This is a genomic window from Sphingomonas phyllosphaerae (genome assembly GCF_036946485.1).
GTDB lineage: Bacteria > Pseudomonadota > Alphaproteobacteria > Sphingomonadales > Sphingomonadaceae > Sphingomonas > Sphingomonas phyllosphaerae_E.
In genome coordinates, this window is the sequence record NZ_JAQIJA010000005.1 from 1,087,402 (window position 1) to 1,202,189 (window position 114,788).

100 protein-coding genes, 1 tRNA gene and 3 pseudogenes (2 of these 104 only partly in view) are annotated in these 114,788 nt (G+C 67.8%); 58 read left to right on the plus strand and 46 right to left on the minus strand.

Annotation, left to right across the window (positions count from 1 at the left end; genetic code table 11):
• The 4 genes in view from dndC to PGN16_RS13870 are tightly spaced (each overlapping or abutting the next) and all read left to right on the plus strand, a layout consistent with a single transcriptional unit that may run on beyond the window.
• Window positions 1–398: the final stretch of a DNA phosphorothioation system sulfurtransferase DndC gene (gene dndC / locus PGN16_RS13855; protein ID WP_335309961.1), read on the plus strand. The gene continues 1,144 nt to the left of window position 1, outside the view; 398 of the gene's 1,542 nt are visible here — the last part of the coding sequence; its start codon lies beyond the left edge, outside the window; its stop codon occupies window positions 396–398.
• On the plus strand, window positions 395–2,401 hold the full coding sequence (dndD, locus tag PGN16_RS13860) for a DNA sulfur modification protein DndD (RefSeq protein WP_335309962.1): 2,007 nt from the start codon (window positions 395–397) through the stop codon (window positions 2,399–2,401). The genes dndC and dndD overlap by 4 nt, the downstream gene beginning before the upstream one ends.
• The gene (gene dndE / locus PGN16_RS13865; protein WP_335309963.1) at window positions 2,382–2,750 is read left to right on the plus strand and encodes a DNA sulfur modification protein DndE; all 369 of its coding nucleotides are present in this window, start codon (window positions 2,382–2,384) and stop codon (window positions 2,748–2,750) included. The genes dndD and dndE overlap by 20 nt, the downstream gene beginning before the upstream one ends.
• Window positions 2,747–3,913, plus strand: a complete 1,167-nt coding sequence (locus tag PGN16_RS13870; RefSeq protein ID WP_335309964.1) for a cysteine desulfurase family protein — start codon at window positions 2,747–2,749, stop codon at window positions 3,911–3,913. Before dndE ends, PGN16_RS13870 begins: the two co-directional genes overlap by 4 nt.
• 61 nt (window positions 3,914–3,974) lie before the next feature.
• Here PGN16_RS13870 and PGN16_RS13875 read toward each other — a convergent pair whose 3' ends face one another.
• A complete protein-coding gene (locus PGN16_RS13875) occupies window positions 3,975–4,562 on the minus strand; it encodes an outer membrane protein (protein ID WP_335310342.1) in 588 nt (195 codons plus the stop codon).
• Between the two features lie 384 nt (window positions 4,563–4,946).
• Between PGN16_RS13875 and PGN16_RS13880 the strand changes: the two genes are divergently transcribed.
• The 7 genes from PGN16_RS13880 to PGN16_RS13910 all read left to right on the plus strand — a co-directional run bounded on the left by PGN16_RS13880 (window position 4,947) and on the right by PGN16_RS13910 (window position 12,412).
• Window positions 4,947–6,293 (plus strand): hypothetical protein, encoded by a 1,347-nt coding sequence (locus tag PGN16_RS13880; protein ID WP_335309965.1) that lies wholly within the window; start codon window positions 4,947–4,949, stop codon window positions 6,291–6,293.
• Window positions 6,294–6,415: 122 nt separating this feature from the next.
• Entirely contained in the window at window positions 6,416–7,714 is a 1,299-nt protein-coding gene (locus tag PGN16_RS13885; protein ID WP_335309966.1) for an SMODS domain-containing nucleotidyltransferase, read from the plus strand.
• 5 nt (window positions 7,715–7,719) lie between these two features.
• A complete protein-coding gene (locus PGN16_RS13890) occupies window positions 7,720–8,313 on the plus strand; it encodes an SLATT domain-containing protein (RefSeq protein WP_335310343.1) in 594 nt (197 codons plus the stop codon).
• A 274-nt stretch (window positions 8,314–8,587) separates the two neighbouring features.
• Window positions 8,588–8,992 (plus strand): hypothetical protein, encoded by a 405-nt coding sequence (locus tag PGN16_RS13895; RefSeq protein WP_335309967.1) that lies wholly within the window; start codon window positions 8,588–8,590, stop codon window positions 8,990–8,992.
• Window positions 8,993–8,994: 2 nt separating this feature from the next.
• A complete protein-coding gene (locus PGN16_RS13900; protein ID WP_335309968.1) occupies window positions 8,995–10,317 on the plus strand; it encodes a DGQHR domain-containing protein in 1,323 nt (440 codons plus the stop codon).
• 347 nt (window positions 10,318–10,664) lie between these two features.
• Window positions 10,665–11,270 carry an alpha/beta fold hydrolase gene (locus tag PGN16_RS13905; protein WP_335309969.1) on the plus strand — a complete coding sequence of 202 codons (606 nt, stop codon included), beginning with the start codon at window positions 10,665–10,667 and terminating at the stop codon, window positions 11,268–11,270.
• Entirely contained in the window at window positions 11,270–12,412 is a 1,143-nt protein-coding gene (locus tag PGN16_RS13910) for an MFS transporter (RefSeq protein WP_335309970.1), read from the plus strand. Before PGN16_RS13905 ends, PGN16_RS13910 begins: the two co-directional genes overlap by 1 nt.
• Window positions 12,413–12,513: 101 nt before the next feature.
• Here PGN16_RS13910 and PGN16_RS13915 read toward each other — a convergent pair whose 3' ends face one another.
• The 5 genes from PGN16_RS13915 to PGN16_RS13935 form a co-directional block, all read right to left on the minus strand.
• On the minus strand, window positions 12,514–12,717 hold the full coding sequence (locus PGN16_RS13915) for a helix-hairpin-helix domain-containing protein (RefSeq protein WP_335309971.1): 204 nt from the start codon (window positions 12,715–12,717) through the stop codon (window positions 12,514–12,516).
• On the minus strand, window positions 12,717–13,004 hold the full coding sequence (locus PGN16_RS13920; protein WP_335309972.1) for a hypothetical protein: 288 nt from the start codon (window positions 13,002–13,004) through the stop codon (window positions 12,717–12,719). The genes PGN16_RS13915 and PGN16_RS13920 overlap by 1 nt, the downstream gene beginning before the upstream one ends.
• Before the next feature lie 77 nt (window positions 13,005–13,081).
• Complete coding sequence (locus PGN16_RS13925) at window positions 13,082–14,656, minus strand: hypothetical protein (RefSeq protein ID WP_335309973.1); 1,575 nt, start codon at window positions 14,654–14,656, stop codon at window positions 13,082–13,084.
• A 427-nt stretch (window positions 14,657–15,083) separates the two neighbouring features.
• Entirely contained in the window at window positions 15,084–17,327 is a 2,244-nt protein-coding gene (locus PGN16_RS13930) for a TonB-dependent receptor (protein ID WP_335309974.1), read from the minus strand.
• Between the two features lie 159 nt (window positions 17,328–17,486).
• On the minus strand, window positions 17,487–18,581 hold the full coding sequence (locus tag PGN16_RS13935; RefSeq protein ID WP_335309975.1) for a Gfo/Idh/MocA family protein: 1,095 nt from the start codon (window positions 18,579–18,581) through the stop codon (window positions 17,487–17,489).
• A 157-nt stretch (window positions 18,582–18,738) separates the two neighbouring features.
• On the opposite strand from PGN16_RS13935, the gene PGN16_RS13940 reads away from it, so the two are divergent.
• The 5 genes from PGN16_RS13940 (at window position 18,739) to PGN16_RS13960 (ending at window position 26,405) form a co-directional block, all read left to right on the plus strand.
• Window positions 18,739–19,809, plus strand: a complete 1,071-nt coding sequence (locus tag PGN16_RS13940; RefSeq protein WP_335309976.1) for an LLM class flavin-dependent oxidoreductase — start codon at window positions 18,739–18,741, stop codon at window positions 19,807–19,809.
• Between the two features lie 66 nt (window positions 19,810–19,875).
• Window positions 19,876–21,108 (plus strand): MFS transporter, encoded by a 1,233-nt coding sequence (locus PGN16_RS13945; protein WP_335309977.1) that lies wholly within the window; start codon window positions 19,876–19,878, stop codon window positions 21,106–21,108.
• Window positions 21,109–21,448: 340 nt separating this feature from the next.
• On the plus strand, window positions 21,449–23,770 hold the full coding sequence (locus tag PGN16_RS13950; protein ID WP_335309978.1) for a TonB-dependent receptor: 2,322 nt from the start codon (window positions 21,449–21,451) through the stop codon (window positions 23,768–23,770).
• Window positions 23,771–23,772: 2 nt separating this feature from the next.
• A complete protein-coding gene (locus PGN16_RS13955; protein ID WP_335309979.1) occupies window positions 23,773–25,311 on the plus strand; it encodes a sulfatase family protein in 1,539 nt (512 codons plus the stop codon).
• Between the two features lie 107 nt (window positions 25,312–25,418).
• A complete protein-coding gene (locus tag PGN16_RS13960; RefSeq protein WP_335309980.1) occupies window positions 25,419–26,405 on the plus strand; it encodes a glycosyltransferase in 987 nt (328 codons plus the stop codon).
• 16 nt (window positions 26,406–26,421) lie between these two features.
• Here the strand turns inward: PGN16_RS13960 and PGN16_RS13965 are convergent, their stop codons facing one another.
• Window positions 26,422–28,083 carry a glucosamine inositolphosphorylceramide transferase family protein gene (locus PGN16_RS13965; protein WP_335309981.1) on the minus strand — a complete coding sequence of 554 codons (1,662 nt, stop codon included), beginning with the start codon at window positions 28,081–28,083 and terminating at the stop codon, window positions 26,422–26,424.
• Between the two features lie 152 nt (window positions 28,084–28,235).
• On the opposite strand from PGN16_RS13965, the gene PGN16_RS13970 reads away from it, so the two are divergent.
• From PGN16_RS13970 to PGN16_RS13980, 3 genes are all read left to right on the plus strand, one after another.
• Window positions 28,236–28,973 carry a 3-keto-disaccharide hydrolase gene (locus PGN16_RS13970; RefSeq protein WP_335309982.1) on the plus strand — a complete coding sequence of 246 codons (738 nt, stop codon included), beginning with the start codon at window positions 28,236–28,238 and terminating at the stop codon, window positions 28,971–28,973.
• Window positions 28,973–30,676, plus strand: a complete 1,704-nt coding sequence (locus PGN16_RS13975; RefSeq protein ID WP_335309983.1) for a GMC family oxidoreductase — start codon at window positions 28,973–28,975, stop codon at window positions 30,674–30,676. The genes PGN16_RS13970 and PGN16_RS13975 overlap by 1 nt, the downstream gene beginning before the upstream one ends.
• A gap of 150 nt (window positions 30,677–30,826) precedes the next feature.
• Window positions 30,827–31,393: a gluconate 2-dehydrogenase subunit 3 family protein gene (locus tag PGN16_RS13980; RefSeq protein ID WP_335309984.1), complete on the plus strand. Its 567-nt coding sequence runs from the start codon at window positions 30,827–30,829 to the stop codon at window positions 31,391–31,393.
• Between the two features lie 110 nt (window positions 31,394–31,503).
• Here PGN16_RS13980 and PGN16_RS13985 read toward each other — a convergent pair whose 3' ends face one another.
• The 4 genes from PGN16_RS13985 to PGN16_RS14000 form a co-directional block, all read right to left on the minus strand.
• Window positions 31,504–32,403 carry a dioxygenase family protein gene (locus PGN16_RS13985; protein WP_335309985.1) on the minus strand — a complete coding sequence of 300 codons (900 nt, stop codon included), beginning with the start codon at window positions 32,401–32,403 and terminating at the stop codon, window positions 31,504–31,506.
• 116 nt (window positions 32,404–32,519) lie between these two features.
• Entirely contained in the window at window positions 32,520–33,845 is a 1,326-nt protein-coding gene (locus PGN16_RS13990; protein ID WP_335309986.1) for an ATP-binding protein, read from the minus strand.
• Window positions 33,829–34,596: a response regulator transcription factor gene (locus PGN16_RS13995; RefSeq protein ID WP_335309987.1), complete on the minus strand. Its 768-nt coding sequence runs from the start codon at window positions 34,594–34,596 to the stop codon at window positions 33,829–33,831. Before PGN16_RS13995 ends, PGN16_RS13990 begins: the two co-directional genes overlap by 17 nt.
• A 120-nt stretch (window positions 34,597–34,716) precedes the next feature.
• Window positions 34,717–34,920 carry a hypothetical protein gene (locus PGN16_RS14000; RefSeq protein WP_335309988.1) on the minus strand — a complete coding sequence of 68 codons (204 nt, stop codon included), beginning with the start codon at window positions 34,918–34,920 and terminating at the stop codon, window positions 34,717–34,719.
• A 402-nt stretch (window positions 34,921–35,322) separates the two neighbouring features.
• Here PGN16_RS14000 and PGN16_RS14005 point away from each other — a divergent pair, with 402 nt between their 5' ends.
• On the plus strand, window positions 35,323–35,517 hold the full coding sequence (locus tag PGN16_RS14005) for a glycosyltransferase (RefSeq protein WP_335309989.1): 195 nt from the start codon (window positions 35,323–35,325) through the stop codon (window positions 35,515–35,517).
• Window positions 35,518–36,063: 546 nt separating this feature from the next.
• Here the strand turns inward: PGN16_RS14005 and PGN16_RS14010 are convergent.
• Window positions 36,064–36,138: transfer RNA gene (locus PGN16_RS14010), tRNA-Thr, on the minus strand.
• A gap of 87 nt (window positions 36,139–36,225) precedes the next feature.
• Between PGN16_RS14010 and PGN16_RS14015 the strand changes: the two genes are divergently transcribed.
• On the plus strand, window positions 36,226–36,360 hold the full coding sequence (locus tag PGN16_RS14015; RefSeq protein WP_335309990.1) for a hypothetical protein: 135 nt from the start codon (window positions 36,226–36,228) through the stop codon (window positions 36,358–36,360).
• 10 nt (window positions 36,361–36,370) lie between these two features.
• Here PGN16_RS14015 and PGN16_RS14020 read toward each other — a convergent pair whose 3' ends face one another.
• The gene (locus PGN16_RS14020) at window positions 36,371–38,170 is read right to left on the minus strand and encodes an aminopeptidase P family protein (protein ID WP_335309991.1); all 1,800 of its coding nucleotides are present in this window, start codon (window positions 38,168–38,170) and stop codon (window positions 36,371–36,373) included.
• Between the two features lie 579 nt (window positions 38,171–38,749).
• Between PGN16_RS14020 and PGN16_RS14025 the strand changes: the two genes are divergently transcribed.
• The 8 genes from PGN16_RS14025 (at window position 38,750) to PGN16_RS14060 (ending at window position 45,417) form a co-directional block, all read left to right on the plus strand.
• On the plus strand, window positions 38,750–39,319 hold the full coding sequence (locus PGN16_RS14025; protein WP_335309992.1) for an HNH endonuclease: 570 nt from the start codon (window positions 38,750–38,752) through the stop codon (window positions 39,317–39,319).
• Between the two features lie 16 nt (window positions 39,320–39,335).
• Window positions 39,336–39,764, plus strand: coding sequence for a hypothetical protein (locus PGN16_RS14030; protein WP_335309993.1), 429 nt, complete (start codon window positions 39,336–39,338; stop codon window positions 39,762–39,764).
• 72 nt (window positions 39,765–39,836) lie between these two features.
• Window positions 39,837–42,509: a phosphoenolpyruvate carboxylase gene (gene ppc, locus PGN16_RS14035; protein WP_335309994.1), complete on the plus strand. Its 2,673-nt coding sequence runs from the start codon at window positions 39,837–39,839 to the stop codon at window positions 42,507–42,509.
• A gap of 3 nt (window positions 42,510–42,512) precedes the next feature.
• Window positions 42,513–43,142, plus strand: a complete 630-nt coding sequence (locus PGN16_RS14040; protein WP_335309995.1) for a LysE family translocator — start codon at window positions 42,513–42,515, stop codon at window positions 43,140–43,142.
• 159 nt (window positions 43,143–43,301) lie between these two features.
• Complete coding sequence (locus tag PGN16_RS14045) at window positions 43,302–44,270, plus strand: glycoside hydrolase family 43 protein (protein WP_335309996.1); 969 nt, start codon at window positions 43,302–43,304, stop codon at window positions 44,268–44,270.
• Window positions 44,271–44,388: 118 nt separating this feature from the next.
• Window positions 44,389–44,559, plus strand: a complete 171-nt coding sequence (locus PGN16_RS14050) for a hypothetical protein (protein WP_335309997.1) — start codon at window positions 44,389–44,391, stop codon at window positions 44,557–44,559.
• Entirely contained in the window at window positions 44,556–44,816 is a 261-nt protein-coding gene (locus tag PGN16_RS14055; RefSeq protein ID WP_335309998.1) for a hypothetical protein, read from the plus strand. The genes PGN16_RS14050 and PGN16_RS14055 overlap by 4 nt, the downstream gene beginning before the upstream one ends.
• Before the next feature lie 7 nt (window positions 44,817–44,823).
• Complete coding sequence (locus tag PGN16_RS14060) at window positions 44,824–45,417, plus strand: hypothetical protein (protein WP_335309999.1); 594 nt, start codon at window positions 44,824–44,826, stop codon at window positions 45,415–45,417.
• A 537-nt stretch (window positions 45,418–45,954) separates the two neighbouring features.
• Here PGN16_RS14060 and pepN read toward each other — a convergent pair.
• Window positions 45,955–48,552, minus strand: a complete 2,598-nt coding sequence (gene pepN / locus PGN16_RS14065; protein WP_335310000.1) for an aminopeptidase N — start codon at window positions 48,550–48,552, stop codon at window positions 45,955–45,957.
• A 1,034-nt stretch (window positions 48,553–49,586) separates the two neighbouring features.
• On the opposite strand from pepN, the pseudogene PGN16_RS14070 reads away from it, so the two are divergent.
• Together PGN16_RS14070 and PGN16_RS14075 are read left to right on the plus strand one after the other, a co-directional pair.
• A pseudogene (locus PGN16_RS14070) lies at window positions 49,587–49,700 on the plus strand (hypothetical protein); the annotation flags it as partial.
• Window positions 49,701–49,818: 118 nt separating this feature from the next.
• Entirely contained in the window at window positions 49,819–50,313 is a 495-nt protein-coding gene (locus tag PGN16_RS14075) for a M28 family peptidase (RefSeq protein WP_335310344.1), read from the plus strand.
• 937 nt (window positions 50,314–51,250) lie between these two features.
• On the opposite strand, the gene PGN16_RS14080 is transcribed toward PGN16_RS14075, so the two are convergent.
• Window positions 51,251–52,552 (minus strand): UDP-glucose dehydrogenase family protein, encoded by a 1,302-nt coding sequence (locus tag PGN16_RS14080; RefSeq protein WP_335310001.1) that lies wholly within the window; start codon window positions 52,550–52,552, stop codon window positions 51,251–51,253.
• A gap of 85 nt (window positions 52,553–52,637) precedes the next feature.
• Window positions 52,638–53,024, minus strand: coding sequence for a hypothetical protein (locus PGN16_RS14085; RefSeq protein WP_335310002.1), 387 nt, complete (start codon window positions 53,022–53,024; stop codon window positions 52,638–52,640).
• Between the two features lie 95 nt (window positions 53,025–53,119).
• On the opposite strand from PGN16_RS14085, the gene PGN16_RS14090 reads away from it, so the two are divergent.
• On the plus strand, window positions 53,120–54,190 hold the full coding sequence (locus PGN16_RS14090) for a polysaccharide pyruvyl transferase family protein (protein ID WP_335310003.1): 1,071 nt from the start codon (window positions 53,120–53,122) through the stop codon (window positions 54,188–54,190).
• Window positions 54,183–55,541, plus strand: coding sequence for a Coenzyme F420 hydrogenase/dehydrogenase, beta subunit C-terminal domain (locus PGN16_RS14095; RefSeq protein ID WP_335310004.1), 1,359 nt, complete (start codon window positions 54,183–54,185; stop codon window positions 55,539–55,541). Before PGN16_RS14090 ends, PGN16_RS14095 begins: the two co-directional genes overlap by 8 nt.
• Before the next feature lie 168 nt (window positions 55,542–55,709).
• On the opposite strand, the pseudogene PGN16_RS20270 reads toward PGN16_RS14095, so the two are convergent.
• The 10 genes and pseudogenes from PGN16_RS20270 to PGN16_RS14140 all read right to left on the minus strand — a co-directional run.
• A pseudogene (locus PGN16_RS20270) lies at window positions 55,710–55,823 on the minus strand (PEPxxWA-CTERM sorting domain-containing protein); the annotation flags it as partial.
• A gap of 180 nt (window positions 55,824–56,003) precedes the next feature.
• Window positions 56,004–57,203, minus strand: a pseudogene (locus tag PGN16_RS14100) (esterase-like activity of phytase family protein); the annotation flags it as partial.
• A 112-nt stretch (window positions 57,204–57,315) separates the two neighbouring features.
• Entirely contained in the window at window positions 57,316–58,989 is a 1,674-nt protein-coding gene (locus PGN16_RS14105) for an FAD-dependent oxidoreductase (protein ID WP_335310006.1), read from the minus strand.
• Window positions 58,986–59,798, minus strand: a complete 813-nt coding sequence (locus PGN16_RS14110) for an aldo/keto reductase (protein ID WP_335310007.1) — start codon at window positions 59,796–59,798, stop codon at window positions 58,986–58,988. Before PGN16_RS14110 ends, PGN16_RS14105 begins: the two co-directional genes overlap by 4 nt.
• A complete protein-coding gene (locus tag PGN16_RS14115; protein WP_335310008.1) occupies window positions 59,795–60,673 on the minus strand; it encodes a glycoside hydrolase family 16 protein in 879 nt (292 codons plus the stop codon). Before PGN16_RS14115 ends, PGN16_RS14110 begins: the two co-directional genes overlap by 4 nt.
• A complete protein-coding gene (locus PGN16_RS14120) occupies window positions 60,670–61,563 on the minus strand; it encodes a glycosyltransferase family 2 protein (RefSeq protein ID WP_335310009.1) in 894 nt (297 codons plus the stop codon). Before PGN16_RS14120 ends, PGN16_RS14115 begins: the two co-directional genes overlap by 4 nt.
• Window positions 61,560–62,858, minus strand: coding sequence for a lipopolysaccharide biosynthesis protein (locus PGN16_RS14125; RefSeq protein ID WP_335310010.1), 1,299 nt, complete (start codon window positions 62,856–62,858; stop codon window positions 61,560–61,562). The genes PGN16_RS14120 and PGN16_RS14125 overlap by 4 nt, the downstream gene beginning before the upstream one ends.
• Window positions 62,859–62,892: 34 nt before the next feature.
• Window positions 62,893–65,010 (minus strand): GumC family protein, encoded by a 2,118-nt coding sequence (locus tag PGN16_RS14130; protein WP_335310011.1) that lies wholly within the window; start codon window positions 65,008–65,010, stop codon window positions 62,893–62,895.
• 32 nt (window positions 65,011–65,042) lie between these two features.
• Window positions 65,043–66,323, minus strand: coding sequence for an outer membrane beta-barrel protein (locus tag PGN16_RS14135; RefSeq protein WP_335310012.1), 1,281 nt, complete (start codon window positions 66,321–66,323; stop codon window positions 65,043–65,045).
• 62 nt (window positions 66,324–66,385) lie between these two features.
• A complete protein-coding gene (locus tag PGN16_RS14140) occupies window positions 66,386–66,967 on the minus strand; it encodes a polysaccharide biosynthesis/export family protein (protein ID WP_335310013.1) in 582 nt (193 codons plus the stop codon).
• 220 nt (window positions 66,968–67,187) lie between these two features.
• On the opposite strand from PGN16_RS14140, the gene PGN16_RS14145 reads away from it, so the two are divergent.
• Both PGN16_RS14145 and PGN16_RS14150 read left to right on the plus strand, forming a co-directional pair.
• Window positions 67,188–68,333, plus strand: coding sequence for a glycosyltransferase (locus PGN16_RS14145; protein WP_335310014.1), 1,146 nt, complete (start codon window positions 67,188–67,190; stop codon window positions 68,331–68,333).
• A gap of 90 nt (window positions 68,334–68,423) precedes the next feature.
• The gene (locus PGN16_RS14150) at window positions 68,424–69,416 is read left to right on the plus strand and encodes an NAD-dependent epimerase/dehydratase family protein (protein WP_335310015.1); all 993 of its coding nucleotides are present in this window, start codon (window positions 68,424–68,426) and stop codon (window positions 69,414–69,416) included.
• Window positions 69,417–69,461: 45 nt separating this feature from the next.
• Here the strand turns inward: PGN16_RS14150 and PGN16_RS14155 are convergent, their stop codons facing one another.
• The 4 genes from PGN16_RS14155 to PGN16_RS14170 all read right to left on the minus strand — a co-directional run bounded on the left by PGN16_RS14155 (window position 69,462) and on the right by PGN16_RS14170 (window position 75,465).
• Window positions 69,462–70,853, minus strand: coding sequence for an oligosaccharide flippase family protein (locus PGN16_RS14155; RefSeq protein WP_335310016.1), 1,392 nt, complete (start codon window positions 70,851–70,853; stop codon window positions 69,462–69,464).
• Between the two features lie 98 nt (window positions 70,854–70,951).
• A complete protein-coding gene (locus tag PGN16_RS14160; protein WP_335310017.1) occupies window positions 70,952–72,190 on the minus strand; it encodes a DUF1996 domain-containing protein in 1,239 nt (412 codons plus the stop codon).
• A 71-nt stretch (window positions 72,191–72,261) separates the two neighbouring features.
• Window positions 72,262–73,626 (minus strand): DUF1501 domain-containing protein, encoded by a 1,365-nt coding sequence (locus PGN16_RS14165; RefSeq protein ID WP_335310018.1) that lies wholly within the window; start codon window positions 73,624–73,626, stop codon window positions 72,262–72,264.
• 12 nt (window positions 73,627–73,638) lie between these two features.
• Window positions 73,639–75,465: a DUF1800 domain-containing protein gene (locus PGN16_RS14170; protein WP_335310019.1), complete on the minus strand. Its 1,827-nt coding sequence runs from the start codon at window positions 75,463–75,465 to the stop codon at window positions 73,639–73,641.
• On the opposite strand from PGN16_RS14170, the gene PGN16_RS14175 reads away from it, so the two are divergent.
• Both PGN16_RS14175 and PGN16_RS14180 read left to right on the plus strand, forming a co-directional pair.
• Window positions 75,425–76,000, plus strand: coding sequence for a hypothetical protein (locus tag PGN16_RS14175; protein WP_335310020.1), 576 nt, complete (start codon window positions 75,425–75,427; stop codon window positions 75,998–76,000). The two genes, PGN16_RS14170 and PGN16_RS14175, sit on opposite strands and share 41 nt — an antisense overlap.
• Before the next feature lie 166 nt (window positions 76,001–76,166).
• Complete coding sequence (locus PGN16_RS14180) at window positions 76,167–76,805, plus strand: hypothetical protein (RefSeq protein ID WP_335310021.1); 639 nt, start codon at window positions 76,167–76,169, stop codon at window positions 76,803–76,805.
• Window positions 76,806–76,841: 36 nt separating this feature from the next.
• Here the strand turns inward: PGN16_RS14180 and PGN16_RS14185 are convergent, their stop codons facing one another.
• Window positions 76,842–77,534 carry a sugar transferase gene (locus PGN16_RS14185; protein ID WP_335310022.1) on the minus strand — a complete coding sequence of 231 codons (693 nt, stop codon included), beginning with the start codon at window positions 77,532–77,534 and terminating at the stop codon, window positions 76,842–76,844.
• A gap of 310 nt (window positions 77,535–77,844) precedes the next feature.
• On the opposite strand from PGN16_RS14185, the gene PGN16_RS14190 reads away from it, so the two are divergent.
• Window positions 77,845–79,719 carry an acyltransferase family protein gene (locus PGN16_RS14190; RefSeq protein WP_335310023.1) on the plus strand — a complete coding sequence of 625 codons (1,875 nt, stop codon included), beginning with the start codon at window positions 77,845–77,847 and terminating at the stop codon, window positions 79,717–79,719.
• Between the two features lie 69 nt (window positions 79,720–79,788).
• Here PGN16_RS14190 and PGN16_RS14195 read toward each other — a convergent pair whose 3' ends face one another.
• Together PGN16_RS14195 and PGN16_RS14200 are read right to left on the minus strand one after the other, a co-directional pair.
• On the minus strand, window positions 79,789–80,892 hold the full coding sequence (locus PGN16_RS14195; protein WP_335310024.1) for an acyltransferase family protein: 1,104 nt from the start codon (window positions 80,890–80,892) through the stop codon (window positions 79,789–79,791).
• Window positions 80,893–80,968: 76 nt separating this feature from the next.
• Window positions 80,969–81,439: a PilZ domain-containing protein gene (locus PGN16_RS14200; RefSeq protein ID WP_335310025.1), complete on the minus strand. Its 471-nt coding sequence runs from the start codon at window positions 81,437–81,439 to the stop codon at window positions 80,969–80,971.
• Window positions 81,440–81,615: 176 nt separating this feature from the next.
• Here PGN16_RS14200 and PGN16_RS14205 point away from each other — a divergent pair, with 176 nt between their 5' ends.
• Window positions 81,616–81,798: a hypothetical protein gene (locus PGN16_RS14205; protein WP_335310026.1), complete on the plus strand. Its 183-nt coding sequence runs from the start codon at window positions 81,616–81,618 to the stop codon at window positions 81,796–81,798.
• A 41-nt stretch (window positions 81,799–81,839) separates the two neighbouring features.
• On the opposite strand, the gene PGN16_RS14210 is transcribed toward PGN16_RS14205, so the two are convergent.
• The 3 genes from PGN16_RS14210 to PGN16_RS14220 all read right to left on the minus strand — a co-directional run bounded on the left by PGN16_RS14210 (window position 81,840) and on the right by PGN16_RS14220 (window position 85,120).
• Window positions 81,840–83,114: a DUF1996 domain-containing protein gene (locus PGN16_RS14210; RefSeq protein WP_335310027.1), complete on the minus strand. Its 1,275-nt coding sequence runs from the start codon at window positions 83,112–83,114 to the stop codon at window positions 81,840–81,842.
• A 143-nt stretch (window positions 83,115–83,257) separates the two neighbouring features.
• The gene (locus tag PGN16_RS14215; RefSeq protein WP_335310028.1) at window positions 83,258–83,923 is read right to left on the minus strand and encodes a hypothetical protein; all 666 of its coding nucleotides are present in this window, start codon (window positions 83,921–83,923) and stop codon (window positions 83,258–83,260) included.
• 3 nt (window positions 83,924–83,926) lie between these two features.
• The gene (locus PGN16_RS14220) at window positions 83,927–85,120 is read right to left on the minus strand and encodes a glycosyltransferase (protein ID WP_335310029.1); all 1,194 of its coding nucleotides are present in this window, start codon (window positions 85,118–85,120) and stop codon (window positions 83,927–83,929) included.
• Between the two features lie 230 nt (window positions 85,121–85,350).
• Between PGN16_RS14220 and PGN16_RS14225 the strand changes: the two genes are divergently transcribed.
• Window positions 85,351–86,448, plus strand: coding sequence for a glycosyltransferase family 4 protein (locus PGN16_RS14225; RefSeq protein ID WP_335310030.1), 1,098 nt, complete (start codon window positions 85,351–85,353; stop codon window positions 86,446–86,448).
• A gap of 24 nt (window positions 86,449–86,472) precedes the next feature.
• Here PGN16_RS14225 and PGN16_RS14230 read toward each other — a convergent pair whose 3' ends face one another.
• Both PGN16_RS14230 and PGN16_RS14235 read right to left on the minus strand, forming a co-directional pair.
• Window positions 86,473–87,429 (minus strand): UDP-glucuronic acid decarboxylase family protein, encoded by a 957-nt coding sequence (locus PGN16_RS14230; protein WP_335310031.1) that lies wholly within the window; start codon window positions 87,427–87,429, stop codon window positions 86,473–86,475.
• A gap of 136 nt (window positions 87,430–87,565) precedes the next feature.
• Window positions 87,566–88,756 (minus strand): glycosyltransferase family 2 protein, encoded by a 1,191-nt coding sequence (locus PGN16_RS14235; RefSeq protein WP_335310032.1) that lies wholly within the window; start codon window positions 88,754–88,756, stop codon window positions 87,566–87,568.
• Between the two features lie 219 nt (window positions 88,757–88,975).
• Between PGN16_RS14235 and xrtV the strand changes: the two genes are divergently transcribed.
• Window positions 88,976–89,902: an exosortase V gene (gene xrtV / locus PGN16_RS14240; RefSeq protein ID WP_335310033.1), complete on the plus strand. Its 927-nt coding sequence runs from the start codon at window positions 88,976–88,978 to the stop codon at window positions 89,900–89,902.
• A complete protein-coding gene (epsI, locus tag PGN16_RS14245) occupies window positions 89,889–90,590 on the plus strand; it encodes an exosortase-associated protein EpsI, V-type (RefSeq protein WP_335310034.1) in 702 nt (233 codons plus the stop codon). Before xrtV ends, epsI begins: the two co-directional genes overlap by 14 nt.
• 15 nt (window positions 90,591–90,605) lie before the next feature.
• Here the strand turns inward: epsI and PGN16_RS14250 are convergent, their stop codons facing one another.
• Window positions 90,606–90,854 carry an XrtV sorting system accessory protein gene (locus tag PGN16_RS14250; protein WP_159754291.1) on the minus strand — a complete coding sequence of 83 codons (249 nt, stop codon included), beginning with the start codon at window positions 90,852–90,854 and terminating at the stop codon, window positions 90,606–90,608.
• A gap of 94 nt (window positions 90,855–90,948) precedes the next feature.
• Here PGN16_RS14250 and PGN16_RS14255 point away from each other — a divergent pair, with 94 nt between their 5' ends.
• Complete coding sequence (locus PGN16_RS14255) at window positions 90,949–91,800, plus strand: SurA N-terminal domain-containing protein (RefSeq protein ID WP_335310035.1); 852 nt, start codon at window positions 90,949–90,951, stop codon at window positions 91,798–91,800.
• 104 nt (window positions 91,801–91,904) lie between these two features.
• Window positions 91,905–92,987 carry a DUF5694 domain-containing protein gene (locus PGN16_RS14260; RefSeq protein WP_335310036.1) on the plus strand — a complete coding sequence of 361 codons (1,083 nt, stop codon included), beginning with the start codon at window positions 91,905–91,907 and terminating at the stop codon, window positions 92,985–92,987.
• A 38-nt stretch (window positions 92,988–93,025) separates the two neighbouring features.
• Here PGN16_RS14260 and PGN16_RS14265 read toward each other — a convergent pair whose 3' ends face one another.
• The 4 genes from PGN16_RS14265 to PGN16_RS14280 are packed head-to-tail and all read right to left on the minus strand — an operon-like array spanning window position 93,026 to window position 97,141.
• The gene (locus tag PGN16_RS14265) at window positions 93,026–93,826 is read right to left on the minus strand and encodes a CpsD/CapB family tyrosine-protein kinase (RefSeq protein WP_335310037.1); all 801 of its coding nucleotides are present in this window, start codon (window positions 93,824–93,826) and stop codon (window positions 93,026–93,028) included.
• Window positions 93,826–95,304, minus strand: coding sequence for a GumC family protein (locus PGN16_RS14270; RefSeq protein ID WP_335310038.1), 1,479 nt, complete (start codon window positions 95,302–95,304; stop codon window positions 93,826–93,828). The genes PGN16_RS14265 and PGN16_RS14270 overlap by 1 nt, the downstream gene beginning before the upstream one ends.
• Entirely contained in the window at window positions 95,301–96,530 is a 1,230-nt protein-coding gene (locus tag PGN16_RS14275; RefSeq protein WP_335310039.1) for a hypothetical protein, read from the minus strand. The genes PGN16_RS14270 and PGN16_RS14275 overlap by 4 nt, the downstream gene beginning before the upstream one ends.
• On the minus strand, window positions 96,527–97,141 hold the full coding sequence (locus tag PGN16_RS14280) for a polysaccharide biosynthesis/export family protein (protein ID WP_335310040.1): 615 nt from the start codon (window positions 97,139–97,141) through the stop codon (window positions 96,527–96,529). The genes PGN16_RS14275 and PGN16_RS14280 overlap by 4 nt, the downstream gene beginning before the upstream one ends.
• A gap of 182 nt (window positions 97,142–97,323) precedes the next feature.
• Here PGN16_RS14280 and PGN16_RS14285 point away from each other — a divergent pair, with 182 nt between their 5' ends.
• The 12 genes from PGN16_RS14285 (at window position 97,324) to PGN16_RS14340 (ending at window position 109,761) form a co-directional block, all read left to right on the plus strand.
• A complete protein-coding gene (locus PGN16_RS14285) occupies window positions 97,324–98,766 on the plus strand; it encodes a tetratricopeptide repeat protein (RefSeq protein WP_335310041.1) in 1,443 nt (480 codons plus the stop codon).
• Window positions 98,760–100,247 (plus strand): undecaprenyl-phosphate glucose phosphotransferase, encoded by a 1,488-nt coding sequence (locus PGN16_RS14290; protein ID WP_335310042.1) that lies wholly within the window; start codon window positions 98,760–98,762, stop codon window positions 100,245–100,247. The genes PGN16_RS14285 and PGN16_RS14290 overlap by 7 nt, the downstream gene beginning before the upstream one ends.
• Window positions 100,237–101,016, plus strand: a complete 780-nt coding sequence (locus PGN16_RS14295) for a WecB/TagA/CpsF family glycosyltransferase (RefSeq protein WP_335310043.1) — start codon at window positions 100,237–100,239, stop codon at window positions 101,014–101,016. The genes PGN16_RS14290 and PGN16_RS14295 overlap by 11 nt, the downstream gene beginning before the upstream one ends.
• Window positions 101,013–101,549 (plus strand): hypothetical protein, encoded by a 537-nt coding sequence (locus PGN16_RS14300; protein ID WP_335310044.1) that lies wholly within the window; start codon window positions 101,013–101,015, stop codon window positions 101,547–101,549. The genes PGN16_RS14295 and PGN16_RS14300 overlap by 4 nt, the downstream gene beginning before the upstream one ends.
• A 364-nt stretch (window positions 101,550–101,913) precedes the next feature.
• Complete coding sequence (locus PGN16_RS14305; RefSeq protein ID WP_335310045.1) at window positions 101,914–102,450, plus strand: FxDxF family PEP-CTERM protein; 537 nt, start codon at window positions 101,914–101,916, stop codon at window positions 102,448–102,450.
• A gap of 157 nt (window positions 102,451–102,607) precedes the next feature.
• Window positions 102,608–103,636: a beta-1,6-N-acetylglucosaminyltransferase gene (locus PGN16_RS14310; protein WP_335310046.1), complete on the plus strand. Its 1,029-nt coding sequence runs from the start codon at window positions 102,608–102,610 to the stop codon at window positions 103,634–103,636.
• A 16-nt stretch (window positions 103,637–103,652) separates the two neighbouring features.
• On the plus strand, window positions 103,653–104,423 hold the full coding sequence (locus tag PGN16_RS14315; RefSeq protein ID WP_335310047.1) for a metallophosphoesterase: 771 nt from the start codon (window positions 103,653–103,655) through the stop codon (window positions 104,421–104,423).
• A 43-nt stretch (window positions 104,424–104,466) separates the two neighbouring features.
• Window positions 104,467–104,934, plus strand: coding sequence for a dihydrofolate reductase (locus PGN16_RS14320; protein ID WP_335310048.1), 468 nt, complete (start codon window positions 104,467–104,469; stop codon window positions 104,932–104,934).
• Between the two features lie 24 nt (window positions 104,935–104,958).
• Window positions 104,959–105,885, plus strand: a complete 927-nt coding sequence (locus tag PGN16_RS14325; RefSeq protein ID WP_335310049.1) for a bifunctional riboflavin kinase/FAD synthetase — start codon at window positions 104,959–104,961, stop codon at window positions 105,883–105,885.
• 24 nt (window positions 105,886–105,909) lie between these two features.
• On the plus strand, window positions 105,910–108,789 hold the full coding sequence (ileS, locus tag PGN16_RS14330) for an isoleucine--tRNA ligase (RefSeq protein ID WP_335310050.1): 2,880 nt from the start codon (window positions 105,910–105,912) through the stop codon (window positions 108,787–108,789).
• On the plus strand, window positions 108,786–109,289 hold the full coding sequence (gene lspA / locus PGN16_RS14335; protein ID WP_335310051.1) for a signal peptidase II: 504 nt from the start codon (window positions 108,786–108,788) through the stop codon (window positions 109,287–109,289). Before ileS ends, lspA begins: the two co-directional genes overlap by 4 nt.
• The gene (locus PGN16_RS14340) at window positions 109,282–109,761 is read left to right on the plus strand and encodes a DUF3035 domain-containing protein (protein WP_335310052.1); all 480 of its coding nucleotides are present in this window, start codon (window positions 109,282–109,284) and stop codon (window positions 109,759–109,761) included. Before lspA ends, PGN16_RS14340 begins: the two co-directional genes overlap by 8 nt.
• Before the next feature lie 633 nt (window positions 109,762–110,394).
• Here PGN16_RS14340 and PGN16_RS14345 read toward each other — a convergent pair.
• Genes PGN16_RS14345 through PGN16_RS14355 form a run of 3 tightly spaced genes read right to left on the minus strand, consistent with a single transcriptional unit; the run spans window position 110,395 to window position 113,719 of the window.
• Window positions 110,395–111,702 carry a mechanosensitive ion channel family protein gene (locus tag PGN16_RS14345; protein ID WP_335310053.1) on the minus strand — a complete coding sequence of 436 codons (1,308 nt, stop codon included), beginning with the start codon at window positions 111,700–111,702 and terminating at the stop codon, window positions 110,395–110,397.
• Window positions 111,681–112,874: a cystathionine beta-lyase gene (metC, locus tag PGN16_RS14350; protein WP_335310054.1), complete on the minus strand. Its 1,194-nt coding sequence runs from the start codon at window positions 112,872–112,874 to the stop codon at window positions 111,681–111,683. The genes PGN16_RS14345 and metC overlap by 22 nt, the downstream gene beginning before the upstream one ends.
• A complete protein-coding gene (locus PGN16_RS14355) occupies window positions 112,871–113,719 on the minus strand; it encodes a sulfurtransferase (RefSeq protein WP_335310055.1) in 849 nt (282 codons plus the stop codon). The genes metC and PGN16_RS14355 overlap by 4 nt, the downstream gene beginning before the upstream one ends.
• 75 nt (window positions 113,720–113,794) lie before the next feature.
• Here PGN16_RS14355 and queF point away from each other — a divergent pair, with 75 nt between their 5' ends.
• Both queF and PGN16_RS14365 read left to right on the plus strand, forming a co-directional pair.
• Window positions 113,795–114,241 (plus strand): preQ(1) synthase, encoded by a 447-nt coding sequence (gene queF, locus PGN16_RS14360; RefSeq protein WP_184036758.1) that lies wholly within the window; start codon window positions 113,795–113,797, stop codon window positions 114,239–114,241.
• A gap of 126 nt (window positions 114,242–114,367) precedes the next feature.
• Window positions 114,368–114,788 carry the 5' end (the start) of a glycosyltransferase family 4 protein gene (locus PGN16_RS14365; RefSeq protein WP_335310056.1) on the plus strand. 1,853 nt of this gene lie beyond the right edge of the window, so only the first 421 of its 2,274 coding nucleotides appear in the window; its start codon is at window positions 114,368–114,370; its stop codon lies off the right edge, out of view.

Consider the following 114,788-nt stretch of genomic DNA (forward strand, 5'->3'; position numbering starts at 1 on the left):
GGACCGAACATGGCGACTGGGCGGACTCGGTGCCGCGCATCGTGCGCGAGACGCTCGGGCGCGACCCCCGGTTCGTCGAGCCGGACTGGGTGTCGGAGGACTCGGTGGCGTTCACCGCCGACGACGGCGAGCTGCTCGAGGCGGTCTGCGCAGAGAACGACGTCCCCGCCGACCTCGTCATGAAGCTGCTCGAGATCGAACGCGCGTCGCACGGGCTCAAGCGCCGCCACGCGGTGCATACCCGGATCGAGGAAGCGTTCTCGCTGGAGTGGCGCGACCTCGACACGCTGGTCGCGGAGCGGCGCGAGGTGCTCGGCCCGCGCGCCGCGGCTGTCGCCATCGACGTAATCGACGACGACGCCGAGCTGCCGTTCGACGGCGAGGAGGCGGGGCGATGATCCTGCGCACAATCGAGCTCGAGAACTTCGGCCTCTACTCGGGCCGCCAGACGCTCGACCTGGTCCCCAGGCGCCGGCCGGGTGGTGAGACCCCGGTGATCCTGTTTGGCGGCCGCAACGGCGCGGGCAAGACGACTTTGCTGGAGGCGGTGCGTCTCGCGCTCTACGGCCGACGCGCGCTCGGGCACCGGGTCGGCCAGGCGGAATACGAGCAGCACCTGCGCGGACGCATGCACGTCGGCGTAGGCGGCGTCGCCGCGGGCGCGTCGTCGGTTGGCCTCGAGTTCGACTACGCCGAAGCGGGCGTCGTCCACCGCTACCGCGTCGTGCGCCGCTGGACGGCCAAAGGCGCCAAGGCGGTCGAGACGCTCGTGCTCGAGAAGGACGGTCGCCCGGTCGAGGGCGTGCCGCGCGAGGAGTGGCACCACTTCCTGCAGGAGCTGATTCCGCCGGGCGTATCGCAGCTCTTCTTCTTCGACGGCGAGAAGATCGCCGAGATCGCCAGCGACGAGGTCGACGAGGGGTTGGCCGAGGCCGTCCGCGGCATGCTCGGTGTCGAGCTCGTCGGGCGCCTGCGCACCGACCTCGGCCTGTTCATGGCTCGCCGGAGCCGCAGGGAGGACGCCGCTACAGCGACGCGCCTCGAGCAGATCGTGCGCGAGGAGGCCGAGCTCGACGCGCGCATCGGCGACGTCCGCGAGACGGTCGCCGAACTCGCGTCACGGCGCTCCGGCCAGGCACGCCTGGCCGCCAACACCCGGCAGCGGTTCACCGCGGAAGGCGGCGACGCGGCCAACCAGCGCGCGTCCCTCGAGGCGTCGCGCGTCGAGCTGCGCGAGCAGCTATCGCGCCGGGAAGGCGAGCTCCGCGAATTGGCCGGCGGGCTGCTGCCGTTCGCGATGGCGCCGAAGCTGGGGGCTGCGATGACCACCGCCCTCGGCAGGCCGACCGGGGGGCACGGGGCCGAGGCGGACGCGCTCCGCGAGCGGCTGCTGGCCTGGCGCAGCGCCGGCGACCCACCGCGGGCGGCGCCGTGGAAGGACGGGCACTGGCGTGACCTGGAGACGTTCCTCGCGCGCGAGGCGGCCGCCGCGTCCGAGCAGGGATCCGGTCCGCTCGACCGTCTTCCGGCGAGCGAGCGTGCAGGCCTCATGGCGCAGCTGCGGGAGGTCCGCGAGACGACCGTCGCCCGGGCCGCGCTGGTCGCCGCCGAACTCGACCGCCTCGCGGGGCGCCTGCGCGAGGTGGAGGCCAATCTCGTCCGCGCGTCGGGCGAAGCCGCCGGCGTGGTGCTCGACGAACTGGTGCTCGCCGAGCAGCAGGTCGGCGCGATCGAAGCCGAGATGCGCGCGCGCGAGGAAGAGCTGAAGGGCCTCGAATACCGCCGCGCGACGCTGCGTCGGGACCGCGACCGTCTGCTGGCCGCCCAGGCCAGCGCGGAGGCGGCCGAGGGGCGTGCCGCACTCGCCGGCCGCATCGGTGTCGCACTGCAGCGCTACGAGGAGCGGTTGCTGGAGACCAAGCTGTCGAGGCTGCAGTCCGAGTTCGTGCGGTGCTACAACCACCTCGCGCGCAAGGAGGGATTCGTCGCGGACGCACGGATTGACCGCGCGACCTTCGAGACGACGCTGATCGACCGCGACGGCCACGAGATCGCGAAGTCAGCGCTCTCCGCCGGCGAGAAGCAGGTCTACGCGATCGCGATGCTGTGGGCGCTGGCACGGACCAGCGGCCGCGCGCTGCCGATGATCATCGACACGCCGCTGGCCCGCCTGGACTCGCAGCACAGGAAGGCGCTCGTCGAGCGCTACTTCCCCGAGGCGAGCCACCAGGTCATCGTGCTCTCGACCGACACCGAGGTCGACGAGGCGCTGCAGCGGCGGCTGATGCCATCGGTGAGCCACACCTACCGGCTCGATTACGATCCAGCGCTGCGCGCCAGCACGGCGGTGCGCGGCTACTTCGACGACGAGGAGGCGCCCCATGCGGCTCACCAAACTTAAGATCTCCGCCGACGCGTCCAGCCGCCTGCGGTCGCTCCGGCAGCGGACCGGCCTGACGCCGAACCTGCTGTGCCGCATGGCGATCGCCCTCTCGCTCGAGGAAGGGCCGGTCGGTGCGGTCGAGGTCGACGAGGGCGGACAGGAGTTCAACGCCTATACGCTGACGGGCGACCACCACGCCCTTATCGCCGCCATGCTCCGCTTCGTGGAGGAGGGCGTGGACGGCCACAGCCTGCCCGACGAGGCGCTGGTCGACCGGCTGCGGGCGCACATCCACCGCGGTGTCGCCACGCTCGCGGTTCGCGCCAAGGGACCCGTCGACGTCGCGCGGCTGGCGATGGCCGCATGAGCGGCGAAAGCGGGCCGATCTACCTCGACCACAACGCGACCACGCCGACCGACCGACGCGTCGTGACGGCGATGCTGCCGTTCTTCACGGAGGTGTTCGGCAATCCGTCCAGCGTGGAGCACGTCCACGGCAACCGAGCCCAGGCGGCGGTGGCCAAGGCGCGCGCGCAGGTCGCGACGCACCTCGGTGCGCGCGAGAACGAGATCGTCTTCACCGGCAGCTGCACCGAGGCGAGCAACATCGCCATCCTCGGTGCCGCGCGCGCCCGGCCCGAGCGGCGGCACCTGATCACGTCCGCGGTCGAGCACCCTGCGGTAATGGAGCCGATGCGGCAACTGGAGCGCGAGGGCTACGCGCTCACCGTCGTGCCGGTCGACGAGTTCGGGCGCGTGGACCCGGCCGAGGTGATCGCCGCGATCCGCGACGACACCGCCGTCGTCTCGATCATGGCCGCCAACAACGAGGTCGGGACGATCAGCCCGATCGCCGGCATCGGCGCTGCCTGCGAGGCGCGCGGTGCGCTGTTCCACATGGACCTCGCCCAGCTGCTCGCCCACCAGCGCTTCGACGTGCAGGCGAACGGCGTGCACCTGGCCAGCGCGTCCGGGCACAAGGCCTACGGTCCTAAGGGGATCGGCGCCCTCTACGTGCGGTCGCGCTCGCCGCGCGCCCGAGTCGAGCCGACCGTATGGGGCGGGGGCCAGGAACGCGCGCTGCGGCCGGGAACCCTGGCGGTCCCGATGATCGTCGGCATGGGCGAGGCGCTCGAGATCGCCGGCAAGGAAGGACCGCGCGAGGGCGTGCGCCTGCGCGCGATGGGCGACGGCCTGGTCGCGCGCCTGCTATCAGACGTGGACGGCTTGGCGATCAACGGTCACCCGACCGAGCGCATTCCAGGCAACGTCTCGCTATCGATCGCGGGCGTCGAACCGCTCGCGCTGATGCACCGGCTGAACGCCTTCGCCAGCTTCTCGGCGTCGAGCGCGTGCGCGACCGACAAGGTGCAGACCAGCCCCGTGCTTGTCGCCATGTTCGGCGACACGCCGCGCGCGCGTCAGGCGTTCCGGGTGTCGCCGGGCCGCGGCACCACCGAAGCCGAGATGACGGCGTTCGGCGATGCGCTCGTGGAGGCGGTCGGCGACCTGCGGCGTTTCGCCGCCTAGTTAAGGTCGCCGACATCATACGGGCTGGGGGACTTGGTCGCGCCCAGCCGATGCCCTTCTATCAAAAGCGGAAGCCGATCCCGAGCACTCCTTGGTGGCGGCTATATAGCCCCTCGTAGTTCGAGTAGCGGTACTCCGCCTTCACGCTGAGCCCGCCGCCCAGCCGCTTCTCGATCCCGCCGCCGACGCGCACGCCGTCGGAATCGAGGCCACCCGCAAAGTTGTATGCGGGGGTGGCGCTATAGGTGAATTCCGAACCGGTGCGGGCATTGGTGTAGCCGACCTTGCCGTAGATCAGCGTCGATCCCCCGACGACGGTTCCGATCCGCCCGCCGATGTAGAGATCGCGCAAGGCCTTCTCGCAGGCGATGTTCGTGCTGACCGGAGCCGTGCCCTGGTATCGCCGGCAGCCCTTGCTCGTCGACCCGGTGAGCTCGGCCTCAGCGCCGATCACCAAGCCGCCCGCCTGGACGTCGTAGCCGACCTGCCCGCCATTTACCGCGCCAGTGCGGTTGTCGGACTCGCGATTATGGTCGATGCCGATGATCGCGCTGACGCTGGGGCCGGTGAATGTGCGGTCCTGTGCCACGGCGGGCGACGAGGCGAACGCGGCGCAGGCTACGCACGCCGCGAGAATGCTTTTCATCATGAACTCCACGAGATCGCTGGCGGCGGCGACGCCCTCGCCACCTAAACCGTCAGGAACCCGGCTACCCTGCGATGCTCGAAAGCAGGTGTAATTCGCGTCTCGACGAGCGCCGCGGTTGAGCGATTATCCGCAAGTGCAGCAACCAGGCGCCCGAGCATCGGCGCGCCATCCAGGCTTAGAATCGCCATCCTGAAAATTAGTGCTTGCCAATTCTAAGCCGCCGTCCTAGCTGCAGCTCAGCCACCCCGGACGGGGAGGCGGTACACCAGGCCGGATGGTCGGGAGCAGACAGACTGGTTCAGGCAGGCGCCCGCGATGGGACCGTCCGCATGATCCGCCGCTGAAGGCGCCCGATCTCCTGCTGCAAAGCATGGAGATTTTTTTATGAATATCGTTCTCAAGATCCAGGACGCCGCGCGTCAGACCAGCAAGCTGAACAAGCTGCTCGGCACCGTGTCCCTCACCAGCATGATCGACCTGCTGTCCAGCGCCGGGCTGGAGGCCAACCCGCGCCTGTCCAAGGTCAGCCGCGTCACCGACGACATCGAGGAGAGCCTGGCCAAGGAGCCGGAGATCTTCCACTTCATGAGCAAGGGCATCCTCGTTGCCGCCAGCACGGTGGAGGAGCTCGACCGCAGCCGCTTCCGCCTGGAGTTCGACGATCCGGACCTCGAGGGCATCCTCGACGGCGGCCACAACTCGCTCGCCGCCGGCCGCTTCATCCTGCGCAAGGCGCTCGCCGTCCGCCACGGCGAGGAGAAGGCCGACGCGATGATGAGACCGCTGAAGACCTGGGAGAAGTTCAAGTCGGCCTGGACCGACAACCTCGACCTGGTGCGCGAGGAGAAGGCCGCGATCCCCGAGATCCGCATGCCGATCGAGGTGATCTACCCGTCGGACGACACCGAGGGCTTCGCCTACTTCCAGGAGAAGGTGCTGGCCATCAACGCCGCCCGCAACAACAACGCCGAGCTCACGGCCGAGGCGCGGGCGAACAAGCTCGGCTACTACGACGAGATCAAGGCGGCGCTCGATCCCGCGCTCGTGACCGAGGTCGAGTGGAAGACCAACGATGGCGGCCGCATCAAGGTGCGTGAGCTCGTCGCCCTGTCGCTGATCCCCCTGTCGAAGATCGAGATCAAGGAGACCGAGCAGGTGCGGCGGTCCCCGACGGTCATCTTCTCCTCCAAGGGGCAGTGCGTCGACCTCTACGACAAGCTGATGGCTGCCGACGGGGTCGCGCAGGAGACCAAGGGCAACATCGTCGAGGTGGTCGACCCGAAGGTGAAGAGCGCGCTCGCGCTGATGAAGGACATGCCGCGGCTGTTCGACCTCGTCTACAAGCTGCTGCCGGAGGGTTACAACAAGGCCGGCGGCCGCTTCGGCAAGATCGACGGCGTGCGCATGGCCGCCGACGGCAAGGTGCTCAAGTCGCACTACTACCGCGAGCCGATCAGCTACAGCTACGGCGACGGCTTCATGTACCCGCTGGTCTTCGGCCTCAGCTCGCTCATGCGCAACACTGACGACGGCGTGACCTGGATCACCGACCCCGACGCCTTCATCAAGAAGAACATGCCGACGATCATGAAGTCGTTCTACGCGATGATCGCTGGCGTGAACTTCGACCCTGCGAAGGTGGGCAAGTCGGGCGGCGCCTACAACCTGGCCTGCGACCTGGTCGCCGCGGCCTACAAGGACGAGCTGCTCCGCCAGCACGGCATCGTCTGAGCTTAAACGGTCCCCCGGCCCGGCCGGGGGACCTAGCCGCCCGTCAATCACACGATCTGCGCGACCGGACCGGGTCGGCGGGAGCCAGCGCGAGGACGCTCGCCTGCGCCCGGAGAAGATCCATGGGTACCGCTGAAGACTTCAAGACGTTCCTCGGCAACATCGCCGTCGACAACCACCAGACCATCGAACTCAGGTATGGCGAGATCACCGCCGCCCTGAACAAGAAGTACCGCGACACCGAGTCCAAGACCGCCAACAGCCTGCAGGTCGGCTCCTACGGCCGCTGGACGGCCATCAAGGGCGTCTCCGACCTCGACATGCTCTACCTGATGCCGGCCCGCTCGCGCGCCGACTACGACGGTGAAGGCGGGCAGTCGCGGCTGCTGAAGGACGCCGCCGACGCGATCAGCGCCCGCTATCCGACCACGACCGTGAAGGTCGACAGGCTGGTCGTGCGCGTCCTCTACACGTGCTTCCACATCGAGGTGCAGCCGGTGTTCGAGCGGGACGACGGAGGATTCGACTATCCCGATACATACGGCGGCGGCAGCTGGAAGGTCACGCGCCCCCGCGAGGAGCACGATGCGCTCGCCGACCTCAACGGCCGCAAGAACCGCAATGCGCGCCGGCTGTGTAAGATGGCGCGCGCCTGGCGCAACCGCCACGGCGTCGCGATGGGAGGGCTGCTCATCGACACGCTCGTCAACAACTTCCTGGAGGGCACTGACGAGTACGACACGAGGAGCTACCTCTACTACGACTGGATGGTTCGCGACTTCTTCGCCTTCCTTAAGGACCAGCCCGACCGCGAGCACTACGCCGCGCTCGGCAGCCGGCAGCGGGTGAAGGTCAAGAAGAAGTTCCAGAAGAAGGCCGCCAAGGCCCATGACCTCTGCCTCAAGGCAATCGAGGCGGACGGCGAGGACAACGTCGGCGCGAAGTGGCGCAAGGTGTTCGGCCGGCACTATCCGGCTGCGAAGGCCGCAGAGGTGCGCAAGGCGGCGCTCGTCGAGGCGGGCACGCAGGCCCGCGACACGGAGGAGTTCTTCGAAGACGTCTACGCCGTCGACGTGCGCAACTACCTGAAGATCGATTGCGAGGTGTCGCAGAACGGGTTCCGCGATTACCTCCTGCGGCCTCATCTGCTCCAACGGTTCCGCATCGGGCACAGCAAGTCGCTGCGCTTCCATGTCGTCAGCCACGACGTCCAGCAGCCCTACAAGGTGGTGTGGAAGGTTACGAACCGAGGGCCGGAAGCCGTGCGCAGGAACATGATCCGCGGTCAGCTTCTGCCCGATGCGGGCCGCGAGCAGCGGACGGAGACCTCCAGCTTTCGGGGCGACCATGTGGTCGACTGCGCCATCGTCAAGAACGGGGTGGTGGTCGCGCTTGACCGCATCTCGGTGCCGATCGAGTGAACGCCATGCAGAGAGACGAACTCCTCAAGTGCATCGCCGAGACCGGCTACAACGTCGGCTTCGGCGCGAAGAAGCACTTCGCGACCTACGACATCGTCGAGAAGGCGCCTGGCCTGATCTCGTTCATCGCCACCGCGATGGGGATCTACGGGCTCGTGTGGGAGGTGCTCGCCGGCAAGGCGATCGCCGCTACATTGACCGTGGTCGGCGTCGTCGGGCTGTACATCATGATGTATGACAGCCGGAAGGGCGAGTATAACGCCGCCGGAGTGGAGCTGACCAAGCTCTTCAACCGGCTGCGGCACCTCTACCGCACGGTGAAGTCCTGCCCCGACGCCGACCTGCCGAGGCACGAGGCGGAGCTGCGGACGATCGAAGGCGAGTACTATCCGGTCGCGATCAGCAAGCAGATCCTGCTCGCCGACTGGTGGGCCCACTACAAGTTCTTCTGGCAGCACCAGATCGACTGGATTGACGAGCAGAAGCACTTCCGCCTCATGCGCGACAAGATCCCGCTGAGCCTGTCGCTCGCCGTGCTGGCACTGGCGGCCGTCGGCCTTTCATGCCTTGTCGGCTACCTTCATCCGTGGCGCGGATAGGCGCTACCGCGCGCCTAGCCTCTCCGAGCCCGCCGGGGCAGTGGCGGCGGCAATCGCACCGGAACGGCGTCGACCGCACCTGACGTTGCCGTGTGATCGGCAGTATGGTTGAACCATCGCAGATAACATTTGGGGGACGAGGATGGCGGGAGAAGACGAGCCAGCGAAGACGGTGAAGCCGGCCTGGAGAGTACTCCATAGCCGATGGACCCGTCCGGCCCGCCAATGGTCGTTCTGGACGTTCCTCCTAGTCGGCATAATCCTACTCGGCGGCTTGGCGGTGTGGATCGAGGGCTACCGCTACCTGAACGACGTGCCCAAAGCCCCGGAAACGACCGACCTTGGCCCCCTCCAGCTGGCGCTCGCCACCGCCGGCCTAGCGGTGGCCGGGCCGGCGGCAATGCAGCTGCTCTACAGCCGAGACAAGCTCGCGATCGTCTTCGCCATCCTGCTCTTCACCATCGAGATGATCTTCGCGATGTATCTGATGCAGTTCGGCAGGCCCGGCGGATGGGGCACTTTCGGGGGTGGTCTGACTTGCGTAGCCATTGCCGTGGTCGCGTGGGTGCTCGCCAACGGCGACGACGACATCTTCCAGGACGAAACGCCGATTGACGCGTCCGCCGGCGGCAACCCGATGCGGAAGCTGCCTTCCGGCGCATCGCCGGCAGCGGTCTGACGATGGCCGACGCATTTCCGATGCGCGTGCCCGCGCTTCGCGTCGACCAACCGGTCGGCACTTTCTTCGCCGTCGTGTTGAAGGCGCGCATCCTGCTCGATGTGGCCTACAGCGACGTGGTCAGCGCCGAGCTGGACCCGAGGACCGGCAGTTATGAGGTAGACGGCGCGCAACGCCTGTCAGATCCGCGCCGGCTCGACGCCATTGCACGATACATCAACCGCATCGACGCGACGTTCCCCAACTCGATCATCCTCGCTGCTAACATTTTGCGCGCCGACGTGCGGGTGGAGGGCGACATCGACGCCGACGACGGGGACGAGCAGGACGAAGAGGCCGAGCTCGCCAAGCGGTGGAAGATCGAGGCGACGCCGACGCACGACTCCGACGGCAACGAAGTCGGCGAAACCTACGAGCTCATCATTCCCACCGGAGACAAGCTCGCCGCCGTGATCGACGGACAACACCGCCTGTTCGCGTTCGCCCGCGCGGATGCTGCCGCGCTCGAACAGGACCTGCTGTGCTCCGTGTTCATCGACTTGCCCAAGTCGATGCAGGCGACGATCTTCGCCACCATCAACTCGAATCAAAAGGCAGTCGACAAGAGCCTCACCTACGAGCTGTTCGGCTACAACCTGGCCGACGAGCCAGAGGACCAGTGGAGTCCGGAAAAGCTCGCCGTGTTCCTCGCCCGCCGACTCGCGACGGACCCGGAGTCGCGCATGCACGGGCGCGTCGCGGTCGCGCCGGTGAACGACTTCGCGACGGCCGCGATGATCCGCCAGTCGGACATGAAGCTGTCGTTCGCGGCGATCGTCGGCGGCCTGCTGCGGATGATCAGCTCGAACCCCAAGGAGGACGCGAACAAGCTCAAGCGCAAGGCCGGCTCGAAGCGGTCTATCCTGCCGCTCGGCAAACCGCCGTTCCGTCAGGTCTACATCGACGGGAACGACGCCTTCATCTACGCGGCGACCCGCAACTTCCTCAACGCCTGCGACCGCCTCTTCTGGCGACCCGCGACAGGCAACTCCTTCATCCGCAAGACGGTTGGCGTGCAGGCGCTGTTCGACGTGTTTCGCGAGATCGCGCCGTCAATGCTGGAGGCGCAGGACATGACGGAGGCCGCGTTCATCGCGAAGCTCCGGCCGTCGCTTGGTGTCGATTATTCGGACGACCACTTCACGGACGCGTCGGGGTCGAACCGCACCAGGATCCGCCGCATCATCCGCGCGCGTCTCGGCCTCATCGGTGACGATGACGTTCCAGACGGTGATAAGCCTTTCGCCGCGCTTCCCGTACCAGCGCAATTGCCGCCGGAGGACTGACCCACCAGTCGCACGCCTATGTCATCCGACGCTTCCGGACACCGTCCGTCGCGAATGCCGTGAGATAGGTCCGGCAGGAGCTAGCCTCCGGTCATGCGCTGGAAAAATAAAGGGCTCCACCGCGACTCCAGCCGGGAGGATCGCCGCTTTTACTCGGGAGAGGAGGTTGGGAGCGGCGACCATCCGGCCCGCCACGTGCGACTGGCCCGGCGAAGGCGGTTAAGCGCATTTGCGCGGTTCGGAACGGCAGCGTCCCTCGGCTGGCGGATCGGATGGGCGCTGATGGTTGCAGCCGCTTCGCCCGCCATGGCTACGGCCGAACCTTCCCCGATCCTCCGCCGTGACACATGGTACCTTCCCACGACCGACGCCAAGGCCCGACTCTTCGTCGAGGAACTGGGGCCCAGCGCCGCCGAGCCCGTGGTGGTGCTGCACGGCGGGTGGGGCGCGGAGCATTCCTATCTAGACTCCGTGGTCCTGCCACACGCCGGACGATCTCACCGCTTCATCCTGTACGATCAACGGGGCTCGTTGCTCTCGCCCACCGCCGACCTGCGATCGCTAAGTGTGCAGCAGCAGGTGGAAGACTCGAGACCCTGCGGCAGGCGCTCGGCATCGATCGCATGACCATCCTCGCCCATTCAATGGGCACGTTCCTCGCGATGAGCTACGCGCAAGCTCACCCGCGGCACGTGGCGAAGCTGTTCCTGACGGGGGCATTGCCAGCCAAGTCGCCACCTGGCGGATGGGACGCCTATTCCGAGGCGTCTACGTCGGACGCGCGGGCCCACCTGACCGGACGACCCGAGGTCGAGCGCGAGCGGGCGGCCATAGAAGCGTCGATCGACCCGGTCGCCGCACGGAAGGCGACGCACCTCTGGCGGATCGGCCTCGCCGCGGTGAACATGTATCACGTCGAGCGGTGGCGCGAGATGCTGGGCGGGCAGGCCTAGTGGCCCTGTCCGTCGGCGCGTTCGGCATCGGCGTCACGGAATTCGCACCGATGGGCCTGCTGCCGGTGATCGCCAAGGACCTCGGGGTTTCGATCCCGGCGGCCGGGCTGCTGATCAGCGCCTATGCGCTGGGCGTGCTGATCGGCGCGCCGCTGATGACGCTTACCACCGGCCGTATCCCGCGCCGGACACTGCTGATGGCGCTGGCCGGCATCTTCACCGTCGGCAACCTGCTTGCCGCAATCTCCAACGGCTATGGGATGCTCCTCGCGGCGCGGGTCCTCACCTCCTTCAACCACGGCGCCTTCTTCGGCGTCGGCTCGTTGGTCGCGGCTAGCCTCGTCGCGCCGGAAAAACGTGCAAGCGCGGTCGCCTCCATGTTCATGGGGCTGACGATCGCCAATGTCGTCGGCGTGCCCCTGGCGACATGGGCTGGCGAGCACCTCGGCTGGCGGGCGTCCTTCTGGGGCATCGCGGGCCTTGGCGTTGTCACGATGGCGGCGCTCCGCCTGGCGCTGCCTGCGTTGCCAGCTCCGGGCAACGGCAATCCGCTGGCGGAGCTGCGCGTGCTGGCACGGCCGCGAGTGCTCGGCGCTCTGGGCCTGACGGTGGTCGGATCGAGCGCGATGTTAACCGTGTTCACCTACATCGCTCCGATCCTGCGCGACGTGACCCACGCCTCGCTCGGCTTCGTCACGGCGATGCTGGTCCTCTACGGACTGGGCCTGACCGTCGGGAACTGGCTGGGCGGTAGGTTCGCCGACAGGTCGGTCGATCGCACGCTGATAATCACGTTGGCGTCCTTGTCGGCCATCCTCGTTGCGTTCGCCTGGGCGATGCCGCTGGCCGCGCCGAGCGCTGTGCTGATCTTCCTATGGGGCGTCGCGAGCTTCGCTCTGGTGCCGCCGCTGCAGGTCCGCGTGATGCGCGCTGCGGCCGACGCCCCCAATCTGGCTTCGTCGGTCAACATCGGCGCGTTCAACCTCGGCAACGCGAGCGGCGCCGCTCTGGGCGGCGGGGTCATCGCGGCTGGACTGGGCTACCCCGCCGTGTCCCTCGCTGGCGCGGCGACCTCTCTGATCGGGCTTGTCCTGGTGATCGTCGCGACGGTTCGGAACCCCAGTGCGGTAACCCAGCCGTGAGTGGCTAAATGGCTCATAGCGACATGGCGAATCAGCGGATCGTCACCCGGGACTAGCGTCCCGAGCGACGTCACTGAGGTTCGGAAGCCCGCCAGGTCACCCTATGAAGTCGTGAGCGAGGCCCGCGCGGCGTCGTCGAGCCGTCCCGCCATCCCGGGCACCTCGTCGAGCTGGCGCAGGTCCGTGAACCTTCCACGTTCCTCGCGGTAGCGCACGATCTCGAATCCGTGGCCGCGCAGCGCCTCTACGGCGTCGAGCTCTGAGGCATCCGCCTCGTTGACGTTCACACTGCCGGTCACCGCCATCAACCCTCGTTGGCCGGCTGCTGATCCAGCAACTCTGCAAGGAGTGAAATGCCGTCCCCGGTAAAGGTCTCGTGCGAGACGCCCTCGATCAACACGGGTCGCTCCGGCGTGAGGACGGCAGCCGCATGGTGTCCGGGATCAAGCGCAAGCCAGTCACGGACGGCACGTTCGAGGTTGGTCACCTCGGCGACGTCGGCGTCGCCGCGCGGCACGTTCTCCAGCGAGGCGCTCATCCGCCAATCCACTGGAGGCGTCTTCACATCGTCATCCCACGTCGCTTCGTCCACGCGTCACTCCTGTATCGTTGCCGCGCTATCATAGCGTCGCCGCGTCGAGGCGGTTCCAAGCCCTCGGGTAGGTCAGCTCAGTCCGTGTCGGTGAAAACGCACCCTGGAAATTGTTCAAGCATCCACGGATCGCCGCCAGCAGGCTCGCTGAGATACGACACCGTGCTCTCGATGATGTCGGGCTGTCCCGCATCCAGCGCGCGGGGGTAGATCCTATCGATGTAAACGAGCGGGATCCGGAAAGCTGCGGAGTGCTCCCACTCCTTGAGTCGCTCGGCGAGCCTTTCCACACGTCGGTCGGCGATCTCCTCGCGAGCCCCCTCGGGATAGCAGATATAGACAATCCCAAACTCACCGCCCGGCATCTGGCCGGTCGCCTTGCCGAACAGGCTGGTCGGCGGTCGCGATCGCTTATCCGCCACGGCCTCCGCACGGTTGGTCCACCTCATCGCGACACCCCGGACGACCTCTTCGACCATCGCACCCTCGATGCAGTCGGCCTGACAGATCAGACCATCGTGACGCGGCACGTCCTCGTCCCATCCGAACACATATTTCAGTAGCTTGGGGCTGTACGCCTTCGTGGGTGCCGGAAGCCGCAATCGCTCAGGCCTGCGTCGAAACGCGACCGAGCCCCAAGCATAGTTGAGCGGTTTTGCCGGATCAGGTGCCAGCCTTTGCTGAACGCACCTCGCCACGACCTCCTCGATACCGATGGCCGAACCCTCCACGGTCAGTTTGAGGTCGAAGACCCCGCACGCGCCTCGCGCCAACGCCTCGCGCCGTAGCCGCGCGAACAGGAGCCGCATCGCGGCCTCCTCCTCGAGCTCGTACACCGACAGCGCATCTCGGCGCTTGCACTCGACCACCATCGGAAAGGGATCGACGCAGCGGATGTCGGGAGTCCGCCCCTGTCCCTCGGGTATGAACGACGGCGCGCGACCCGCTATCGCGAGCGCGGCGGCGACCAGCAACTCGTACACCGTGTTGTCGACCTCGGCAGGCTTCTTCCATAGGTTGGCAACACGCTCGGCGGCTCCGGGAACACGATCCAGGATCGAGAGTCGGGTGCCAAGCCGGGCGAGCTGAGGGACGAGTGTCGCCCCAGCGAAGTGATCGTAGCACGAGTTGCCGGCCAGGAAGTCCCGCGCGACCTGCACCATCTGTCGCAGCCTGTGCCCGCCGGGCCGTTCGGACTCAGGTCGGAAACCCTTCACAATGGAGACCGGCCGATCGACGGCGGCCGCGGGCAACCTGAACAGATCTGGCGATTCCTCCTCAAGCCAGCCCGGTGGCAATCGCCTGACAAGCGCGTCGAGAGCAGATGGTAGATGGTCGTCGATGCAGCCGGTGGGCTCGACCTCCTCTACGGTCAGCATCGAACGCGCCCTGCGGTCGGTTCGATCGCCGGGGAGTTCCGTCTCAGCCAGTTCCTCGAAGAACTCCGGGGGCAGCCCCGTGGCCTCTTCGATGCGCTTCAACGTCTCCTGGAACGCGGCGAACCGCCGGTCGGCTTCGGCCTGCACACGGTCGTGCTCGGCCTTGTCCGTATCCGACCATGAAGACGCATACCGTCGGCGCACGTCGGCCAGGGACGGAATGATCTCGGACACGGCGGCGTGCGCCTCCTGCAGCTCCGGCAGCATCGCCATGGCTTGGGTGAAATCGTAAGTCTGGACGCTTCTCCTCCGATCGGGGCAGCAGATCGGTAGTGTCGATCGAAGCTGCCAGCCGCGATCAGGGTGCCGGCAAAACCTTGCTGCCCAGCCTGACCGGGGGCATACACACCTTGTTACTGTGCCTGGGTTGATGCGTCATAGGCAAAGCATGGCGAGTTCGGGGGCACGTGTGGGGGTCCAGATCCATCAGCAACCCTGCGGCAAGCAGAGATCTCAATGGCTTGGAAGCTGGGGTAGAATCCCTCCGTCTTCGCCATCAAAATCTCAGATGCCCGTCTGCCGCAGCGGCCGCTTGAGGATGTGGCATATGCCAGTCGCTTGACCGGCGCGAAGCAGTTTCATGGTGCCTCAGCGCATATCGAAGGACGGCGAGCACTTCGAAGCCGCCGCCCCTTGTGCATCACATATGCAGCTCAGCGCCTAACCCGAACGTCTGCGGTTCACCGAGGATCGCGCGGCCGGGGACGATGCCCCGATATTGCTGATATTTCGCGTCGAGCAGGTTGCGCGCGAAGGCGAACAGCGTCCAGTGGCTCGTTTCATAGCCCAGCCGTGCGTTGACGACGGTGCGCCCGGACAACCGGCTGCGCCCCTGTACGGTCCCGGTTTCGGTGAACACAGCCGCGCGGTAGTTGGCGTTCAGATTGCCGACGACCGCGCCGATACGGCCGTTGACGCCACCCGCCGCGGTCCAGCGCGCGGCATAGGGGAATTCGGAGCCGCCGAGATCGACGGTGGTCGTCGTACCGGCGGGCAACGTGAAGTCGTCGAACTTCGTGCGGAGATGCCCGAGCGAGGCATAGGCGTCGAAGCCGGTGGCGAGCCGGCCCTGCGCTTCCACCTCGAACCCGTAGAGGTGCGACTTGCCAGCGTTGACCGTGTTATAGTCGTACATCGTGGAGCCGAAGAAAACGGTCGTCTGCTGCGCCGTCCAATCGACGTAGAAGGCGTTGGCGTTGAGCGTCAGGCGACCGCCGAGCCAGCGCGATCGCAGCGACGCTTCGTAATTCCAGCTATATTCCGGATCATAGGGGACGAGCAGCGCGCGCCCGGGATTGTCGCTGGACCCACCCGAGCGATAGGCGCGCTGGACGGTGACGGCGGTGGTGAGATCGGACGTCCAATCCATGCTGATCCCGGCCTTGGGCAGCAGCGCATCGAAGCGACGCGCGTTGCTCGCCCCCGCCGACGAGGCGCCCGACACCAGCGCCAGTACGCCGCGGTTGATCGCCGCCACGGCCAGATACGCCGGGGTGCCCGGCGCACCGAAGGCGGACGGACCGGGCAGCGTGCCGGTGAAGCGGGCCAGGCCCTGCGAACCATACAGATTTTCTTCGTGATCGTAGCGGAGGCCGCCAACCAGCGACAGACGATCGGTCAGCCGGTACCGTGCATCGGCGAACAATGCGACGTTGCGCACCAGTTCGGGTTGCGTGCCGTCGTAAGCGACGGGAAGCACCGGCAGGACAGCTGCATAGGCCGAGGCGAGCTGGGTCGCGGTCGCGACTGGCACGCCGCTGCCGCGCAATTGCGTGACGATCGTCGCCACCGGTGTCGGGATGTTGATCCGGCTGTTCGTGTCGTGCCCGCCCGACCGGCGATAGGCCCAGGCGCCGACCACGCCGCTGAGCCGCGCTCCATCGTAGTTGAGGCGCAGTTCCTCGGTCCAGGTGCGGAAACGGTGAAGGCTGCCGATGCGTTGGGCGTCGACGGGTTGGCCGTCGCCATCTGCCACTGCGTGGGAACGGACGTGGTTGAAGGAGGTCACGCTCGACATTCGCAGCCGGGGCGCGATGTCGTAGCCGGCATCGAGCACCGCGATGTCCGCCGCCACATCCCCGCGACCGCGGACGTTCGCGGTCGAGACGCGGCGGTCGTAATAGCGGGGGGTATCGGTACGCGCGTAATCGTAGAGGTAACCGCCGTCACGACGCGTACGATTGTAGCTGGCCAGCACCTCCAGCCCGGGCAGTTCCGCGGGAATCCACTTCAGCTTGCCGCGGAGGTTGAGCGCGCGGAGCGCGTCATCATAGCCGCCGACGGTGACGTTTCGAATCAGCCCGCGATCGGCGCGGCGCTCGGCAGACAGGCGGAAGCCGAGCTGGTCCGCCACTATTGGCCCGCCCAGCGCCACGGAGGCGGTGCGATCGCGCTGATCGCTCCACAGGACGCGCGCGTCGGCGCTATAGTTGGTGGTCGAGGCGTCGCGCGTGGTGAGCACGACCGCACCCGCCAGTGCGTTCAGACCCTGGATCGTCGATTGTGGGCCGCGAAGAATTTCGACCTGCCCGATGTCCCACAGGTCGGTCGGTCCGCCGTATAGCACGGCGCTGGGGACCGGGGCGCCGTCGACGTAGACGGTCGCGGTATCGGACTGGCCACCGCCGCCAATCCCGGTGTTGGTGATGCCGCGGATCGTGAACCCTGCGGCGGCATAGGTCTCGCTGACGTTGGCGGTACGATCGTAGAGGTCTTGAATCGTCTGGACATTCTCCTGCTCGATCCGCGCGGGGGTGATGACCGCGACGCTGGTGGCGGTTTCCTGAAGCGTGCGGTTCGACTTCTCTCCGGTGACGACGATGTCGTCGGGGAGTGCGCTATCGTGAGTGGACGTCTGAGCGTGCGCGGCCGTGGCCACCAACATGGACACGAGCGCGATTGTAGAAATAGTTCGCATTAGCAACACCCCCATTTTTTGGGGCGCAGTGTCGTAGTAGCGGTTGCGAGTCAATCGCAATTGGTGACGGATCGGGTCACCTTGCTCGCCACATGCACTCCGAGCGAAGCGCATGTGGCGGCTGACTTATTGATATTGGGAGAGTTCGCTTATCTCGACCACGCGATGCTCGCGCGCGCTGATTTCTGCGGCGACGCCGATCTCGACCGCCCGCAGGCCATCTTCGGCGGTGACCTGTACCGGTGCGGCGCCGCTTACGGCTTGGGCGAAGGCGCGGTGCTGGAAGAACGTGGCGCCTTCGTGGCTGCCGGCGGCGTGGGCGGTGGGGTCGATGGCGATGCGCGTGCGTTCGACGCGCTTATCGTTCTGGAAGCCGACGCGGGGGCTAAATACCAGTTCTCCGGGCGGAATCAGGACGTCGAGGCGGGCCTTGTCGCCGGTGGCGGTCATTTCTTCCTGGTGTTCGGCACCGTCCGCGAACATCGAAAGGTCGAGCATCGCGCGCACCCCGTTGGCGAAATCGACGGTGGTGAAGCTGTTGTCGATGATGTCGGGACGCATTCCGTCATACGATTCGTCGACATGGTTGACGTCCATGGCGCCGGAACAATGCACGCGTACCGCTTCCGAGCCGATAATAAGCCGCATCAGATCGAAGAAGTGACAGCATTTCTCGACCATCGTGCCGCCGGTGTTGCGCGCGAAGCGGTTCCAGTCGCCGACCTTGGGCAGGAACGGAAAGCGGTGCTCGCGGATCGACAGCATCCGTAGCGTGCCGACGCGCCCGGCATGGACCTGTTCGATGAACGCCGCGGCGGGGGGCATGAAGCGATATTCCATCCCGGTCCAGAAGGGGCGGGGATGCGCGGCGGCGCGCTCGACGATCCAGCGCGCGTCGGCCAGCGTGGTGGCGAGCGGCTTTTCGCAGAGGATCGCGGCGTCCATCCCGAACAACGGCTCCAGCACGGCGCGATGCGTGTGGTTGGGCGAGGCGACGACGATGGCGTCGACCTGCGCGGTGCGTGCGAAGGTCGCGACATCGGTAAAGCTCTCGACCGCACCGGCGCGATCGCCCAGCGCGTCCCGCGCCCAGCCGAGCGAGGTGGGCACCGGGTCGACGATCGCAACGACCTCGGCATCGGGAAGCAGCGCGATGTTGCGCAGATGCTCGACCCCCATCATGCCCGTGCCCACCACGCCGTACCGGATTTTTGCCGTCATCGTCGGTCCTTGCCTTCGTTTTCGCGTCGCGCTTTCCCGCCGATCGCAGCCGTTCGACAAGCGCGCAAAGCTTTGCGGGGGCAAAGCCGGGGCATCTGGCGAGCGGTGCCGGGGGCTGGCATGAGCGCCGCCGGACAGGCTGATGGAGAGCAATGCCGTGACGACAAACCCGGGGCCTTGCGAGATCAGCTGGTTCTCCGCGCTGTGCGACGACGACTATGAGTTTCTGGGCGTTCCCGATCCGGCGTTGCGGTCGACATGGGAGCATTGCCGCGACATCGTCGTGCAGGCGGAAACCGCGGGCTACGACAATTGCCTGCTCCCGTCGGGCTATGCGCTGGGGATCGACACGACCGCCTTCGCGGCGGGCATCGCGCCGCTGCTCCGGCGGATGCGGCTGCTGATGGCGGTGCGGATCGGCGAAAGCTGGCCGCCGCAGCTGGCGCGGCAGATCGCGACGATCGACCGGATGCTGGGCGGGCGGCTGACCGTCAACATCATCTCGAGCGACCTGCCGGGCGAAACGCTGGACAGCGCGCCGCGCTACGCCCGCACCGTCGAGGCGATGCATATCCTGCGCACGCTGCTCGACGGCAAGCCGCTCGATCATGACGGCGACTTCTGGAAGCTGAAGCTCGATCCGCCGCGTGTGACGACGGTGTCGGGGCGCTGCCCGGCCTTCTATTTCGGCGGACTGTCCGAGGCGGCGCGCGAGGCGGCGGCGCAGGGCGCGGACGTCTATCTGATGTGGCCCGATACGATGGAGGGCGTGCGGGGGATCGTCGCCGATCTGCGCGCGCGGGCGGCGCGGCATGGCCGCACGCTGCGCTTCGGTTATCGCGTGCATGTCGTGGTCCGCGAGACCGAGGCGGAGGCACGCGCCGCGGCGGAGCGGCTGCTGTCGAAGCTGGACGACGCGACCGGCGCGGCGATCCGCACCCGCTCGCTCGATTCGCAATCGGCGGGGGTGCGGCGGCAGGCCGAGCTTCGCGAAGGCAGCGACGACGGCTATGCCGAGGCGAACCTGTGGACCGGGATCGGGCGCGCGCGCTCGGGCTGCGGCGCGGCGATCGTCGGCGATCCCGATCAGGTGCTCGCCAAGTTGCAGGCGTATCGCGCTGCGGGGATCGATGCGTTCATCCTGTCGGGCTACCCGCACGCCGCCGAGGCCGATCTGTTCGCGCGTCACGTCCTGCCGCGGATCGACCATGCGCCGCTGGTGCTGTGAGCCGCTTGGCGGCGCGATAGCGAATGTTGTTCGCGACCACCGTCCCCGCGCGGCCATGCTGATCGCATGAGAAATGTCTCGGAACTGAGCGGGCGGCACCGCGGATTGTTGTTCGCTCTGGTCATCACCGCGGGCGTGCTGAACCTTGTCGACCGGCAGGTGATCGCGGTGCTGAAGCCGGTGATCGCCACCGATCTCGGCTGGAGCGACGACGATTACGGCACGCTGGCGGCGTGGTTTCAGGGCGGAGCGGCGGTCGGCTTCCTGTTCAGCGGCTGGATCGCGGACCGGCTGGGCGTGCGCTGGGCCAATCCGGTCGGGGTCGCGGCGTGGAGCGTCGCGGCGCTGCTGCACGGCTGGGCGCGCTCGATGACCGAGTTCATCGCGGTGCGCGTCGCGCTGGGCGCGACCGAATCGATGGGGACGCCGACGGGCATCAAGACGATCACCGCGGTGCTGCCGCCGCGCTGGCGCTCGACCGGGTTCGGGGCGGGCAATGCCGCCAACAGCCTGGGCGCGATCCTTGCGCCGCTGGCGATCCCGCTGCTCGGCCTGTGGCTGGGGTGGCGGGGGACGTTCGTCGCGGTCGGCGTGGCCGGGCTGCTCTGGGCGCTGGCGTGGCTGGTCGCGGCGCGCGGGATCGCCTTTGCCGCGCCCAAGGTCGCCGACGCCGCGTCGCCGGTACCCTCCGCACCGATGTTGCGCGACCGGCGGACGTGGGCGGTGGCGGGGGCGAAGCTGCTGTCGGACGCGACATGGTGGCTGTTGCTGTTCTGGCTGCCCGATTTCTTTCATCGCCAGTTCGGGCTCTCGGGGGTCGCGCTCGGCGTGCCGCTGGCGCTTGCCTATGGCGGTGCGGCGGTCGGCTCCTTGCTGGGCGGGGCGGTCCCGACGCGACTGCTGGGGCGCGGTGCATCGCTGAACCGCGTGCGCAAGGGCGTGTTGCTCGGCGGGGCGCTGGCGGTGACGCCGATCCCGCTCGCGTTGCTGACGCACAGCTATCCGGTCGCGGTGCTGCTGATGGCGCTGGCGCTGGCGGGGCATCAGGCGTTTTCGACCAATGTGTTCGCGATGATCGCCGATATCGTGCCGCAACAGCGGGTCGGGCGCGTCACCGCCTTTGGTGCGTTCTGCGGGAATATGGGGGGTGTCGCGATCGCCAAGATCGCCGGGCTGACGCTGGCGGCGGGGCTGGGGTATCTGCCGCTGCTGCTGTTCGCGAGCGTCGCGTATTTGGCGGCGTGGGGGTGGATCCAGCTGTTGTTGCCGATGTTGGCGCCTGTGGAGGCGGATCGATAGGCCGGGGCGACGCCACACCTGTCCGTCATTGCGAGCGTAGCGAAGCAATCCAGTGCCGGACCAGGACGCCCTGGATTGCTTCGCTCCGCTCGCAATGACGATCGATGGGTTCGACCTCCTCTGATCCCGCTTCTCACCACGGCGGCGAAGAAGAAGCGGGGCCCCGGATCAAGTCCGGGGCGACGGGGAATTGGCGTTACGCTCCGCATCACGTCGGTCGCGCGTGCGCATGTTCGGCGACGACCGGCGCTAAAGCCGGCCTGTGTCCGTGCGATACGCTTCTTTATACCCGATCTATGAACTAGGCTTTAGCGTCCGCCGCGATCTGAAAGGGGACCCGATGATCGATCGACGCCTGCCTGTGCTGCTTGCTACCACTGCTCTCTCGCTGTTCGCCACCCCCGCCATCGCACAGGACGCGCCCGCGCCGCAGGATGCGCCATCGACCGGGGCGCCCGCCACCCCGCCAGCCGGCGAGGGCGAGGTCGTCGTCACCGCGCGCTTCCGCAACGAATCGCTTCAGCAGGTGCCGATCGCGATCACCGCGGTCGACGGCAAGTCGCTGGCGGAGCGACAGCTGAACAATCTCGAGCGGATCGCGGCGTCGATCCCGTCGGTCGGCTTCCGTAGCGGCGCGTCGAACAAGGACCGCACCGTCTTCATCCGCGGCATCGGCACGATCACCACCTCGCCGGGCGTCGAACCCTCGGTGTCGACGGTGCTGGACGGCGTGGTGCTGACGCGCCCGGGCCAATCGACGCTCGATCTGGGCGAGGTCGAGCGGATCGAGGTGCTGCGCGGGCCGCAGGGGACGTTGTTCGGCAAGAACGCCTCGGCCGGCGTGGTCAACATCGTCACCCGTAACCCGACCGATGAATTCCATGCCTTCGGTGAGGCGGGGGCGACCACCGATCAGGAATATCGCCTCAAGGCCGGCGTGTCGGGCGCGATCGTGCCGGGCAAGGTGCAGGCGCTGATCGGCGGGCTCTACAGCGACTTCGACGGCAATCTGCGCAACGTCGTGACCGGGCATGACGCCAACGGCTCGCGGCGCTACGGCGCGCGCGGCAAATTGGTGGTGACGCCGTTCGACGCGTTGAAGCTGACCGCGATCGGCGACTATCTCAACACGCGTGAGACGGTGGCGGGCGTCTATCAATCGACGCAGCAGATCGCCTACCCGACCCGCGCGATCACCGATTCCGCGCCGCTCGCGGCAGCGCTGGCGTCGCAGGGGATCGTCGCCGGGCCGGGCAATCGCCGGCTCGCCACCGATCTCGACACCAGTGTCCGCGACGAGAATTATGGCGGGTCGCTGACCGCCGATCTGTCGCTGGGCGATTATCAGCTCACCTCGATCACCGCGTGGCGGCAATGGCTGAACCATCAGCGGCAGGATTATGACGGGCTGGCGCAGCTGACGACGAGCTTCCCGACGGGCGCGGACGACGGCAGCGTCGACAGCCGGCAGTTCTCGCAGGAGCTGCGGCTGACCTCGCCGCGCGGCGGGCTGATCGATTATGTGCTCGGTGCCTATTACCTGCGTGCGCAGACCGACGAGCGGTATCAGCGCGCGCTGACCACGCTGGCGGGGACGACGCGGACCTCCACCACCGGCATCGCCAACTACGGGATCACCAATCACAATTACGCTTTGTTCGGCGAGGCGAACGTCAATTTCACCGAGCATTTCCGCGCGATCGCGGGCTATCGCTCGACGTGGGATTCGCTCGATTTCTATCACGTCCGCACGTCGAGCAACGACCCGACCAACAGCGGGGCGGGGTCGCTCGACCGTCCGGGTATCCGCGCGTACCACAATGCCAAGGGGAGCACCGATGCGCGCGGCGACAGCTACCGCCTCGGGCTGCAGCTCGATCTGGGCGACCATGCGCAGACCTATTTCACCTATTCGCGCGGCTATAAGGGGCCGGCGTACAACGTCTATTTCAACATGCGCTCGCTCAACGCGACGACTTTGCTCGACGAGGTGCCGCTGAGCCCCGAGACGTCGAACTCCTATGAGGGCGGGATCAAGGGCAGCACCGCGAACCGCGCGCTGAGCTATGCGGTGGCGGTCTATACCACCGACTTCGATGGCTATCAGGCGAACTTCACGGATTCGGTCGGCGGCGCGCCGGTGACGCGGCTCATCAACGCAGGGTCGGTGCGGTCGCGCGGCGTGGAGGCCGACGTGACGTTGCGCCCGACCAGGGGCCTGACCTTCGATCTGTCGGGGGCCTATACCGATGCGACGGTCCGCGACTTCAACTGCCCGGTCGGCGCGCCGGTCAGCTGCAACATCAACGGCCAGCCGCTGCCCTATGCGCCGAAGGTGCGGCTGTTCGAGAATGCGACCTATCGCTTCGGGCTGACCGACAGCCTGTCGCTGGAGCTGCAAAGCGACGTGACGTTCAGCAGCAAGGTGCAATATTCGCTGGCGCAGACGCCGAACACGGTCCAGCCGGCCTATGCGATCTGGAACGCCAGCGTCGCGCTGCTCCATCCCGGCGACGGGTGGCAGTTGCGTGCCTATGTCAAGAACATCACCGACACGGCCTATGCGAGCTTCCTGACGAACGGGACGTTCGCGGGGACGGTGCGGTTCGTGCCGCGCGACGACAAGCGCTATGCCGGGCTGTTGCTGCGCAAGGATTTCTGACGATGAGCGAGGAGACGACGCGCCGCGGCGTGCTGCTGGCCGGGACCGGTGGCGCGTTCGGGCTCTATTCGATGGCGGCGGGTGCGGCGGCTGCGCCGAGGCGCTCGCGGCGGTTGCCGCGGCTGCCGGGCGTGCGGCCGCGCAACATCCTCGTCGTGCTGACCGACGACCATCGCTACGACGCGATGGGGTTCATGAAGGCGCAGGATTTCGGTGACACGCCGACGCTCGACCGGCTGGCGCGCGAGGGCACGCATTTTCGCAACGCCTTCGTCACCACCGCTTTGTGCTCGCCGAGCCGCGCGTCGATCTTCACGGGGCTGTATGCGCATCAGCATAAGGTAGTCGACAACAACCACCCGATCCCGCCGGGGCTGGTCTTCTATCCCGAGTATTTGCAGGCAGCCGGCTACGACACGGCGTTCATCGGCAAATGGCATATGGGCGACGAGGGCGACGCGCCGCAGCCCGGCTTCGACCATTGGGTCAGCTTCAAGGGGCAGGGCAGCTATCTGCCGAGCGCGGACGGGCTGAACGTCGACGGACGGCGCGTGCCGCAGAAAGGCTATATTACCGACGAGTTGACCGATTACGCGCTCGACTGGATCGGCAAGCGACCCGCGGGGCGGCCGTGGATGATGCATCTGGCGCACAAGGCGGTGCATTCCGAGTTCATCCCGGCCGAGCGCCACAAGGGTCGGTACGACAAGGAGACGTTCCGCTACCCGGCGTCGATGCAGCCCGGCGCGCCGGGGCGGCCGATGTGGGTCGAGAACCAGCGCAATAGCTGGCACGGGGTCGGCTTTCCGTATCATGGCACGCTCGACATCGGCGATTATTACAAGCGCTACATGGAAACGCTGCTGGCGGTCGACGAAGGGCTGGCGCGGATCATGGACCTGCTGGAAAAGCGCGGCGAGCTGGACGACACGCTGATCCTCTACCTCGGCGACAACGGTTTCATGTTCGGCGAGCATGGCCTGATCGACAAGCGCACCGCCTATGAGGAATCGATGCGCATCCCGATGCTGGCGCGCTGCCCGGCGCTGTTTCCGGCGGGCAGCGTCGTCGAGCAGGTGGTCGCGAACATCGACATCGCGCCGACCCTGCTCGCGGCCGCCGGGCTGCGCGCGCCCGACAACATGGCGGGGAGCGACGCGCTGCCGCTGGTGCGCGACGCACAGGCGCCGTGGCGAAGCGAGTTGCTGTACGAATATTATTGGGAGCGCAATTTCCCGCAGACGCCGACCGTCCACGCGCTGCGCGAGGACCGGTACAAGTACATGCACTTCCACGGCATCTGGGACATCGACGAGCTGTACGATCTCGCCGAGGATCCGCACGAGACCAACAATCTGATCGCGCGACCGGGGCATGAGGAACTGGCCGAGCGAATGAGCGGCAAGTTGTTCGCGCTGCTGGAAAGAACCGATGGCATGGCGATCCCGCTCAGCGCCGATGCCGGTGTGCGCAATGCGCTGCGCGATCCGGCCGGGCCGGCGCAGGCGCCGTTCCCCGCGCTGTTGCAGCGACACCGTTGATGTCCGCGGCGACGCGGACACGATCGCGACGCAGGCACCATGCCGCGCGAAAGCGGTGATGATCCCGCGCCTAGGCAGGACCGGAATTCTCGCTATACGATCGCAGGGTGCCGCCGCATCGCCTCGCCATCGTCGTCATCGGCAGAAACGAAGGCCCGCGCCTCGCGGCGTGTCTCGCCTCGGCACCGGACGGCGTCACCGTCGTCTATGCTGACTCGGCCTCGACTGACGACAGCGTTACGATGGCCCGCGCTGCTGGCGCCGAGGTCGTCGCGCTGCACCCCGACACGCCGCTGACCGCCGCGCGTGGCCGCAACGCCGGGGCGGCCAAAGCGATCGCGCTCGATCCCGATCTGGCGTTCATCCAGTTCGTCGACGGCGATTGCACGATCTTGCCGGAATGGCTGCCGGCGGCGGTCGATTTCCTGACGGCCCATCCCGAGGTGGCGGTGGTATGCGGACGTCGGTTCGAGCGCCATCCCGAGCGCTCGCTCTACAATGCGATGTGCGACCGGGAATGGAATACGCCGGTCGGGCAGGCGGACGCCAGCGGCGGCGACGCGCTGGTGCGCGTGCGCGCCTTCGCCGAGGTCGGCGGGTTCGCCGACGATCAGGTCGCGCACGAGGAACCCGAGATGTGCGGTCGGTTGCGCGCCGCCGGGTGGACGATCTGGCGGCTGGATGTGCCGATGACCGCACATGACGCCAACATCACGCGGTTGGGGCAATTCTATCGCCGGAGCCGTCGTGCCGGGCTGGGCATCAGCCAGTGTCTCGATCGTGGGGGCGCGGGTCGCGATCCGCAGGGGGCGGCAATCGTCCGGCGCGCGCTGATCTGGGGCGTCGCCCTGCCGGTGGCGATCATCGCCTCCTTGGCCATCGATGCGCGACTGGCCGCGGTGATGGCGGCTGCCTATCCCGCGCAGCTCCTGCGCCAAACCGCCCGGAACCGCCGACAGGGCTGGACCGGCGGCGAAGCCGTGCGCGTCGCCGCGCTCGGCATCGTCTCGAAGTTCGCCGAAGCGCATGGCGTGGTCGAATATTGGATGGCCCGGCTGACCGGTCGACGCCATCGCCCGGTCACCTACAAATAAGGCGACCGCGGCGAGGTCACGGCAGCGCCAGCCGCTTTCGGGCGCCGTCGATCAGCGTCATGTCGCCCACCTGCGAGATCGTGTGCAGGCCATAGCGGTAGCCGCCGTTCGCCGTCGGCTCGACACGCGCGACGACGCGCTCCTCGAACGAAACTTCGCTCAGCGTCACGATTTCGTTGATCGACACCGCGCTGCCGTAATGGGTCGAGCAATCCTGCGCCGGGCGATACAAGCGTCCGTCGACCACGAACGGCGTGCCGGCGGGGCGCGCACTTCGAACGTCGGTCTTCACCGGATTGAGCGGATGCGGTCGCCATGGCCCGGCAAGAGTGTCGGCGTGGAAGACGAACAGGTCCGTATTGTGGGTGGTCGTGTCCATGGTCGCAAACGCCCACGTCCTGCCGCCCCAGTCGACGAAGGTCGTGTCGATCAACGGTGCGTCGGCCAGCATCGTCGTCGTCGCGACGACATTTCCTTCGGGGTCGGTGGCGACATGCGCGACCTCACGGGCCGCGGCATGTTCCGGGACGAAGCCGGTCGCGCCATCAAGCTCCAGCGTGAACGGATAGGAGAGATGCGTTCCCGTCTCCAGGATCGTGCGAACGTCACCGAACCGGCCGTCGGCGTATGTGGCGGTGGCGATCTCGCCCCGGTTCTTTCGCCAGTCGAGCCGTTCGAAGAACAGGCGGATGGCGCCGGACGACCCGATCCGGTGGCCGAACGGATCGGCGTAGAATTCGCCGCGTGGCGGCGTCATCCACCGGACGCTGCGCAATGCCTGCGCCTGCCGCTCCTTGCCCGACAGTCCCGCCACGTCCGCGATCGGGGCGGCGATCACGCCGCAGGTCCAATCCTGTCGGAAGAAGCGGTAGGTCACCTGCGTCGCCACGAACGCACGCACCGTCTTCCAGAGAAACCGCACCATCGTCGCATTGTTCGGCTGACGATAGATTTTGCCCTTACCGTCCCCGGCGGGGGCGGTGGGGAGGTGCCCGGTGGCAAGCACGGCGGCGCAGGTCGCGCGCACCCACGGGGCGCTGCCCATGTACAGCGTATCGCGCGTCTTGACGTAGGAGGAGCGGTTGGTCTGAAACATGCCCTGCCACAGGACCCGGCCGCCATCCAGCTCGTCACTCAGCACTTGCAGGATGCTTCCGGCGACCGGTGAACCTTCCGCCAATTCCCAGAAGCCGGGCGGCTGGCCGCGATAATTGGCCGGGTCGCCATGATGATAGGACCACACGCCATAGGTGGGCAACGTGAGGATGTCGCCACGCAGGATGCCGTAGCTGAAGCGGAGCACGAAATCGGGTGCCAGCGATCGCACGAAATCCAGCGTGGCGTCGCTCAGGGCCTCGCCGAACTTCCCTTGCCTGACCGGCGTGTCGCGACAATGAGGGACGTCGGCGAACACGTCCGACAGATCGACCCGCTCGATCGCGCGGCTTCGGCGGCGCGTGTAGAAGCGATCGAAGAGGCGCCATGTCGCCAGATGCCGCGCCTGCCACCGTCGCGCCCATTTACGCCCGTTGTCGGGGGCCGGATCGGCCTGACGCACCACCACGCCGACCGGGACGGCAACCTGCGCGTCGATCGCTTCCCTGATGCTGGAGGCCTGCCATTGTTCGAATTCCAGACCATCGCACAGGACGACGAAACGAAGGGGTGGCCGCTGCATGTGCGGGTCATGGTCCGAAACGGCGGCATAGTCGATGTCGAATCTGAGGACTGCGGGACGGTACGCGCAGGTTCCTTGTAAACAAAGGCAAAGCCGTTAAGCCTTCAAGGCAAAGGCGGCTTCGGGCGCGCGACGATGGTGGGAGAGTGAAGATGCGTTGGGCTTTGGGCATCGCGACGGCGCTGGTGATGATGGCGCCCGGCGCCGCGCTGGCGAAGGACAACAGCCTGACCGCGGCCGAGCGCGCGCAGGGTTGGAAGCTGCTGTTCAACGGGCGTGACCTGTCGAATTGGCGCAGCTTCGGCGGCGGGGCGGCGCCGTCGACCTGGACGGTGCGCGACGGCACGCTGCTGTTGACCAAGGCGGACGGCAAGATGAGCGGGACCGACCTCGTCACCGCCGATCGCTATGGCGCGTTCGAACTGACGCTGGACTGGAAGGTTGAGAAGGGCGGCAACAGCGGCGTGCTGTATCTGGCGCGCAACGTCGAGGGCGCGCCGCTGCTCTACCAGTCCGGGCTGGAGATGCAGGTGCTTGACGATGCCGGACATTCCGACGGCAAGATCCCGACGCACCGGGCGGGCGCGCTGTATGACATGACGGTGCCGCCGGCCGGTGTCGCCAGGCCGGCAGGAAGCTGGAACCATGCGCGGTTGCTCGTCGAGAACGGGCGGATCCGCCAATGGCTCAACGGCACGCCGACCGCCGATGTCTCTTATGGCGACGAGGCGTGGCGGCAGCGGGTGGCGGGGTCGAAGTTTGCGAAGATGGCGCACTTCGGCACCTTCGACAGCGGGGTGATCGGGTTGCAGGATCACGGCGAACCCGTCGCCTTCCGCAACATCAAGCTGCGCCGGATCGGCGCGTCCGCGACCGGAGCCGTCAAGTAATGGCAGCGGCGCCGAAGTTGGCGGATGGCCCCGTCGATGTTGTCATCGTCGGTTCCGGCGCGGCGGGCGGGATGGCGGCCTATGCGCTGACCAAGGCCGGCGTGCGCTGCCTGATCCTGGAGGCGGGGCGCGACTACGAGCCGCAGGCCGAGGTCAACATGTTCGCCCCCGAAAGCGACGCGCCGCTGCGCGGGACCGGCACGCCGGACAAGCCGTTCGGCTATTTCGACGCGACCGTCGACGGCGGCTGGCAGGTCGAGGGCGAGCCCTATACGATGACCGAGGGCAGCGATTTCCGCTGGTGGCGGCCGCGGATGCTGGGCGGGCGCACCAACCATTGGGGGCGGCACGTTCCGCGGTTCGGCGCGTACGACTTCAAGCCGTTCTCACGCGACGGGCTGGGGGTGGACTGGCCGATCGGCTATGACGATGTCGCGCCCTTCTACGACCGGGTCGAGCGGATGATCGGCGTCAACGGCGGGCCGATTGGGCTGGAGAACCACCCGGACTCGCCCGCCGGTTGCCTGATGCCGCCGCCCAAGCCGCGCGTTCCCGAGATGCTGATCACCGCCGCCGCGGAAAGCCTCGGCATCCCGGTCCGCGCCGCGCATACCGCGGTGCTGACGCGCGACATGCCCGACAAGGTCGCGCCGCGCAGCGCGTGCTTCAACGCGACGCCGTGCACGCGCGGCTGCACGATCGGCGCGATGTTCCAGACCACCACCTCGCTGCTGCCGATGGCCAAGGCGACGGGCAAGTTGCGCGTCGTCACCGATGCGATGGTGTCGCGCGTGGTGATGAGCGCGCGCGGGCGCGCCGCCGGGGTCGAATATGTCGATCGCAAGACCGGGCAGCGGCATCAGGTTACGGCGCGCGCGGTGGTGCTCGCGGCGGGCACCGGGGAGACGACGCGGCTGTTGCTCAATTCGGGCGAAGCGGGGCGCGGGCTCGCCAATTCGTCGGGCGAGCTGGGGCGCAACCTGACCGACTCCACCGGCGCGTCGTTCCGCGCCTTTATCCCCGGTCTGGCCGGCCGGCCGCGCTACAACGAGGACGGGATCGGCGGGCAGCACATCTATATCCCGTTCTGGCTGTACGAGCAGCAGAAGCGCGGCGAGCTGGATTTCGCGCGCGGCTATCATTTCGAGATCGGCGGGCGGTTCGGTATCCCGGCCGAAGCGGCGCTGCCGCGCGTCTGGGGCAAGGACCTGAAACAGGCGGTGCGCAACGCCTCGGGCGCGACGATCAACCTGACGCTGCGCGGCGAGATGATCCCCAACAAGGATACGTTCTGCGAGATCGACCCCAAGGTGAAGGACAAGTTCGGCATCCCGGTGCTGCGCTTCGCGTTCCGCTGGTCCAAGCACGAGGTCAATCAGGTCGCGCACGGTCGCCGTGCCGCGCATTCGGTGTTCCAGCGGCTGAACGGCACGATCCTCGACCCCGATCTGCCGCCCGAGCAGATCATGACCGCGGGCGGCGAGATCATCCACGAACTCGGCACCGCGCGGATGGGTGCCGACCCGAAATCGTCGGTGGTCGACAGCTATGGCCAGACGTGGGACGTCGACAATGTCGTGTTGATGGACGGCGCGACCTTCGCCTCCGGGCCGCACAAGAATCCGACGCTCACCATCCTCGCGCTGGCGCTGCGTGCGTCGGAGCGGCTCGCCACCCGTCTGTCGTCAGGAGCGCTGGCATGACCTTCACCCGCCGTACGACGCTGCAATGGCTCGCCACCGCGACCGCGCTGTCGCTCGCCAACCGCGGCGTCGCCGCCGCGGCCCGCGCCGCAGGCGACCGGCGCGCCGCCGCCGTTCAAGGTGGTCGGCTGGCCGGCGAGCGTCGCGCCGATGCCGGCGACCAAGGGATATGGTCGCGATCCCGATCTGACCGCGCCCAAGGTGCCATGGCCGCTGACGCTGACCAAGGCGCAGCGCGCGACGGTCGACATGCTGGGTGACATGATCCTGCCCGCCGATGCGGCCTCGCCGGGGGCAGGGACGCTGGGGGTGGGCGCGTTCATCGACGAATGGATCAGCGCGCCCTATCCGCAGCAGCAGGAGGATCGCGCCAAGATCCTCGCGGGGCTGGCGTGGATGGATGCGCAGAGCCGGGTGCTTAACGGCGGCGACTTCGCGGCGGGGACGGCGACGCAGCGCGCGACCTTGCTCGACGCGCTGACGGTGGAGACGCCGAGCGCGGCGATGGCGCAGCCGGTGGCGTTCATGGACCGGTTGCGCAACCTTTTCGTGCTCGGCTTCTACAGCCTGCCCGAGGGCAAGGCCGACATGGGCTATATCGGCGACCAGCCGACCGAGGGACCGTATCCGGGGCCGACGCCCGAGGCGCAGGCGCATTTCATGGCGCTGCTGGCATCGTTGAAGTTGCCGCCGCTTCCCTCGTCATCCCGGGCTTGACCCCGCGATCGTCATTGCGAGCGCAGCGAAGCAATCCAGGGCCGGATCAGGACGCCCTGGATTGCTTCGCTGCGCTCGCAATGACGGTGGGGGGCGACGACGGGGCGCGCTTACCGCGCAACCCCGATCACCGCCGTCGCGGTATAGCCGGTGGACGGATCGCCGGTGAAGGTCGGGGTCATCTGCGCCAGTTGCGCCGTCGTATTGTCACCGAAGACATTGTCGCTCGACAGCGCCACCCGTGCGAAGTTCGACCGGCTGGCGGGATAGGTGGTCGTATCGGCATAGACGGTGCTGCACGCCCCGGCGGGCAGCGCGAACTGGCTGGTGAGGATCGCATAGCGTCCGCCGAGCGCGTTCGAGAGCGTCGAGAACACCTCGAAATGCATGTGCGGCCAGCGCCCGTCGTAGCAGCCGGGGAAGATCGTGGTGAAGGTGACCTGCCCATTGGCGTCGGTGACCTGCACGCCGCGCAGATAACTCTCACCCGCACCGCTGCCGTACAGCGAGTAATTGCCGTTGCGGTCGCAATGCCAGAGATACACCGCATAGCCGGCGAGCGGCGCGCAGGTCGCGTTGACGTTGACGACGGTGATCGTGAACGTCACCGCCACGCCGGTCGCGACCGTGGTGGTGGTCAGGAAGCTGGCGCGGATGTCGGAACGGACGATCCCGGTGGCGGTCAGCACGTTGCTGGTCGACCCCGATGAGGTGTTGGTCCCGTCCGCCGGATAGGGGCCGCCGGTCTCCTGAGGATCGGCGATGCAGGTGCCGGTCGCGGTGGTGCTGGTCGGGGTCGGCGTCGGCGTGACAGTCGGTGTCGGTGTCGGGGTCGCGGTGCTGGTGGTCGTGTCCGCGCTTTCGGCGTCGCTGCCGCCGCAGCCGGCGAGGAACGCCACCGTGCCCGCGCCCGCGAACCATTTGAGCGCGCGGCGCCGCGCCATCAGCGTGTCGATGCGCCGCAGATCCTCGGCGAGGCTGTGGGCGTGCGAAGGGTGGTGATCGGTCATGGTCGGATGGCTCCCGCTGGAATGGGGAGTCGTGTGACGCTGCCTCCGCACCGCAATGTGTCGGGGCGCTGCAACCTTGTTGCAGGGTGTTGCAGGAAGGGGAGGAAGGCTGTTCGCTACGCCGACAGCGGGAGCACCACCCGCGCCTGCGCTCCGGTCGCGCCGTTGCCCAGCGTCACCGCGCCGCCGTGCGCGGTGGCGATCGTGCGGACGATCGCGAGGCCCAGCCCGGTGCCGCCGGTCATGCGGTTGCGCGACGGATCGCCGCGCACGAACGGCTGGAACAAGCGTTCGGCGAGCGCCGGATCGATGCCCGGCCCGACATCGTCGATCGTGACGGTCACGCGGCCGTCGTCGACCGTCCAGCCGATCGTCGCGCGCTCGCCGTAGCGCATCGCATTCTCGACCAGATTGGCGAACAGCCGGCGCAGCGCGCCGCTGTCGCCGCGCACGATCGCGCGCGGGCCGCCGGTCGATTCGACCGCCGCGCCGATGTCCTTGAGATCGTAGACCAGACTGTCGATCAGGCTGGCGAGATCGAGCCGCACCATCAGCGTGGCGGCGGCATCGTCGCGCGCGAAGACGAGCGTCGCGCCGATCATCGCGCGCATCTCCTCGATGTCCGCCGCCGCCTTGGCGCGGGCCGCCTCGGGAAGCGCCTCGACGCGGAAGGCGAGGCGGGCGAGTGGGGTGCCGAGATCGTGCGCGATCCCGGCGAGCATGGCGGTGCGCGCCTCGGCATGGCTGGCGAGCCGCGCGTGCATCGTCGACACTGCGCGCGCCAGATCGCGGATCTCGCGCGAGCCGCCGGGCAATTCGGGCAGCGGCGCGCCGGTGCCGGCGCGATCCGCCGCTGCGGCGAGCTGCCGCAGCGGGCGGGTGAGCGCGCGCGCCAGCCACCAGCCGGGGATCGACAGCAGCAGGATCGCGGCGAGCAGCGCCAGCAGCGTGCGGACGTGCCAGCGCGTCAGCCACGGCGGTTGCTGGCTGCGCACCACCCACCAGCCGCCGTCCTGTCGCCAGCCGAACGTCCAGTCGCCCGAGAAGGCCTCGCCCTCGCTGCGTCCAGGCTGGGTGAAGGCGCGCACGTCGGCGGCGGGGACGCGCAAGGTGGCGGCGAGCCGCGCGGCGGCCTCGTCATCGGCGCGCTCGTCCGGGCGCGGGCCCGGCGGGGTGGCGAGCCGCTCGCGTCGCAGCGGTGCCGGGCCGTGGCGGAATCCATCGCCGGGCGGCGGCATCGCGCGATCGCCGCCGAAGCCGAACGGTGGCCGCTCGCCCCGCAGCGCGCGTGCGATCCCGGTCAGGCTGCGCGGCGGCTCGAACGGCGGCGGACCGGAAAAGGTGACCGCGAACGAGATAACGGCGGTGACGAGCACCGACACCACCACCAGCACGAAGATCGGCCGGGCGAGCGGGCGGCTGCGCTCAACGCTGCGCGACATCGGCCGCGAACATATAGCCTTCGTTGCGGACGGTGCGGATCAGCTCGTCGCCGCCGCGCCCGTCGCTGCGCGCGAGCTTGCGACGCAGCCGGCTGACCTGCACGTCGATCGCGCGGTCGAAATGCTCGGCGGTCGGCCCGCGCGCGTGATCGAGCAGGAAATCGCGCGTCAGCACGCGGCGCGGATGGTCGACGAAGGTCATCAGCAGCCGGAACTCGCCGTCCGACAGGTTGATGACCACCTCGTCGGGGTCGAGCAATTGCCGACCGATCGGGTCGAGCCGCCAGCCCTGGAAATGCTGCCACGGCCGCACCATCGCGGATTGGCGGACGGTGGCTTCCGGCGCGGCGGCGGCGCGGCGGAGCACCGAGCGAATGCGGGCGAGCAGCTCGCGCGGGTTGGCGGGTTTGGCGATGTAATCGTCCGCGCCCATTTCCAGCCCGACGATCCGGTCGACCTCCTCGCCGATCACCGACATGATGATCACGGCGGGCGGCTCGGAACGGTCGAGCCCGCGCAACAGCGTCAGGCCATCCTCGCCGGGCATCATCACGTCGAGAACGACCAGCGCATAATCGTGGGTCGCCATCGCGCGGCGCATCTCCGCGCCGTCCTGCGCGACGTCCACCGTATAGCCGTGGCGGGCGAGGAAATCGGCGGTCAGCTCGCGGATGTCGGGATCGTCGTCGACGATCAACAGTCGCGCGGTGCGGTCCATCAGGTCACCGGCATCGAGGCAGGATTGGAGCATGACGCAGCCATCACCTGCCGACGTATCGCGCGCGTTTCACCGTTGCAACAAAGTGAAGCGCGCAGCGCCGAAGCGCCGAAAAGGAAACGGGTGGCGGCATGTGCCGCCACCCGCAGGAGATCAGAACGAGAAGCGGACGCCCGCGTCGTAACGGGGGCCGAAGTTCTGGTATTGCAGCAGCTGGTTGTCGAAACGCCCGGTTTCGATCGCTCGACCGCTCTCGAAGTCATAGCTCCAGCCGAAGGAAGCGGTGAGGCGCTTGCCCGTCCAACGCTGAACGCGAAACGGCTCGAGTTTACTCGAGTCTATGCGCTTGATCAGCATATGCTCCTCGTTGGGGTCAATCAGGTCGGCGTACGCGCTGAACCCCGGCAGAGCGGGGGCGTTGAAGAGGTCGGGCGTGACGCCGCGTCCTCCTTGAATATCGGCAGTTCGGCCGCCGTGAAGGTAGGCCGTGCGTTCGCTTGCGCATCGACGAAGTTCGACACTGTCACTCCTACCAGTCGGATGCTCCTCGCAGTCGGCAACACCGATCCTAGGAGCGCGAGAGCTGTTGTCGGAGGGCGTCCCAAGTCGACACCGCTGATTGCTGGCTCGATATTGCCGGAGCCGCGCTGGGGCGGCTCTTGCGCGATTGGCGCGGCACCAAGTTCGAATTGAGGGGTGCGAGGGACGCCGGAGAAGGAAAGCTAGGCGCTCCGGAAGAAGATCATCTAGTGGAGCGGCATGCCGGGCCTCAAGGTCGTTACGCAGCCCTACTCGGCGTCGGCTGATGACCTGAAGGGCGATTACAGCCGATCAAGCCTCGTGCTGATGCAGCCTCGGACCGAGGGCTTTGGCCTTGTTGGGTTGGAAGCCACCTGCGCGGGCGTGCCGGTGCTCGCGTCCGGCGAGAGCGGCTTGGCCGAACTGATAAAGTAGGAACTTACGCCGGAGGAGGCCGACCGGATCGTCGCTCCCATCACATACGACCTCGAGAAGGATGCCGACGCGTGGTCCCAGGCGATATAACGCATTCTCAAGGGCCGCGACGCCGGGTTCACAAAGGCGAGTCGAGTAAGGAGCCTGCTTACCCAATCTGTCACTTGGGCCTAAGCCGTCGAAGAACTCTTCCGTGAGATGGACCCTCTCGGCTAGCTTCCCCGCGTCTCGGATCGATTCGCGTCTGGGCCTGCTGCAGGCTATCGCGGGCCGTCAAGGCGGGGACGATGGGCAACGTCACCGGCTGCGCCGACCCTCGTCTGGTGACATCCTGCAGGTCTCTGCGACCCGGCAACGCCGTTCATGCGCGCAGCCTCTGTTCCGATGCCTTCTGAATGGGGTGGCACTAGCTTTTCTACGAGCCGCCGAGCGCACGACAGGAACGTTTCGTCGCGTCGCAAAACTGCCCTAATGGAGGAGATCGTGATGCCCCGGTGGTCTCCCGAGTTTCACCGACGCCCCTGGGGCTGCTAAGTCAGGGAAAAATGGTGCTGCCGGTGAGGATTGAACTCACGACCTCAGCCTTACCAAGGATGCGCTCTACCACTGAGCTACGGCAGCACTTCCCACGTCGTCCGCGGGAGCGGGCCTAAGAGCCGAGACGGGCGGCGTTGTCAAGCGCGTTCGGTGGCGGTAGCGATATTTGCGATGAGCGACCAGGACGAACGCGCCGCGCGGCTGGCCGCGCAACTCAGGGCCAATCTGCGGCGGCGCAAGGCGCAGGCGCGGGAGCAGATCGCGCCGCTCCCGGACACAGATCACGCGGAAAAGGAGCGTTCCTGAACGCCTCCGATCACGCCGGGAGCGGTGAACAGCGCGCTTCGAGCCAGATGCGGTCCGCCTCGTCGAGCAATGGGGACAGTTCGCGCGCGACAATAGCATGGTAATCGTCGACCCAGTGCCGCTCCGACGTTGATAAAAGCCCCGTGTCGATCAGGTCGGGATCGAGCGGTGCCAGCGTCAGCGTCTCGAACGCCAGCATCTCCGCCTCGCCGCCCGCGACCTCGCGCGGCACGACCAGCAGCAGGTTCTCGATGCGGATCCCGTATTCGCCGGCCTTGTAATAGCCGGGCTCGTTGGAGAGGATCATACCGGGGCGCAGCGGCTCGGACGGGCCGGTGCCGGGGTAGCTCGGCTTGGCGATCCGTGCCGGGCCTTCGTGGACCGACAGGAAGCTGCCGACGCCGTGGCCGGTGCCGTGGGCATAGTCGAGCCCGGCCTGCCACAACGATCCGCGTGCGAGCGCGTCGAGCTGCGCGCCGGTGGTGCCGTGCGGGAAGACCGCGGTGGCGAGCGCGATATGCCCCTTGAGCACGCGCGTGTAGCGGTCGCGCATCTCGGGGGTCGGCGCGCCGACGGGCACGACGCGGGTCAGGTCGGTGGTGCCGTCGTCATATTGGCCGCCGGAGTCGATCAGGTAGAGTTGGCCGGGCTCGATCGCGCGGTTCGTTTCTTCGGTGACGCGGTAGTGCGGGAGCGCGCCGTTCGGGCCGGCGGCGCTGATCGTGTCGAACGACAGGTCGCGCAGCGCGCCGGTCTGCTCGCGGAAGCGGAGCAGTTGCGCGGCCGCGGAAAGCTCGGTCTGCCCGCCGCGCGGCGCGGCGTCGGCGATCCAGCGCAGGAAGCGCGTCACCGCCGCACCGTCGCGCAGCGAGGCGGCGCGGTGGCCGGCGATCTCGACCGGGTTCTTGCACGCGCGCGGCACGACGGTCGGGTCGCGCCGCGGCAGCGTGGTGCCGCCGCCCGCCTCGACCGCGTCGAAGATCGCCGCGACGGTCAGCGCCGGGTCGATCGCGATCGTCTTGCCGGTGAAGTGACCGAGTGCGCCGGCAAACGCCGTGCGATCGTGAAGCCGCACGGCGTTGCCGAGATGCTCGCGCACGTCCGCGCCGACCTTCTCGGGGGCGACGAACAGGTCGGCGGTGCCGTCGGCGTGGACGATCGCATAGGAGAGCGCCACGGGCGTGTGCTCGACATCGCTGCCGCGCACGTTGAACAGCCACGCGATCGAATCGAGCGCGGCGACGACGAACGCGTCGGCCCGTTCCGTGCCCAGCCAGTCGGCGAGCGCCGCGCGCTTGGTCGCGGAGGCGACGCCGGCCAGCGCCTCGGGCTGGACGAACAGCGGCGCGGGCGAGGGGGTGGGGCGGTCGTGCCAGACCGCGTCGACCGGATTGGTGTCGACCGCGACGAGCGTGACGTCCTTGGACGCGAGGGCGGCGCGCCATTCGTCGAGCGCGCTGCGCGGGTGGAGCCACGGGTCGTAGCCGATCCGCGCCCCGGCGGGGGCGTGGTCGGCGAGCCAGCCGGCGACGCTGTCCTCCGGCACGCCGACATAGTCCCAGTCGGCGGCGTCGACCTGTTCGCGGACCTGGATCGTGTAGCGTCCGTCGGTGAAGATCGCGGCGCTCTCCGCCAGCACCACCGCGCAGCCCGCCGAGCCGGCGAAGCCGGTCAACCACGCGAGCCGCTGCGCATAGCTGCCGACATATTCGCTCATATGCTCGTCGGTCAGCGGGACGATGAAGCCGTCGAGGCGGTCGGCGGAAAGCTGCGCGCGCAGCGCGGCGAGGCGGTCGGTGTGGGGCGTCATGCGGGGACAGGTGCCATAGCGTGGGGGTGTAGTCACGCCTGCGCGTCCGTTCGGTCATCGGCACGGCGGCGGGAAGGGCGGTGAACCATCCGTCGCCCCTGCGAAGGCAGGGGCCTATTTCTGTGTCGTGCGTCGGGCCGGCTGACACAGGCGCGTCGGGTCTTGTGTCAGATCAATCGCGATACGCGACAGTCATGGGCCCCTGCCTTCGCAGAGGCGACGGCTCTTTCTGCGTGGTCTCGGACCTGATCCGGGATGACGGCGGGGACTTGGCAGCGATCTTGGGAGGACGGGGAGAACGGTGGACTATCCGTCGCCCCTGCGAAGGCAGGGGTCTATGTCTCTGTCGTGCGTCGGGCCGTTTGACACAGGCGCGTCGGGCTTTGTGTCAGATCCTTCGCGATACGCGACAGTCATGGGCCCCTGCCTTCGCAGGGGCGACGGCGTAGAGGACGGAGCCGGAAAAACCCGCCATCCGCCTGACTCTTGAAGCGCGCCGCGCGTGCTGTCATCATGGCGTCACGCCGGGGCGCGAAAGCGTGCGGCACGACGAAGCTGAGGTAAGGGGGACGTTCTGACGTGTTCCATCCCGACCTGATGCGGCACCCGGACTCCTGTCCGACCCTGGTGCTCAATGCCGATTACACGCCGCTGTCTTACTATCCGCTGAGCATCTGGCCGTGGCAGACTGCGGTGAAGGCGGTGTTCCTCGAACGCGTCGACATCGTCGCGCATTACGAACGCGAGGTGCACAGCCCCAATCTGACGATGCGGCTGCCGTCGGTAATCGCGCTGCGGCAATTCGTGAAGCCGTCGCAATTCCCGGCCTTCACGCGCTTCAACCTGTTCCTGCGCGATACCTTCGCCTGCCAATATTGCGGCAGCCATGTCCGCGACCTGACCTTCGATCACGTCGTGCCGCGCGCGCAGGGCGGGCGGACGACGTGGGAGAATGTCGTCACCGCCTGCGCGCCGTGCAACCTGAAGAAGGGCGGCCGGACGCCGAAGCAGGCGGGGATGCCGTTGCCGATCGAGCCGATCCGACCGACGAGCTGGCAGCTTCAGGAACATGGACGTCGCTTTCCGCCGAATTATCTGCATGAGACGTGGCACGACTGGCTATACTGGGACGTAGAGCTGGACGCTTGAGGGAGTTGCGACGGACATGCGGGTGATGGTGGTGGTTGCAGGCGCGCTGGCGCTTGCCGCATGTTCGCGATCCAAGGAGCCCAGCCCCGAGGAGCAAGCGGCGCTGTCCAATTACGTGCCGCCGTTCGTGATGTCGCGGCTCGACTTCGGCGGCGTGGTCGAGCGGCGGTTCCGCCGGCTCGACGTCAACAACGACGACAAGCTGACCCGCAACGAAGTGTCGAAGCGGTTGCTGGCGCGCTTCGAGGAGATCGACCGCAACAAGGACGGTGCGATTTCGAACGAGGAATGGAGCGCGTGGATGATGGCGCGGTTCGACGCGCAGGACATCAATCACGACGGGACCGTCACCAGCGACGAGCGCGAGCGCGCGCGCGAGATGAAGGAGCTGGACCTGCCGACACCGGCGGAAGAGCCCGCCAATACGACCGCTCCGCGCAACTAAATATCGTCTACGAAGGTGCCCGGGCAGCAATCAATCGTTGACCCGGCCCTTGCGGCAGCGCAGCAAGGCCGCATGAGCACGCTGCCCCCGATCACGAACAATCCCGATGTCCGCTACCTCGGCCGCGTGCTGGGCGATGTGATCCGCGCCTATGGCGGGGAGAAACTGTACGAGCGGACCGAGGCGATCCGCTCCGCCTCGGTCGAGCGGCATCGTGGCAACCATCAGGCGTCCGCGGATGCCGAACTGGGCGCGCTCGATCTCGACGAGACGCTCGATTTCGTGCGCGGGTTCATGTTGTTCTCGATGCTCGCCAATCTCGCCGAGGACCGGCAGGGGATCGCGGCGGAGGACGGCGCGGACGTCGCGGCGGCGCTGGCGCGGCTGAAGGACGCGGGCGTCGGCGTCGATCGCGTCCGCGCCTTGCTCGAACAGGCGCTCGTCGCGCCGGTGCTGACCGCGCACCCGACCGAGGTGCGGCGCAAGAGCATGATCGACCACCGCAACCGCATCGCGCAACTGATGGCGCTGCGCGATCGTGGGTTGGAGACCACGCCCGACGGCGATCTGGTCGATGAGGCGATTGTGCGGCAGGTGGCGCTGTTGTGGCAGACGCGCGTGCTGCGGCGCGAGCGGCTGTATGTGGTCGACGAGGTCGAAACCGCGCTCAGCTATCTGCGTGACGTGTTCCTGCCGGTGCTGCCGGCGCTCTACCAGCGCTGGGACCGCGCGCTGGGCGGGCGGGTGCCGTCGTTCCTGCGCCCCGGCAGCTGGATCGGCGGTGACCGTGACGGCAATCCGTTCGTCACCGCCGATTCGCTGCGCACCGCGCTCGCCAAGGCGGCGCAGGCGGTGCTGGGCTTCTATCTCGAACAGCTGCACGCGATGGGCGCGGAACTGTCGATCTCGGCGCATCATGCGGCGGTCGATGCGGGCGTGCAGGCGCTGGCCGATGCGAGCGGCGATACTTCCGAGACGCGTAGCGACGAGCCGTATCGCCGCGCGCTGTCGGGCATCTATGCGCGCACCGCGGCGACCTATGCGAAGTTGACCGGGAACGCGGCGCCGCGGCCGGGGAAGTTGACGGGCGAACCCTATCCCGATCCCAAGGCGTTGCGCGCCGATCTGATCGCGATCGCCAAACCGCTGTCGGCGGGCGGCGACGGGCTGCTGGGGAGCGGCGGGGCGATCGGACGGCTGATCCGCGCGGTCGACGTGTTCGGCTTCCATCTCGCGACGCTCGACCTGCGGCAGAACAGCGCGGTGCATGAGCGCGTGGTCGCGGAGATGCTGAAGGTCGCGGGGGTGTGCGAGGATTATGCCGCGCTCGACGAGGATGCGCGGGTGATGCTGCTGCGGCAGGAGCTGGCGACGCCGCGCCCGCTGACGACGCGCTTCGCCGATTATTCGGAGGAGACCGCGGGCGAGCTGGCGATCGTGCAGGCCGCCGCCGATGCCCATGCCACCTACGGCGCGGCGGCGATCCGGCAATATATCGTGTCGATGACCAAGTCGGTGTCCGATCTGCTCGAAGTGCATCTGCTGCTTAAGGAGGTCGGGCTGTACCGGCCGGGGCCGCCGGCCAGCGCGGCGATCATGGCGGTGCCGCTGTTCGAGACGATCGAGGATCTCGAGGCCGCGCCGGCGATCATGAGCGAATGGTTCGCGATCCCCGAGGTGCGCGCGATCGCGACCGCGCGCGGTCATCAGGAAGTGATGATCGGCTATTCGGACAGCAACAAGGACGGAGGCTATCTGACCTCGACCTGGCAATTGTCGAAGGCGTCGACCGCATTGAAGCCGGTGTTCGATGCGGTCGGCGTCGGGATGCAGCTGTTCCACGGGCGCGGCGGCGCGGTCGGGCGTGGCGGCGGGAGCAGCTTCGCGGCGATCCGCGCGCAGCCGCCTGGGACGGTGCAGGGCCGCATCCGCATCACCGAACAGGGCGAGGTGATCGCGGGCAAGTACGGCACGCGCGAGAGTGCGGCGACCAATCTGGAGGCGATGGCCTCCGCGACGCTGATCGCGAGCCTCGAGCCCGAGGCGCTGTCGAACGGCGACAATGAAACATTCGCGGGCGCGATGGACCGGCTGTCGGGTGACGCGTTCCGCGCCTATCGCGGGCTGGTCTACAAGACCGAGGGGTTCCGCACCTTCTTCCGCCAGATGACGCCGATCGCCGAGATCGCCGGGCTCAAGATCGGCAGCCGCCCGGCGAGCCGCAAGCAATCCGACGCGATCGAGGATCTGCGCGCGATCCCGTGGGTGTTCAGCTGGGCGCAGGCGCGGGTGATGCTGCCGGGCTGGTATGGCGTCGGGCAGGCGATCGCGGCGTTCGAGGATCGCGCGCTGCTGCGCGACATGGCGCAGGGCTGGCCGCTGTTCGCCGCGACGCTGGCGAACATGGAGATGGTGCTCGCCAAGTCGGACATGGGGCTGGCCGAGCGCTATGCCGGGCTGGTCGAGGACAAGGCGTTGCGCGACCATGTGTTCGGGCGGATCCGCGACGGGTGGCAGCAGACGCATGACGGATTGCTCGACGTCACCGGGCAGGCGCATCTGCTGGAGAAGCATCCGGCGCTGGATGCGTCGATCCGGCTGCGGCTTCCCTATATTGAGCCACTCAACCTGTTGCAGATCGAGCTGATGAAGCGCCATCGTTCGGGCGAGGAAGACGAGCGCGTGCGGCAGGGCATCCTGCTGTCGATCAACGCGATCGCGACCGCGTTGCGCAATTCGGGGTAGAATATGGACTGGCACGCGTGGTGGGTGTTCGCGGGCGCATCGGTGGTGATGGCAATCATCCCGGGGCCGGGGGTCGCGAGCATCATCGGCTTCGCGTTCAGTTCGGGGCGGCGCACCGCGCTCGCCTCAGTCGCCGGGATGGCGGTCGGCAATGTGATCGCGATGACCGTCTCGCTGGCGGGGGCGGGGGCGGTGCTGGCGTCGTCGGCGCTGGCGTTCACGATCCTGAAATGGATCGGCGCGGCGTATCTGATCGCGATCGGCGCGTTGGCGATCGTGCGCAGCGGCGCGGCGGCGGGCGCCGACGATGTGCCGCGCCGGGCGGTGAGCCCGCGTGCGGCGTTCGCGACCAATGTCGCGGTCGGCACCTTTCACCCCAAGACGATCCTGTTCTTCGTCGCCTTCGCGTCGCAGTTCATCCGCGCCGATGCGCCGTTCGTGCCGCAGGCGGCGGTGTTGATCGCGACCTTCACGCTGATCGCGGTGGTGAGCGACAGCCTGTACGCGCTGGCCGGATCGCGCGCGTCGGGGTGGCTGCGGCATCCGCGGGCGCGCGTCTGGACGCAGCGCGCGGGCGGTGGGGCGGTGCTGGGCGCGGGCCTCGCGATGGCGGCGATGCGGGCGCCGCGATAGACCTCGGCAAGATCGTTCGTCATTGCGAGCGTAGCGAAGCAATCCAGGGCGTCCTGATCCGGCCCTGGATTGCTTCGCTACGCTCGCAATGACGAATGGTGGTTGCGATTCCTTGCATCCATTGCAATATATAATCTGATTAATTGATGGAGTGGACCAGTGTCGTTGCTGCTGAACCGTCGTGCGATGATCGGAGCCTTGGCGAGCGCCCCCTTCGCTGCGCCCGCGCTGGCGGCGAAGCGCGACGATCCGTTGCTGTTCGCCTATTTCGGGACCGGCAAGGATGAGGCGACGGGCCTGCGCTTCGCGACGAGCGACGACGGGCTGACGTTCCGCAATCTCGGCGGCGGGGCGAGCTATCTGCGTCCCGAGGTCGGCGAGGCCAAGCTGATGCGCGATCCGTTCCTATTCCGCGATGCGACGCAGGACGGGCTGTGGCATATGGTCTGGACGACCGCGTGGGAGGGGGTGACGATCGGTCACGCCAGCAGCCGCGACCTGCGCCACTGGTCGCCGCAGCGCGCGCTGCCGGTGATGGCGTCGGTGCCGGGGACCCGCAATTGCTGGGCGCCGGAGGCGATCTGGGACGCGAAGGCGCGGCATTATGTCGTGTTCTGGTCGAGCACGGTGAAGGGCCGCTTCCCGGAGACCGAAGGGACGTCGGAGACCGGCTACAATCACCGGCTGTGGTATGTGACGACGCGCGACTTCGCGACGTTCAGCGCGCCGCAGGTGCTGTACGACCCCGGTTTCAGCGTGATCGACGGGACGTTCGCGCAAGGGCCGGGCGGCGCGCTGCACCTGATCGTCAAGGACGAGACGCTGCACCCGCCGCGCAAGCACCTGCGCAGCGTCGCGGCGGCGTCGCCGACCGGGCCGTTCGGGACGCTCTCCGCGCCGTTCACCAAGTCCTGGGTCGAAGGGCCGATGACCGCGACGGTGCGCGGCGAGACGCTGTGTTACTGGGACGTCTATCTGGAAGGGCGCTGGGGCGCGGCGGCGACGCGCGACTTTGCGACGTGGCGCGACGTGACGGCCGAGCTGTCGATGCCCAAGGGCGCGCGGCACGGATCGCTGGCGCGCGTGCCGCGGCGGTTGATCGACGGGCTGGCGAAAGGACCCGCCTGACCGCCGATTAGGTTAAGCTGTCGATCCGTGTTAGGCTCCGTCATCGTCGGTAGATTGCCCTCAAGCGCCGACGGCTGAGAGACGCCCGCGCTCCCGCTTGTCACACGGGAGCCAGCGCATGGACCTCAACTACCTTTTCCACCGGCAGCAGGTCTCGATGATGATGGCCGCCGCCGCGCGCGGCAGCGAGGCACGGCTGGCGCATGTGCAACTCGCGGGCCGCTATGCGCGGCAGATCGCCAGCGTGCAGGCGCGGATGCGTGCCGACCGGACGTTCGTCGCCGCATGAGCGACGAACAGCCGCGCGCGACGCGCACCTTTCGCACAGCACGCGTTCGCTACGATCCCGACCGCGCCGAACGGCAGAGCAGGGTGACGCGGCTGGCGATCGAGCGGCTCGGCGCATCGGCGGCACTGCCCTTCCTGAACGCCGATCACGACGGGCTGGGCGCCACGCCGCTGCATCTGGCCGGCGACAGCGTCGAGGCGTGCGCGCGGGTCGAGGCGGTGATCCGGGCAATGGGCCCCAACGCGGAGATGGCGTGATGCCGCGGTGGCGCCGCTGGCTGCGCGACTGGGCGCGACGCCGCCGGACGCGTCGCGCATGGCGGTGAGCGCGGCGGCGCGCGATCAGGCCGCGGTGACGTTGGCGCGCGCGACCGCGTTCCTGCGCACGCAGATCGGCCAGCCGTGGCTCGACCAATGCTGGAGCGAGGACGACCGGCTGGTGCGCTCGCGCGTGATCGGCAACTGGATCGGCGAGCTGGACCGGCTGCTGCACGTGCTGCTCGACGCCGCGGCGGATCATGCCGGGCGGCCGGTGCGGGCACGCCAGCGCAACACCGGGACCAAGCTGGTGACCTTCTGCGCCGATGCGTCATGGGGCGTCGAGCGGCTGGACGGAATGGCACGGGCGCGTGCCACCTTCCGCTATACGCAAGGCGCGGCACGGCGCGCCGACGTGCGCGGCGGCAGCCATATGACGGTCGGCTGGTCGGGGCCGGGCGGAACCTTGCGCCGCTTTACGTTGGGGGAGCGGATACACCTGGGCAGTGAGGCGTTGATGGAGGTCTGCGACCTGTATGACGAACTGGCGGCGCAGGTCGTGCGCGTGCCGCCCGTGCAAGCCAAGGGGGCCGGTCATTAAGGAATATGAACGCTTCGAAGCGATCGCCGCGCAACACCGCCGCGATGCGCAGGAAACCACGCTGGATAACGTTCGCGAGCGCTGTCAGCGATCGGAGGAGGCGTGGATGAAGATGGCGGCGCAGTCGCGGCGCACCGAGCAGCGTCGTGTCGAGCGCGAGGCGAAGGTGGAGCTGGTGGCTGCGGTTTAACATCGAGGCGAATGGGGTGATCCCGTTCGTTGTTGCGAGCGTAGCGAAGCACTCCAGCGCGTCCTGATCCGGCCCTGGATTGCTTCGCTATGCTCGCAATGACGGATGCATTCGTAAAATCGTGCCGGGTGATGCGCAGCAGCCCGACAGAGGATGGTGCACGCGGAGGCGCGGAGTGCGCGGAGAATTATTTCGGCAGGCGCGGTGCTGCTGCTTGTCGAGGCGCACCATTGCCGGGGGCGCAACACCTCTGCGCGCTCCGCGCCTCCGCGTGAACTACACCTTCTATGGGCCGAGCCGGCCGGCGAAGGAATAAAGCGGGGCCCCGGATCAAGTCCGGGGCGACGTCAGCCCTCCAGACTCTTCGAGGCCTGTTCGAACAGGTCCTTGCTGATCCCCGGCGTCGCGACGATCCGTTCCAGTTCGGCGCGCATCGCTGCCGAGCGGACGGGATCGAAGCGCCGCCAGCGGCCGAGCGGCGGGAGCAGCCGCGCCGCGGTCTGCGGATTGAGCTTGTCGAGCGCCAGCAATTGTTCGGTCAGCCAGCGATAGCCCGCGCCGCCTTCGGCATGGAACGCACGCTGGTTGACCGCGAACGCGCCGACCAGCGCGCGCGCGCGGTTGGGATTGGCGAGCGTGAAATCGGGATGCTGCGCCAGTTCGGCGACCAGTGCGGGCGTGTCGTCGCGTGACGACAGCGCCTGCGTCTGGAACCATTTGTCGAGCACCAGCGCATTGTCGGCATAGCGGGTGTAGAATTGATCGAGCGCGCGCTCGCGCTGCGCCGACTGGCCGTTTACCAGCACCGACAGCGCACCCTGACGGTCGGTCATATTGTCGGCCGCCTCGAACTGCGCCCATGCCAGCGCCGGTGCATCGTTCGCGCCCGAAGCGGCCAGATAACCGAGCGCGACATTGCGCAGGCGGCGGATGCCCTTGTCCTCGGGCGTATAGGCGTAGGGGCGGCGCAGCGCGGGGTCGCAGGCGGCGCGCCACCGGGCCTCCAGTTCGCGGCCGAGCGTCGCGCGCAACGCCTCGCGCGCGCGGAAGATCGCTTCGGGATCGACGACGCTCAGCTGGTCGCCGATGAAGTTTTCCGACGGCAGCAGCACCGCCTCGGCGACGAAGGCGCGGTCGAGCGTCGGGTCGTCGAGCGTGTCGGCGATGGCGGCGACCACGGCGCGCGGATCGGCCCCGCCCTCGACCGTGGCGGCGATCAGCGTGTCGAGCATCAATTGCTGCATCGCCTCGTAGCGCGCGAAGGCGTCGTCGTCGTGGCGGGCGAGGAAGGCGAGGTCGGCGGCGCTGCGATCGCTCTCGACGATCACCGGCGCGGAGAAGCCGCGGTTGAGCGAGACGACCGGGCGTTCGGTGACGGTCTCGAACGTCACGCTGGCGCTGGCGTCGGAGAGGACCACCAGTTGCTCGTCGCCGAGCGGCTGCCCGGTGTCGCCGCCGAACAGCCGGATGCGCAACGGAAGCACCTGCGGGTGCTTGACCGGCTGGCCGGGGGTCTCGGGCACCTTCTGCGCGAGGTTGAGCGTCGCGCGGCCGCTGCCGGGTTCGTGGACCAAGGAGGCGGAGACGCGCGGGGTGCCGGCCTGGCTGTACCAGAGGCGGAATTGCGTGAGGTCGATGTCACCGGCCTCTTCCATGCAGGCGACGAAATCCTCGCAGGTCGCGGCGGTGCCGTCGAAGCGCTCGAAATACAGGTCGCAGGCGGCGCGGAAGCGTTGCGGCCCGAGCATCGTCGCCATCATGCGGATCAGCTCCGCACCCTTGTTGTAGATGGTGGCGGTGTAGAAGTTGCTGATCTCGATATAGCTTTCCGGGCGGACCGGGTGCGCGAGCGGGCCGGCATCCTCCGGGAACTGCGCGGCGCGCAAGCCGCGGACGTCCTCGATGCGCTTGACCGAGGCCGAGCCCTGATCGGCGGAGAAGCCCTGATCGCGATAGACGGTGAAGCCTTCCTTGAGGCTCAGCTGGAACCAGTCGCGGCAGGTGATGCGGTTGCCCGACCAATTGTGGAAATATTCGTGCGCGACCACCGCGGCGATCGCGTCGTAATCGTAATCGGTGGCGGTGTCCGGGTCGGCGAGGATGTAGCGGCTGTTGAAGATGTTCAGCCCCTTGTTCTCCATCGCGCCGAAGTTGAAATCGTCGACCGCGACGATGTTGAACACGTCGAGGTCGTATTCGCGGCCATAGACGCGCTCGTCCCACGCCATCGACAGCTTGAGCGCGTCGAGCGCATGGCCGGTCTTGGGCAAATCGGCGGTGCGGACCCAGATGCCGAGCTGCACTTCGCGCCCCGATCGCGTGGTGAAGGTGCCGCGATTGACCGCGAGATCGCCCGCGACCAGCGCGAACAGGTACGACGGCTTGGGCCATGGATCGTGCCATTCCGCCCAGTGCGTGCCGTCGGCGTTGTCGCCCTGCGCGACCGGGTCGCCATTGGCGAGCAGCACCGGGAAGCGCGCCTTGTCGGCGGTCATCTTCACCCGGTAGGTCGCGAGCACGTCGGGACGGTCGGGGAACCAGGTGATGCGGCGGAAGCCCTCCGCCTCGCATTGCGTGCACAGATTGCCGCCCGAGGCGTAGAGCCCCATCAATTGCGTGTTGCGGTCGGGGGCGATCTCGACCTCGGTCTCGACGACATGCGCGTCGCCGGGGAGCGGGACGACCAGCTGCTCGCCTTCGATCCGCCAGTCGTTGATCGCCTGTCCGTCGACCGTCACCGACAGCGGCACCTGCCCCGCGCCGTCGAGCCGCAGCGGGGTGTCGTGCGCGCCGTTGCGGGTGACGTCGAGCCGGGCGCGGACGCGCGTCGCGACGGGGTCGAGCGCGAAGTCGAGCGCGACTTGCGGCACCAGCCACGCGGGCGGGGTGTAATCGCTGCGGCGCGTGGCGGCGGGCGTGACGGGGGTGGTGCGGGCATCGGCCATGGCGCGGACTATGACGAAAAGGCGGGCGTGGTTCCATGGGAAAGCCGCGCGATCGTCTCGACGGCAACCATCGGCGCTTCTAAGGTCAGCGATCCTTCCTCTTCCACCCGGGCGTGTCCATGTTCCGTTCGTTCGCTTTCCTGCCGTTGCTCGCGCTTTCCGCCACCGCTTTTGCCCAGACCACACCCGCCGCGCGCAACGCCGCGCTCGCCGCGCCGCTGCCCGCCGATCAGGCGGCGATGAAGGCGCATGTGATGTTCCTCGCCTCGGACGCGATGAAGGGGCGTGACGTCGGGTCGCCCGAATTCGACATCGCCGCACAATATGTCGCCGCGCAATTCTATGCCGCCGGGCTGAAGCCGATGGGCGACGACGGCGGCTATCTGCAGAACGTGCCGCTGACCGGGTACAAGATCGCAGGCGAGGGCAAGGCGTCGTGGACCGCGACGGGCGGGGCCGCCACGCCGCTGGCGTTCGGCACGGACTTCACCCCGGCGGCCAATCCGGCGGCGAAGGCGACCAACGTCGCCGCGCCGGTGGTGTTCGTCGGCTATGGGCTGGAAGCACCGCAATATGGGCTGGACGATTATGCGGGCGTCGATGTGCGCGGCAAGATCGTCGCCTATGTCGGCGGCGCGCCCGCCGGGTTGCCGAGCGAGGTGGCGGCCACCTTCGGCAGCGCGGCGGCGCGGCAGAGCGCGGCGGCGAAGCATGGTGCGGTCGGGGTGATCGCAATCGCCGATCTGCGCAAGGCCGGGCGCGGCGCGCCGTCGTTCGCGGCGGTGACGAAGGGCTATGCCGCCGAGCGGATCACCTGGGCGCGCCCCGACGGGACCGGCAGCGCCAGCGACGTGCCGCTGCTCGGCACGCTCTCACCGGCGGGCGCGACGAAGGTGTTCGGGCGGCAGTGGCGCGCGCTCGCCAAGGGCGCGGCGCGCAAGACGCTGAAGGTGCGGCCGGCGACTGCTGCGGGGACGCTGTCGATTGCCAGCGGCACCACCTTCCGCGCCATCCCGAGCAGCAACGTCGTCGGCATGATCCCCGGCAGCGACCCGGTGCTGGGCAAGGAAACGGTGGTGCTGTCCGCGCACCTCGACCACGTCGGGGTCGGCAAGGCGGTGAACGGCGACACGATCTACAATGGCGCGCTCGACGACGGGATCGGGATCGCCAGCCTGATCGAGGCCGCCAAGCGCTTCAAGGCCGCGACCCCCGCCGAAGCGCAACATCCTGTTCCTCGCGGTGACTGCCGAGGAAAAGGGCTTGGTGGGCAGCGACTATTTCGCGAACCATCCGACCGTGCCGATCGGCGACATCGTCGCCGACGTGAACCTCGACATGCCGATCCTGACCTACAAGTTCGAGGACATGGTGGCGTTCGGCGGCGATCGCTCGACGCTGGGGCCGATCATCGCACGCGCGGTGGCGGGGATCGGCGTCGGCCTGTCGCCCGATCCGATGCCCGAGCAGGCGATCTTCGTCCGCTCCGACCATTATCGCTTCGTGCAGAAGGGCGTGCCGTCGGTGTTCCTGTGGCCGGGCGAGAAGGGGCCGGGCAAGGCGGCGATCGCGACGTTCATGGACAATTGCTATCACCGCCCGTGCGACGACCTGACGCAGCCGATCCTGTGGGATCAGGGGGTGCGCTTCGTCGACGCCAACTATCGGATCGCGCGCGAGATCGCCGACGCGCCGCAGCGACCGGTGTGGAACAAGGGCGATTATTTCGGGCTGTTGTTCGACGGGCCGATGGCGAATTGAGCGTGCTTGCCAAGCGCGGCGTGGCGGCCGATGAAGGGCGCTTGTCAGGAGAGCGGCAGGTGACAGGCGGGCGCGACATCATCCGACGCACGGTGATCGAACTGGGGCCGCTGCGGATCACGCGCGAGCGCCGTTTCGCGGCGCCGGGGCCGCATTATCCCTTCTACGAGCCGGTTCGGGCGCGCTCCGGCGGCGGCTGGCGCGCGGCCGGGATCATGGGCGTGCTGCTGGCGGTGAGCGCGGGCGGGCTGTCGATGGCGGCGACCCATGCGCCGCCGGTGCGCGCGGTGAACTATTCGGTAAGCGTGCCGGTGCCGCAACAGGTGATCGCGCCGCCGGCGCCGGTGGTCGAGGCGCGCGCGGTTCGGCCGCGCCCGGCCGCGGTGACGGCACCGATGGTCGAGCCGACGACGAGCGGCGACGATCGGTCGGCGGACGTCGGTGGCCGCGCGACGGCGATCGCGGCGGCGCTGCGCAGCGGCGAGGTGCAGGAATGGTATGAGTCGGCAGGGCAGGTGCACGGCTTCGTCGTCGCGGGCGAGGCGGAGGCCGAGGGCGGGCGGACGTGCCGCGCGCTATCGGTGCTGACCCGCGCGCCAGGCGGTGCGGATCGGGTCGATCAGCGGCGTGCGTGTCTGCCGGCGGGGTAGGGTGACGTCGCTACCGTGAAGGTGAGGTGTTTGCGCGAGGTCCGGGTCAGTTCGGCGGTCAGGATTTCCGCAATCCTCGCCTGCGTTTGACGCGAACATCGCCTCCTTCGTCGCCCCGGATTTGATCCGGGGCCCCGCTTCTTTCTGTCGGTCGAGGTAAGAAGCGGGATCCCGGATCAAGTCCGGGATGACGGGAAGTTCTGCGGAGGGCTAGCCGACGCGGGAATGAAGAAAGCAAAGAAGAAGCGGGGCGACGTACCGCTGGTCCGTCGCCCCGCTGTCTTCGATCAGCGGCCGATGCTGGTGTAGCGGAAGCCGGCCGCCTGCACCTCGGCGGGCGTGTAGATGTTGCGGAGGTCGATCAGGATCGGCTCCTTGAGCAGCGACTTCACGCGCGGCAGGTCGAGCGCGCGGAACTCGTCCCATTCGGTGACGATCGCCAGCGCGTCCGCGCCCTCGATCGCCTGATACGGGCCGTCGCAATAATCGACGTTCTCGAGCACCAGCTTGGCCTGTTCGGTGCCCTCCGGGTCGAACGCCTTCACCTTGGCGCCGGCGTCCTGCAACGCCTGGATCACCGCGATCGCGGGCGAATCGCGCATGTCGTCGGTGTTGGGCTTGAAGGTCAGCCCGAGCACCGCGATCGTCTTGCCGCGGACGTCGTCGCCCATCGCATGGATGATCTTGCGGCCCATCGCGCGCTTGCGGTTGTCGTTGACCGCGACCACCGCCTCGACGATCCGCTGCGGCGCGTCAAAGTCCTGGCTGGTCTTGAGCAGCGCCAGCGTGTCCTTGGGGAAGCACGACCCGCCATAGCCCGGACCGGCGTGGAGGAACTTGGAGCCGATGCGATTGTCGAGCCCGATCCCGCGGCTGACGTCCTTCACGTCGGCGCCGACCTTCTCGCAGAGGTCCGCGATCTCGTTGATGAAGGTGATCTTGGTCGCGAGGAACGCATTGCCGGCGTATTTGATCAGCTCGGCGGTGCGGCGCGCGGTGACGAGGATCGGCGCGGCGTTGAGGTACAACGGACGATAGACCTGCCGCATCACCTCGGTCGCGCGGTCGTCGCCGGAGCCGATCACGATGCGGTCGGGGCGCTTGAAGTCGTCGATCGCCGCGCCTTCGCGCAGGAATTCCGGGTTCGAGACGACGCCGAACTCGGCGTTCGGCGCGGCCTCGCGGATGATCCGCTCGACCTCGTCGCCGGTGCCGACCGGCACGGTCGACTTGGTGACGATCACGGTATAGCCGGTCAGTGCCTCGCCGATTTCCTTCGCGGCGGCATAGACATAGGACAGGTCGGCATGGCCGTCGCCACGGCGCGTCGGCGTACCGACGCCGATGAACACCGCGTCTGCGCCCGCGACCGCTTCCTTGAGGTCGGTGGTGAACTTCAGCCGGCCCGCCGCGACGTTGCGCGCGACGAGGTCTTCGAGGCCCGGCTCGTAGATCGGCATCTTGCCGGCCAGCAGCCGGTCGATCTTGCCCTTGTCCTTGTCGACGCAAATCACGTCATGGCCGAAGTCGGCAAAGCATGTGCCTGAAACCAGGCCGACATAGCCCGAACCGATCATGGTAATGCGCAAGACGGTCGCTCCCTTGAATGAACCGCCCCCCGGGCGGCATCCCAGCCTTGCCCGCTAGCGACTCGACCGCCGGTCTGGCAAGCGTTCAGGTGGATGCAAACGGTGCAGCGCCGCTTGACGTTGCCGGAATTGCGGCGGGACGCGCAAGCGTGGCGACGGCCTTCTGCCAGCGTCGGCGCCGCCACGCGATCACCACGGTAATCGCCGTCGGCCACATCAGCGTGAGAATGAAATCGGAGATCGTGTCGGCCCAGGTCCATTTCGGGCTGGCCGCCAGCCAGTCCATCGTCTCGTTCGCCAATTCGGCGGCGAGCACGCATTGCAGCGCCAGAAAGCCGCCGCGGCGTTGCCGAACCACCATCAGCGCGAGCAGGTAAATCGCGAGCCCCGCGTGGACGTGCAGCAATGCCGCCGATCCACTCTGTTCGACGATGATGTCGATCAGCGACTTGTAGAGGTACACGATTTCCATGGACCGACGTTAACACAGATAAGTTGAGAAAGCGTCATCGCCGCGGTGTGAGCAAGCGTCTGGAACCGCGTCGTTTCGAAAAGATTGTCACCGTAATGACCGAATCACCCGCGCAGGTCGGCGTCCTGACCTTTCACCGCTGCATCAATTACGGATCCTATTGGCAGGCACGTTGTCTGGTCGAAGGGTTGCGCGCGAAGGGGCATGATGCGCGGCTGCTGGACCATCATAGCGATGCGGTGGTCCGGGCCGAATGGCGATGCGCGTTGCAGCCGACGCTGCCCGAACGGACGCAGGCGGCGGACCTGGCGGCGTACAAGGCCAAGGCGCGGCGGTTCGTCGCCGCGATCGAGGACCTGCCGCGATCGGCGTCCTTCGCGCTCGACGATCCGCGGGCGCTGTCGACGCTCGACGCGGTGGTGGTCGGCAGCGACGAGGTCTGGAACTTCCGGCATCCCTGGTATGCGGGAACGCCGCTGTTCTTCGGCGAGGGCATCGAGACGCCGCGCCTCGTGTCCTATGCGGCCAGTTTCGGGAACCATGACGCCGCCGACGGGATCGGCGCCGAATGGGCGGCGCGGCTGCGGCGGTTCACCGCGATCTCGGTGCGGGACGCCAATGCGCAGGCGCTGGTGCAGCAGGCGGTGGCGGAAACCCCGCCACTGGTGCTCGACCCGGTGCTGCAATTCGCCGAGCGGGTGCCGCAGGGGGCGGCGGACGGCGAGCGTTATGCCTTGGTGTATGGACACGGCTTTCCCGACTGGCTGGCGCAGGCACTGCGGCGGTGGAGCGCGCGCCACGGAGTCAGGCTGCACAGCATCGGCTATCGCAACGACTGGGCGGATACGCAGGAGATCGACGCAGGACCCGAAGTCTTCGCGGAGCGGGTGGCGGGGGCGAGTGCGCTCGTCACCAACTTCTTCCACGGTTGCGTCTTCGCGCTCATCAACGGCACGCCGTTCGTCACCGCGCCTTCCTCGTATCGCTTCAACAAGGTGCGCGATCTGGCGGCGGCGCTGGATGCCGGGCGGCATATCGTGGCGCCCGATACGACGGACGACGCCTATGACACGTTGCTGACCGCGCCGCACGACGCGGCGATCGGCGCGCGGATCGCGACGCTGCGCGCCGAGTCCGCGCGGTTCCTGGACGCGGCGCTTGGTTGAGGCGCTGCACCCGCGCGACATCGTTGCGGCGGGGCTGTGCATCGGGTGCGGCGGGTGCGCGGCGACGATGCGCATGGATCGCGACGGCTTGTGGAAACCCGATGCGGCCGCACAGGGCGGGGACGCCTTTGCGGCGCGCTGTCCGTTCTCGCCGGCGGCGGTCGATGAGGACATTCTGGCCGCCGAGCGATTCCCGGCGGCGGCGGGGCGCAGCGATCTGCTCGGGCGGTTCGAATCGAACTGGGTCGGGCATGTCGCGGAAGACGGATTTCGCGAGAACGGCAGCTCGGGCGGGATGGTGAGCTGGGTCGCGGCGGAGTTGCTGCGCACCGGCGCGGTCGATGCGGTCGCGCATGTCGCGCCGGTCGCCGAACCGCAGGCGGACGGGCGCTTCTTCTCCTATCGCCTGTCGCGCGATGCCGCCGAGATCGCGGGGGGCGCGAAGTCGCGCTACTATCCGGTCGAGCTGTCCGCGGTGATCGCGGCGATCCGTGCGACGCCGGGGCGCTATGCGGTGGTGGCGGTGCCGTGTTTCATCAAGGCGCTCAACCTGTTGCGGCGCACCGATCCGGTGATCGGCGAGCGGGTGACGCATCTGCTCGGGCTGTTTTGTGGCCATCAGAAGAGCGCGCGGCTGGTCGACAGTTTCGCGTGGCAGCTAGGCGCACCGATCGCGCGGGTGCGGGCGGTCGATTACCGGATCAAGGACGCCGGGCGACCCGCCAATTGGTATCGCGCGCATCTGACGCTCGACGACGGCAGCGCGCGGGCCGAGGACTGGTGGCATCTGGCCGATGGCGACTGGGGGGCGGGGTTCTTCCAGAACCCGGCCTGCGACTGGTGCGACGATGTCGTCTCGGAAACCGCCGATGTCGCGTTCGGCGATGCGTGGGTGGAGCCTTATTCTTCGGACGGGCGCGGGACCAATGTGGTGATCGCGCGCTCGCCGGAGATCCACGCCATGATCGCGGGCGCGGTTGCGGAGGGGCGGCTGGCGCTGACCGAAGTCGACGCGGCGTTCGTCGAGCAGACGCAGGCGGCGGGGTTCCGGCATCGCCGCGAGGGGCTGGCGTACCGGCTGACTTGGGCTCGCGGGGACGAGGCGGTGCGGCCGGTGAAGCGCGTTGCGCCCTCGGCGGCGCTGCCGGTGCGACGCAAGCTGGTGTACCGGATGCGGTACATGATCGGGCGCGACAGCCACCGGATCGCGCGGCTGGCGCTGCGGACAGGGCGGCCGGGGCTCTACACCGGATGGGCGCGGCGCGTGCTGGCGGTGTACCGCGCGCTGGCGTGGTCGCACGGGCGGCTGGGTGCGTGGATCGACCGGGTGTTGCCGGATCGGCGGCGGTAGGGGGCGAGCGGTTGCGCCGGGATTGGATCGGTGTCGATGCGACACCCGATCGTCATGCCGGACCCGTTCCGGCATCCACGCTTCCGCGAACTTTCACCTCAGAGCGATCGCGGAAGTGTGGAGCCCGGAACCAGTCCGGGGTGACGACGGGTTCAGGAGCGCCGTGGATCAGACCAATGCGCGGGCATTCGGCTTGCGGCGGCGGCGCATCGCGGCACCGACCACGCCGAAGCCGGCGAGCATCATCGCCCAGGTCTTCGGCTCCGGCACCGCGCCGGTCAGCTTCGCATATTCTTCGGCCCCGACCTTGAAGCTGTAGACCATGTTGGGGATCAGCGTCATGCCTTGCGGGCAGCCGCCGCCGAGCTTCACCTGCACGGCGCTGCCCTTGCCGGCGAGGCCGCTGGTGCAGACGTCGAACTGCTCGCCGCTGCCCGACTGGGTGACCGAATAGTCGTTGTCGGTGACGACGATCAGCGTGTAGCTGCCGTCCGCCAGCCGCGGGCCGAAGGCGAAGCCCTCGATCTTCTCCGGAATCGGATAACCCGCCGCCTTCAGCGCGGCGGCGATGTCGAGGAACGGCGTCTGGCTCTTGGCGACCGGATTGATGCCGGCGGGCAGATCGTTGGTGGCGGCAAGGCTGACGTTCTTGACGTCGGTGGCGTTGGTCAGGTCGATCGCATAGACGCGCTTGTCGCCGACCTGTTTCTTGCCGGTGGGATCGTCGACGCCGAAGCCGCGATTGTCGCGTTCCAGCACCAGCAGCTTGTTGTCGCCGACCGCCTGGAGCGAGGAAACACCGATCGAGCGCCCCTGCTTGTCGGCGTCGAACGTGCCCTTTGTGATGCCCTTGTTGATCTCGTCGACCGCATCGAGCTGGTAGACATATTGCTTGGTCTGCTTGCCGCTGGCGACGTCGAATTCGACGATGCGGGTGTTGCGGCTGTAGACGCCGTTCGCCGAGCCGTCCGGCGCGCGGCCCTCGTTGACCAGGGGGTCCTGAAGAATCGCATAAGCGGTCTTGCCGTCCTTGCTGACGGTCAGCCCCTCGAAGCCGCGATTGTCCTGCCGGCCGTTCACGATCGTGCCTGCGCCGCCGACGTAATCGACCCCGCCGTTGCCGTCGCGCGGGACGAGGTTCGACGGCACCTCGAACGCGCGGACGAACTGCCCGTCGGTGCGGAATTCGTAGACCGAGGGGCCATATTCGTCGGAAACGAGGAAATTGCCGTTGGGCAGCCGCGCCAGCCCTTCGGGATCGAGCGAGCGGCCGAGATCGGCGACGCTGCCGTTCAGCAACTGCGGGTTGAGGCCGTTATAGTTGTTCGCGCCGTCATGGTAGAGGACGGTGTTGGTCAGCTTGAAGCCGTTGATCTTGCCGCTCGCGTCGATGTCGAGCGTGAAGCCCTGCAGCCGCGGGGCGTAGGACAGGACGCCGCCGCCGGGACCGCGATCGGTGGTGCTCCAGAAGGTGCCGGTGCTCGCGTCATAGCTGAGGTCCGACCCGAAGCCGCCGAAGCGATTGTCGCCGACATTGGCGAAGCCCGACAGATCGGTGCCGTTCTCCACCGAGAAGGACGAGATCAACGTGACCGCGCCGGCCGTCGAAGGCACGAGGGCGAGTGTGGCGGCAGCGGTGGCGAGCAAGGCAAAGCGGCGCATAAGGTTAACCTCCTGTTAACCGCGCGCCTGACGCCTTGCTGTTACGCAGCCGTGACGATTGCGCGACGATTGCGCGACACCGGTCTGCCTGTCCCGCTTTGGGGCGGGCGGGTCAGCCGGTGCGGCGCAGATGCTCCGCCAGCCGCAGCGTCTGCGCGAGCAGCGTCAGCGTCGGATTGGCGAAGCTGGAGGTGGGGAAGCTGGCCGCGCCGGCGATGAACACGCCGCGCGTGCCGAACAGCTCAGCATTGGCGTCGCACACGCCCTCCGCCGCGGTGTCGGCCATGCGGGCGGTGCCGATATGGTGGCCGCCGACCGGCACCGGATGGTCGCTCCACGCCTGTGCCTCCGCGTCGGTCAGCGTGATCGTCGCGTGACCGCTGCGGTTCACCGCCGCCGCGATCACGCGCACGCCCGCGATCATCCGCGCGCGATCCGCCGCCGTGCAGCGCCAGTCGATGATCGCGCGGCGCATTCCGGCACCGTCATGCTCGTTGCCGAGCATTACGCGGCTGTCGCGATGCGGCTCCTGCTCGCCGTTGAGGTCGAGCGGGTAGACGCCGCCCGGCTCGGCGAGCAGCACGCTGGGCAGCTTGCGCTGCGCGAGGATGCGGCGGCGCGTCCAGTCGAGCGCGAACCCCGCCAGCCGCGGCGCGCCGAGCAGCACGTTGCGAAAGTGCGCGGCATGGAACGCCGCCGAGGAGCCGCCGCGCTGCGCGCGCGCGTCATGCTCCAGCGCGGTCATCTTGCGCGCATATTCGGGGACGATCATGTTCTTGGCGAGGTACATCGCCGACAGCACCGGATGGCGGTGCGCCGGATCGACGATGCTGGGGTGCGCGGGGCGCAGCACCATGCCGGCGAGCCGCTCGCGCCGCTGCGCCTCCGGCGACAGCCACAGATAGCGGCGGCAATAGACGCCGTCGTGCGAGCGGAAATAGTCGAAGCGGTCGTGCCCGGCGGGCGGGTGGAAAGCGATCGTGCCGAGCGTGCCCTCCAGATGGCATTGGTAATAGCGCCCGACCAGATCATGCTCGTTGCCGAGCCCGCACGCGCGCGCCTCGTCGCTGGCGAGCAGCAGCCGCGCGGTCTCGATCCCGCCCGCGGCGATGACGACGCGGGGCGCGGCGACCGTTACCTTCGCGCCATCCGGCAGGCGGAGACGGACGCCGCTGGCGACTGCGCCGTCGTCGGCGGTGAGGATCTGGTCGACCGGCGCGTTGGTGAGGACGCGCAGCCGCGGCGCTGCGGCGAGCCGCTTGCGATACCAGCCGCCGAAATCGGTCGGGTGGCTGAAGCGCTCGATGCGCTCGGTGATCGCATCGTCGCCGGTGCCGGGAAGCGCGGGGTCGCGCTCGCGCGGGTCGGCGGCGGCGGCGGTGACGTCGAACGCGCCGGCCTCGGCGAGCGCCATCGCCTGCGGATAGAAGCGCGCGATCTCGTCATGCGCGATCGGCCAGCGCGCGGCGGGCATCCAGTCGCGGGTCTCGAAGTCGATACGGTCGAAGGGGATGCAGCGGCCGCCCCACACCGCGCTGGTGCCGCCGAACTGGCGGCGGCGGTACATCTCGCCGGGCGAGTGCGAGGAGGGGGAGACCGTCTGCGCGCGCAGGAAATCCTGCCCGACCTTGTCGAACCTGTCGCCGCCGGCCTCGACCAGCACCACGTCCCAGCCGGCATCCTCCAGCGTCAAGGCGAGCGTGATCCCGGCCGGGCCGGCGCCGACGATCACCAGATCGGCGTCGATCCGCGCGGGCAGCGCGGCGCGGCGCGCGTCGGCGATCATCGCGCCGACCCGCGCGCGATCGCGGCCAGCGCGCGCAGATGCTCGGGCTTGCCGGTGCCGACCACGGTGCAGTCGACCGCGGGATGCGCGATCGCGCGCGCCACCGCCTGTGCCGGGGTGAGGCCGGGTTGCAGCGTCACCACCTCGCGCGCGAGCACCAGATGCCCGCGCGCGCGGATCGTCTCGGCGCGCTTGCCGAGCGCGGTGAGCACGTCCCACGGCAGCTCCAGCACGTCATAGCCGGGCTGGTCGAGCGCGGCATCGAGCGTGGCGAGATCGTCGCAGGACACGCCGATCCGCAGCGCCTTGCCGCTGGCGCGCGCGGCGACCAGCGCCAGCGCCAGCTCGGCATCGGCGGCGACATGCGCGGGCGGGCTGTGGAGCAGGAACGCCTCGACGCGGTCGGTGCGCAGCCGTTTCAGCGATGCATCCAGGCTGGCGACGACGGTGCGCGGCCGCCAGTCGGCGCTGATCGCATCGGCGCGCTGCGCGGTGACGGCATTGCCCGCGCCGCCGCGCCGCGCGAGCACGGCGCGGATCAGCGGCTTGGCGGTGCGCAGCACGCGGTATTTGGCGGAGAAGGTTTGCCCGCCCTTGGTGACGACGAACGCCGCGTCGCGCCGCCCGGCGATCGCGCGGCCGATGATCCGCTCGCTGTCGCCCTGGCCGTAGATGCTGGCGGTATCGAGCACGGTGACGCCGAGATCGAGCGCGGTGCGCACCAGCCGCTCGCTGTCGGCGGCAGGGGCGGGGTTGGCGAACGAGCCGAACTTGCTGCCGCCCAGCCCGAGGCGCGAAACGGCGGTCACTGGCCGGCGATCCGGTAGGCGCGCACCCAGTCGATCTTCATCCGTGCCGGCCATTTCTGATCGGCGCGCGGCGCGCCCGGCCAGTTGCCGCCGATCGCGAGATTGAGGAGCAGGTAGAGCGGCTGGTGGTAATCCTTGTTCGGGACACGGCGCACCGGCCGGTCGTCGAAATACCAGACCAGCTCCCTGGGCGTCACCATCATGCCGTAGGTGTGGAATTGCGACAGGTCGGTGCCGCTCTGCCACGGCATCCCGTCGCCTTTCTTCTGGTTGTTGGGCAGGTTCGGGAAATAGGTGAAATAGAGTTTGCCGGGTTCGCCGATCGATTCGAACACATCGATCTCGGTCGGGCCGGGCTGTTGCGGCTTGCCCTGCTTCACCGCCGGCACCGGGAGCAGCCAGAAGGCCGGCCAGATCCCCTTGCCCGATGGGAAGGCGATCCGCGCCTCGACATAGCCATAGGTGAAGTGGAACGAGCGCTCGGTGGTGATGAGCCCCGACAGATACGGCAAATGGTTGGTGGCCGGATCGGCGCGATACGGGTTGGGACGCGCCGCGATCGTCAGCACGCCCGGCTTCCACTCGAAGGCCGACATGCCCTCGGCCGGATCGCCGTAATATTGCAGTTCGCCATTGGGGACGAGCGTGCGCGGCTCCCAGCCCTTTTCGGCGCGGGTCGGCTGGACGCCGAACCAGTAATTGGTCTTCCACCGCCCTTTCGGGTTCTTTTCGGCGTGCCAGAAATCAGGGGCGCGATCGAAGTCCTCGATGAAAGCCGGGCGCAGCCGGGAGCGGTCGAGCGCGGCGCCGCCGCCCGGCGTCGCGCTCCAGCCGGCCCAGATCGCCGCAGCGAGCAGCGCGACGCGCGCGATCATTTCCACACCGAGCCGCCGCATTCGCGGATATAGGCGGCGGTTTCACGCGAGATCGCCTTGCGCTGCGGCCGGTCGGGGCGTTTGCGCCAGTCGAGGAATTTGCGCACCGCGCCGGTGACGCTGGCCTGGCCGCGCTGGCGCATCAGCAGATAGGGCGTGAAGAGCGCGGCGTTCACCAGCACCTCCGGGAAGGGCATCCGAAGATAGCTGATGATATATTTGTTCGCCAGCCGCTGCGTCTGCACGCGCTTCTTCGCGTCGCGCCCGGCGGGGTGCTCCAACTCCTCGCAGGTGATCGCGGGGTCGTAGCGGATCCGCCAGCCGGCATCGATGATCCGGTACGACAGCTCGATCTCCTCCAGCCCGTAGAAGAAGTCGGGCAGGAAGCCGCCGACCTCGCGCAGGCAGGCGGTGCGGAACGCCACGCAGCCGCCGACGAAGCGGAAGGTGAGGAAGGTGCTCGTCAGGTCGACGTCCTTGCGGGTGTGCGGGATCAGGTCGACGCGGCGGCGCGTCTCGCCGCGGACGTGCTTGCGGACGGTGATCGCGCCGAGCCGGTCGTCCTCCTCGAAGCGCGCCGCGAACAGGTCGAGCATGTCCGGCGTCTCGACCAGCACGTCATCGTCGAGCAGCACGATGATCTCGCCGCGCGCCGCGTCGAAGCCGTCGTTGCGCGCATGGACGCCCTTGTTGAACCCCGAGAACAGATACTGACGGTGCACGAACGGATCGAGCAGCGTCTCGCGCGTGCCGCGCTCGGCATTGTTGTCGACGAGGACCAGCTCGTAATCGTCGCGCGGGCCGAGGCATTCGTGCAGCCGCGTCAGCGTATCGGCGAGGATCTGGTCGCGGGCATAGGTCAGCACCACGACGGAAAAGCGGATCGTCATGCCATTGGCTCCGACAGCGCGAGGCGGTTGAGGGCGTGGCGCTCGGCAAGGGTGAGCAGCACGATATTGGCGAGCTGGCTGACCGCGATCGCGATCGCCATGCCGGCGATGCCGTGCGGGATCGCGAGCACCAGCGCGGCGAGCGTGACCAGCGCGGTGGCGGCGCGGGTGACGAACATCGTGCGGCTGGCGCGCAGCACGATCAGCAATGTCTCCGACGGCTGGTTGAGGCAGAACAGGAAGAAGGCGGCGCACAATAGCTGCACGTCCTGCTCGACCCCGGCATATTGGCCGTGGAAGACCAGCGCGATCAGCGGGTGCGCGAAGAGCGCGACCAGCGCGAGATAACCGCCGGTCAGCACGATCAGCGTGCGGCGGGTGTTGCCGATCGCGCGGCGGAGGCCGGGGCCGCCGTCTTTCGCGAGCGCGGCGGCGGCGCGCGGCTTGTCGGTCGAATCGATCGCCGAGACGATACTGACCGCCGGATTGGTGAGCGTGCGCGCCGCCGTGAACACCGCCGCCGCGCCGGGGCCGAGCAGCGCACCGATCAGGATCACGACGGTGGCGGTGCTGTAGACGGTGTAGGGGAAGATGTTGAGCGCGAGCCAGCCGGCGAAGCGGCCGTGCGGGGCGAAGCGCTGCCACGCGCGCGCCGCCGCGGGGGCGGCGGGGCGGAGCAGCAGGAGCGCGAAGACGGTCGCGAGCGTCGCGGACACGCCCCACGCCATCGCGCCCGCCACGGCGTCGGGGCGGCTCGCGGCGGCGACGAGCGCGCCGCCGATCAGCGCGACGAAGAACAATGCCGAGACGAGCGCCGCCAGCCACGCCCGCTCCTGCTTGTAAAACCAGCGGCGGACGAAATCGGCGGCAAGCAGCGGCGGGGTGATGCCGGCGCCGAGCAGCAGCGGTTCGGCGAGCCAGCGTTGCGCGGGCAGCGCGACCTGCACCAGCGCCGCGATCGCGACCAAGCCGACCGCCAGCACCAGCGCGGCGGCGACGTTCAGCCACCACCAGTCGGAATGGTAGCGGCGATCGTCGGCGGCATCGCCATGCTCGCGATGCTCGGTGACATAGGGGAGGGTGATGAGCGAGCGGTGGAAGCCCGCGACGAAATAATAGGCGCCGATCGCGACGCCGACCGCGCCGAACGCATCGGGCGGCAGGTGGCGGCCGAGGATCGCGCTGGCGGCGATGCTCCCCAGCCCCTGGAAGCCCTGGTCGGCCAGCGCGAACAGTCGCGCCAGCCGCCGGTCGCGGAGCCGCCCGGTCAGGCTCTGGAGAGGGGACGAGGCCATCGGGCGGCGCGCTGGTGATCCGGTCGAGACCGGATCACGACTGGGCGTAATAGTCCTTCATGTAATCGGCGTAGTAGGACGGATCGCCGAAGCCCGACTGCGCCTGCACCTTCAGGTTGACCATCGTCAGCGCGACGCCGGTGACGCCCGAGCCGACCGAGCTGATCTGATGCAGCGCGGCGCGCGCGGCGCGTGCCGGGGTCGAGCGCCAGCGGACCAGCATGGCCAGCGCATCGAAGTGATGCGCGAGCACGCGGGTGTCGGCGACCGCGAGCACCGGCGCGGTATCGACCACGACATGTTCGTAGCGACGGCGCAGTTCGGCGAGCAGCGCGGTGAATTCCGGCGTCTCGAAGATGTGCGGCGAGGTGCCGGCGGTCGGGGCGAGCGGCAGGACGTCGAGCCCGGTCTGCTCCTCGCGCAGGATCACCTCGTCGAGCGTCGCGGTGCCGGCGAGCACCTCGCCGAGCCCGACGCGCGCCTGCGCGGCGAGCGCCACCGACACCGAGCGGCGACGCAGATCGGTGTCGAGCAGCAGCGTGCGCGATCCCCCGGTGGCCAGCACGCGCGCGACCGAGGTCGAGGTCGTGGTCTTGCCTTCCTTGGGCAGCGCCGAGGTGATGCCCAGGATCTTGCCGCCCTGCACCGACGACGCGGCGAAGCTGAGGCTGGTCGCCAGGTTGCGATACGCCTCGGTATAGGCCGACAGCGGATGGAGCAGCGTCGCTTCGGCCGGATCGCTGGTGCGCGGCTTCTCGATCGAGCTGGCCGGGGTCGGCACGCTGTTGAAGTAGTCGACCCCGAGCATCGTCTCGATATCGTCGACCGTGTCGAGCCCCTGCACCCAGCGCTCACGGACATAGGCGATCGCCAGACCGATCGCGAGGCCGAGCACCGCACCCATGAACAGCAACACCGGAACGTTCGGCGAGCTGGGGCTCAGCGGCATCGTCGCCGGGGCGGCGATGCGGCTGTCCGGGCGCACGATCGACTGCTGCGCGTTCTGCTGCGTGCTGGTGTTGAGAAGCTGCTGATACGCGTCACGCGCGTTCTGCGCGGTACGCTGCAGATCGGCGAGTTCCACCGACGAGCGCACGTTGTTGGTCAGGCGCGCCTGCGCGGCGGCGAGGCTGGCCTCGAGCGAGGCAGCGGTCGAGCCGGCCGCCTGCGAGGCATTGCCCGCCGAGCGCGACAGGTCGCGCATTTCGCCGCTCAACTGCACGTCGATCGCGTCGAGTTCCTTGCGCGCGTCCGCGAGCGCCGGATAACGCTCACCATAACGCGACTGGAGCGAGGCGACGCGCGCGGCGACCTGCGCGCGCTGCTGGCGAAGGGCCGCCATCGTCGCAGTGCTGTAGGGGCTGTTGGTGCCACCGCCGACGATCGTCGAGCCGCTGGCCGCGCTGCGCGCGCGCGCGGCGGCCTCCTCGGCACGCGCCGAGGCGAGCGCACCACGGATCGAGGCGATCTCTTGTTCGGCGGTGACTGAATCGGGCAGGCCGAGCAGGTTGTTGCGGACGCGGAAGGCGGCGACGGCGGCGTCGGCCTGCTCCACCTTGCGGCGCAGTTCGTCGAGCTGGCCGTTGAGGCGTGAATCGACGTCCTTGAACTCGGTAGCCTTGCTCTCGAGATCCTCGGCCATGAACGCCTGCGCGAAGGCGTTGGCGACCTGCATCGCCTTCAACGGATTCTTGTCGGTATAGCCGACCTCGAACAGCGAGGTCGTGCCGACGCGCGCCGCGTTCAGGTTCGTCAGCAGCGCACCGGCGATCGCCTGCTTGCCGGTGGCGGCATCGGTCGCGAAATCCTTGGCGGCGGCGCGCAGTTCGGGATCGCGATCCAGCTTCAACTGGTCGACGACGCGCATCGCGACGGGCAGCGACTTCATCGTCTGCACCTCGGCGTCGATCTTCGCGTCGCGCGCCAGATCCGACAATTGCGGCTGCGGCGCACCGGCGACCGGGCTCTGCGGCGTATATTCGAGCTGGGCCGAGGCGGTGTAGCGGCGCGGTAGCACCTTGCTGATCCCCCAGGCCACCACCACCATCACGACCACACAGGCCAGAATGATCGGCAGGTGCCGCTTCAGGCGCGAGAAGAGGCCGGCCAGATCCTGGCTATCCTCGGGTCGCACGTTCGTCGCTTCCGCCATCGCTTACCCTTTTGTTCTGCCCGCGCCGCGGCTCAGCGCCGCAACGTCAGGCTCAACCCTGCGCGTACTTCGTTGAAGCGTTGCCCAATCTGCGCGCCGCTGCTGTCGCGATTGGAATAGTCGATCGACGGCGTCAGCACCATCGACCGGTTGAGCGTGTACAATGCACTCGCCCCGACATGGAACAGCGTGTCGTTGCGATCGATGCGCGAGAAATCGTCCTTTTCCATGTCGGCGCGGCCGATCAGGATCAGGTTGCGCAACAATTCGTGATCGACCTCCGCGGTCAGCCGCGTCGCGACATAGCCGGGCGAGCCGACGATGATCGCGTCGCGGACGTCGCGGCGCGCGGTCAGGCTGATCGTGGTCAGCTCGGTGATCAGATAATCGACCTGCGCATCGAGCGCGAGCCCGCTGAGATTTCCGACGCCCGTCGTGTCATAGTGGCGCGTCAGATAGCCGACGCCCAGCCGCGTGCGGATCAGCGGCGTCAGATCGAACGCCGCGCCCCCGATCACGCGCAGCTCGTCGCCGCTGCGGTCGAAGTCGAAGTTGACGACCTTATAGTCGTGGAGCGTGTAGATGCCCTGCACGAACAGCGACGTGACCGGCGAGATGTTATACTCGGCGCGCGCGGTCAGCCGGGTGGCGGTACGATCCAGATAATCCTGATCGATCAGCGTGCCATCCAGCGCGCGCGTGTCGCTATAATCCAGTCGCGTGACGTTGACGTCACCGATGAGCTGCAGCCGGTTGAACGCCGCGGTGCCGCGCAGCGACGCGACCTGCCGGTCGAGCGGCACGGAAGCGGCGGCGAAGCGCGGGAAATCGCCCGACAATTGGGTGATGTAGATGCGGTCGGCATTCACCGCGGCGCGCACGTTCGATTCGCCGAAGATGTCGAGCCGGCTTTCGACACCGATGTCGTAGCCGTTCTCGTTCTTGATCGAATAATCGAGATAGCGGCGGAAGGTGCCGCGGGCATGGGCCGACAATTGGTGCCGCGACCAGTCACTGCGCGCGTCGATCCGCGGCGCGACCGTCGCAAAGGCGTCCGAATCGGTGTCGGTGGTGGCGCCGAAGACGTTGTTGGTCGCGTTGGCGGCCAGTTCGATCTGCGGGAAGACCAGGAAGGCACCGGCGTGAACGCCCAGCGCATCGATCTCGGGGTGCGGGCGCTGGAGCACCGTCACCCGATCGGTCTGCGGCAGGTCGAAGGGGATTCCGGTGTCGAGCACCGAGCGCGTTGTCTGCGCCTGCGCGGCGGATGCGCCCGCGGCGAGCAACGACGCCGCCGCCAGCAACCGCGACACGACGGTTCGATGCCGAAGCGACGGTCGGGCAGGAACGGAGCAAACGCGGATCATCGCCGAGATCAGAAGAAGCGCTCGGCGAAGCGGATCGTGTCACCCGGGCGCACCGCCATTTCCGGCGTCGCCTCGACCTTGGTCTCGCCACCACCCGTTTCGGGGCGGATGAAGACGTAGTTCTTCTGCGCGCGATAGGTGTAGCCCCCCGCCAGCGCGACCGCACCTTCCAGCGTCATGCCGGTCTGGTACGGATATTGGCCGGGCTTGTTGACCTCACCCAGGATGTAGAAGGGGCGGTACGACACGATCGAGCCGGTGACGCTGGGATTGCGCAGGAAGCCATCGGCCAGCCGCGTGCGGATCAGTTCGCTGAGCGCGTCGATCGTCATCCCCTGCGCCTTGATCGACCCGGCCAGCGGCACGTCGATCATGCCGTTGGGGTTGATCGCATAGGTGCGCGTCAGATCCGGCTCGCCATAGACCGTCAATGCGATCTGGTCCCCGACACCGAGCTGGTAGGTGGCGTCGACCGGCGTCGCCCGTTCGCGCCCGAGCGCCGAGGCGGGTTGCAGCGGCAGATCGCCGCCGCGTCCGGCGCAGCCTGTCAGCAGCGCCATTGCCGACAGCATCATCGCCAGCCTGATCATATCGATGGTTCCCCTGGGTCTTTGCCGCACGTGCGAAGTGGCGACGTGGTAAGCGATGCCGCCTTAAATGCAAGCCATCTTCCAAGGCGATACCGGGATCACGCGCCTTCTTGCAGGAATATCTTTACCCGCTATGGCTCTTAGAAAGGGCAAGGGGGTGACAAGCGACGGCCGCTGCCCCCTCCGACATGCGTGATAAAGGGGCTGGCGAGACGCGAGCATGATCTGGGTGTACGCCATCGCTGCCGGGCTGTTGCTGTTGCTGGCGGTGCATCCGTTCGTCATCTATCCTTTCACCTTGCGCTTCTTTCGGCGACGTCCGGTGTCTTTCGTGTCTCATGACGGGACAGCGCGACCGTCGCTCGCGATCTGCATGTCCGCCTATAACGAGGCGCGATCGATCCGCCGCCGTCTGGAGCGGTTGATCGAAGCAGCCGACGCCTATGGCAATGCCACGATCCATGTTTACGCCGACGGACCGCAGGACGGGACGATCGAGATCCTGCGCGAGTTCGCCGATCGCGTCGATCTGGTCATCTCCTACGAGCGCAATGGCAAGACGTTCGGGATGAACCAGTTGGTGCAGCGCTCGACGTCCGAGCTGCTGATGTTTACCGACGCCAACGTACTGCACGACGTCGACGTGATCGCACCGCTGGTCGCCCCCTTCGCCGATCCGCGCGTCGGCTGCACCAGCGCACGGCTGGACTATGACAATGCCGACGACAGCCCCGCGGCCGCAACCGGCGCGGCCTATTGGCGGGCCGAGGAAGCGATCAAGGCGATCGAAAGCGAGACGGTGGGGCTGATCGGGGTCGACGGTGCGATGTTCGTGCTGCGCCGCGAGCTGCACCGCGCGCCGCCGCCGCATCTGATTGACGATCTGTATCTGAGCCTTGTCGTGCTGGCGCAGAACAAGCGGTTGATCAGCGTGTCGGACGCGTTGGTCCATGAGCGCAGTGCGACCGAGGCCGAAGAGGAATTGGTGCGCAAGCGGCGGATCGCCTGCCAAGCGATCAACGTCCATCGCGCCTTGTGGCCGCAGCTGCGCCGGCTGCCGTGGCCCGCGCTCTACGGCTATGCCTCGCACCGGATGCTGAAATGGGTGACGCCGTTCCTGCTGGCGGGCGCTGGGTTGTTCGCCTTGCCGGTGGCGGTGGCGGTGTTGGGCGCCGGAGCGGTTCTGTCGCTGGCGTGCAGCGGCGTGATCCTGTTGGCGGTCGGCAACCGGCTGCGGATCGGCATCGCGCAGAAGATCGTCGCGGCGCTGCTCAGCCTGCTGGGCGTGGCGCTGGGCGTGATCGATTCGGTATGGGGTGGAAAGACATACGCCGTATGGCAGCCCGCGGAGTCGGTGCGCGACTGAGACGGGGCGAGTTGCCGTTACGGGTTCGCATCTTTAGGAGGCGGTGCAGCATAATGGCGCCGACCCCGGCGCGAACCGAGGGATGACAGCATGAGCGGCCGCACCGATCCGATCCTGGTCACCGGCACTGCCGGCTTCATCGGCCATGCCGTCGCGCACCGCCTGCTCGACCGCGGCGAGCGCGTGATCGGCGTCGATATCGTCAACGATTATTACGATCCCAAGCTGAAGGAAGCGCGGCTCGCCACCTTCCAGGGGCGCAACACCTTTGCCTTCCACCGCGCCGACATCGCCGATGCCGAGACGATGGCCAAGATCGTGCGCGAGGAAGGCGTGCGCCGCGTCGTCCACCTCGCCGCGCAGGCGGGGGTCCGCTACAGCCTCGAAAATCCGTTCGCCTATGAGCGGTCGAACCTCGCGGGCCATCTGTCGATCATGGAGGCGTGCCGCCACGCCGAGGGGTTCGAGCATCTGGTCTATGCCAGCTCCAGCTCGGTCTATGGCGACAAGCCGATGGGCGGCGAGGGCTTCACCGAGGACGAGGCGGCGGTCGACCCGGTCTCGCTCTACGCCGCGACCAAGCGCGCGTGCGAGCTGATGAGCCAGTCCTATGCGAAGCTGTACGGCTTCCCGCAGACGGGCTTGCGTTTCTTCACCGTCTATGGCCCGTGGGGGCGCCCGGACATGGCCTATTTCTCGTTCACGCAGAAGATCATGCGCGGCGAGGCCATCGAGGTGTACGGTGAAGGCAAGATGGCGCGCGACTTCACCTATATCGACGATATCGTCGATGGGATCGTGGGCGCGCTCGACCATCCGCCCGAAGCGGGCGCGCACCGCGTCCTCAACATCGGTGACAGCCACCCGGTCGGGCTGATGGAGATGATCGAGGCGCTGGAAGACGCGATCGGGCAGAAGGCCGAGAAGGTGATGCGCCCGATGCAGCCCGGCGACGTCACCGCCACCTATGCGGACGTGTCGAAGCTGCACGCGCTGACCGGCTATCAACCCAAGGTGATGCTGCGCGAGGGGTTGCAGCGGTTCGCGGAATGGTATCGCGGCTATTACGGGCCGATCGCCTGACCGACCCTTCCCGTTATCCCGGGATTGTCCGGGATAACGGCTCGCTCAGCGGTACATCGTGATGCGGAACAGCTCGCCGGGCGCACCGGTCAGCCCGATCTCGAACGCGACCCAGCGGATCGCATAGGCGAGCGCGATCAGCGCCATGGTCGCCAGAAGGTCCTGGCGGATGAACGTGACCTTCAACCGCGCCTGCCCGACCGACAGGCAGGCATAACGCATCAGTTCCGCCAGCACCGTCGCCACCGCCGCGGCGGCGATGCCGTAGCGCGTCAGGCCGATCGGCAGCAGCACCGCCAGCCCGAGCAGCTTCGCCGCGCTGCCGAAGGCGCTGTAATGCGGCTTGCGCAGGCCGAGCATCAGATTTTCGTTCAGCGTGCTGAGGATCATCAGCCACGCCGCCACCGACACCCAGGGCAGCAGTTGCGCCGCGTCATGATAGCGCACGTCGTAGATGCGGATGATGAAGTCCGACAAGGCGATGACGCCGGCGATCGCGACCATCGTCGCCGCCTGAAACTGCATCCGGCGGTGCGCCAGCTTGCGTTGCAGCTCGACCCCGCGGACCGTGGCCGCGGCGACGCTGGGGAAGACGATCTCCGCGCCGAGCTTGACGCTGAACTGCGCGAACACGTCCGACAGCGTGCGTGCGATGCCGTAGATGCCGAGCGCGGCGAAGCTGACGTATTTGGCGAGGATCAGCCGGTCGAAGTTGAGCGCGAGGAAGAAGACGATCGAGGAGACGAACACCCATTTGCCGAAGCCCAGGATCTCGCGCACATAGTCCCAGTCGATCAGCAGCCGGTGCTTGATCTCCGGCTTGACGAAATAGGACAGGACGATCCCGGTGAAGGACGCCAGCAGGCTTCCGGTGAGCAGGCCCCAGATGTTGGGCCAGATCCATGCGGCACCGATCAGGAAGATGTTGCCGATGAAGCAGATGGCGACCTCGAACATCGACGTGCGATCGATCGCGAGCTGCTTCACGGCGAGCGGCTGTCCGATCGAGACGAAGCCGGTCATGAGCAGGAAGAGCGACATGAACGGCAGAATCTCGTGGAGCGTCGGGTCGCCGTAGAAATGGCTGATGACGGGTTGCAGCAGCAACGCGATCAGCGCCAGCGCGACGCCGCGAATGACCTGTAGCGTCCAGGCGGTGTTGTAGAAGCGCGGGTCGGTGGCGTTGGGGCTGCTGATGACGTTCTGGCCGATGCCGATATCGGTGAACAATTCCAGCCCGACGCGCAGCGAGGTGAGCAGGATCATGATCCCGAACAGCTCGGGCGCGAGCAACCGCGTCAGCACCAGATTGGCGCCGAACCGCATCCCCTGCACCAGGATATAGCCCAGGGTCGCCCAGCCGAGCCGGGTCAACAGCGCTTCGGGCACGTGGATCCGCGCCATCATCCGGGCACGCAGCGTAGAGGTGTCGGCCATGAACCCGTGGATATCCGTCGATGATGGTGTTGGTCGCGGCCAATCACGCCGCGTCGGGGGCCGTTACCGCAAACGAGCGGCCGGCGGAACGAACATTGCTAGCGCGTCGCCACCGCCTTGCCCGCACTCGTCGCAGCGCCGGGCCGCGGTGGGATCGGCACGAGCCGGCGCGGCGTCTTCCAGACGAACGGCGCAAGCGGCTTCATCATGCGTAGCCCGCCCAGAACGCCGCTGTTGCAGGACTTCAGCGCCTCGAGACAGTCCGCGGTCCACATCGCCATGACCTCGTCGTCCCAGGCGCCGAACCAGTCGGCGTGGAAGGTCGACCCCGCCGGCATCCGCTCCATGCCCGGCATCTCGTCGGAGGACAGATACCAACTGTCGGCGCGCTGCGCGTCGACGCTGTACCAGGAGGCGAGCGTGAACGACGGAACCACATAGGGGTGCGTCGACGGGCAACGCAGATAGCCCCACGATCCATAGCTGGGATCGGCCATATGGTCGCGGTGATTGGGGCTGTCGAGCCGCAGGCCGTCCCAGCACCCCGGCGCGAAGACGATCGCGCCCAGGCGATTGCCGGGCGGGCAGTTCGCCGCCGCCTCGGTGATCGTCTTGTAATGGCCTGACTTGGCGGTGGGGCCGTCGCAGTTGAAGAAGCTGCCGCCGGTCGGCGTCTTGCCGGTCACCATGTCGTAACCGAAGATGAAGCGCAGCCCGCGGGGCAGCGCGATGCAATCCTTGCCCTGGCGGTGGCATTCGGCGCTCTTGCTGGGCAAGCGCTTGTAATAGACCGTGACGTAATCGGGCCGCACGACATGGCCGCGGCCGTCGAGCATCGCCGGCATCCAATAGGCCGAGCGATTGAGGATGTTGACGCACGTGCTGTCGCCCGTGGTCCGCAAGCTGCGGTACGTACTGCTCGCATTCGCCGCGGTGTTGCCGAAGAACTGGTGCAGGTGGCTCTTGCCCGGCTGATTCGGGTAGACGATCGGGTCGTCGTAGCTGATCTGCCCGGGTTCGCACATGAAGCGGAACGCGCCGACCGTGTCGGGCGCCGCCGTGCCGGGCGGCGCGTCGAGCGGCTGGATCAATGTCGCCGGCTTGACCGGCGACGGGATCGACGGCGGTATCTCCACCACGTCGCCGCTCAGCTCGGGACGAACCTGATCGCCATGCTGGCTGCCGATGTTGTGCGAGACCTTACTCGTGCCGGTCGCCGCCTCGCCAGGCCCGCGCAATTCGTACACCGTCTCGTCGGCGCGTAGCTGCGCATGCTGCGCGGGAGTCGCGGAGGCGCATCCGAGCAGCGACAGGGCGAGGAAAAGGCGGCGATACACGATCGGTCTCCAGCGAGTGCCCGTCTTATAGAAGACGCGCGCCACCGCGACAAATGCCGCGGCTCGCACCGTTATCCGTATAGCGCGATCGGGCCGCGTCCGTTGGTCGACCATGTGGCCCAGTTCGGGACGACATAAGGCAAATCGGCATCGCTGACGCCATGCCACTTCAGGATCGCGCCGAGATATTCCTCCTGCGAGGTCGTCGGCAGGAACCGGCCTTCGTTGCTGATATCGTCCGCGCCGCCCAGCGTGGGGTCGGGATAGCGGCCGAACACGCCGCCGGCGGTCACGCCGCCGCCGATCACCAGATGGTTGTTGCCCCAGGCATGATCACAGCCGAGCTGCGCATTGCCGCGATAGGTGCGCCCGAAATCGCTCATCGTGAAAGCGGTGACGTTGTCCTGCAGCCCGAGCGCCTCCATCGCTTTGTAAAAGGCCGCCAGCGCCAGCGCGAGATCGCCGAGCAGGTTGGCGTGCGTCCCCGCGACGACGTTGCCGTAGGTGACCTGCGCATCGTGCGTGTCGTACCCGCCCTGCGAGACGAAGAACGACTGGCGCGTATGCCCGAAGGTCGAACGCGCCTCGATCATCCGCGCGACCCGCTTGAGCTGTTGCGACACGTCAGAGGTCAGCGCGGCGCCGGTGGCGGGGTCGACGAAGAACGCCTCGACGCTGCCGGTGGCGCCCAGCACCGCGCCGGTCGCCGCGGTCATGGCATAAGCGTCGCGCACCGTGTCGGCCGTCGAGGCGGTGAGGTCGTCGAGCCCGGTACCGCCCGCGAAGCTGCCGATGGCCGCGTCGATCGCGCTGCTGCCGGTGCCGTAGCGTGACAGCACACCGCGCGACGGGAGCACCAGGGGTTGTGCCTGCTGTCCGATCAGCGCGACATTGTTGCCCGCGAACGAGATGACCGGCGGCACCCCGCTGCTGCCCATGCGATCGTGGAGGCGGCCCATGAAGCCGTCGCGATTGACCGATTGCGCGCGCAAGCCCTGCCAATGTTCCTGCTCGTCGGAATGGCTCATCAGGTTCGACGGGCGCAGGTCCGGCCGGCTGAGATAGGTCGCCTTGGTCAGCGGCGTGGCGAGCGTGCCGGTGTTGAGCACCAGCGCCATCGCGCCCTTGTCCCAGATCGGCGCGAGGCTGGCCATCGCCTTGTGCAGCCCAAGGCCGCTGCCGGCCAGCGGCACGACGCCGGACGGGGGCAGCGCAACGGTCTGGCGCGAGCTGACATAGGCCGAATAGGCGGCGCTATCGGTGGGGACGAGCATGTTCCAGCCGTCGTTGCCGCCGAACAGGAACACGCCGACCATCGCGCGAAAGCCGCTGCCGGGCGCGCCGTACGCGACGCCGCGGCCGAACATGCCGAGCGCGGCGGCCGCGCCGGCGCTCATCGCCATATGGTGGAAATGGCGGCGGGAAATGTGCGTCATGAAACGTGATCCTCAGCGATCGACGAGGAAGTTGGGGCTGGTGGCGGCGATGTAGAGCAGTGCCTGCGCGCGCTTGCGCGCCTGGACCTGCGCATTGGCGTTGGTGATCGACACCGCAGCGTTGCGCAGCGCCTGCTTCTGCGCATCGGTGGCGGTGTTGTTGAGCATCAGCAGGTTGACCACCGCGACCAGCCGGTCGGGATCGCCCGCCATCGCTTCCCATCCGCCCCACAGCGGCACGGTGTTGGCCGAGCTGCTGGCGTTGGTGAGGTAATTGTTGAAATTCCAGTCGCCGCGATTGGCCTCGCCCTTCAGCGTCCAGTCGTAGACGAGGTTCTGGAGCGAGACGGTGCCGCCCGCCGACAACAATTTCGACGCCGGGCTGACCAGCCCGTTGCTGCGCGGCAACGGATAGTCGGGCGGATAGAAGTTGAAGACCGAGGGGGCCTGGAACACCGGCTGGCCGAGCGCCGCGTCGCGGATCGTCATGCTGATGCCGTCGGTCTGCAATCCGAGCGCGCGGACCAGCCCCATCATCACCAGCACCGGTTCCTTGACCTTGCCGAACCCGCCGCCGCGCGGCTCGTCACCGCGCGCCTCGGGATCGAGCAGGATCGCGCGGACCACCGCCTTCAGGTCGCCGCGCACGCCCTTGCCATTGTCGACGAACACCGTCCCGATCCGGGCGACGTAAGCGGGTGACGGATTCGATTTGACGAGATTCTGGATCAGCAGCCTGGCGAGGCGCGGCGGCGTGCTGGGATGGTTGAACGCGGCATCGAGCGCGATGCGCACGCTGTCGGCCTGCGACGCGCCCGCGGGCACGGTAACCCCCAGGAACGATTTCGCCTGCGTGTCATAGGCCCAGTTGACCGGGCGCACGACCATCGGCTGCGAGAAGTCGTTGCCCGTCCAGTCGGTCCGGCCGCCGCTTCTGGCATAGGTCCAGCCGGTGAGTGCGCGCGACAGGCCCTTGATGTCGTCCGGCCCGTAATTGGGAACGAACGCGCCGTTGCCGGCCAGCACGGGCGTGCCGTCGGCATTCAGTTGCATCGGCCCCATCGTGAAGAGCTGCAGCATCTCGCGCGCGTAATTCTCCGATGGTGCGCTGCGGATGCTGTCGGCCATCGACAGGTACCAGCCCATCGCGCCGTGCATCGTCACCTTGCCGAGCAGATCGCGGTAATTGCCGAACGCGCCGTCGAGCAGCACCTGCTGATAGGAAGCGATGCCCGGGGTGCTGTTCACGCCATTGCCCGAGATGACGAGGATCTGCGACAGCGCGAAAGCGACACGCTGGCGCAGCTGGTCCGGTGCGAGTGCGGCGTCGGCATAGAAGCGCGCGGCGACCGGCACGCGCGTGAAATTGTTCTGCCAGCAGTTCACGATCGTGCGATCGGAGCAATAATCGTTGGGCACCCACTTGATGAGATCGGTGTAGGTGCTGCCGCGGACGCGGAACTGTTCGTCGATCCAGCCGGGGATGCCCAGCTCGGTGATGCGCGACACCAGTTGCGGGGTCGGGCCGAACGATGCCTGGCGTGCCAGGCGCAGGACGTCGACCGGCACCGCGGCGGCGCCGTCGACCGTCGTCACCGGCTGGTTGAACGCGGTGAGCCCGCTCGCCCAGGGCGTGCTGCCGCCGTTGGCGGTGAACAGCGCAAGGAACCGCCAGAAGGCGTCGACGATCGACGACGCAAGCTCGCTGGCGCGCGCGGCGAGATAGGCGAATCCGTCGCTGGGGGCGGATTTCTCCGGCAGCTCGATGGCGGTGGTGGGCGTCGGTGTCGGCGCAGGCGTGACGACCGCCGGGGTGGGGGTCGGCGTCGGCTGCGTCACGGGGGCCGGGGTCGGCGTCGGGGTCGGCTGCATCACCGGCGCAGGGGTTGGCGTCGGGGTCGGCGCGGGAACGACGACCGCCGGGGTCGGCGTCGGCGTCGGCGCTGGGGTCGGCGTCGGCGTGGACGTCGCCACCGGATCGGGGAACGGGCTGACCGGCGCCGTCGGCGACGGCGAGGGAACGGGTGTCGGCGTCGGCGTCGGAGCAGGCGTGGGCGTGACGATCACGATCCCGCCGTCGGTGGAGGTGGGCGTCGGAGACGGCGACGGGGTGGGCGTGACGCCCGGTCCGGCGCTACCCGAACCGACCGCTGGCGTCGGGGTAGGCGTGGGGGCGGTCACGACCACGACCGGGGTCGTGGACGTACCGCCGCCGCCGCTACCGCCACTGCCGCCGCCGCAACTCGCCAGAGCGAGCGTCCCCGTCGCCAGCAAAAGGTGTGTCCGTAACCGCTTCGTCGCCACGCTGATCCGCCCGAATCTGAACTGTCGCCGCCGTCGTGGCGGATGGGCAGCAGCTACGCGGATCGATTGAAGACGAGGTTAATGCTGCGACAGTAATCCCGATCAATGTTCGAACGATTACAATGTTGTCGAAGCGTAACAATGAGCGCACGCCGCGGTGTAACGTAGCTTACTTCTTGTTAAGCCCTGGCGCTTAACATGCCATTCCAGCGCAACGATTAAGGATCAGCGGGATCATGGAAGCGACGAGCGGGCGTTCGACGATCGAAGACGATGTCTCGGCGGCGCTGCGCCGGGCGTTCGGCTTTGCGGGGTTGTTCGCGCTTACCGCTGTCGCCGCGATCGCGTGCACGGCCAGAACCCCGCAACCGGTCGCCGGGATCGCCACCGATCGCCTGATGGCGCAGGAAGCGATGTGGCAGGCCGAGGCGAACGATGCGCAGGCGATCGCCTTTCCGCCTGCGCTACTCGCCCGTCGCAAGGACCCGAAGGTCGCCGCGGTGCTGGCCGACGTGCAGCAGCAACTGACCGCCGATCGCGCGGCTTCGGCGGCGCGTCGCACCCTCGTGATCCGGCAGATCGACGAGGCGCGTGCCCAGCGCGACCTGTACGAGTCGCAGCGCACGGTGCTGTCGATGAAGATGGATCAGGCCTATGCCATGATGCAGCAGCGTGGCGCTGACCGCACGTCCGCGGCGTCCAGCCACGAGCTGACGCTGTTGAAGGCCGAGGCGGCCAAGGCGAATGGCGAGGTGGTGCTGGCGACCCGCAAGCTGAACGCGCTGAGCGAGCGGATGCTGACGCTCGCCAATGCCGATCGGAAGCGCGCCACGGCACATTTGGAGCAGGTCCGCTCTCAGTTGCGCGGTGGATGAACGAACGCCGCGATCGTCAGGCCGCGGCGTGGAGGATCAGTAGGAACCGCGCTGGAACAACACGCTCGGCACGGTGTAGGCGATGATCTTCACGTTCATCGCGCAGGAACGCGCGCGGCTGTAGGTTACGTCATAGGCGACACGGCGACGATAGGAGACGTCGTTGCGGCCGCCGACCTGCCACAGCCCGGTAATGCCCGGACGCACCGCGCAATAATGTTCGAAATAGCGGCCGTAGCGGCTGATCTCGCCGACGACGATCGGTCGCGGGCCAACCAGGCTCATGTCGCCGCGCACGACGTTCCAGAGCTGCGGCAGCTCGTCGAGGCTGGTCTTGCGCAGGAAGCGGCCGATACCGATCACGCGCGGATCGTCACGCAGTTTGTGATCGCGTTCCCATTCGGCACGCGCTTCCGGGCTGGTTTCGAGCAGGTGACGCAGACGCGCATCCGCGTCGACCACCATGCTGCGGAACTTCAGGCACGGGAACGACCGCCCGCCGCGCCCGATGCGCTGGTGCGCGAAGATCACCGGACCCGGATCGAGGATGTAGATCACGGCAGCCACGATCGCCATCAACGGGGCGAGGATGATCAGCGCGGTGACGGCAAGGGTCACGTCGAGCACACGGCTGGCCACATCGTCCAGCCGCTGCCACTTCGCGGAATCACTGGTGCCGTTCGCTACGCCGGTCCGTTCCGGCGCAACCATCACGGTCGCTTCATGCACGGCTTCGCTCCCTGGACGTCACGCTGCATCGCAACAAATAAAGCAATTCGACGGAAATGAAAACCGGAAGAAAGTCACACTTTCTTCGCCTTACCCCGTGATCATGGCGATCCATCGCGGCGGTGGTTAAAATGGCGCTAATCAAAAAGGTTCCTCTCGCGCGACGACCCGTGGCCAGGGTGAGGCGGGCTGAACTAAAAGTGATGTGTGACAGGCTTTCGCTGTCCCGGAATCGGGCGTTCCGCGCCGCCCGTGCGCTTGTTTGCGTTGCAGCGCTGCCGTATCGCCCGCCACAGGAGCACGGGCGCGCTTGAGTCATCGCAGCGATATCGACGGTTTGCGCGCGCTGGCCGTCGTGCCGATCGTGCTGTTCCACTTCGGCGCTGCCATCCTGTCCGGCGGTTACGTCGGGGTCGACGTCTTCTTCGTCATTTCCGGCTTCGTCATCGCGCGCAGCATCGTGGCCGATGTGGACGCCGGGCACTTCAGCCTGCGCGCCTTCTATGTGCGGCGGATCTGCCGGATCATGCCTGCGCTGGTGGTCACGGTCGTCGTGACCACCGCCGCCGCGATCTGGCTGCTGCTCCCCGAGGATCTGATCGCGCATTTCCGAAGCGTCACCGCGATCGGCGCGTTTTCATCGAACATCTTCTTCTGGCGCTCGTCGGGCTATTTCGAGGCCGCGGCACAGACCCGGCCGCTGCTGCATAGCTGGTCGCTGGCGGTGGAGGAGCAATTCTACTTCCTCGCGCCGCCGGCGCTGGCGATTTTGCACCGACGTCGTCCGAAGTGGTGGCTCTCGGCGATCCTCGTCGTCGCGGCGGGCAGCCTGGCGGTGTCGATCGCGATGGTCTTCGCCGCGCCGACCGCCGGATATTTCCTGTTGCCGGGGCGGGCGTGGGAATTGCTGCTGGGCGCCGCGGTCGCGCGGGCGAGCGCCGCGCCGACCGACAGCACGTTCGGCCGCGAAACGATCGCGGCGGCCGGGCTGGCGATGGTGGCAGGCAGCATGGTCATGCTCGACGAGACGTCGGCGTTTCCTGGCTGGAACGCCATATTCCCGTGCGTGGGCACCGTGCTGGTGATCCTCGCCGGCACCGGAGCGGGGAGGCCGCCGCTGGTCAACCGGTTGCTCGCGACCAGCCCTGTGCGGGCGATCGGGCGCATCTCCTATTCGCTGTATCTGGTCCATTGGCCGATCGTCGCGCTGTTTCAATATCGCTTGATGCGTCCGCCGACCCTTATCGAGGGCGCGGCGATGCTGGTCGTCAGCATCGCACTGGCTGTGTTGTCGTGGCGGTTCGTCGAGGAGCCGATGCGTCGCTATGCCTACCGCCTGCGGGCGGTGCCCGCGGCGCAGTGGCGGGTGATCGCGGTCGGTGCCGCGGTTTCGGCAGCGATGATCGGTATCGGGCTTGCCGGCGCGGCAGCCGGGGGATGGCCGCAGCGCTTTCCCGGCTATCATCCGGCGGCGATCACCGGGCAGGAGCAATGGGGCGGGGCCGCGTGCTTCAACGAGGACCCCTCTCGCCCGATCCCGTGGGATGCCGAGCGTTGCACACGGGCGCACGGACGCGGCGGGCGCATCCTGTTGTGGGGTGACAGCCACGCGGCGCATTACATGCCGGGATTGATCGCCGAGCAGACGGTGCTGGACCGCGATGTGCTGCAATATACGTTCGCGGGCTGTCCGCCGATTTTCGCTTACTTTTCGGCGGCGCGGGTCGGGTGTTCGCACTCGAACGCGCGTGTTCCGGCGCTCATCCGGCGGTTCGGTATCACGCAGGTGGTGCTGGCGGCGCGTTGGGAAGAGGTGCCCCGGCGCACCCTCACTCAACTTCATCAAACGATCGCGACGTTGCAGCGGCTAGGCGTTCGGGTGACCGTGATCGGGCAATCGCCGATGTTCGGCGTCACGCCGCAGGCATTCGATTATCTGTCCGGGCAGGCGGCCCGCCCCATCGGAAAGATCGTGCCGCGCATCGAACCGGGCGTGACTGCGGCGGTACGGCAGGAGGCGGCCGGGGCGGAGTATATCGATCCGTTGCCGAGCCTGTGTTCGAATGGCCTCTGTCTCTATCGCACGGGATCGACATGGCTTTATGCCGACAACGGGCATCTCTCCGCCGCCGGATCGCAGCGGGCCGTCCGCGCCTTCCTGATCGGCGACCTGCGGCGTCGCTGAACCCGGACCCGTATTCCATCACTCCCCTAACGTGATTTCCCGGGGACGCGCATCGGCAAGCTAAACCGTTCAGGCGGACAGTCGCGGTTCCGACGGGACGGGGCGACGCCGGACGAACTGCCGACGCAATGCCCCCACGAGTGGCTTCTCCACCCACAGGTGGAGAGCGACGCCGGCTGCGCCGACGATCAGCACGGTCGCGACGAACAGAAGCGCCTGCATGGCTAATGATGCGTCGCGAAAGAAGCGGGCGCCGAGCAGCGACATCGCTTTGATCGCGAACGGATGGATCAGATAAATGGCATAGCTCGCCTCGCCCAGCAGAAGGAGCAGGGGGTGGCGGGCAACCCCATCCTGACGCTCCAGCATCAACGCCGCTGCCACGATCGCAAAGGCGGGCAGGCCCCATTTCACGGGATCGGGGAGCGTCGGCCACAGAATGCCGCCGCTCACGAGCGCCAGCGCGGCGCCCGTCATGACGAGCTTCGCGGCCAACCGGCCTCGAGCCCCGACGTGCTGGTGGAGCGCGCGCTGCCAGAGGCTGTGCAGCCACAATCCGGCCCCGAATTCGAGCAGCAACGGATTGGTGTAGGTGATGCCCGGCGCGCTGCGCGGATCGACGACGAAGCCGATCGCCACCAGCGCCAGCAACACCATGCTCAGCACGATCAGTCGCACCAACGTGCCCCGGATCATGAGCCCTGCGGCGAACAGCACGTAGAAGAACATTTCGTAGTTCAGCGTCCATCCGACGAACAACACCGGATGGATCTCACCGACCCCGTCGAAGTACGGCACGAAGAACAGGGAGCGCACGACCAGGTCGGCATCCGGGATGCCGGCCTTGCTGGCGAGCGCCGGGATGAGCGGACCGCCAAGCCCGATCAGCAGCGTCAACAGCCAATAAAGCGGAGCGATGCGGATCAGCCGCTTCACCATGAACGCGCCCGGCCGCCCGACGTCGTCTCGCGCCGCGACGTGCTGGATGATGAAGCCGCTGATCACGAAGAAGATGTCGACGCCGGCCCGCCCGAATTCCAGCGGCAGCGATTGGCCGAGCGAGGTCAGCAGCCGCGCGTGATAGAGCACGACCAGATAGGCCGCGACGGCGCGCACATATTGCAGGTTCGTCAGGAGCGGGCGCGGGCGGGGCGCGCGAGAAGGCTCGGGCAATAACAACTACTTCTCCGCCTCGATCGTCGTTGATTGACCACGAGGCGCGGGCCCGGCCCCGCCGACGGTCACACCGTCATAGCAGCGCGGCGATCGCCTTGGCCACCCCGGCCCACAACAGTACCGAGCCCCCGACGATCACGCCGAGTCGCACCGCGCCCGGGAAGCGCTCGATCTCGGGCTCGGAGAGCGGCGCGGTGATCGGCGCGCTGCTCGTCATGTGGATGACGGTGCCGCCGCGGAACGCCTGCATCACTTCGGCGCGGCCGAGCGCCTCGACGAATTCGCACCCATAGCCGCCGGGTACCTGGCGCACGACCCGCGCGCTGGCGCGCCCGCGACCCGGAAGGCCGATCGTCACCTCGCTGCCGAGTTCCAGCCGGGAGTCGGTCGCGACGCTGAACCCGGTTTCGGACAGGTCGCGCACATAGACGTCGGTCGCCCGCGCGCGTTCGTCACGCAGCGTGGAGGGTTGATTGATCGTCTGCCGCTCGGCCGAGCGGCGATCGTCGGAATCACCGGGTAGCAATATTGCCGGAATGAGCATCGCCGCACCTTTCACTGAGCGTCAAGGAGTTAGTCGTCGCAGAGCTACCAGCGGGTTAATGCGCGCCCCATTTTGCGCCCGCGGAAACAACATCGACGGAATACGTTCACCGCACTGAAAGTTTTCTGTGCCGTTCCGGGACGGACGCACGGCACCCATGGTAAATGGAGGGGTAGGTGCGCTTCGATCGGACGGAACAATTTGCCGCCAGCGGCGTGCCGTTGGTCTTCGACCGCTTCGGATTGATCGGGCCATTCGTCGCCGACGTCGTCGATCCATCGTCCGCGGCGCGTGGCGTGTTGGTCGGGCTGACCATGGCGACGCTGCTCTGGATGGTGATCGCTGTCCTGGTGATCTGACGTCGTCGGCCACGACGCACGCGGGGAGCGTCGTTCATCGCTCAGCCCTTGACCGGCACGACGTGGGGCTTCGCGGTCCAGGTGAAGCCGCTGAACGTCTTCATCTGCTTGCCATTGCCCAGGTCGCCGCCGTTGCAGCTAAGCTGCTTGTTGATGCAATTCGCCATCCACGTCCGCATCACCGAATCGTCCCACGCCCCGAACCAGTCGGCATGAAGCGTGCTGCCCGGGCGCATCATCGGCATACCGGGCATCTCGTCCGACGCCAGGTGCCAGCCCTTCGGCGTTCCGTCCCACGTGCCCGACGTGTCGAGATCCTCGTCCACGGTGTACCAGGCCGCCATCGACAGGCCCGGCGTGATATAGGGGTGCGTGTCCGGGCACTTCAGATAGCCCCAGTTGCCGAAGCCCGGATAGGCCATGTGCGAGCGGTGATCGGGGCTGTCGAGGTTCTTGCCGTCCCAGCAATTGGGAGCGGCGAGGACGGCACCCAGCTGATTGCCGACCGGGCAGTTCTTCGCCGCGTCGACGATGTCCTTGTAATGGTCGGACTTGGCGGTCGGACCCTGGCAGTTGAACCAGCCGGCATCGAACTTGGCCGACATGTCCGCCATGTTGAAGCCGAAGACGTAGCGCAGGCCGCGTGGCAGATCGACGCACGCCTTGCCCATGCGCGTGCACTCGGGATCATCCTGCGGAAAGCGCTTGTAGTAGATGGTGATATAGTCCGGCCGGACGACCCCGCCCTTGCCGTTCAGCATCGCCGGTATCCAGTACGCGCTGCGGTTCAGCGGGCTGTTGCAGGTGCTCTGGCCGGTGGTGCGCAGGCTCTCATAGGTCGAATTGGCGTTGGCGAGCGTGTTGCCGAAGAACTGATGCAGGTGCGAACGCCCCGCCTGGCCGGGGAAGACGACCGGATCGTCGCGCAGCTCGTGGCTGGGATTGCAGATGAAACGGAACGCGCCGACGTTGTCGGGCTTGGAGGTCTGCGCGATCTCGCCGGTGCCCCACGACGGAACCAGCTCCGAATTCACGTCGAAATTGCTTGGGATCTCGGGATAGCCGTCGGTGACCGACAGGCTGCCCGGGGTCGCGGCGACCGGCGAGGCGCTGGGTGTAGGGGTGGGCGCGGGGGTCGGCGTCGGGGTGGGCACGGTCGCGGCCGGCGCCGCCGCGACGGGCGCGGTTGCCTCGTTGCCGCCACCACCGCCGCCGCCGCATGACGCAAGCGCCAGCGCGCCGGCGAGTTGCGCGAGGGATCGGCCGGTGCGACGCGCCAGCGTGCCCGGTGCCGCATGACGCAGCAGCGACTTCATCAGAAAGCTCCATGCCCGGAGTGGCCGGACGTGCGTCCGGTCGGGATGGCTCTTTCTACCCTGCGGTGGTTAGGGCGGGGTGAAGCGGCGTGGTTACGGGCCGGTAAACATGGGCGATTCAGCCGCGGCGGGTCGGCGGGGCCCTATCGCGCGGCAGTGACGCCGCGCCGGGCCAGTTGCCGCTTGACGCGGCGCGCCCATTGCGCGGCGTCGCGCAGGATCGGCCAGCGGTCGAAGAAGCGCAGATCGGCGATGTCGGTGCGCGAGGGCCGCTGGTCGGCGATCGGGGGCACCGCGAAATGCGTCACGACCTCCGGATGCGCGCGGCGGTACCAGACATAGGCGCCGTCGATCGTCGGATGATCGTCGAGCGCGAGCAGCCCGCGCAGATAGGCGGCCAGCGCGGGAACGATGTCCGCGCGGAATCCCATGCAATGCGACCCGATGATGTCGCTTCGTTGCAGGTCGTCGGGACGGGCCGCGTGATAGCCGCCGTAGAAGAGCTGGCAGTCGGCGGGCAGCACCGTGTCGCGCGCGGCGGCGGTGAAATCGGCATCGTCCTCGAGGATCAGCACGCTGGCGCCGTCAGCCGCGGCGGCGTCGAGGATGTCGAGATGGCTGTGATAGCAGCCGCGCGCGCCGATCGAGCTGAAGGTGCCGGGATCGTCGAAGCGGCACGCCTCGAAGAACGCGACGCGGGGATCGGCCTCGGCACCGATCCGGCGCAGTTCCGCGATCATCTCCGCCCGGCGATCGGCGCGATATTTCAGGTTGATGATGCGGACTTGGTCGAAATGGTCGAACAGCATCTCTCAATCCTTGCCGAACCAGCGCGCGAGCGGCAGCACCGCGGTGGCGATATCGAATTCACTCGCGACCTTCGCACGCGCGGCGGCCATCAGTCGATCGCCGAGTTCGGGCTCGTCGCGGATGCGCGCGATCGCGCGGCGCAGATCGAGCCAGTCGCCGGGGCGAAACAACAATCCCTCGACCCCGTCCTCGATCAGTTCGGGCACGCCGGCCACGCGGCTGCCGATCACCGGCACGCCGATCGCCATCGCCTCCATCAACACGATCGGCAGCCCCTCCATGAAGCTGGGCAGGACCAGCAGATCGGCGCGCGCGATTGCCGCCAATGTCGCGGCCTCGTCGAGGCGGCCGACGAAGCGGACCCGGTCGGTGAGCCCGGCAGCCGCCACGGCGTTCTGGATCTCGGCCAGCATCGGCCCGTCCCCGACGAGGGTCAGATTGACGTCGAGCGGCGCGATCGCCTCGAGCAGACCGAGGTGGCCCTTTTCGGCGGAGAGCCGGGCGACGCAGACGATCTCGCGCCGGGCGCCGGTGCGCGGCGGCGCGGCGGGGAGCGTCGGCAGATCGAGGCCGCAGCGCACGGTGGCGAACTTGTGCCACTGCGCCGGCGCGGTGACGCGCATCGCCTGCGCGCGCCCGAACCACGAGACGCAGGCGGCGAAGCTCGCCGCCTCCAGCTTGGCGCCCAGCGTCAGCCCGGCGGGATAGTCGGTTTCGGAGATGCCATGCAGCGTCAGGCTCCACGGCAGCCCGGCGAAGCGCGCGGCGAGCATCCCGACCGTCGCGCCGGCATTGGCGAAATGATTGTGGACGTGGGTGACGCCGTCCTCGCGCAGCATCGCCGCGAGCACCACCGCCTCCGCGAAGTGGAACAGCGACCATAGCATCGCCTTCGCGCCCGGCGCGCGATGCCGCAGCGCGAGCCGGAGCAGCGCGAACCACGCACCGGGCCGCGTCGTCACGGCGCGCAGATGCGCCCTGAGCAACGTTCCCGCCGCCATCGGCAGCACGAAACGCGTCTCGGCGAAGGATGCCTTGTCGGCGGGGGCCTTGAGTTCGGCGGCGGAGGGGCGGCGGATGCTATAGGTGCGGATGTCGACGCCGTGGCGGCGCAGGCTGTCGACCTCCCGGCGGATGAAGGTGTGCGACGAGGCCGGATATTGGCTGACGACATAGGCGATGCGCGGATCGGTCATTTGCAGGTGATCGCCGGTAAGTGGTGCCGCGCGCGAGCGACCGCCCGCCCCGTTGCGACGATGCCGATCCGGGTCGGCGTGCGGGAGAAAGGGAAGGTCATGCAGCCGCAGCGGTCGTCCAGTGAGCGTTGCGAATCAAGCCGGATTGATCCACCGCGACGGTCTCTAGCATCGCACAGATTAAATTCGATGGATCGGCGAAGCGTGCGCGGCGGAATAAGGACATGACCATGCGGATATTGTTTGCGCTGCCCGGCTTCCATCGCTTCGAACGCGGCGCGGAGATCGCCTTGCTGTCGCTGGCCACCGAACTGGCGCGCGCGGGCGAGGACGTGACGGTGATCGGATCGGGCGACGCGCGCGCGGGCACGCCGTATCGCTTCCTCCACGCCGGATCGGTGCGGCGCGAGCGGCTGGAGCATCTGCCGCGCCTGCCCGCGCTGCGCAGCGACACCGGGTGGGAGGAGGCGACGTTCGCGCCCGGCTTGCTGCGCGCCTATCGCCCGGCCGATCACGACGTGACGATCACCTGTTCCTTCCCCTTCACCAACTGGGTGCTGCGCCGCCCGGTGCTTGGCGGGCGGCGCCCCCCGCATGTGTTCGTCACGCAGAATGGCGAATGGCCGGCGGTTTCGAACGATTCGGAGTTCCGCACCTTCGGCTGCGAGGGACTGGTGTGCACCAACCCCGATTATTTGGAGCACAATCGTGACCGCTGGCGCTGCGCGCTGATCCCCAACGGCATCGATGCGATGCGTTTTACGCCGGGCACAGCCGAGCGCGCGCGACTGGGGCTGCCCGAGCAGGGGCCGATCGTGCTGATGGTCAGCGCCTTGATCCCGTCGAAACGCGTCGCCGACGGCGTGCGCGCGGTCAGCCACTTGCCCGATGCGCAACTGGTCGTGGCGGGCGACGGACCGGACCGCGACGCCATCGACAAGCTGGCCGCCGAATTGCTGCCCGGCCGCTTCCGCCGTCTGACGGTGGCGGCGACCGAGATGCCGGCGCTCTATCGCTCGGCCGATGTGTTCCTGCACCTGTCGAAGGAGGAATCGTTCGGCAACGTCTACATCGAGGCGCTGGGGTGCGGCGCGCCGGTGGTGGGGCATGACTCGGCGCGGTTGCGCTGGATCGTCGGCGACGATGCGGTGCTGCTCGATACATCTGATCCGGCAGCGGTCGCGCGTGCGCTTACCGAGGCGATGGCGGCGCGCGAGACGTTGGTGCCGCGCGGGGTGGCGCGAGCGGCCAATTTCGCGTGGCCGCGGGTGGCGGCGCAATATCGCGATTTCCTGGCGGAGGTGATCGCGGCGCAGCGGCAGGCGTAACGCAGCCGCCGCGCCGCGAGATCGTCAGCTCACGAAGTCGCGGAAATAGTCGATCGTCCGCTCCAGCCCCTCGCGGAGCTGCACCTTGGGTTCCCAGCCGAGCTTGTCGCGCGCGACAGTGATGTTAGGCTGGCGCTGCATCGGATCGTCCTGCGGCAGCGGGCGATAGTCGAGCGTCGAGCGCGAGCCGGTCAGCTCGATCACCAGCTCGGCAAGCTCGCGGATCGTGAATTCGTTGGGATTGCCGATGTTGACCGGCCCGGCGAAGTCGGGCGCGGTGTCCATCAGCCGCAGGAAGCCCTCGACCAGATCGTCGCGGTAGCAGAAGCTGCGCGTCTGCGATCCGTCGCCGTACAGCGTGATCGGCTCGTCCTTGAGCGCCTGCATGATGAAATTGGAGACGACGCGCCCATCGGCGGGGTGCATCCGCGGGCCGTAGGTGTTGAAGATGCGCGCGACCTTCACCTCCAGCCCGAGCTGCCGGTGGTAGTCGAAGAACAACGTCTCGGCGCAGCGCTTGCCCTCGTCATAGCAGGAACGGATGCCGATCGGGTTGACGTTGCCCCAATAATCCTCGGTCTGCGGGTGGACGTGCGGATCGCCATAGACCTCGCTGGTCGAGGCCTGGAAGATCTTGCACTTCAGCCGCTTCGCCAGCCCGAGCATGTTGATCGCGCCGATCACGCTGGTCTTGGTCGTCTGGACCGGATCGTGCTGGTAATGGATCGGCGAGGCGGGGCAGGCGAGATTGTAAATCTCGTCGACCTCGACATAGAGCGGGAAGCACACGTCGTGGCGCATGAACTCGAAGCGCGGGTTGCTGTGCAGATGCTCGATGTTGCGCTTGGTGCCGGTGAACAGATTGTCGACGCACACCACCTCGTCGCCGCGCTCCAGCAGGCGATCGATCAGGTGCGAGCCGAGGAAGCCGGCGCCGCCGGTCACGAGGATACGCTTACGTGACTGATAATTCCGCGCCATCCGGCCCTGATCCCCTGTTTGTCGCCTGCGCGCGAGCGCCGGTGGGCGTCGCATGCAAAACGTTAGCCTTCGGCTACTAAGGAGGCGTTACGCCTTGCGCAAACATTGTTACGCACCCCGGATCAAGCGCGATCAACTAGCGCCCGGCGCGCAGCCAGTCGGTCGGCCGCTTGCGGGCAAGTCCCAGGTAGAGCGGGATTTTCCAGAGGATGTAGAGCGGCAGTCTTATCGCCGCCGCGCCAGACAGGAACGGCCGTCCGACTCGCGCCCATGCCGCCACCAACGCGGCCAGCGCGAGCAGCAGCAATGCGCCGAGCAGCAGCGCGGGCCACGCCGCCGCACCGATTAGCGCCAGCACGGCGAGCGCGCCCAGCCCCGCGACATCCAGCAGCAGCAGCAACGTCAGCGGGGGCACGGCGAGGCTGAGCCCCGCCCAGACCATGCGCCAATTCCCGGTGCGCATGCCGGCGGCGATCGTGGGAAGCGCGTGACGCTTCGAGGTGGCGAGGAACCCACCCTCCCAGCGGGTGCGCTGCTTGAGCGTGCCCTCCGCGCTGCTCGCCGCGCTCCATACCGTCGCCTGTGCAGCGAAATGGGGCGGGGTGCCGCGCTGCGCGAGTTCGAGCCCGAGCGCCAGATCCTCGACGATGTCGTCGGTGGCAAGCGGCGCGTCGCGGAACACCGGCCAGGGGAACGCCATGCCGGTGCCGGTCAGATTGACGCGCCCTGCCAGCCGCTGCAACCCGCGCTGACGCACCAGATTCTTGATCGCGAAGGCGAAGTTCGACACCTGCACCATCGGTGCGGCGTCACGCTCGGGCTGCATCAGGTAGCTGGCTTGCGCGGGGCCTTGGCGGGCGGTGGCGGCCAGCGTGGCCAGCGAGGCGCGATCGATCGTGCAATCGGCGTCCAGCACCACGACGACGGCGCAGGGTTCGCCTTGCGTGGCGAGATGGTCGCGGGCGTGCGCCAGCGCGAAACCCTTGCCGCGACGGCTGGGGTCATTGCGACGCAACACATCGGCGCCGGCCTGTTCGGCGAGGTCGGCGGTATCGTCGGTGCAATTGTCCGCGACCACCAGCACGCGAAAGCGGTCGGGCAGTTCGGCGGCGAGCAGGGTGAGCGTGCGCGTGATGACCGCGGCTTCGTCATTGGCGGGCATGACGATCACGGTGCTGGTGTCGGTCTCCGGCATCATCGGCGCGCGCATCGAGCGGAGCCCGGCGATCACCTCGACGGCGAAGGCCGCGGTCAATAGCGCGAGCGGCGCAGCGAGCGCTGCCGCCACGATCGTCGCGATCACCTCCATTGCCGCCGTCCCCGTCATTGCCCCGATGCTGTCGCTCCGCCTTTAGGCCGGGCAGCGGCGATCCGCCATGCCACCGCAACAGTTTACCGGTCCTTGAGGAACGACGCTTCATAGCGACGCGTCTCGGGGCGGGATGTCGCGTCGGTTGCAGCGGGGGGGCGGAATGTCTAGAAGGTCGCGGCCGGAAGGGGCGCCGGTGCCAGCCAGGATTGTGCCCGCGCGTCGGAAGCAGACAAGGTGAACAACGAAGCCGTCGGAACATGGGAGGGCGCGGACCACAAGCCGGCACCACGCCGCGCGGTGACGTTGCGCTGGCCGTCGCTGTCCGGGGCTGCCTGGCTGCTGATCGCGGGGATGATCGCGTTGGGCATCCCGACGATGCTCACCGTCGCGCGGGTCAGTTGGTCGACCGAACAGGGCGGGCATGGTCCGCTGGTGCTGGCGACCGGCCTGTGGTTGATGTGGCGCGAGGTGCCCAAGGCGTTGCGGTTGCGCACGCCGGGCAACGTGCTGCTGGGCGGCGGGTTCGTCGCCTTGTGCCTGCTCGCCTATCTGGTCGCCCATATCACCGGGATCATCGAGATCGAAGGCTTCGCCTTCTACGGCGCGCTGCTGGGCGCGGGCTATCTGCTCTTCGGCGGGCCGGTGCTGCGCGAATTGTGGTTCCCGCTGTTCTACCTCGGCTTCGTCTTCCCGCCCCCCGATCAGGCGGTGGCGATCATCACGCAGCCGATCAAGATCGCGATCTCCGAACAGGCGGTGAACCTGCTCTATGCGCTCGGCTATCCGATCGGCAGCTCGGGCGTGTCGATCCAGATCGCGCAATATGACCTGCTGGTCGCCGCGGCCTGCGCGGGGCTGAATTCGATCATCAGCCTGACCGCCATCTGCCTTTTCTACATCTACGTCCGGCATCACGCCAACTGGCGCTACAGCGTGCTGTTGATGCTGACGATCATTCCGATCGCGGTGTTCGCCAATTTCGTCCGCGTGATCCTGCTGATCCTCATCACCTACTATTTCGGCGATGCGGCCGCGCAGGGATTTGCGCACGATTTCGCCGGGCTGGTGATGTTCCTGATTTCCGTGCTCACGATCTTCGCGCTGGACGCGCTGGCGGCGCCGCTGCGGCGCGCCTTGGGGAACGGCCATGACGACGATTGATCGGCCCGACGACGGCGTGTCGCTGAACCGACGCCAGGCGATCCTGGGGGGCGCGTTCCTGTTGACCGCGGGGACGGCGGTGGCGCGCGTGCCGCGCCATCACATCGACCTTCTGGGCCAGCGCAAGCTCGACAAGCTGATTCCGCGAAAGATCGATCAGTGGGAATTCTATTCCAAGAGCGGGCTGGTCGTGCCGCCCGCCGATCAGCTCAAGGACGCGCTCTATTCGCAGCTTCTGACGCGGGTCTATGTCGCTGCGGATGCGTTGCCGATCATGTTGCTGATGGCGCAGAGCGGCGGGCAGACCGGCGTGTTGCAGGTGCATCGCCCCGAATATTGCTATCCGGCGAGCGGGTTCACGCTGATGGAACGCAGCGTGCTGCCGATATCGCTGCCAGGCAGCCGGCTGGAGGCGACCGCCATCACCGCGAGCGCGGACGATCGCACCGAGCAATTGCTCTATTGGACGCGCGTCGGCGAGGATATGCCGCTGACCTGGGCGCGGCAACGCTGGTCGGTGGCACGCGCCAATCTGAAGGGTGACGTGCCCGATGCGGTGTTGGTGCGCGTCTCGGCACTGACCCCCGATCGCGAGGCCGGGATGGCGGCGCTCACCCGATTCGTCCAGGCGATGTTCGCCTCGGTACCCAGCGACGTCCGGCGCTTCCTGGACATCGACGCGCGCTGAGCGCGCCGCCGCGAGTCAGGAGCGGCGGGGTAGCTCGATCGGCTTCAGCACCAGCAGGATGAAGGCGAGATTGGCGACGATCAACAGGCTGGCCAGCAGGTCATGTCCTTCGTTGCCGAGGTAATTGGCCAGCGCACACATCGCCGCGCCGGCGAGATAGGCGATCATCGAATCCTGATGATCGTCCGCCATCGAACGCTGTAGAAACAGCACGACAAGGCCGGCGAAGATGGCCAGCGTGACCCAATCGTAGACCGTTTCCATAGAAGGTTCCCAATTACCGCCGTGAGGCACTACAGGATTTGTCCGGCTGGTGCTAGTAACGGCACTGTGTCGAAATGACCCTGGGGGACTTGAGATGTTGAAGCGTGGTGCATTGCTGGCCGTGACCGCCCTGTCGCTGGTCACCGCCGCATGTGATCGCAAGCCGACCGGACAGAGCGTCGCGGTCGTGAACGGCGAAGAGATTTCCGCCGGGGAGCTGAACGGCGAGTTGCAGATGGCCAACGTGCCGCCCAGCGCGGATCAGAAGGTGGCGCGCCAGCAACTCCTGCAGGGCCTGATCGACCGGCGCCTGCTGGCACAGGCGGCGCGCAAGAACGGCGTCGACAAGTCGCCCGAATTCCTGAGCCGCCAGCGCCGCCTGACCGACGAACTGCTGATCGCGATGAATGCCGAGCGCCAGGCAGGCAGCCAGAAACTGCCCGATCAGGCCGCGGTCGATGCCTTCATCGCGCAGAACCCGTATCAGTTCGGGCAGCGGCAGATCCTGTCGTTGCAGCAGATCGCGATCGACGCGCCGTCCGATCCCAAGGCGCTGGCGCCGCTGGCCGACGCGCATTCGCTCGACGCGGTGGCGGCGACGCTGACGCGACTGAAGATCCCGTTCACGCGCACCAGCGGCCGTCTCGACACCGCCAGCGTACCTGCCGAGGCGCTGAAGCGCATCTTCGCGTTGCCCACGACCGAGCCGTTCGTGTTGCCGGCCAACGGCAAGCTCTACGCCAACATCATCGTGGGCCGCGAGCCGGTGCAGATGTCGCAGGACGACATGCGGAAGGCCGCGATGGCGGCACTGCGCCAGCAGAACACCCGCAACAGTCTGGCGGCGGACGTGAAGCAACTGCGTTCGACCGCGAAGATTGAGTATCAGCCCGGCTATGCGCCGGTCGCGAAGGCGACCCCGGCGGCGGGTGCGGCGAAGAAGTAACGGTGGTCGACAGGGCCGGCGGTTTCGCTGGCCCTGTCTGCAACGACGGCTTGTCGCGAAGCGTATGATCTGCATAATACACCCGTCATGCATCGGGGGGTAAAATGCGGATCGGCAAGACATTGGTGCGCAGCGTGGCGGCGCTGGCGGCGGGCGGCCTGTCGGTGGCGGCAACCGCACAGGAATATGTGCCCAGCTTCCGACCCGATCGGCTGAAGGGACCGCCACCGGGGCCGCTCAATCAGGTGCTGGTGCTGGGCAGCCCGCACCTTTCCGCGTTCAAGACGCTGCAACGCGAAGCACTGACGCCATTGCTCGACCGCCTGGCGGCATGGAAGCCCGAGGCGATCGCGACCGAAGACCTGTCGGGATTGCTGTGCGATACGATGCGGCGCTATCCGTCGCGTTACGCCGACAGCATCGCGACCTACTGCCCCGATCCGTCGGCGGCGGGCAAGGCGCTGGGGCTGGATGTTCCCGCGGCCAACGTGGCGGTGACGCAGATGTTGGCGACCTGGCCGACCGCGCCGAGCGCGGCACAGCGACGGCGGCTGGCGGCACTGTTCCTCGCCGCAGGCGAGCCCGCCTCGGCGCTGGTGCAATGGCGGCGGCTGCCGGAGGCCGAGCGCCGCGTAGGCGACGGGCTCGATGCCGCGATGCTCGCCGAACTCGCGCGACGCTGGGGGCGTCCGGGCGAAACCGAATGGGTGGGAGTCGCGCTGGCGGTGCGGCTGGGGCTCGAACGGGTTTACGGCGTCGACGATCACAGCGCCGATGCACCGAGTCCCCCCGGCTTTGAAGATGCCATCATGCGGGTCTGGGACAATGCCGCGATGCACGAGCGAGAGGCGTTCACGAAGCCGCTGGACGCTGGCGTGGTGCAGCCCGGCGGGGTGCTGGCGATGTACCGGGCTTATAACTCAGCCCGCGCGCAGGAGCTTGCCTATCGCAGCGATTTCGGTGCGACGTTCCTGGAGCCGTCGCCGCAGCGGTTCGGGCGTGGGTATCTGGGTTATTGGGAGACGCGCAATCTGCGGATGGTCGCCAACATCCGCGACGTGCTGGCGCTGCATCCGGGAACCCGCCTGCTCGCGATCGTCGGGGCGTCGCACAAGGGCTATTACGAAGCGTATCTCAACCAGATGCACGATGTGCGGCTGGTCGATGCCGAGAAGGTGCTGCGCTAGGCAGGACGGGCGCCGCGACGGCGCGCCCGTCCTTGCGGTCACTTGTTGTAATAGTCGCTGTAGCCCGCGCCGTAGCCGTAGCCGTAATTGTCGGTCAGCAGGCCGCCGTCGAAGCGATTGAGCACGACGCCCGCGCACGGCGCCTGGTCGAGCACGTGCAGCGCGTCCTGGATCTGCTTGCGCGTGGTGCGGCCTTCCTCGACGATCAGGATGAACGCATCGAGCTTGGTCGTCACGATCGTCGCATCGTCGTTGGCGAACACCGGCGGCAGGTCGCACAGGAAGATGCTGTGCGTCGGGCGCGCGCGCATCGCGGCGACCATCGCATCCATCCGCGGGGAGGACAGTAGCTCCGCCGAACGCGCCGGGGCGTTATCGGTCGGCAGGATTACCAGCCGCTCGCCTTCCGGGTGCACCGCCAGGTCACCGAGCGACGGCACCGTGCCTTCGAGGAAGTCGCGCATCCCGCGCTCGATGGTCAGACCGAAATTGGTCGCGATCGAGCCGCGGCGCAGGTCGAGGTCGACCAGCGTCGTGTCGATCCCCGGGGTGCGCGACAGCGCCGCCGACAGGTTGGTCGCGACGAACGACTTGCCCACCGCCGGGGTCGCCGAGACGATCCCGAACAACCGCCAACCCTTGTTCCGGTGCAGCTTGAGCAGCCGCGAACGGAGCATGTTGAACGGGCGCGAACGGACGTCGCGGCTGTCGAAGCCGTAGATGCCGCGCTGCTTCGCCTCGTCCGGGGACCAGGCGAACTGCCGCGCCTCCTGCAAGGTGGGGAGCGGCGCTTCGGGGCGCAGGTCGCTGGCGATCTTGGTCATGGCGGTCTCGGTCATCACAGCGCCCCCTGCGGCTCGGCATTGGGGCGACGCCGCCGACGCAGCGTCGGCAAACGGAAGAAGCGGCGGCGCGGCTTCTGGCCGGGCGGCAGATCGGGGACGAAGGTGGGCACCAGCGCGAGCGGTTCCAGCCCCAGGCTCTGGATCTGCCCGACGCCGCGAATCGGGCGCAGCAGGAACTCCAGCGCGAGAGCGAGGACCAGACCGAGGCCCAGGCCGCCGGCGATCCCGCCGCCGATCAGCAACAGGCGGTTGGGCGACACCGGCTTGTCGGGTGCCGAGGGCGGATCGATGACCGACAGGCGCTCACCCTTCTGCTCCTGCGCCATCCGCGCCGAATTCTGTGCGCGCAGCACGTTGCCGGAAACCTCGCGGAGTTGGTCGCGAAGTGTCGAGGCGCGCGCCTCGAGCTGCGAAACCTCTTCCTGCAGCACCGGCGCGCGCGATTGCGCCGCCATGCCGGCCGCGGCGCGAGCCTCGTCGGAGGCGCGATATTGCTGGAGCTGTGCGATCTGGGCGTTGTTCGCCTGGATCTGGCTCTGGATCAGCGAAGTGTCCGAGCCGCCGCCTTGCGACGCGGCGATCTCCTTGGCCTGTTGCAGCCGCGACTTGGCGCGCACCACATCGGGGTGACTTTCCGCGAAGACCGCACGCGCCGCGACCAGCGCCGATTCGGCCTGCTGCACCAGCGGGTCCTTGCCGCCGCTGCGCTGCACCTGCGCCATCAACTGCCGGTTCTCGCTCTGCAATTGTGCGATCTGCGCGCTGTAATTGCCGGTGTTGGCGGGCATCACCATGCCGCCACTGGCCAGCGTGCTGCCGTTGCGCGCCTTGATCGAGGTGATCTGACCTTCGATGCGGTTGATCTCGTCGGTCAGCTTGCGCGACTGATCCTGCAGGAAGTCGACGGTGTTGTTCGCCTGCGCCGCCATGGTGGTGGCGTCGATCTCCAGGAAGCGGCTGACGAAGCTCTGCATCACCGCCTGCGCCTTGGCCGGATCGGAGTAGTCGTAGCTCATCGTGAAGGCGATGGTGTTGCTGCCGCCGTTCGGGCCGCCGCCGTTGCCGATGTCGCCGCTCACCGCCCCGAGCTTCGTCGCCTGCTGCATCTCGGTCACGATCGACGACAGCGGCTTCGAACGACGCTCCTTCTCGTACAGGTTGTTCTGCTCGATCAGCTCGATCAGATCGCCACGGCTGAGCACCTGTTCGCGGATCTTGGCGATCCGCTGGTCGATGATCGTGTTGATCGGCGACGTGACGAGCGCGGAGGGCAGCTCCTGCGACTCGACCAGCAACGTCGCGCTGGACCGATAGATGCGCGGCAGCAGGAACGCCGTCACGGTCCCGGCGACCGACAGGAGCACGAACGGCACGATCACGAGCCATTTTCGCTCCCACAGGATGCGCGGGATGTAATTGATGAAGCCGCCGCCGCCGGCGGGCTGGTCTTCGGTATCTACGCTGTCACTCACCGGATGTCGCCCAATCTGGTTCGCAGGAAAAGCCGGAAGGTCACGTCGTGCGGGGTGCCGAAGCCGGTGGAATCGGCTTGCCGATACCCGACCGACGCACCGGCGAAGAGCCGCCGCGTGATGCCGCGTTCGTAGGTGGCCTGCCCGCTGAGGAAGGACGTCCGCGGTGCCTGCAGGGTGGTGTCGGACGTCGTCGTCAGTCGCGTATATTCGACTGACGCGCGCACGAAGTCATACTCGCGCAGCTGATAGGAATAGTCGAGCGACGCCCCGAAGCGGCGCGACACGTCGCCGAGCCCGGTCGGTTGCGCATCGCTATAGGCGCGCACGCACTGCACCGCGCGACCGCCGTTGCGGCAGCCGGTGAACGTGCCCGACAGGCCGGTGGTGGTGAAGGTGCCCCGCGGCGTCGTCGACGACACGAAGACCACGCCGGCCCCCAGCGAGAGGTTGACCAATTGGCTTGCCTGATAGCTCAGCGTGCCTTGCGGCGAATAGGTGTGCCCCGAATAGCCGGGATTGTCGTAGTCGATCCACGATCCCGCACCCTGTGCGCCGATGCTGAGCCGCTCGGACAAGGACCGGTTGTAGCCGATCGAGGCACCCGTGGTCCGCGACGACAGCAACAGACCGCCGGCAGCGCCGCCGCCATAGCTGACGCGGTTGATGCTGACCTGGCCGTTGATCGTATCGCGCGTGCTGATGCGATAGTCGCCGCCGATCGCGGCCGAAATCGCATTTTGACGCTGGTTCAACCCGATCAACGTGATGTCCGGCGTGCTGAGATCCGGGCCGGGCACCGGGTTCGGATTGACGACCCCGACGACGCCCAGCCCGTTCTGGCCGATGATCGAACTGTCGTACGTTGCATCCGCGCGCAGGCTCAGCCGCGAACTCATCACGCGCCGTGCCGTGGCGCTGATGCCGTAAGCCTCGGCGGAATTGTAGCGCGTAAGATAGTCGCTGCGGCGATACCGGGCGAGGATCGACGCCTGGCTACGCTCGTCGACGAAATTGACCTGCGGGACGATCGACAGCTCGGTCGACACCGCACTTTCGCCACCGCCACGTACAAGGAACGGGTTGGTCGAATAGGCGGCGCCGGCCGATACGTCGACGGCAGCGCGCGTCTCCTGCGCGACGACCGGGGCGATGGGCAGTGCGACCGCCGCCGTCGCCAGCAGCAGCGCGGCGGCGCGGCGCGCGACGCTCGTGCACGGGATCACGGGACGATGACCGTATCGCCGCCGCGCACGAGCGGAAGCGTTTCGTTGGTCACGTCGGCGACCTGACCCTTCAGGATATCGGTGAGCCTGACGCGGATCGCCTGCGCGCCGGTCGGCGTCTTGCGGACGATGACGACGTTGCCCAATTGCGCGAATTCGGCCGGGCCGCCAGCCAGGCTCAGCGCTTCCAGCACGTTGACGTAACGGCCGGGATTGAACGATCCCGGGCTACGCACCTTGCCGAGCACCGCGAACTGCAACCCGGCCGGCGTCTTCACCGACACGGTCACCTGCGGCACGGCGGTGCGATATTGCGATTCCAGTCCCTTGGTGATGCGCGCCTCGATCTCGCTGGGCAAAGCGTTGAGCGCGTCGACCTTGCCGACCAGCGGGAAGGAGAAAGTGCCGTCGGGCAGGACGCGCTCGGTACGTTGCAGGCGTTCTTCGCCCCAGACGAAGATCTCCAGCTCGTCGCCCGGGTTGATGCGGTACGGAACCAGCGTGTTCGGCGTGGCGGCGGCGCGCGTCTGCGCGGCGGCCGGCTGCTGCGCCAATGCCGGCGGGGCCTGAAGCAGCAACAACGCTAGGCCGCAGAAAAGCTTGGTCTTCATGTCGTTCCCCCATGCCGATGTACGGGCGCCCGCGACGCTGCCCGCATCCGACCGCTTCCATCGTTTGCCAGCCTGTCCCTTATCGGGTAAAGCGCTGACCGTCAGGTGCCTTACAGCATTTTCCTTACGAAGTACGTACGAGATTGTTGGGGATGGGCAGCATTCTTGTGCGGGGGGCAACGGTGAAGCGGACCCCGGATCGGCGGGCGGGAAGACGACGGATCGTCATCGCGGCGGCGACGGCGCTGATGCTGCTGTCGGGCTGTCGCTCGCGCGAGGAACGCGCCGCCAAGTTCGCCGCCGTTTACGAGGCCGCGATGGCCAACAACGATCCCGTTATGGCACGGCTGGCGATGCAGCAGGCGGTCGGCTTTGACGATTCCAACCCCGACTATTGGCAGCAACTGGGCGGAGTCGAACTGTCGCTCGGCGATTATTCGGGCGCGTTCAACGCCTATCTGCGCGCCAACGAGCTGGATCACAGCCGTCCCGCGGTGTTGCAGGCGCTGGCCGATCTGGCGGTGGTCGGCGGGCATACCGAGGATGCACAGCGTTACGCCAAGCAGGTGTTGCTGCTGCGCCCCGACGATCTTGCGCCGCAGACGACGCTCGGCTTCGTGGCGCTGCGCAATCGCGATTACGATGCGGCGCTCAAGCACGCCGATATCGTGCTGGCGTCCCGCATCGACGATTCCAATGCCACGATCCTGAAGGCTCGCGCGCTGGCCGGGCTGGCCAAGCCCGACGCCGCGCTGACGCTGTTGCGCGATTTCGTCACCGGTCATCCCAGCGATGCATCGGCGCTCGACGCGCTCGGCGACATGGCCGGGCGATTCGGCAATCTGCCGGGGCAGAAGGCGGCGCAAAGCCGCGAACTCGAGCTACGTCCGAAGGACGTCGTCCTGCGCGTCGCTTATGCCCGTACGCTGTATCGGCTGGGCGAGCGCGAGGCGGCGCACGACCTGACGGTGCCACTGGCGAGCAGTGGGGAACATGGCGGGCGGCTGATCGACATACTCGAATTGTGGCTGCGCTACGCGCCGCGCGACGCCGCGGTGGCGCAGGTGCGAGAACTGGCGGCGAAGGCGTCGACCGCGGACAAGATGCGTTACGCCTATTTCCTGATGCTGGCCGGGCAGCCGGCGGAGGCCGAGGCGCTGGTCGCGCCGCTGGTGTCGCTGCCCGTGACCGCGGCCAATGCCGCGCCGCTCGCACTGCTGGCGCAGACGCAGGCGCGACAGGGACGTGACACGGAGGCGCTGAAGCTGCTGGATGCGGTGCTCGCCTTCGACGAGGGCAATATCCTGGCGTTGCGCGCGCGCACCGACCTTTATCTGCGGACGGGACGGGGGCGTCAGGCGGTGTTCGACGCGCAGCGGCTGGTTGCGAGCAAGCCACGCTCTGCCGACGATCGCGTCCGGCTGGCACGCGCCTATGCGCTGGCCGGGCAGCCGCAGCTCGCGGAGAACACCTATCGCGCCGGTATCCAGGCGATCGGCGGAGGGGACCCGCTGCTGTTCGCTGGCCTGCGGGAGTTCCTGGCCAAGGCCGGGCGTTCGGACGAGCTTTCCGAACTGCAGCAGCAATTTGTTGAGCAAAAGCGGCTAGCGCGGGCACAATGGTAGCGCGGGGCGGCGACGACCCGCTCGAATCGGGGCGGCAACAATTGGCGGGTGCGCGAACGGTCCAGGGGCGGCGCTTTACGTCGAACGTCATTCCGTCGATGGTGGTGACGATCGATCTGCTCTGCCTGCTCGTCAGCGCGCCGATCGCGGTGATCCTGTACACCGTGATCTTCCAGCAAACCGTGGTGCCGGGTGTGCATACGGCAGCGGGGTTCATCGCCGGCGTCGCCTTTTTCCTGATCCGGCAGTCGCGCGGCGTCTACACGCAATCGTTCGTGATCCTGCAATCCGGCGATACCGCGGTTGCGGTCGACTACCTCATGTCGGCGCTGCTCAGCAGTGCGATCGTGTGGCAGTTCGGGCTGGTCGACGAGTTTTCGCGCGGGCTGACGCTCGCCTATGTCGGGTCGGTCACGTCGCTGTTGTTCGTCAGCCGCTTCGTGCTGCGCGCGGCGTTGCGGCGACTCGCCGACAGCGGGCGCATCCGCCAGCGCGTCGTGTTGTATGGAGCGGACAAGCAGACGCTGGCGCGCACCTGCCGGATGCTCGACCTGCAGGCGCTGCCGCAATTGCTGCTGGTCGGAGTCGCCGACGATTACACGCGCTCGACCGCATCCGAGACGGTCGAGGAACTGCCGTTCATCGGCGGCTTCCCCGAGCTGTTGGCGATGGCGCGTGATGGGGAGGTCGATCAGGTGCTGATCGCATTGTCCGATATGACGCGTGAGCGGATCGAGGTGATCATCGAGAAATTGAGCGAGGTTGCGGTCGACGTGTCGCTGATCCCGCGCGAGGCGATCGCGCTGGCGCCCGATTACCGCGTCAACTTCGTCGGGCAGATCCCGGTGCTGACGCTGTGGCAGCGCCAGATGCGTGACGGCAATACGATCGTGAAGGACGTCGAGGATTTCGTGATCGCGACCTTGGCTTTGGTGTTCCTGTCGCCCTTGTTGCTGGTGACCGCGATCGCCATCAAGCTGACCAGCCGCGGGCCGGTGATCTTCAAGCAGCCGCGTTTCGGCTTCAACAATCGCGAGATCCTCGTCTGGAAGTTCCGGTCGATGTACACCGATCGGCAGGACGTGAGTGGCGCGGCGCGCACCACCAAGGGTGATCCGCGCGTCACGCCGGTCGGGCGGCTGATCCGCAAACTGAGCATCGATGAGCTGCCGCAGCTGTGGAACGTGCTGCGTGGCGAGATGTCGATCGTCGGGCCACGCCCCCACGCCACGCACATGAAGGTGGGCGACCATTATTATTTCGACGCGGTGCGCGGCTATGCGGCGCGGCATCGCGTGAAGCCGGGGATCACCGGGCTGGCGCAGGTGCGCGGGCTGCGCGGCGAGATCCAGACGATCGATCGCGCCAAGCGCCGCGTCGAGCTGGACCGCTATTATATCGACAATTGGTCGCTGATGCTCGACCTGCGCATCATGGTCGAGACGGTCGTCAATCTGGCGTTCGACAAGAATGCCTATTGAGGCGGCCGCGGACGGGCGTCGCCCGTTCATCGGGATCGATTTCGACCCGCTCGATACGGACGCGGCGGTCGCTTGGCTGGCGCAGATCACGCCGGAGACGCCGTTCCGCTACGTCGTCACGCCCAATGTCGACCATATCGTACGGCTGGAAGCGCTGGGCGAGGCGGATGCGCTCGGCGCGAACCTGTGGCGGGCATATCGTGGGGCGGCGTTGGTGCTGTGCGACAGCCGGGTGCTGGCGCGATTGGCGCGCTTCTACGGCATCACGCTGCCATTGGCGCCCGGCAGCGACCTGACAGTGCGATTGTTTGCGGAGGTCGCGCAGGCGGGGGACCGGATCGCGATCATCGGCGGCGATGCGGCGCTGCTCCAGGCGTTGCGGGTGCGCTTCGCGACGCTCGAATTCATCCAGCACATCCCGCCGATGGGGATGCTGCAGAAGCCGGCGGCGCTCGACGCGGCGGCGACATTCGGCCGCGACTCGGGCGCGCGCTTCGTGCTGCTGGCGGTGGGCTCGCCGCAACAGGAGCTGCTTGCGGCGCGCATCGCCGCCGGGGGCGGTGCGGGGGGTTGCGGGCTGTGCATCGGCGCCTCGCTCGATTTCATCGTCGGGCGCCAGCGGCGCGCACCGCGGGTGGTGCAGCGACTCGGGCTGGAATGGGCGCATCGGCTCGCCTCGCAGCCGGGGCGGTTGTGGCGGCGGTATCTGGTGGATGGCCCGCGGATTTTCCGCATCGCGCACCGTCGCCATGGCGGGCGGACACCTTGATCGACGGCTGGACGCCGGGGATCGGTGATCCGACCTGGCTCGGCTGGACCACGGTGGTCCTGTACCTCGTGGTGGCGGCATTCTGTGGCTTGGTCGCGCGACGTGCGAAGCAAGGCGATGGGCGCTTCTGGATGATCCTTGCGGTGTCGATGCTCGCGCTGGGGGTCAACAAGCAACTGGATCTCCAATCGCTCTTCACGCTGCTGCTGCGTGACAACGCGCTTCGATATGGCTGGTTTGACGAACGACGCGTCCTTCAGCTCGCGTTCATCATCGCCGTTGGGCTTTGTGGCTTAGTATTGGCGATCGCATCGATCCATCGGCTTCGTGCGCTGCATCGCAGCATACGGCTCGCTGCCGTCGGTATTTGTTTGATCTATACTTACGTCATCATCCGTGCAGCTTCGTTTCATCATGTCGATCGCTTCGTCAGCGCCACAATACTTGGCGGCCGATGGAGCTCGCTGCTTGAAATCGGAGGCATCGCAATCGTGCTGCTGGGCGCGCTGCGCGCCCGATCCGCCAGCGTCTAGCTGACCGATCTGCCCCTGCAAGCGCCGGATTCGGCCGCCGAGCGGGCGTCGGCGAATTTCTCTCGTCTATTCTGATCCATGCGTCCCAAAACTGGACTGTGACAACAATGTTGCGACGCATCCAAATGGAGTAGAAGCAGGTTTATCGGGCCGTATCGCTGGGTGGCGCGGTTCAGGCAGTGCACAAGGAGCACAGCGCAAGGAAAGCGAAGCCCCGATAAAAAATGCGATGGTTTTCGAGCCGTTAAGGTGCGATACATCGAATCACTAGGTGGCCGGTCGACAACGGGCACCACCGCCATGAACGGCGGGTCGCGTGAGTGGTACGAACGGACGTTAACAGGGTGCAAGGGGAGTTCCTAGTATGAAGAAGATTTTCGCGACCGCGATCATCGCGGCCACGTTTGCAGTGTCGGCGCCGGCAATGGCGGCGACCAACATCGATCTGGGGCCGGACGGCTCGGACGTTCAGTTCGGTACGTTCAGCATCACCGGCGTCGGTCCGGCGACCGATCTCTTCAAGGAGTTCACGTTCAACGTGCCGTCGGACGGCATCGTCAGTGCGTCGGGCACGGCCACGATCAGCCTGGCGACGGGCAGCGCGATCAAGCTGACGTCGATCGTTCTCAACGGCATCTCGATGGCCGCCACGCTGCGCGCCGACGGTACGGCCTATGATGCGGCGATCAACAACATCGTCACGAACGCCACCAACCCGCAGACGCTGCGCGTGAACTACGACGTGACCGGCCGCGGCGGCGCCGCTTCGGGCACGGTCAGCTGGACCTCGAACTCGGCGGTTCCGGAGCCGGGCACCTGGGCGCTGATGATCCTCGGCTTCGGCGTGGTGGGCTACGCGATGCGTCGCCGTCCGTCGGTCCGCTTCGCGCAGGCGATCTGATCGCGGCATTGCCACTGGCGCTTCGGCGCTGTGGCGATGACGAGAGAAATGCGGCGGCGTACCCCATCGGGTACGTCGCCGTTTTCGTTTCCGGTCCACCGCGTGAATTCGGCCGGTGCGACATCGGAATCGACCATCAAGGTAGGGTGTGGTTAGGATGGCGCTGCTATCCCGCCGTCGTGACCGGAGCCCGTACCCTGCCGAATTTTCCGACCCGACGCGCTCGCTGCTTCGCCGCCGCCTGTCGAAATGCGCCGTGATGACGATCGGGTTCGTCATCCTGTCGCATCGCGATCCGGCACAGCTCCAGCGGCTCGTCACCGTGCTCAACCGGCTGTACGACGCTCCGCCGATCGCCTGCCATCACGATTTCGCGCAGGCACCGCTCGACGTCGACACGTTTCCCGCCAACGTCCGGTTCGTTCGGCCGAGCATCCGCACCAGCTGGGCCAAATGGTCGGTGGTGCAGGGGTTCTTCGCCGCGTTGCGGCTGCTCTACGATCATGATGCGCCCGATTGGTTCGTGCTGTTGAGCGCGGCCGATTATCCGGTCCGGCGCGCCGATGCGGTCCGTGCCGATCTGGCGGCGCTGGATGCCGACGCGCTGATCGACTTTCGTCGACTCGACGACACCGCCGAGAGCGCCGCCGCGCAATTCGGCCCGCGCAATCCCGAACTCGAACAGTTCGAATCGGAGAAGAACCGTCGCCTGAAGCGCACCCGGTACGAAGGTGCGGAGCTGTGGCTGCCGATCCTGCGCTTCAACGATGGCGGCCGCCGCGTGCGGCCCGGGCGCCATACGCTCCATCTGCCGTTCGCGGCGCCGTTCCGACCGTTCTCGCGCGACTTCCAATGTTTCGACGGCGACCATTGGTTCACCGGCAATGCCCGCGTCGCCCGGCTGCTGCTCAACCCGACGCCGCGGCACCTGAAGCTGCAAAAGTATCTGTCGATGCGCACCAGCCCGGACGAATGCTATTTCCAGACGGTGCTGTGCAACGAGCCGGGGCTGCGACTCGTGCGTGACAACCGCCGTTATGCGCAATGGAACGGCGGCGGAGCGCACCCGCAATTGCTGGCCGACGCCGATCTGGGCGCCATCAGCGCCTCCAACGCGCATTTCGCGCGCAAGTTTGCGCAGGGCGCACCGGTGCTCGACCGGATCGACGCCATGCTGTTCGGCTGAGTTGCACGCTCGCGCGATGGGACGTTTCAGCCAGTTGATCGGATGGCCGCCACCACGCCGCGCGTCGGTGCCCGCCGGCACGCGCGTCTACGCAATCGGCGATGTGCATGGCCGCGCCGATCTGTTGCAGCCGCTGCTTGGCTGGATCGCCGAGGATCATGCGCGGCGCGGCGGCGAGGCGGCGCTGCACATCGTCGTGGTGGGTGATCTGATCGACCGTGGACCGGCGTCGGCGAAGGTAATCGACCTGCTCACCACCGAAACCCGCGGCGACGCGCACTATCACTTCTTGAGCGGCAACCATGAGGAGATGCTGCTCGCGATCCTTGATGGCGAGGCGGAGGGCGTCCCCGCCTGGCTCGACCATGGCGGGGCGGAGACGTTGGAGAGCTATGGCGTCGATCCGGCACGCTTCTGGGACGATCCCGAGGCGTTGCCGCGCGTGTTGCGCGCCGCGCTGCCGTCGCGTCATCTCGCCTTCCTACGCGGGATGGTCGATCAGGTGCGGATCGGCGACTATCTGTTCGTTCATGCCGGTATCCGGCCGGGCGTGCCGATCGAGGAGCAGGCGGGGCGCGACTTGCGCTGGATTCGCAAGGAATTCCTGACCAGCCCTGTGGATCACGGGCCGGTCGTGGTGCACGGGCATACGATCGTGCCGAAGGTCGAGTATCGCCGCAATCGCATCGCGATCGACACGGGTGCCTATCGCACCGGGCGGCTGACCGCGCTCGGGCTGGAGGGCGAGGCGCGCTGGACGCTGACCAGCCGGCTGGACAGGGCATGATGCACACTTCCCTTGCCCCCGCGTCCCGCCTAGCCGGGCAGGCATGATCATCTTCGTTCTTGCGCGTGCCGACAATGGCGTGATCGGAGTCGACGGGCGACTGCCGTGGCGGCTGCCGGCGGATCTGAAGCGCTTCAAGGCGTTGACCATGGGCACGCCGATGGTGATGGGGCGCAAGACCTTCGATAGCTTCCCTGCGCCGCTGCCCGGACGGCGGCATATCGTGCTGACGCGCGATCGGAACTGGTCTGCCGCCGGGGCCGAGGTGGCGCATGATGTCGATGCGGCATTGGCGCTCGCGGGGGAGGGGGACGTCACGGTCGTCGGGGGCGCGGAAATCTATGCGTTGCTGGTCGACCGCGCCGACCGGATCGAATTGACCGAGGTGCATTGCTCGCCTGCTGGCGATGCGGTGGTCCCGGCGTTCACCGGCTGGCGCGAGACGGCGCGGATCCCGCATCCGGCCGAGGGCGAACGCCCGGCCTATGATTTCGTGACGCTGGTGCGGTGATCGTGCAGGCGCTAAGGGCGGCCGATGCAGCGGCTTGACGGCGGCGCGGCGGTGCCTGACGCCCTTTCGGGCGCGATCGTCGCGCTGGGCAATTTCGACGGTTTTCACCTGGGGCATCAGGCGGTCGTGGCGCGCGCGGTCGAGCGTGCCCGCGCGGAGGGGCGGCCGGCCTTGGTCGCGACCTTCGATCCGCATCCCGTCCGCCACTTCCGCCCCGATGCCGAGCCGTTTCGGCTGACCACGCTCGACCAGCGCGAACGGTTGTTCGCCGACGCGGGGGCGGAGGCGATGGTGGTGTTCCACTTCGACGCGGCGCTCGCCGCGCTGCCCGCCGATGTGTTCATCGCCGAGCGGCTGATCAGGGCGCTCAAGGTCGGCGGCGTGGTGACGGGGGAGGATTTCACCTTCGGTCATGCCAAGAGCGGGAACATCGCGACGCTGCGCGCAGCGGGCGAGCAGGCCGGTTTTTCGGTCGATACGGTCGGCGCGGTGCTGCTGGATGGCGAGCCGGTGTCGTCGACGCGTATTCGTGCGGCGCTGAAAGGCGGCGATCCGCGCGGCGCGGCGCGGCTGCTGACGCGGCCGTTCGCGATCGAGGGCGTCGTGCAGCACGGCGACAAGCTGGGGCGGACGATCGGTTATCCGACCGCGAACCTCGATATGGGGCCGTATTTGCGCCCGGCGTACGGGATTTATGCCGTTCGTGGGCGGCTTGCGGACGGTCGGGTGCTGAGCGGTGCCGCGAATTTGGGCGTGCGTCCCACGTTTGACCCGCCAAAAGAGCTGCTGGAACCGCATTTCTTCGACTTTTCGGGCGACCTGTACGGACAGGTGCTCGAAGTCGAGCTGATCGAGTGGCTGCGCGCCGAGGCGAAGTTCGACAGCCTCGACGCGCTGGTCGCGCAGATGGACCTGGACTGCGCCCGCGCGCGCGAGTTGCTGGCGGACTGACCCGCCGTTAAGGCTAAGAGACACATGGCCGACGCACCCGACACTTCGCGCGACTGGCGCGACACCGTTTTCCTTCCGCAAACCGGCTTTCCGATGAAGGCCGGGCTGGCGCAGAAGGAGCCCGCGATCCTCGACCGCTGGAAGCGGATCGGGCTGTACCAGCAGCTGCGCGCGCAGCGGCTGGGGCGCGAGCGGTTCATCCTCCACGATGGCCCGCCCTATGCCAATGGCGACATCCACATGGGTCACGCCATGAACAAGGTGCTGAAGGACGTGATCGTCCGCAGCCGCTCGCTGATGGGCTATGACGCGCCCTACGTGCCGGGCTGGGACTGCCACGGCCTGCCGATCGAGTGGAAGGTCGAGGAAGCCTATCGCGCCAAGAAGCTCGACAAGGATCAGGTGCCGGTCGCGCAGTTCCGCGCCGAATGCCGCGCCTATGCCGAGAAATGGGTGGCGGTGCAGCGCGACGAGTTCGAGCGGCTGGGCGTGATGGGCGATTGGGACGATCCCTATCTGACCATGAAGTTCGAGGCCGAGGCGACGATCGCGGGCGAGCTGCTCAAGTTCGCCGAGAGCGGCCAGCTGTATCGCGGCGCCAAGCCGGTGATGTGGAGCCCGGTCGAGAAGACCGCGCTGGCCGAGGCCGAGGTCGAATATGAGGACGTCGTCTCGACGCAGATCGACGTCGGGTTCGAGGTGATCGACTGCCCCGAATATCCGGGGCTGGCCGGCACGCTGGCGGTGATCTGGACGACCACGCCGTGGACGATCCCCGTGAACCAGGCGCTCGCCTACGGGTCGGCGATCGATTACCTGCAGTTCGAGCATGACGGGCGGCGCTATCTGGTCGCCGAGCCGCTGATGCCCGCCTTCACCAAGCGCACCGGCATCCCGATGGGCAAGATCATCGCGCTTATCAAGGGCCCGGTGCTGGAGGGCGCGACCGCGCGGCACCCCATGCATCATCTGGGCGGCTTCTTCGCGACGCCGCGGCCGTTCCTCGAAGGCGAGTTCGTCACCACCGACGCCGGTACCGGGCTGGTCCATATGGCCCCCGATCACGGCGAGGACGACTTCCTGCTGTGCAAGGCGCACGGGATCGAGCCGGTGTTCGCGGTCGATGGTGCGGGGATGTACCGCGCCGACTGGGCGTGGCTCGGCGGGCAGGGCAGCGTCATCAACAAGAAGTTCGTCAGCGCCGAGGGGCCGATCTGTTCGGACCTGCGCGCGGCGGGCGGGCTGCTGTCGGCAAGCGACGACTTCGCGCATTCCTATCCGCATTCGTGGCGGTCGAAGGCGAAGGTGATCTTCCGCGCGACGCCGCAATGGTTCATCCCGATGGATGGCTCGAATAAGCCCTCTCCCCTGCGGGGAGAGGGTTTGGGTGAGGGGCCGGTGTCTCATGGAGAGGTCGGTCTCGGTGAGACCCCGGCCCCTCACCCCGGCCCTCTCCCCGCAGGGGAGAGGGGGAACAACGCTACGCTCCGCGAACTCGCGCTGGACGCCATTTCCCGAACGCAATGGGTGCCCGCCCGCGCCGAGAACCGCATCCGCGCGATGGTCGAGGGGCGTCCCGACTGGGTCATCAGCCGCCAGCGCGCGTGGGGCGTGCCGATCGCGCTCTACGTGCATCGCCAGAGCGGGCAGTATCTCAACGACCCGGCGGTCAACGCGCGGATCATCGCCGCTTTCCGCGAGAGCGGCGCGGATGCGTGGTTCACCGCCGATCATCAGGCGCTGCTCGGCGACACATACGATCTCGCGGACTACGAGCCGGTCAATGACATCCTCGATGTGTGGTTCGACTCGGGATCGACGCACGCGTTCGTCGTCGAGGCGCGCTATGGCGAGGGCACGCGCGCGAACCTGTATGTCGAGGGCTCGGACCAGCACCGCGGCTGGTTCCAGTCGTCGCTGCTGGAAAGCTGCGGCACGCGCGAACGCGCGCCGTATGACGCGGTGCTGACGCACGGCTTCGCGCTCGACGGGCAGGGGCGCAAGATGTCCAAGTCGCTCGGCAATGTCGTCGATCCGCTCAAGGTGATTGGCGAATCAGGCGCGGACATCCTGCGGCTGTGGGCGGTGTCGACCGACTATTTCGACGACGTGCGGATCGGCAAGGAAGTGCTGGCGACCTCGTCGGATGCGTATCGCAAGCTGCGCAACACCTTCCGTTACCTGCTCGGCGCGCTCGACGGCTTCACCGATGACGAGCGGGTGCCGGTCGCCGAAATGCCGGAGCTGGAGCGCTACATGCTCCACCTGCTCCATGCGCTCGACCGCGAGCTGAAGGAGGCGGCGACCGGGTACGAGTTTAACCGCTACGTCCGGCGGCTGACCGACTTCTGCAACGAGGATCTGTCGGCGTTCTTCTTCGACGTGCGCAAGGATTCGCTCTATTGCGACGCGCCGGGCGACGTGAAGCGCCGGGCGTATCGCACGATGCTCGACGTGCTGTTCCATGCGTTGGTCCGCTATGCCGCGCCGGTGCTGGTTTTCACCGCCGAGGAAGTGTGGCAAGCGCGCTTCCCGGCCGACGACAGTTCGGTGCACTTCCTCGAATGGCCGACGCTGCCCGACGAGGCCGGCGAGAATGTCGCGCAGCGCTGGCTGGAGGTGCGTCGTCTGCGCGAGCGCGTCACCGAGGCGATCGAGCCGCTGCGCCGCGAGAAGACGATCCGTTCCAGCCTGGAGGCGGAAGTGACCGTTCCCGAGCTGCCGCTGTCGGCCGAGGCGCTGGCGGAGCTGTTCATCGTCGCGAAGGTGGGCGAGGCGGCGACCGTCGATGTGGCACGCACCGATTATCACAAGTGCGGGCGCTGCTGGCGGCATCTGCCCGAGGTGACCAGCGATGGCGAGCTGTGCGCGCGCTGTGCCGACGTGACGGGAACGGCAGCGTGATTCCGCGCGCGGGATTGCTGCTGGCCGGGGTGGTGTTCGCGGTCGACCAGTTCGTCAAATGGCTGGTGACCGGGCCGCTGCGGATCGACTTTCTCGGCGCCTACCGCACGTTGCTGCCGATCTTCGACCTGCGGTTCACCAAGAACGAGGGCGTATCGCTGGGGATGCTGCGCGCGGAGACCGACACGACGCGCTGGCTGCTGGTCGCCTTCACCGCCGCGATCGCGATCGCGGTGGCGGTGTGGATGTTCCGCGAGCGCAAGCGCGCGGATCAGCTGGCGCTCGGGCTGGTGCTGGGCGGCGCGCTCGGCAATATCGTCGATCGCGTGCGGCTCGGCTATGTGGTCGATTTCGCCGATCTGCACTTCGGCGAATGGCGGCCGTTTCTGGTATTCAACGTTGCCGATGCCGCGATCACGATCGGCGTGCTGATTCTGCTGGTGCGCGCGCTCCTGATCCGCGAGAAGCGCGACGATGTTTCGGAGAATGTCCATGCGTAAGTCTGTGGTGGTGGTGGCCGGGATGGCGGCGCTGGGGCTGCTCGCCGGCTGCGGCAAGCGCGGCTACGACCGCGCCCGCCCCGACGAGTTCGCGGTGGCGCGGCAGGCGCCGCTGATCATCCCGCCCGATTTCGCGCTGGTCCCGCCACAGCCGGGCGCCGCGCGCACGCAGGGCAACAACCCGCAGGCGCAGGCGATCGAGGCGCTGTTCGGCGGCCCGGCGGCGCGCAGCGCGGGCGAAGCCGGCGTGGTCGAGCAAGCCGGTGGCGCGAGCGCGTCGACGCCGGGCATTCGCTCGGGCGTGGGTGATCCGGGGACCAACGTCGTCGACAAGGGGCAGACCACCAGCGACATCGTCGCCGCGCCGCAGGGTGATGGACAGGATGCGCGCGCTTCGGTGGGTGGGGCGGCGGCTCCGGCGCAGCCCGCTCCGGCGCAGCCGACGCCCGCCCAGCCTACGCCGCAGCAGTAAGATCGACGTCGCCCCTGCGAAGGCAGGGGCCTATGTCTGTACCGTCATAATAAGCCATCTGACACAGGCGCGTCGTGCCGTGTGTCAGATGGCTCTCTTGCATTCGACAGACATGGGTCCCTGCCTTCGCAGGGACGACGGTAGCTTCGCTTCTTCGGTGGCGAAGCAGAGGTGACGGGACGGATCTCGCCCAAGGCTGAGGCCCGGTTTAGCCCCGGCCACGACACAAGCCACCGACGTCGCGCCTGCGGAGGCAGGGGCCTGTATCTGTTTCGTCCTATCGGGCCATCTGACACAGGCGCGTCGTGCCGTGTGTCAGACGGCTCTTTTGCATTCGACAGACATGGGTCCCTGCCTTCGCAGGGACGACGGTAGCTTCGCTTCTTCGGTGGCGAAGCAGAGGTGACGGGACGGATCTCGCCCAAGGCTAAGGCCCGGTTTAGCCCCGGCCACGACACAAGCCACCGACGTCGCCCCTGCGGAGGCAGGGGCCTATGTCTGGATCGTCATAATGAGCCATCTGACACAGGCGCGTCGTGCCGTGTGTCAGATGGCTCCTTTGCATTCGGCAGACATGGGTCCCTGCCTTCGCAGGGACGACGGTGGTTCTTGTCCGAGCGCTGCGCCTCCGGGTCAGGCTCGGGGTGACGGCTCAACGGGCGTCTCGCCGCCCGGCCAGCTCCGCACATAGATGTCGCGCTGTGCGAACGGCATCCCGATCCCGGCGTCGCGGAACATCGTCCACAGGCGGTTGAGCACGTCCGAGCGGACGTTGCCGACGCCGCTTTCCGGATCGCTGATCCACGCGAGGATCTCATGTTCGGCGCCATCGGTGCCGAACGCGGTCAGCCACACGTTGGGCTTGGGCGAGTCGAGCACGCGCGGCGACTCGCGTGCCGCCTTCAGCATCAGCGCCTGCGCCGCCTGCAGGTCGCAGTCGTAGGGCACGCGCACCGGGATGCGGACGCGGACGTTGCGGTCGGTGTACGACCAGTTCTCGACCTCGCGGGTCATCAGATCCTCGTTCGGGATCAGATGCTCCTTGCCGTCGCGCGTCACGACCGACACCGCGCGGACGCCGATCTTGTTGACCCAGCCGAAGCTGGTGCCGACCGCGATCACGTCGCCCGGCTTGATCGAGCGATCGAGCAACAGGATGATCCCGGCGATCAGATTGCCGATCGTCTTCTGCATCCCGAAGCCGACCGCGAGCCCGAACGCGCCCGAGAAGACCGCGAAGGCGGTGAGGTCGATCCCGAGCAGGTCGATCCCGAACAGGAAGGCGAAGACGACGACGACGATCCCGGCGATCTTCTGCGCCAGCACCTTTTGCGTCGGGTCGAGCGCGCGGGCATGGGCGATGGTGTGCGCGGTCAGGCGATTGGCGACGCGCACCGCCGCCATCAGCGCGACCACGATCACCAGCACCTCGATCAGCGAGAGCAGCGACAGGCGACGGCTGCCGACCCGCACGCCGATCGCGTCGAGCGTGGTCGTGATCGGCTCCAGCCCGCCGACCGCATGGCTGAACAGCGCGGTGAATACGACCAGCTCGACGACATAGGCCGCCCAGCGCGGGATGCCGACGCCGCGCATCAGCTGGTGCGCGGTCAGCGTCCCCGCCGCGGCCATCGCGAAGCCGATCGCGGCGGCGGGCAACGGCCCCCATGGCCAGACGGCGTAGATCAGCGCGAGCAGCAGCACGGCGCTGCCGTGGCGGATGATCGTCGCGATGCGGGGGCTCAGCCCCTCGACATGTGATCCGACGCGCGCGCGCCACCAGGCGGCGGTGCGCGCGCCGACGATCCGTTGCGCCATGACGCCCAGCGCCAGCGCCGCGAGCACCAGCGCGCCGGCCGCCGCCAGCTCGATCAGGTCGGCCTGCGCCGGCACCATCTCGAGCAGCGGCGCGACGTCGGTCACGCCTGCGCCGCGCGCCACGCCGCCAGCCCGCGTTCGAGGTCGGCGATCAGGTCGTCGGGGTCTTCGAGCCCGATCTGCAACCGCACCAGCGGCCCGGCGAAATCGGGGGTGGTGGCGGTACGGTGACGCTGCGGGTCGACCGGCACCGCGAGGCTCTCGAACCCGCCCCAGCTGTAGCCGATCCCGAACAGGTCGAGCGTGTCGATCAAGGCGCAGCGCGCCGCATCGTCGCCGCCCGCGAGTACGAAGGCGAACAAGCCCGACGCGCCCTTGAAGTCGCGCTGCCACAGGTCGTGGCCGGGGCAGGAGGGAAGCGCGGGGTGGAGGACGCGCGCGACTTCGGGGCGGGCCGCCAGCCATTCGGCGATGCGCAGTGCGCTCGTCTCGTGGCGCTCCATCCGTACACCCATCGTGCGCAGCCCGCGTGCGGCGAGATAGGCGTCGTCGGCGCTGATGACCTGCCCGAGCTGGAAGCTGGTGTCGCGCAATGCCGCGAACCGGCCCGGCCCGGCGGTGACCGAGCCCATCATCACGTCGGAATGGCCGCCGATGTACTTGGTGCAGGCGAGGATCGAATAATCCACGCCCCGCTCGATGACCGGGAACAGCAGCGGCGTCGCCCAGGTGTTGTCGATGACGGTCGCGACGCCGCGCGCCTTTGCGGCGGCGACGATCGCGGGGATGTCCTGCACCTCGAAGGTCAGGCTGCCCGGGCTTTCCATGAAGATCACGCGCGTGTGCTCACCGATCAGGTCGGCGATGCCCGCGCCGATCAGCGGATCGTAATAGCGCGTCGTCACCCCCATCCGCGCCAGCAGCTTGTCGGCAAGCGCGCGGGTCGGGTCATAGGCGCTGTCGACCAGCAGCAGCTCGTCGCCGGGCGACAGCAGCGTCAGCAGACATGCCGAAACCGCCGCGACGCCCGAGGGATAGAGGAACGTGCCCTCCGCGCCGGGCTCCAGCTCGGTCAGCGCGTCGGCGAGGCTCCATTGCGTCGGCGTGCCGCGGCGGCCGTAGAACAGCCGGTGGTGGGTGTCGCGCGCGCCGGTCGCGCGCAGGTGCGCGACATCGTCGTAGAGGATCGTCGAGGCGCGCCAGACCGGCGTGTTGACCACGCCGGCGGTCCATTCCTTGCGCCGTCCGCCGGTGACCAGCCGCGTTGCCGGTCGGATGTCGTCGCGCGCGCTCATGCGTCCCCCGTCGCCTTGGGGGTGGCGGGATCGCCGCCCCATTCGGTCCAGCTACCGTCATAGACCGCCGCCTCGCGCCCGAGCAGATGTGCGCCGAACGCCAGCACGCTGGCGGTGATCCCCGAGCCGCAGGTCATTGCCAGCGGGCGGTCGAGATCGACCCTGGCCGCGGTGAAGGCGGCGGCGAGCGCCTCGCCCTGTTTCCACGTCCCGTCGGGGTTGAAGAGCTGCGGATAGGGCAGGTTGCGCGCACCCGGGATATGGCCGGGCGCGACGCCGGGGCGGGGATCGGCTTCCGCGCCGGTGAAGCGCGCCGCCGAGCGCGCGTCGACGATCTGCGCGCTGCCGTCCCGCTGGAGTGCGCGCATCGCGGCGAGATCGAGGAGGCCGATGTTCGAGGCAGTGACGTCGACGGTGGTCGGTGCGACCGGCGACGCGCCTTGCTCCAGCGGCCGCCCCTCCGCCTTCCACTTCGCCAGCCCGCCGTCGAGCAGCGCGACGTCGGTGAAGCCGAACGCGCGCAGCATCACCCAGGCGCGCGCGGCGGTCCGGTGCGGCGCATCGTCATAGAGCACGATCCGGTCGTCGCTGCGCAACCCTAGCCGCCCCGCCTGCGCGGCGAAATGCATAGCGTCGGGCATGGTGGAGGGAAGCGGTGCATCCGGTGCGTTGAAGCCGGCGAGGTCCATGAAGACCGCGCCCGGGACGTGCCCGGCGGCGAAGTCGGCGGCGGCGTCGCGCGGCGCTTCGCCGGGCAGGCCGACGTGATAGCTGGCGTCGAGGATGCGCAGCCCCGGCGCGGCCGCGTGCGCGGCGAGCCATTCGGTGGAGACGAGAGCGGTCATGCCCCTCTCCATAGCGCCAGCGTGACGGCTGGGAACAGGTCGCAATTACTCACATCACGCCTTATGTGCGCGCGCATGACCCCGATGCATCTTGGCCAGACCAGCACGCTGCCCGCTTCTCCCGAGGAAGCAGTGCTCGATTACGTCCCCAACCCGCGCCCGGCGCAGACCTATCTGGTGCGCTTCACGCAGCCCGAATTCACCTCGCTCTGCCCGGTGACGGGTCAGCCCGATTTCGCGCATCTGGTGATCGACTATGCGCCGGCGGAGACGATCGTCGAGTCGAAGTCGTTGAAGCTTTTCCTCGGCTCGTTCCGCAACCATGCCGCGTTCCACGAGGATTGCACGGTGGGGATCGGCGAGCGGCTGTTCCGCGAGATGCAGCCGCAATGGCTGCGGATCGGCGGCTATTGGTACCCGCGCGGCGGAATGCCGATCGACGTCTTCTGGCAATCGGGCGCGGCGCCGGCTGGCTTGTGGCTGCCGGATCAGGGTGTAGCGCCGTACCGCGGGCGAGGGTGATTGATCGCGATCAATCCGTTCGGTCATGCTGCAATGCGGAAATCCGGCAACCTTTCGTCTGAATAACGGTTCACCTTTGCGAATACGCGCGCATTGGGCGCCGTACCCATCGGCAAAGGCAAGGGGATGAAGCAGTCGACCGGAGCGCTGGACGTCGGGCATATCGCGCTGATCGGTAACTTCCTGCCGCGAAAGTGCGGGATCGCGACCTTCACCACCGACACCTATCAGGCGCTGCGCGCTCGCTTCCCCGAGATGCAGGTCGACGTCTATGCGATGGACGACCATCCCGGCCGCTACGATTATCCCGCAGCGGTGGTCGGCACGATCCCCCAGCATGACCGCGACGCCTATGTCTCCACCGCGCGCGCGATCGAGAACAGCGGCGCGCAGGTGCTGTGGCTCCAGCACGAATATGGCATTTTCGGCGGCGAGGCGGGCGGGCACATTCTGGCACTGCTCGACCGCGTGTCGCTGCCGCTGATCGTCACGCTGCACACCGTCCTCGAAAAGCCGAGCGCCGCCGAGCGCACCGTGCTCGAAGGGC

Bases quoted from the DNA above. Each gene is read 5' to 3' on its own strand.
- dndD (WP_335309962.1), top strand. From the start codon at position 395: ATGATCCTGCGCACAATCGAGCTCGAGAACTTCGGCCTCTACTCGGGC.
- dndE (WP_335309963.1), top strand. From the start codon at position 2,382: ATGCGGCTCACCAAACTTAAGATCTCCGCCGACGCGTCCAGCCGCCTG.
- PGN16_RS13870 (WP_335309964.1), top strand. From the start codon at position 2,747: ATGAGCGGCGAAAGCGGGCCGATCTACCTCGACCACAACGCGACCACG.
- PGN16_RS13875 (WP_335310342.1), bottom strand. From the start codon at position 4,562: ATGATGAAAAGCATTCTCGCGGCGTGCGTAGCCTGCGCCGCGTTCGCC.
- PGN16_RS13880 (WP_335309965.1), top strand. From the start codon at position 4,947: ATGAATATCGTTCTCAAGATCCAGGACGCCGCGCGTCAGACCAGCAAG.
- PGN16_RS13885 (WP_335309966.1), top strand. From the start codon at position 6,416: ATGGGTACCGCTGAAGACTTCAAGACGTTCCTCGGCAACATCGCCGTC.
- PGN16_RS13890 (WP_335310343.1), top strand. From the start codon at position 7,720: ATGCAGAGAGACGAACTCCTCAAGTGCATCGCCGAGACCGGCTACAAC.
- PGN16_RS13900 (WP_335309968.1), top strand. From the start codon at position 8,995: ATGGCCGACGCATTTCCGATGCGCGTGCCCGCGCTTCGCGTCGACCAA.
- PGN16_RS13905 (WP_335309969.1), top strand. From the start codon at position 10,665: ATGGTACCTTCCCACGACCGACGCCAAGGCCCGACTCTTCGTCGAGGA.
- PGN16_RS13915 (WP_335309971.1), bottom strand. From the start codon at position 12,717: ATGGCGGTGACCGGCAGTGTGAACGTCAACGAGGCGGATGCCTCAGAG.
- PGN16_RS13925 (WP_335309973.1), bottom strand. From the start codon at position 14,656: ATGGCGATGCTGCCGGAGCTGCAGGAGGCGCACGCCGCCGTGTCCGAG.
- PGN16_RS13930 (WP_335309974.1), bottom strand. From the start codon at position 17,327: ATGTTGGTGGCCACGGCCGCGCACGCTCAGACGTCCACTCACGATAGC.
- PGN16_RS13935 (WP_335309975.1), bottom strand. From the start codon at position 18,581: ATGACGGCAAAAATCCGGTACGGCGTGGTGGGCACGGGCATGATGGGG.
- PGN16_RS13945 (WP_335309977.1), top strand. From the start codon at position 19,876: ATGAGAAATGTCTCGGAACTGAGCGGGCGGCACCGCGGATTGTTGTTC.
- PGN16_RS13950 (WP_335309978.1), top strand. From the start codon at position 21,449: ATGATCGATCGACGCCTGCCTGTGCTGCTTGCTACCACTGCTCTCTCG.
- PGN16_RS13955 (WP_335309979.1), top strand. From the start codon at position 23,773: ATGAGCGAGGAGACGACGCGCCGCGGCGTGCTGCTGGCCGGGACCGGT.
- PGN16_RS13965 (WP_335309981.1), bottom strand. From the start codon at position 28,083: ATGCAGCGGCCACCCCTTCGTTTCGTCGTCCTGTGCGATGGTCTGGAA.
- PGN16_RS13970 (WP_335309982.1), top strand. From the start codon at position 28,236: ATGCGTTGGGCTTTGGGCATCGCGACGGCGCTGGTGATGATGGCGCCC.
- PGN16_RS13975 (WP_335309983.1), top strand. From the start codon at position 28,973: ATGGCAGCGGCGCCGAAGTTGGCGGATGGCCCCGTCGATGTTGTCATC.
- PGN16_RS13980 (WP_335309984.1), top strand. From the start codon at position 30,827: ATGCCGGCGACCAAGGGATATGGTCGCGATCCCGATCTGACCGCGCCC.
- PGN16_RS13985 (WP_335309985.1), bottom strand. From the start codon at position 32,403: ATGACCGATCACCACCCTTCGCACGCCCACAGCCTCGCCGAGGATCTG.
- PGN16_RS13990 (WP_335309986.1), bottom strand. From the start codon at position 33,845: ATGTCGCGCAGCGTTGAGCGCAGCCGCCCGCTCGCCCGGCCGATCTTC.
- PGN16_RS13995 (WP_335309987.1), bottom strand. From the start codon at position 34,596: ATGCTCCAATCCTGCCTCGATGCCGGTGACCTGATGGACCGCACCGCG.
- PGN16_RS14000 (WP_335309988.1), bottom strand. From the start codon at position 34,920: ATGCTGATCAAGCGCATAGACTCGAGTAAACTCGAGCCGTTTCGCGTT.
- PGN16_RS14005 (WP_335309989.1), top strand. From the start codon at position 35,323: ATGCCGGGCCTCAAGGTCGTTACGCAGCCCTACTCGGCGTCGGCTGAT.
- PGN16_RS14015 (WP_335309990.1), top strand. From the start codon at position 36,226: ATGAGCGACCAGGACGAACGCGCCGCGCGGCTGGCCGCGCAACTCAGG.
- PGN16_RS14020 (WP_335309991.1), bottom strand. From the start codon at position 38,170: ATGACGCCCCACACCGACCGCCTCGCCGCGCTGCGCGCGCAGCTTTCC.
- PGN16_RS14030 (WP_335309993.1), top strand. From the start codon at position 39,336: ATGCGGGTGATGGTGGTGGTTGCAGGCGCGCTGGCGCTTGCCGCATGT.
- ppc (WP_335309994.1), top strand. From the start codon at position 39,837: ATGAGCACGCTGCCCCCGATCACGAACAATCCCGATGTCCGCTACCTC.
- PGN16_RS14040 (WP_335309995.1), top strand. From the start codon at position 42,513: ATGGACTGGCACGCGTGGTGGGTGTTCGCGGGCGCATCGGTGGTGATG.
- PGN16_RS14050 (WP_335309997.1), top strand. From the start codon at position 44,389: ATGGACCTCAACTACCTTTTCCACCGGCAGCAGGTCTCGATGATGATG.
- PGN16_RS14055 (WP_335309998.1), top strand. From the start codon at position 44,556: ATGAGCGACGAACAGCCGCGCGCGACGCGCACCTTTCGCACAGCACGC.
- pepN (WP_335310000.1), bottom strand. From the start codon at position 48,552: ATGGCCGATGCCCGCACCACCCCCGTCACGCCCGCCGCCACGCGCCGC.
- PGN16_RS14085 (WP_335310002.1), bottom strand. From the start codon at position 53,024: ATGGAAATCGTGTACCTCTACAAGTCGCTGATCGACATCATCGTCGAA.
- PGN16_RS14090 (WP_335310003.1), top strand. From the start codon at position 53,120: ATGACCGAATCACCCGCGCAGGTCGGCGTCCTGACCTTTCACCGCTGC.
- PGN16_RS14105 (WP_335310006.1), bottom strand. From the start codon at position 58,989: ATGATCGCCGACGCGCGCCGCGCCGCGCTGCCCGCGCGGATCGACGCC.
- PGN16_RS14115 (WP_335310008.1), bottom strand. From the start codon at position 60,673: ATGATCGCGCGCGTCGCGCTGCTCGCTGCGGCGATCTGGGCCGGCTGG.
- PGN16_RS14120 (WP_335310009.1), bottom strand. From the start codon at position 61,563: ATGACGATCCGCTTTTCCGTCGTGGTGCTGACCTATGCCCGCGACCAG.
- PGN16_RS14125 (WP_335310010.1), bottom strand. From the start codon at position 62,858: ATGGCCTCGTCCCCTCTCCAGAGCCTGACCGGGCGGCTCCGCGACCGG.
- PGN16_RS14130 (WP_335310011.1), bottom strand. From the start codon at position 65,010: ATGGCGGAAGCGACGAACGTGCGACCCGAGGATAGCCAGGATCTGGCC.
- PGN16_RS14140 (WP_335310013.1), bottom strand. From the start codon at position 66,967: ATGATCAGGCTGGCGATGATGCTGTCGGCAATGGCGCTGCTGACAGGC.
- PGN16_RS14145 (WP_335310014.1), top strand. From the start codon at position 67,188: ATGATCTGGGTGTACGCCATCGCTGCCGGGCTGTTGCTGTTGCTGGCG.
- PGN16_RS14150 (WP_335310015.1), top strand. From the start codon at position 68,424: ATGAGCGGCCGCACCGATCCGATCCTGGTCACCGGCACTGCCGGCTTC.
- PGN16_RS14155 (WP_335310016.1), bottom strand. From the start codon at position 70,853: ATGGCCGACACCTCTACGCTGCGTGCCCGGATGATGGCGCGGATCCAC.
- PGN16_RS14165 (WP_335310018.1), bottom strand. From the start codon at position 73,626: ATGACGCACATTTCCCGCCGCCATTTCCACCATATGGCGATGAGCGCC.
- PGN16_RS14180 (WP_335310021.1), top strand. From the start codon at position 76,167: ATGGAAGCGACGAGCGGGCGTTCGACGATCGAAGACGATGTCTCGGCG.
- PGN16_RS14200 (WP_335310025.1), bottom strand. From the start codon at position 81,439: ATGCTCATTCCGGCAATATTGCTACCCGGTGATTCCGACGATCGCCGC.
- PGN16_RS14210 (WP_335310027.1), bottom strand. From the start codon at position 83,114: ATGAAGTCGCTGCTGCGTCATGCGGCACCGGGCACGCTGGCGCGTCGC.
- PGN16_RS14215 (WP_335310028.1), bottom strand. From the start codon at position 83,923: ATGCTGTTCGACCATTTCGACCAAGTCCGCATCATCAACCTGAAATAT.
- PGN16_RS14220 (WP_335310029.1), bottom strand. From the start codon at position 85,120: ATGACCGATCCGCGCATCGCCTATGTCGTCAGCCAATATCCGGCCTCG.
- PGN16_RS14225 (WP_335310030.1), top strand. From the start codon at position 85,351: ATGCGGATATTGTTTGCGCTGCCCGGCTTCCATCGCTTCGAACGCGGC.
- PGN16_RS14230 (WP_335310031.1), bottom strand. From the start codon at position 87,429: ATGGCGCGGAATTATCAGTCACGTAAGCGTATCCTCGTGACCGGCGGC.
- PGN16_RS14235 (WP_335310032.1), bottom strand. From the start codon at position 88,756: ATGACGGGGACGGCGGCAATGGAGGTGATCGCGACGATCGTGGCGGCA.
- epsI (WP_335310034.1), top strand. From the start codon at position 89,889: ATGACGACGATTGATCGGCCCGACGACGGCGTGTCGCTGAACCGACGC.
- PGN16_RS14250 (WP_159754291.1), bottom strand. From the start codon at position 90,854: ATGGAAACGGTCTACGATTGGGTCACGCTGGCCATCTTCGCCGGCCTT.
- PGN16_RS14255 (WP_335310035.1), top strand. From the start codon at position 90,949: ATGTTGAAGCGTGGTGCATTGCTGGCCGTGACCGCCCTGTCGCTGGTC.
- PGN16_RS14260 (WP_335310036.1), top strand. From the start codon at position 91,905: ATGCGGATCGGCAAGACATTGGTGCGCAGCGTGGCGGCGCTGGCGGCG.
- PGN16_RS14265 (WP_335310037.1), bottom strand. From the start codon at position 93,826: ATGACCGAGACCGCCATGACCAAGATCGCCAGCGACCTGCGCCCCGAA.
- PGN16_RS14280 (WP_335310040.1), bottom strand. From the start codon at position 97,141: ATGAAGACCAAGCTTTTCTGCGGCCTAGCGTTGTTGCTGCTTCAGGCC.
- PGN16_RS14290 (WP_335310042.1), top strand. From the start codon at position 98,760: ATGGTAGCGCGGGGCGGCGACGACCCGCTCGAATCGGGGCGGCAACAA.
- PGN16_RS14295 (WP_335310043.1), top strand. From the start codon at position 100,237: ATGCCTATTGAGGCGGCCGCGGACGGGCGTCGCCCGTTCATCGGGATC.
- PGN16_RS14305 (WP_335310045.1), top strand. From the start codon at position 101,914: ATGAAGAAGATTTTCGCGACCGCGATCATCGCGGCCACGTTTGCAGTG.
- PGN16_RS14310 (WP_335310046.1), top strand. From the start codon at position 102,608: ATGGCGCTGCTATCCCGCCGTCGTGACCGGAGCCCGTACCCTGCCGAA.
- PGN16_RS14315 (WP_335310047.1), top strand. From the start codon at position 103,653: ATGGGACGTTTCAGCCAGTTGATCGGATGGCCGCCACCACGCCGCGCG.
- PGN16_RS14320 (WP_335310048.1), top strand. From the start codon at position 104,467: ATGATCATCTTCGTTCTTGCGCGTGCCGACAATGGCGTGATCGGAGTC.
- PGN16_RS14325 (WP_335310049.1), top strand. From the start codon at position 104,959: ATGCAGCGGCTTGACGGCGGCGCGGCGGTGCCTGACGCCCTTTCGGGC.
- ileS (WP_335310050.1), top strand. From the start codon at position 105,910: ATGGCCGACGCACCCGACACTTCGCGCGACTGGCGCGACACCGTTTTC.
- PGN16_RS14340 (WP_335310052.1), top strand. From the start codon at position 109,282: ATGCGTAAGTCTGTGGTGGTGGTGGCCGGGATGGCGGCGCTGGGGCTG.
- metC (WP_335310054.1), bottom strand. From the start codon at position 112,874: ATGAGCGCGCGCGACGACATCCGACCGGCAACGCGGCTGGTCACCGGC.
- PGN16_RS14355 (WP_335310055.1), bottom strand. From the start codon at position 113,719: ATGACCGCTCTCGTCTCCACCGAATGGCTCGCCGCGCACGCGGCCGCG.
- queF (WP_184036758.1), top strand. From the start codon at position 113,795: ATGACCCCGATGCATCTTGGCCAGACCAGCACGCTGCCCGCTTCTCCC.